Annotated in this window: 82 protein-coding genes, 1 tRNA gene and 1 pseudogene (2 of these 84 running past the window's edge); 34 read left to right on the top strand and 50 right to left on the bottom strand. The window is 70.8% G+C overall.

What is annotated here, in order from left to right:
• Window positions 1-1,563 carry the 5' portion of a DUF4157 domain-containing protein gene (locus ACFYZ4_RS03080; protein ID WP_390782914.1) on the bottom strand. It extends 252 nt beyond the left edge of the window, so only the first 1,563 of its 1,815 coding nucleotides appear in the window; its start codon is at window positions 1,561-1,563; its stop codon lies beyond the left edge, outside the window.
• Window positions 1,564-1,814: 251 nt separating this feature from the next.
• Between ACFYZ4_RS03080 and ACFYZ4_RS03075 the strand changes: the two genes are divergently transcribed.
• Both ACFYZ4_RS03075 and ACFYZ4_RS03070 read left to right on the top strand, forming a co-directional pair.
• Entirely contained in the window at window positions 1,815-5,426 is a 3,612-nt protein-coding gene (locus tag ACFYZ4_RS03075) for a hypothetical protein (RefSeq protein ID WP_390782821.1), read from the top strand.
• Window positions 5,427-5,428: 2 nt separating this feature from the next.
• A complete protein-coding gene (locus ACFYZ4_RS03070) occupies window positions 5,429-5,698 on the top strand; it encodes a hypothetical protein (protein WP_390782820.1) in 270 nt (89 codons plus the stop codon).
• Window positions 5,699-5,711: 13 nt separating this feature from the next.
• Here the strand turns inward: ACFYZ4_RS03070 and ACFYZ4_RS03065 are convergent, their stop codons facing one another.
• On the bottom strand, window positions 5,712-6,158 hold the full coding sequence (locus ACFYZ4_RS03065; protein ID WP_384345168.1) for a hypothetical protein: 447 nt from the start codon (window positions 6,156-6,158) through the stop codon (window positions 5,712-5,714).
• Between the two features lie 206 nt (window positions 6,159-6,364).
• On the opposite strand from ACFYZ4_RS03065, the gene ACFYZ4_RS03060 reads away from it, so the two are divergent.
• From ACFYZ4_RS03060 to ACFYZ4_RS03035, 6 genes are all read left to right on the top strand, one after another.
• Window positions 6,365-7,897, top strand: coding sequence for a phage tail sheath subtilisin-like domain-containing protein (locus tag ACFYZ4_RS03060; RefSeq protein ID WP_351289775.1), 1,533 nt, complete (start codon window positions 6,365-6,367; stop codon window positions 7,895-7,897).
• 22 nt (window positions 7,898-7,919) lie between these two features.
• Window positions 7,920-8,441: a phage tail protein gene (locus ACFYZ4_RS03055; protein WP_030320007.1), complete on the top strand. Its 522-nt coding sequence runs from the start codon at window positions 7,920-7,922 to the stop codon at window positions 8,439-8,441.
• 37 nt (window positions 8,442-8,478) lie between these two features.
• Window positions 8,479-9,201, top strand: a complete 723-nt coding sequence (locus ACFYZ4_RS03050; RefSeq protein WP_390782819.1) for a hypothetical protein — start codon at window positions 8,479-8,481, stop codon at window positions 9,199-9,201.
• Between the two features lie 1,592 nt (window positions 9,202-10,793).
• Window positions 10,794-11,123 (top strand): hypothetical protein, encoded by a 330-nt coding sequence (locus tag ACFYZ4_RS03045; protein WP_351289771.1) that lies wholly within the window; start codon window positions 10,794-10,796, stop codon window positions 11,121-11,123.
• Entirely contained in the window at window positions 11,120-12,361 is a 1,242-nt protein-coding gene (locus ACFYZ4_RS03040; RefSeq protein ID WP_390782818.1) for a DUF4255 domain-containing protein, read from the top strand. Before ACFYZ4_RS03045 ends, ACFYZ4_RS03040 begins: the two co-directional genes overlap by 4 nt.
• Window positions 12,358-14,253: an ATP-binding protein gene (locus tag ACFYZ4_RS03035; protein WP_390782817.1), complete on the top strand. Its 1,896-nt coding sequence runs from the start codon at window positions 12,358-12,360 to the stop codon at window positions 14,251-14,253. The genes ACFYZ4_RS03040 and ACFYZ4_RS03035 overlap by 4 nt, the downstream gene beginning before the upstream one ends.
• Before the next feature lie 23 nt (window positions 14,254-14,276).
• Here ACFYZ4_RS03035 and ACFYZ4_RS03030 read toward each other — a convergent pair whose 3' ends face one another.
• The 10 genes from ACFYZ4_RS03030 to ACFYZ4_RS02985 all read right to left on the bottom strand — a co-directional run bounded on the left by ACFYZ4_RS03030 (window position 14,277) and on the right by ACFYZ4_RS02985 (window position 27,980).
• Complete coding sequence (locus ACFYZ4_RS03030; RefSeq protein WP_351289765.1) at window positions 14,277-17,393, bottom strand: DUF6519 domain-containing protein; 3,117 nt, start codon at window positions 17,391-17,393, stop codon at window positions 14,277-14,279.
• A 5-nt stretch (window positions 17,394-17,398) separates the two neighbouring features.
• Window positions 17,399-19,489: a phage tail protein gene (locus ACFYZ4_RS03025; RefSeq protein WP_351289763.1), complete on the bottom strand. Its 2,091-nt coding sequence runs from the start codon at window positions 19,487-19,489 to the stop codon at window positions 17,399-17,401.
• Between the two features lie 104 nt (window positions 19,490-19,593).
• Window positions 19,594-22,050, bottom strand: coding sequence for a putative baseplate assembly protein (locus ACFYZ4_RS03020; protein ID WP_390782816.1), 2,457 nt, complete (start codon window positions 22,048-22,050; stop codon window positions 19,594-19,596).
• Window positions 22,047-24,644 (bottom strand): hypothetical protein, encoded by a 2,598-nt coding sequence (locus ACFYZ4_RS03015; RefSeq protein ID WP_390782815.1) that lies wholly within the window; start codon window positions 24,642-24,644, stop codon window positions 22,047-22,049. Before ACFYZ4_RS03015 ends, ACFYZ4_RS03020 begins: the two co-directional genes overlap by 4 nt.
• Window positions 24,641-25,009 (bottom strand): GPW/gp25 family protein, encoded by a 369-nt coding sequence (locus tag ACFYZ4_RS03010; protein WP_351289757.1) that lies wholly within the window; start codon window positions 25,007-25,009, stop codon window positions 24,641-24,643. Before ACFYZ4_RS03010 ends, ACFYZ4_RS03015 begins: the two co-directional genes overlap by 4 nt.
• The gene (locus ACFYZ4_RS03005) at window positions 25,009-25,326 is read right to left on the bottom strand and encodes a hypothetical protein (RefSeq protein ID WP_390782814.1); all 318 of its coding nucleotides are present in this window, start codon (window positions 25,324-25,326) and stop codon (window positions 25,009-25,011) included. Before ACFYZ4_RS03005 ends, ACFYZ4_RS03010 begins: the two co-directional genes overlap by 1 nt.
• Entirely contained in the window at window positions 25,326-25,823 is a 498-nt protein-coding gene (locus ACFYZ4_RS03000) for a phage baseplate assembly protein V (protein WP_351289753.1), read from the bottom strand. Before ACFYZ4_RS03000 ends, ACFYZ4_RS03005 begins: the two co-directional genes overlap by 1 nt.
• Window positions 25,824-25,863: 40 nt before the next feature.
• Complete coding sequence (locus tag ACFYZ4_RS02995) at window positions 25,864-26,880, bottom strand: hypothetical protein (protein ID WP_351289751.1); 1,017 nt, start codon at window positions 26,878-26,880, stop codon at window positions 25,864-25,866.
• A gap of 127 nt (window positions 26,881-27,007) precedes the next feature.
• Window positions 27,008-27,316 (bottom strand): LysM domain-containing protein, encoded by a 309-nt coding sequence (locus ACFYZ4_RS02990; RefSeq protein ID WP_351289749.1) that lies wholly within the window; start codon window positions 27,314-27,316, stop codon window positions 27,008-27,010.
• Window position 27,317: 1 nt separating this feature from the next.
• A complete protein-coding gene (locus tag ACFYZ4_RS02985) occupies window positions 27,318-27,980 on the bottom strand; it encodes a hypothetical protein (protein ID WP_351289747.1) in 663 nt (220 codons plus the stop codon).
• A gap of 160 nt (window positions 27,981-28,140) precedes the next feature.
• Here ACFYZ4_RS02985 and ACFYZ4_RS02980 point away from each other — a divergent pair, with 160 nt between their 5' ends.
• On the top strand, window positions 28,141-28,932 hold the full coding sequence (locus ACFYZ4_RS02980; protein WP_390782813.1) for a BTAD domain-containing putative transcriptional regulator: 792 nt from the start codon (window positions 28,141-28,143) through the stop codon (window positions 28,930-28,932).
• A 388-nt stretch (window positions 28,933-29,320) separates the two neighbouring features.
• The gene (locus ACFYZ4_RS02975; protein ID WP_390782812.1) at window positions 29,321-36,979 is read left to right on the top strand and encodes a SpvB/TcaC N-terminal domain-containing protein; all 7,659 of its coding nucleotides are present in this window, start codon (window positions 29,321-29,323) and stop codon (window positions 36,977-36,979) included.
• A 42-nt stretch (window positions 36,980-37,021) separates the two neighbouring features.
• On the opposite strand, the gene ACFYZ4_RS02970 is transcribed toward ACFYZ4_RS02975, so the two are convergent.
• The 4 genes from ACFYZ4_RS02970 to ACFYZ4_RS02955 are packed head-to-tail and all read right to left on the bottom strand — an operon-like array spanning window position 37,022 to window position 49,890.
• Entirely contained in the window at window positions 37,022-46,291 is a 9,270-nt protein-coding gene (locus ACFYZ4_RS02970; RefSeq protein WP_390782811.1) for a neuraminidase-like domain-containing protein, read from the bottom strand.
• A 36-nt stretch (window positions 46,292-46,327) separates the two neighbouring features.
• Window positions 46,328-47,473 carry a kelch repeat-containing protein gene (locus tag ACFYZ4_RS02965; RefSeq protein ID WP_351289739.1) on the bottom strand — a complete coding sequence of 382 codons (1,146 nt, stop codon included), beginning with the start codon at window positions 47,471-47,473 and terminating at the stop codon, window positions 46,328-46,330.
• Entirely contained in the window at window positions 47,470-48,681 is a 1,212-nt protein-coding gene (locus tag ACFYZ4_RS02960) for a Kelch repeat-containing protein (RefSeq protein WP_390782810.1), read from the bottom strand. Before ACFYZ4_RS02960 ends, ACFYZ4_RS02965 begins: the two co-directional genes overlap by 4 nt.
• Before the next feature lie 39 nt (window positions 48,682-48,720).
• The gene (locus ACFYZ4_RS02955; RefSeq protein WP_351289735.1) at window positions 48,721-49,890 is read right to left on the bottom strand and encodes a kelch repeat-containing protein; all 1,170 of its coding nucleotides are present in this window, start codon (window positions 49,888-49,890) and stop codon (window positions 48,721-48,723) included.
• A gap of 334 nt (window positions 49,891-50,224) precedes the next feature.
• Between ACFYZ4_RS02955 and ACFYZ4_RS02950 the strand changes: the two genes are divergently transcribed.
• Window positions 50,225-50,641 carry a DUF3592 domain-containing protein gene (locus ACFYZ4_RS02950; RefSeq protein WP_351289733.1) on the top strand — a complete coding sequence of 139 codons (417 nt, stop codon included), beginning with the start codon at window positions 50,225-50,227 and terminating at the stop codon, window positions 50,639-50,641.
• A 382-nt stretch (window positions 50,642-51,023) separates the two neighbouring features.
• On the top strand, window positions 51,024-52,277 hold the full coding sequence (locus tag ACFYZ4_RS02945) for an NAD(P)/FAD-dependent oxidoreductase (RefSeq protein WP_351289731.1): 1,254 nt from the start codon (window positions 51,024-51,026) through the stop codon (window positions 52,275-52,277).
• A 51-nt stretch (window positions 52,278-52,328) separates the two neighbouring features.
• Here ACFYZ4_RS02945 and ACFYZ4_RS02940 read toward each other — a convergent pair whose 3' ends face one another.
• The 3 genes from ACFYZ4_RS02940 to ACFYZ4_RS02930 form a co-directional block, all read right to left on the bottom strand.
• Window positions 52,329-52,826 (bottom strand): DUF427 domain-containing protein, encoded by a 498-nt coding sequence (locus ACFYZ4_RS02940; protein ID WP_390782809.1) that lies wholly within the window; start codon window positions 52,824-52,826, stop codon window positions 52,329-52,331.
• Between the two features lie 102 nt (window positions 52,827-52,928).
• Complete coding sequence (locus tag ACFYZ4_RS02935; protein WP_384349753.1) at window positions 52,929-53,201, bottom strand: UBP-type zinc finger domain-containing protein; 273 nt, start codon at window positions 53,199-53,201, stop codon at window positions 52,929-52,931.
• A gap of 214 nt (window positions 53,202-53,415) precedes the next feature.
• Window positions 53,416-55,563 carry an MMPL family transporter gene (locus tag ACFYZ4_RS02930; RefSeq protein WP_390782808.1) on the bottom strand — a complete coding sequence of 716 codons (2,148 nt, stop codon included), beginning with the start codon at window positions 55,561-55,563 and terminating at the stop codon, window positions 53,416-53,418.
• A gap of 74 nt (window positions 55,564-55,637) precedes the next feature.
• Here ACFYZ4_RS02930 and ACFYZ4_RS02925 point away from each other — a divergent pair, with 74 nt between their 5' ends.
• Entirely contained in the window at window positions 55,638-56,141 is a 504-nt protein-coding gene (locus ACFYZ4_RS02925) for a MarR family winged helix-turn-helix transcriptional regulator (protein ID WP_390782807.1), read from the top strand.
• 121 nt (window positions 56,142-56,262) lie between these two features.
• Here the strand turns inward: ACFYZ4_RS02925 and ACFYZ4_RS02920 are convergent, their stop codons facing one another.
• From ACFYZ4_RS02920 to rpmB, 6 genes are all read right to left on the bottom strand, one after another.
• Window positions 56,263-57,711: a PepSY domain-containing protein gene (locus tag ACFYZ4_RS02920; RefSeq protein ID WP_351301260.1), complete on the bottom strand. Its 1,449-nt coding sequence runs from the start codon at window positions 57,709-57,711 to the stop codon at window positions 56,263-56,265.
• A gap of 107 nt (window positions 57,712-57,818) precedes the next feature.
• Window positions 57,819-58,481, bottom strand: a complete 663-nt coding sequence (locus ACFYZ4_RS02915; protein WP_390782806.1) for a hypothetical protein — start codon at window positions 58,479-58,481, stop codon at window positions 57,819-57,821.
• A gap of 195 nt (window positions 58,482-58,676) precedes the next feature.
• Window positions 58,677-59,861, bottom strand: a complete 1,185-nt coding sequence (locus tag ACFYZ4_RS02910) for a GTP-binding protein (RefSeq protein ID WP_390782805.1) — start codon at window positions 59,859-59,861, stop codon at window positions 58,677-58,679.
• A 4-nt stretch (window positions 59,862-59,865) separates the two neighbouring features.
• Window positions 59,866-60,036 carry a 50S ribosomal protein L32 gene (gene rpmF / locus ACFYZ4_RS02905; protein ID WP_007267665.1) on the bottom strand — a complete coding sequence of 57 codons (171 nt, stop codon included), beginning with the start codon at window positions 60,034-60,036 and terminating at the stop codon, window positions 59,866-59,868.
• Between the two features lie 211 nt (window positions 60,037-60,247).
• On the bottom strand, window positions 60,248-60,553 hold the full coding sequence (gene rpsN / locus ACFYZ4_RS02900; RefSeq protein ID WP_351301269.1) for a 30S ribosomal protein S14: 306 nt from the start codon (window positions 60,551-60,553) through the stop codon (window positions 60,248-60,250).
• Window positions 60,553-60,789 (bottom strand): 50S ribosomal protein L28, encoded by a 237-nt coding sequence (gene rpmB / locus ACFYZ4_RS02895; protein ID WP_351301272.1) that lies wholly within the window; start codon window positions 60,787-60,789, stop codon window positions 60,553-60,555. Before rpmB ends, rpsN begins: the two co-directional genes overlap by 1 nt.
• A gap of 173 nt (window positions 60,790-60,962) precedes the next feature.
• Between rpmB and ACFYZ4_RS02890 the strand changes: the two genes are divergently transcribed.
• The 3 genes from ACFYZ4_RS02890 (at window position 60,963) to ACFYZ4_RS02880 (ending at window position 64,195) form a co-directional block, all read left to right on the top strand.
• Complete coding sequence (locus ACFYZ4_RS02890) at window positions 60,963-61,169, top strand: cold-shock protein (protein WP_314253960.1); 207 nt, start codon at window positions 60,963-60,965, stop codon at window positions 61,167-61,169.
• 669 nt (window positions 61,170-61,838) lie between these two features.
• Window positions 61,839-61,957, top strand: a tRNA-Arg gene (locus ACFYZ4_RS02885).
• Window positions 61,958-62,317: 360 nt separating this feature from the next.
• Window positions 62,318-64,195: a PAS domain S-box protein gene (locus ACFYZ4_RS02880; protein ID WP_390782804.1), complete on the top strand. Its 1,878-nt coding sequence runs from the start codon at window positions 62,318-62,320 to the stop codon at window positions 64,193-64,195.
• 200 nt (window positions 64,196-64,395) lie between these two features.
• Here ACFYZ4_RS02880 and ACFYZ4_RS02875 read toward each other — a convergent pair whose 3' ends face one another.
• Both ACFYZ4_RS02875 and ACFYZ4_RS02870 read right to left on the bottom strand, forming a co-directional pair.
• Window positions 64,396-65,514 (bottom strand): fatty acid desaturase family protein, encoded by a 1,119-nt coding sequence (locus ACFYZ4_RS02875; protein ID WP_390782803.1) that lies wholly within the window; start codon window positions 65,512-65,514, stop codon window positions 64,396-64,398.
• A gap of 7 nt (window positions 65,515-65,521) precedes the next feature.
• The gene (locus tag ACFYZ4_RS02870; protein WP_390782802.1) at window positions 65,522-66,577 is read right to left on the bottom strand and encodes a ferredoxin reductase; all 1,056 of its coding nucleotides are present in this window, start codon (window positions 66,575-66,577) and stop codon (window positions 65,522-65,524) included.
• Between the two features lie 86 nt (window positions 66,578-66,663).
• Between ACFYZ4_RS02870 and ACFYZ4_RS02865 the strand changes: the two genes are divergently transcribed.
• From ACFYZ4_RS02865 to ACFYZ4_RS02835, 7 genes are all read left to right on the top strand, one after another.
• Window positions 66,664-67,803 carry a helix-turn-helix domain-containing protein gene (locus ACFYZ4_RS02865; protein WP_351301284.1) on the top strand — a complete coding sequence of 380 codons (1,140 nt, stop codon included), beginning with the start codon at window positions 66,664-66,666 and terminating at the stop codon, window positions 67,801-67,803.
• Window positions 67,804-68,239: 436 nt separating this feature from the next.
• Entirely contained in the window at window positions 68,240-69,553 is a 1,314-nt protein-coding gene (locus tag ACFYZ4_RS02860) for an MFS transporter (protein ID WP_390782801.1), read from the top strand.
• Window positions 69,554-69,647: 94 nt separating this feature from the next.
• Window positions 69,648-70,937: a condensation domain-containing protein gene (locus tag ACFYZ4_RS02855; RefSeq protein WP_351301290.1), complete on the top strand. Its 1,290-nt coding sequence runs from the start codon at window positions 69,648-69,650 to the stop codon at window positions 70,935-70,937.
• Between the two features lie 154 nt (window positions 70,938-71,091).
• Window positions 71,092-74,289: an amino acid adenylation domain-containing protein gene (locus ACFYZ4_RS02850; protein WP_390782800.1), complete on the top strand. Its 3,198-nt coding sequence runs from the start codon at window positions 71,092-71,094 to the stop codon at window positions 74,287-74,289.
• Complete coding sequence (locus ACFYZ4_RS02845) at window positions 74,289-76,184, top strand: non-ribosomal peptide synthetase (protein ID WP_390782799.1); 1,896 nt, start codon at window positions 74,289-74,291, stop codon at window positions 76,182-76,184. Before ACFYZ4_RS02850 ends, ACFYZ4_RS02845 begins: the two co-directional genes overlap by 1 nt.
• A 46-nt stretch (window positions 76,185-76,230) precedes the next feature.
• Window positions 76,231-78,024 (top strand): amino acid adenylation domain-containing protein, encoded by a 1,794-nt coding sequence (locus ACFYZ4_RS02840; RefSeq protein ID WP_390782798.1) that lies wholly within the window; start codon window positions 76,231-76,233, stop codon window positions 78,022-78,024.
• A complete protein-coding gene (locus ACFYZ4_RS02835) occupies window positions 78,014-80,884 on the top strand; it encodes a condensation domain-containing protein (protein ID WP_390782797.1) in 2,871 nt (956 codons plus the stop codon). Before ACFYZ4_RS02840 ends, ACFYZ4_RS02835 begins: the two co-directional genes overlap by 11 nt.
• A 115-nt stretch (window positions 80,885-80,999) precedes the next feature.
• Here ACFYZ4_RS02835 and ACFYZ4_RS02830 read toward each other — a convergent pair whose 3' ends face one another.
• Entirely contained in the window at window positions 81,000-81,950 is a 951-nt protein-coding gene (locus ACFYZ4_RS02830; protein ID WP_351294250.1) for a helix-turn-helix domain-containing protein, read from the bottom strand.
• Between the two features lie 96 nt (window positions 81,951-82,046).
• On the opposite strand from ACFYZ4_RS02830, the gene ACFYZ4_RS02825 reads away from it, so the two are divergent.
• Window positions 82,047-82,559 (top strand): PaaI family thioesterase, encoded by a 513-nt coding sequence (locus ACFYZ4_RS02825; RefSeq protein WP_384347649.1) that lies wholly within the window; start codon window positions 82,047-82,049, stop codon window positions 82,557-82,559.
• Between the two features lie 689 nt (window positions 82,560-83,248).
• On the opposite strand, the gene ACFYZ4_RS02820 is transcribed toward ACFYZ4_RS02825, so the two are convergent.
• The 3 genes from ACFYZ4_RS02820 to ACFYZ4_RS02810 all read right to left on the bottom strand — a co-directional run bounded on the left by ACFYZ4_RS02820 (window position 83,249) and on the right by ACFYZ4_RS02810 (window position 85,642).
• Entirely contained in the window at window positions 83,249-83,518 is a 270-nt protein-coding gene (locus tag ACFYZ4_RS02820; RefSeq protein ID WP_390782796.1) for a hypothetical protein, read from the bottom strand.
• Between the two features lie 523 nt (window positions 83,519-84,041).
• Entirely contained in the window at window positions 84,042-85,409 is a 1,368-nt protein-coding gene (locus tag ACFYZ4_RS02815; protein ID WP_390782795.1) for a hypothetical protein, read from the bottom strand.
• A complete protein-coding gene (locus ACFYZ4_RS02810) occupies window positions 85,397-85,642 on the bottom strand; it encodes a helix-turn-helix domain-containing protein (RefSeq protein WP_390782794.1) in 246 nt (81 codons plus the stop codon). Before ACFYZ4_RS02810 ends, ACFYZ4_RS02815 begins: the two co-directional genes overlap by 13 nt.
• Before the next feature lie 224 nt (window positions 85,643-85,866).
• On the opposite strand from ACFYZ4_RS02810, the gene ACFYZ4_RS02805 reads away from it, so the two are divergent.
• Window positions 85,867-86,043, top strand: coding sequence for a hypothetical protein (locus tag ACFYZ4_RS02805; protein WP_351294263.1), 177 nt, complete (start codon window positions 85,867-85,869; stop codon window positions 86,041-86,043).
• 385 nt (window positions 86,044-86,428) lie between these two features.
• Here ACFYZ4_RS02805 and ACFYZ4_RS02800 read toward each other — a convergent pair whose 3' ends face one another.
• The 4 genes from ACFYZ4_RS02800 to ACFYZ4_RS02785 form a co-directional block, all read right to left on the bottom strand.
• Window positions 86,429-87,055, bottom strand: a complete 627-nt coding sequence (locus tag ACFYZ4_RS02800; protein WP_390782793.1) for a hypothetical protein — start codon at window positions 87,053-87,055, stop codon at window positions 86,429-86,431.
• The gene (locus ACFYZ4_RS02795; RefSeq protein ID WP_390782792.1) at window positions 87,049-88,560 is read right to left on the bottom strand and encodes a hypothetical protein; all 1,512 of its coding nucleotides are present in this window, start codon (window positions 88,558-88,560) and stop codon (window positions 87,049-87,051) included. The genes ACFYZ4_RS02800 and ACFYZ4_RS02795 overlap by 7 nt, the downstream gene beginning before the upstream one ends.
• A 182-nt stretch (window positions 88,561-88,742) precedes the next feature.
• On the bottom strand, window positions 88,743-88,907 hold the full coding sequence (locus ACFYZ4_RS02790) for a hypothetical protein (RefSeq protein ID WP_390782791.1): 165 nt from the start codon (window positions 88,905-88,907) through the stop codon (window positions 88,743-88,745).
• Between the two features lie 549 nt (window positions 88,908-89,456).
• The gene (locus ACFYZ4_RS02785; RefSeq protein WP_390782790.1) at window positions 89,457-90,107 is read right to left on the bottom strand and encodes a YidB family protein; all 651 of its coding nucleotides are present in this window, start codon (window positions 90,105-90,107) and stop codon (window positions 89,457-89,459) included.
• A gap of 206 nt (window positions 90,108-90,313) precedes the next feature.
• On the opposite strand from ACFYZ4_RS02785, the gene fxsT reads away from it, so the two are divergent.
• Complete coding sequence (gene fxsT, locus ACFYZ4_RS02780; RefSeq protein ID WP_390782789.1) at window positions 90,314-92,752, top strand: FxSxx-COOH system tetratricopeptide repeat protein; 2,439 nt, start codon at window positions 90,314-90,316, stop codon at window positions 92,750-92,752.
• Window positions 92,742-93,251 (top strand): recombinase family protein, encoded by a 510-nt coding sequence (locus ACFYZ4_RS02775; RefSeq protein WP_390782788.1) that lies wholly within the window; start codon window positions 92,742-92,744, stop codon window positions 93,249-93,251. Before fxsT ends, ACFYZ4_RS02775 begins: the two co-directional genes overlap by 11 nt.
• On the opposite strand, the gene ACFYZ4_RS02770 is transcribed toward ACFYZ4_RS02775, so the two are convergent.
• Together ACFYZ4_RS02770 and ACFYZ4_RS02765 are read right to left on the bottom strand one after the other, a co-directional pair.
• On the bottom strand, window positions 93,190-94,131 hold the full coding sequence (locus ACFYZ4_RS02770) for a hypothetical protein (RefSeq protein ID WP_390782921.1): 942 nt from the start codon (window positions 94,129-94,131) through the stop codon (window positions 93,190-93,192). The two genes, ACFYZ4_RS02775 and ACFYZ4_RS02770, sit on opposite strands and share 62 nt — an antisense overlap.
• Window positions 94,132-94,463: 332 nt before the next feature.
• A pseudogene (locus tag ACFYZ4_RS02765) lies at window positions 94,464-94,961 on the bottom strand (tyrosine-type recombinase/integrase); the annotation flags it as partial.
• Window positions 94,962-95,365: 404 nt separating this feature from the next.
• On the opposite strand from ACFYZ4_RS02765, the gene ACFYZ4_RS02760 reads away from it, so the two are divergent.
• Both ACFYZ4_RS02760 and ACFYZ4_RS02755 read left to right on the top strand, forming a co-directional pair.
• Window positions 95,366-95,641, top strand: a complete 276-nt coding sequence (locus ACFYZ4_RS02760) for a hypothetical protein (RefSeq protein WP_390782787.1) — start codon at window positions 95,366-95,368, stop codon at window positions 95,639-95,641.
• 569 nt (window positions 95,642-96,210) lie between these two features.
• Window positions 96,211-97,575: an NAD(P)/FAD-dependent oxidoreductase gene (locus ACFYZ4_RS02755; RefSeq protein WP_390782786.1), complete on the top strand. Its 1,365-nt coding sequence runs from the start codon at window positions 96,211-96,213 to the stop codon at window positions 97,573-97,575.
• Window positions 97,576-97,897: 322 nt separating this feature from the next.
• On the opposite strand, the gene ACFYZ4_RS02750 is transcribed toward ACFYZ4_RS02755, so the two are convergent.
• The 3 genes from ACFYZ4_RS02750 to ACFYZ4_RS02740 form a co-directional block, all read right to left on the bottom strand.
• Window positions 97,898-98,317: a hypothetical protein gene (locus ACFYZ4_RS02750; protein WP_390782785.1), complete on the bottom strand. Its 420-nt coding sequence runs from the start codon at window positions 98,315-98,317 to the stop codon at window positions 97,898-97,900.
• Window positions 98,318-98,437: 120 nt separating this feature from the next.
• Window positions 98,438-99,553, bottom strand: coding sequence for an ISL3 family transposase (locus ACFYZ4_RS02745; protein ID WP_390782913.1), 1,116 nt, complete (start codon window positions 99,551-99,553; stop codon window positions 98,438-98,440).
• Window positions 99,554-99,911: 358 nt separating this feature from the next.
• The gene (locus tag ACFYZ4_RS02740) at window positions 99,912-100,427 is read right to left on the bottom strand and encodes a winged helix-turn-helix transcriptional regulator (protein ID WP_390782784.1); all 516 of its coding nucleotides are present in this window, start codon (window positions 100,425-100,427) and stop codon (window positions 99,912-99,914) included.
• Between the two features lie 99 nt (window positions 100,428-100,526).
• Here ACFYZ4_RS02740 and ACFYZ4_RS02735 point away from each other — a divergent pair, with 99 nt between their 5' ends.
• From ACFYZ4_RS02735 to ACFYZ4_RS02725, 3 genes are all read left to right on the top strand, one after another.
• On the top strand, window positions 100,527-101,312 hold the full coding sequence (locus tag ACFYZ4_RS02735) for an SDR family oxidoreductase (RefSeq protein ID WP_390782783.1): 786 nt from the start codon (window positions 100,527-100,529) through the stop codon (window positions 101,310-101,312).
• A 22-nt stretch (window positions 101,313-101,334) separates the two neighbouring features.
• Entirely contained in the window at window positions 101,335-101,694 is a 360-nt protein-coding gene (locus ACFYZ4_RS02730) for a nuclear transport factor 2 family protein (protein WP_390782782.1), read from the top strand.
• Window positions 101,695-101,913: 219 nt separating this feature from the next.
• Window positions 101,914-102,156, top strand: coding sequence for a hypothetical protein (locus ACFYZ4_RS02725; protein ID WP_390782781.1), 243 nt, complete (start codon window positions 101,914-101,916; stop codon window positions 102,154-102,156).
• Window positions 102,157-102,523: 367 nt separating this feature from the next.
• On the opposite strand, the gene ACFYZ4_RS02720 is transcribed toward ACFYZ4_RS02725, so the two are convergent.
• The 3 genes from ACFYZ4_RS02720 to ACFYZ4_RS02710 are packed head-to-tail and all read right to left on the bottom strand — an operon-like array spanning window position 102,524 to window position 104,951.
• On the bottom strand, window positions 102,524-102,883 hold the full coding sequence (locus ACFYZ4_RS02720; protein ID WP_351295657.1) for an STAS domain-containing protein: 360 nt from the start codon (window positions 102,881-102,883) through the stop codon (window positions 102,524-102,526).
• Window positions 102,880-104,142: a PP2C family protein-serine/threonine phosphatase gene (locus ACFYZ4_RS02715; RefSeq protein ID WP_390782912.1), complete on the bottom strand. Its 1,263-nt coding sequence runs from the start codon at window positions 104,140-104,142 to the stop codon at window positions 102,880-102,882. Before ACFYZ4_RS02715 ends, ACFYZ4_RS02720 begins: the two co-directional genes overlap by 4 nt.
• Window positions 104,142-104,951, bottom strand: a complete 810-nt coding sequence (locus tag ACFYZ4_RS02710) for an alpha/beta fold hydrolase (RefSeq protein ID WP_390782780.1) — start codon at window positions 104,949-104,951, stop codon at window positions 104,142-104,144. Before ACFYZ4_RS02710 ends, ACFYZ4_RS02715 begins: the two co-directional genes overlap by 1 nt.
• A 264-nt stretch (window positions 104,952-105,215) precedes the next feature.
• Between ACFYZ4_RS02710 and ACFYZ4_RS02705 the strand changes: the two genes are divergently transcribed.
• Window positions 105,216-105,884: a recombinase family protein gene (locus tag ACFYZ4_RS02705; RefSeq protein ID WP_390782779.1), complete on the top strand. Its 669-nt coding sequence runs from the start codon at window positions 105,216-105,218 to the stop codon at window positions 105,882-105,884.
• Here the strand turns inward: ACFYZ4_RS02705 and ACFYZ4_RS02700 are convergent.
• Together ACFYZ4_RS02700 and ACFYZ4_RS02695 are read right to left on the bottom strand one after the other, a co-directional pair.
• Window positions 105,862-106,302, bottom strand: coding sequence for a hypothetical protein (locus ACFYZ4_RS02700; RefSeq protein ID WP_390782911.1), 441 nt, complete (start codon window positions 106,300-106,302; stop codon window positions 105,862-105,864). The two genes, ACFYZ4_RS02705 and ACFYZ4_RS02700, sit on opposite strands and share 23 nt — an antisense overlap.
• Before the next feature lie 201 nt (window positions 106,303-106,503).
• Window positions 106,504-106,734: a DUF6479 family protein gene (locus tag ACFYZ4_RS02695; RefSeq protein WP_351295647.1), complete on the bottom strand. Its 231-nt coding sequence runs from the start codon at window positions 106,732-106,734 to the stop codon at window positions 106,504-106,506.
• Window positions 106,735-107,103: 369 nt separating this feature from the next.
• Here ACFYZ4_RS02695 and ACFYZ4_RS02690 point away from each other — a divergent pair, with 369 nt between their 5' ends.
• Entirely contained in the window at window positions 107,104-109,371 is a 2,268-nt protein-coding gene (locus tag ACFYZ4_RS02690) for a catalase (RefSeq protein WP_390782778.1), read from the top strand.
• 161 nt (window positions 109,372-109,532) lie between these two features.
• Here ACFYZ4_RS02690 and ACFYZ4_RS02685 read toward each other — a convergent pair whose 3' ends face one another.
• The 5 genes from ACFYZ4_RS02685 to ACFYZ4_RS02665 all read right to left on the bottom strand — a co-directional run.
• A complete protein-coding gene (locus tag ACFYZ4_RS02685; RefSeq protein WP_390782777.1) occupies window positions 109,533-110,816 on the bottom strand; it encodes an AI-2E family transporter in 1,284 nt (427 codons plus the stop codon).
• A gap of 198 nt (window positions 110,817-111,014) precedes the next feature.
• On the bottom strand, window positions 111,015-111,848 hold the full coding sequence (locus ACFYZ4_RS02680; RefSeq protein WP_351295638.1) for a phosphatase PAP2 family protein: 834 nt from the start codon (window positions 111,846-111,848) through the stop codon (window positions 111,015-111,017).
• Between the two features lie 58 nt (window positions 111,849-111,906).
• Window positions 111,907-112,860: a YihY/virulence factor BrkB family protein gene (locus ACFYZ4_RS02675; RefSeq protein WP_351295635.1), complete on the bottom strand. Its 954-nt coding sequence runs from the start codon at window positions 112,858-112,860 to the stop codon at window positions 111,907-111,909.
• Window positions 112,861-112,909: 49 nt separating this feature from the next.
• Window positions 112,910-114,694 carry a diacylglycerol kinase family protein gene (locus tag ACFYZ4_RS02670; protein ID WP_351295632.1) on the bottom strand — a complete coding sequence of 595 codons (1,785 nt, stop codon included), beginning with the start codon at window positions 114,692-114,694 and terminating at the stop codon, window positions 112,910-112,912.
• Window positions 114,695-115,297: 603 nt separating this feature from the next.
• Window positions 115,298-115,343, bottom strand: partial view of a CsbD family protein gene (locus ACFYZ4_RS02665; protein ID WP_351295629.1) — the 3' portion only. It continues 128 nt past the right edge of the window; 46 of the gene's 174 nt are visible here — the last part of the coding sequence; its start codon lies off the right edge, out of view; it ends in the stop codon at window positions 115,298-115,300.

The following is a 115,343-nucleotide window of genomic DNA, read 5'->3' as shown; positions in this document are numbered from 1 at the left end:
GACTGCTTTGCGGGCCACCCGCATACTGTCCGAGTTGAGCGACGTGTCCCCGGACAGATTCCACTTGTCGCCCACATTGTTCTCCACCGGAACGCCGTCCTGAAGTGTGTTCAGCCTGTCGTGGACGCCCTTGACCACCGCATTTGATAGGAGGTCCGGCTCCCTCTCGTGGATCCCTTGCAGCAGGGTCGAAAATCGACCCGCCGAGTCAATGTCGGGCCGGAATACATACCCTTTCCATTCGACCGTCTCGTACGCGGAGAAAGCAGTCTTGACGGCGCCGACGAACGACTTGGAAGCCACGGCGTCGAAGAAGGCCACCGACTGGGCAGTGAATTTCTTGTCTGCTTTCACCGTGATGTTGCGTTTGAATGCTTCCATGACGTCCCGCTTGTTGATGAGGTGTCCGGCAGCGAAGGCATCGGTGAGGAAGTGGTCGGCAAACGCGTTGATCGCCAGTGCCTTCTCCTTGTTTCCCTTCCGGGACTCGGTGATGGCTTCGGCGTGGTGCCTCTCCCAAGAGGACTTGTGGTCCCCCGGTGAGCCGGCGGCTGGGGCGAAGGCGGGGTTCGAGGGGGAGAAATGAGATTCATTCCTGAGTGCCAGACTCGTGTATCTTCCGCTGGTCACCGCATCCCACTCTGCAGTCTTCACGGAACCCGCGGGGCTCGCCTTGTCCTTTTTGATGAGACGGGACAGCTCCTGGAGCGTGGCGTCCGGTGCAGTGAGCATCTGTGCGGGGTCTGCGAAGAAGTCACCCATCGCGATGCCCTCACCGTAGTCAAGATGGACACCTCCCACGACGATGGTCAACTCATTACGGCTCAAGGCGTCTTTGATCGCCTCGTTGACTACCGGAGGGATCAAGATCGTCTCTCCGGCGTTGAAGCCCTGAACCGTCTTTCCGTCTCTCTTGGCCGACTTCCAGGTCCTGATCTGTGCCGCGTTGGCCGACCGGAGTTCCGCCTCGGAGATCCCGTACCGCGCCGCGATGGAGGCGGGCGTTTCACCGCGTTTGACCTTGTGGGCGAGGGCGCGTTTGCTGACGAGTCTCTTCAGTTCCTCGCGCGCCTCACCGAACTTGGCGTGCTCTCCCGCCTCGTATCTCTGGAGTACGGGCGCGGATCCCGTTCGAACCCGCGGTGGCCCTGTGGCAGATCCATCACGCAGAGCCTCGGACATCGCCGCCGCCTCGACCTCGGCATCCCGCCCCGCTGCACCTGCCGCGCTGGCGAGTCCGTCGCCATGTGAAGGGACGGAGGCAGCCTGCTGAATCACATGAGTCAACTCGTGACCGAGCAGAAGTCGACCTTGATCGGTTCCCGGCGCGTACTCTCCTGCTGCAAACGCGATATCGCGGCCCACCGTGAATGCGGGAGCACCGATCGCCCGTGCCGAAATCGCTGCAGACTCGTCCGTGTGAATGCGGACATGGCTCAAGTCGTGACCGAGGTGCGCCTCCATGTCCCCTCGGACATCCGGACCGATAGGACGGCCTGGGCCGGACACTCCTCGACTGGCGTGCGAAAGTCCAACATCGTTCCGGTGTGGGCTCCGGTCCATGAGAGGCGTCCTTGTCGACGTACTCGACGCCGCGTGAAGAACTGCTCGCTCGGCCATCGCTGTCACTCCCCGGGCTCAAACGCCTCCCAGTGCTGATCCCTACGATACGAGCAGAGCGTTGGGGACCGCGACGCGGGGCGGTCAACCGTAAGGGGATCCGTGTTCTGGCGGAGGTTTCATCGGGAGGTTTCATTCACTGTAGGTACCACCACTGTTTACGGAGGCGACCGCCAGACCGCCGGCGTATCCTTGTGAACAGCAGGCGAAACGCCACGCTGCCCCTTGGGCTGGAACAACAGGAGCGGGCGGTTTGGCAACGGCGCGCACTCGGCGCTGACCGTGCGCGCCTCCTCCTGACGAACCCGCTTGAAGGACGCGAGAATGACGTCCTCAAACCCCGGTTCGACGCGACGAGCGACGTAGCGGTGAATGACATGGCACTAGAGCGTATCCGGTATCAAGCTGCCGGAAATTTCTCCTATCAAGCCCAGAACTACGCGGATGTTGAAGGCTATCTGCTCCCTCTCGGGCGAGTGCGGGATTCCGCTTTGCATAGCTGGGGGGTGGCCAGCGGTTTGCGGGTGACTGCGACTGCAGGGAGCGCCGGGGTGAAGGTCTCCACCGGTTCAGCGTTGGATGCAGCGGGTCGCGTGATCGTGCTGGCCGACGGGGGGCGGGCGGTGGTGGATCAGGACGTGGCAGACCGAACTGTCAAGGTGTCAGCAGACGGCCTCACGCTGGACACTGGGGGGCTGACGCTGCCTGGTGATCAGGTGCTGACGTTGACCTGGCAGGAGGTCATGGGCATTTTCGATGCGATGGGAGGTTCGCAGCAGCAGGGTTGGCTCCTGGCGCCGTGGCTCCGCCTGTTGCCGTTGAGCGGATTCGAGGACACAGGGCAGCAAGTGGTACTGGCGCAGCTGACGTTCGGCTCCGGGGGCAAGGTGAAGACCCTGTCTCCAGGACTCCGCCGGGCGGTGGGGGTTCCTGTGGAACGGCTCGAGTTCCGCCACCCTTCGGGGTCGAACAGTGCGACGTTGAAAGTCGAAGACGCCCCGGCTGCTGATCTCCGTGCGCGGGCCGACGGGGGTCTGGACGTGAATGTCCCTTCGGCCGACGGGACCGGGGCTCCTGCTCTCTCGGTGGAGGGCGGCACCGGGACGCTCAAGGTGCAGAGTGGGCTGCAGATCGAGGGGGGATCGTGGGACAAGCACGGTTTGCGCCTCACCTCGTCAAGCTCCGGAAACGGGTCAGGGCTGCGACTGGAGAGCTCGGCGTCGGATGCCCGGAGCTACGTCACATACGCAGGTTCTGACGGTCGTTGGCACTTCGCGGACAGGAACGCCGACCGCGACCGATTGTTGATCGACGCCACGGGCAACGTGGCCATCGGCTCGGCCTCGCCTCGGTGTGCTTTGCATGTGGAGGGCACTGAGGTGCACAGTGGTGGAGCTTCTGGGGGTTTCTCCTTCGCTGACCGGACGGCTTCTTCGGGGGCTTTCGTTGAGAGTCCGACTGCGGGTGAGCGGTGGAGGTGGTATGCGCAGGGTGGGCAGGCGCGGTTGTGGTCCGGCACTGACCAGATCTCTGTTGGGAAGGGCGGTGATGGGGACGCTCTCGACGTTCCGCGTCGCATGCGCGTGCGGCAGGGCAACGACAGCTCTGCGGGTATTTGGTTCCGCCAGGCGTCCGCGAATACCGACCGCGCCTTCGTCGGCATGGAGACCGACTCCACCGTGGGCCTTTACGGCAACGGGGGCGCCGGCTGGGGAATGGTGATGGACACCGCCAGCGGCAACGTCAGACTTGGCAAGGCTGCCGCGTTCACGGCTCAGCGGGCCCTGCATGTGGAGGGCACCGAGGTGCACAGTGGTGGAGCTTCTGGGGGTTTCTCCTTCGCCGACAGGTCGGCTTCTTCGGGGGCTTTCGTTGAGAACCCGACCGGGGGTGAGCGGTGGAGGTGGTATGCGCAGGGTGGGCAGGCGCGGTTGTGGTCCGGCACTGACCAGATCTCTGTTGGGAAGGGCGGTGATGGGGACGCTCTCGACGTTCCACGTCGCATGCGCGTGCGCCAGGGCGGCGACCCTTCCGCGGGTATTTGGTTCCGCCAGGCGTCCGTAAATACCGACCGCGCCTTCGTCGGCATGGAGACCGACTCCACCGTGGGCCTTTACGGCAACGGGGGCGCCGGCTGGGGAATGGTGATGGACACCGCCAGCGGCAACGTCAGACTTGGCAAGGCTGCCGCGTTCACGGCTCAGCGGGCCCTGCATGTGGAGGGCACCGAGGTGCACAGTGGTGGAGCTTCTGGGGGTTTCTCCTTCGCCGACAGGTCGGCTTCTTCGGGGGCTTTCGTTGAGAACCCGACCGGGGGTGAGCGGTGGAGGTGGTATGCGCAGGGTGGGCAGGCGCGGTTGTGGTCCGGCACTGACCAGATCTCCGTCGGCAAGGGCGGCAACGGGGACGCTCTCGACGTTCCACGTCGCATGCGCGTGCGCCAGGGCGGCGACCCTTCCGCGGGTATTTGGTTCCGCCAGGCGTCCGTAAATACCGACCGCGCCTTCGTCGGCATGGAAAGCGACTCCACCGTGGGGCTCTACGGTACCGGGGGCGCCGGCTGGGGACTGGTGATGGACACGGTCACCGGCAACGTCAGGCTTGGCAAAGCCCTTTCCCTCTCGCCCCGGTGTGCTTTGCATGTGGAGGGCACTGAGGTGCACAGTGGTGGAGCTTCTGGGGGTTTCTCCTTCGCTGACCGGACGGCTTCTTCGGGGGCTTTCGTTGAGAGTCCGACTGCGGGTGAGCGGTGGAGGTGGTATGCGCAGGGTGGGCAGGCGCGGTTGTGGTCCGGCACTGACCAGATCTCTGTTGGGAAGGGCGGTGATGGGGACGCTCTCGACGTTCCGCGTCGCATGCGCGTGCGGCAGGGCAACGACAGCTCTGCGGGTATTTGGTTCCGCCAGGCGTCCGCGAATACCGACCGCGCCTTCGTCGGCATGGAGACCGACTCCACCGTGGGGCTCTACGGTACCGGGGGCGCCGGCTGGGGAATGGTGATGAACACCGTCAACGGCAAAGTCGGGATGGGGACGACCAATCCGCAGAATGGGCGACTTGACGTCCGAGTGGGTCAGGGCGGCACGGCGGTGGCGGCGGTGGGGAAAGTGGACGTCGAGGGGTACCCAGGGTACCCGTCTATCGACGTGCGCGGACAGATAGAGATCGAGGCGAGGTCGGGCTACGCGGGCCTGACTATCGAGCAGAAGCAGGCCTACAACGCCGCAGACATCCACGGCACACTGCAAGTAACGGGTTACGAGGGCTATAGTGCGATATACGTCGATGGTAACGTCCGCGTGATCGGAACGATCACCGGCAGAGCTCAGATGGTTACGATCGACCACCCTGAGGACCCGGCCAACAGATACCTGTCGCATACGGCCGTGACGTCCCCCGAGATGACGACGTTCTACAACGGTACGATCGTCACGGACGACCAAGGTGAGGCGACGGTAGAGCTTCCCGGCTATTTCGAGAAGCTCAACGGCGATCGTCGCCAGGACGGCGAATTCCGCTATCAGCTCACACCGGTCGGTTGCTTGGCGGTCGCAATAGTGGTCGATGAGATCGAGGACAATCGGTTCACCATCCGGACCGACAAACCCAACGTCAAAGTCTCGTGGCAGGTGACTGGCATCCGCCAGGACGCGTGGGCCAATGCCAACCGCATGGCGGCCGAATTGGACAAGCCGGAGGGGGAGCGAGGGCTCCGCCGTAGTGCCGAGGCGCCGGCGCAACCGAAGGGCGACGCTACTCCGCAGGAACCTGAATCGAACATCTCCTCACCCGGAACGGAGCGGTAATCATGCGGGATCAACTCGAGTCACGCCTCGCCGAGCTCCAGAAGGAGTACCAGCTTGGTGAAGGACAGCTGAGAAAGCTGGTCGAGCAGGAGGCGGGGCTGCGCGAGACTCTGCTGCGCATAAGCGGAGCGATTCAGATGCTGCAGGAGCTGCTGTCGAGCGACCAGGAGAACAAGGACGGCAGCGGCTCGCACACCGCCGACAGGCCGAACGGCGCGACGAAGGGGCCGCAGACCGAGACCGTGCCTGAGGTCGTGACGGTCCCGTCGTAGTTCGCCCGCTCCGTCAGTACCGCTCGCTCGACCGCTCGCTCGACCGTTCCGTCTCAGCCTTGTCGGGAAGGTCGAGGCAGGCCAGGATGTCGACGGTCACGGGTTCGCTGCCGTGATTCGTGACGCCGAGGGATCTGGGCGTACCAATGCTCTGCAAGACCTCGGCTCCGCTGATCAGCAGCACCGTTCGCACCTTGAGTTGAAGGGGCTGAGGAGTGACGCCCTGGGCGGCCGGAGCGGGAGTGTCCGGAGCGGGAGCGTCCGGATTGGGCTGGAGCGACACATCGGCAGCGTTGCCCGACTCTGTGGTGGCCCTGACAGCCAGCAGAATCGGAGCCCCACTCTCCGGGGACAGACCCACAGTGCGTTCGCCCCCGGCATCGAGCGTCACGCTGGCGACCGTGTACGACTCAGGGTCGAGGTCCATCGCCAGGGAGAGCACGGGCCCGTCTTCAATCATGACGGACGAGGTCACTGACACATTTACCATTTCAAAGCCTCCAGCTCGGGCCTCGGCTGCGCAGCACCGGGATGGTGAGGCTCGCACCGCGGCATCAACCAGGTGTCACGCCCTCGTCACGGGGCCCGGGCTTGATGCTGCTGTGACGGCTCGGTGATGTGCTGCTGGCACGATCCGCTCGGAGGTCATCGCCGAAGGAGCCATCCATGCCAGAACCCCTTGCCGCCCCAGGTGTCTACATCACAGAGATTCCCAGTGGCATCAGGGCAGTCACCGGAGTCTCCACCTCCGTCACCGCGTTCGTCGGCCGCGCCGCCCGCGGGCCCGTCGGCGAACCAGTGACGATCACCTCCATGGCGCAGTTCGACCGCGTGTTCGGCGGACTGTGGCGGGAGAGCGGTCTGTCTTATGCGGTCCGCGACTTCTATCTCAACGGCGGTGGCACCGCACGGGTGCTGCGCCTCGCCGGGGGAGCCGAATCCGCGCTCCTTGACGTGGACGGCCTCCTTCTCGAGGCATCGGGGCCCGGCATTTGGGGGAACCGGCTGCAGGTCGAGGTCGTCCACCCGCAGTCCGGTAACGCGGAGGAGGTCGCCAGCGGCAGCGCCGACTTCGGCGCGACAGACCTCTTCGAACTGAAGATCCTCGAGGTCCGCGATGACGACAGGGATGCCGCTACCGTCCTCGAAACCTTTCTCAACCTCACCACGGTCGACGGTCCCCGCCGTGTGGACGCGATGCTTCGCAGTTCGCAGTTCGTCCGGGTGAAGCGCATGCCGTCCGCCTCCAAGCGTCCCGCGAAGGGCGTCTACAAGGTGACCGATGCAGGGCTGGGCACAGACGGCGATCAGCTTGACCTGGCGGACTACGCCGGCGAACAGGGCTTGGACGCACTGGTCACGACGGACTTCAACCTCCTTTGCCTGCCACCTTCACGGCCTGATGGCAATCTGCCCGAGGACGTGTGGGCGAAAGCGCTGAGGCTGTGCCAGCAGCGCAGAGCGTTCCTTCTCGTGGACACTCCGGCCGGAACTGCGCCCGCAGACTCCCCTGCTTGGCTGGCGAAGCTCGGCATGTCCGGCCCGATGAACCGCAATGGTGCCGTGTACGTGCCGCGTCTCCGCTCTGCCGACCCTCTGCGCGACGGGGCAATGGGTGATTTCGTGCCGAGCGGAGCGGTCGCCGGCGTCATGGCGCGCACCGACGCGACTCGGGGAGTGTGGAAGGCCCCGGCCGGCGTGGATGCCGGCGTCGTGGGCGCAAGCGGCCTCACGTACCCGATGTCAGAGGGGGAGAGCGAGCAGCTCAATCCGTTGGGGATCAACTGCTTGCGCACGTTCCCGCAGGTCGGGTCGGTGGTGTGGGGTGCTCGCACACTTCGTGGTGCCAACGCACTCGCCGACGAGTACAAGTACGTGCCCGTGCGCAGGCTAGCCCTCTTCGTCGAGGAGAGTCTCGTCCGCGGCACCCAGTGGGTCGTCTTCGAGCCCAACGACGAACGGTTGTGGAGTCAGATCCGCACCTCGTTGGGAGCGTTCATGCAGGACCTGTTCCGACAGGGCGCTTTCCAAGGGCGCACCCCGCGTGAGGCCTATTTCGTCGCGTGCGACTCCGAGACAACCACGCAGTACGACATCGACCGCGGGATTGTCAACATCGTTGTCGGCTTCGCTCCGCTCAAGCCGACCGAGTTCGTTGTCATCGGGATCCAGCAGAAGACCGCCGAAGCAGCGGGATGACTCGTTCACCGGAAGGTGCAGCATGGCCGACTTCACCGTCAATGCGACTCGCTTCGACCCGTACAAGAACTTCAAGTTCCGGGTGAAGTGGGACGGCCGATACGTCGCCGGGATCAGTAAGGTGAGCGCGCTGAAGCGGACCACGGAAGTCGTGAAGCATCGCCACGGTGGTGATCCGAGCAGTAGTCGGAAATCCCCTGGGCGTACCGAGTACGACGCGGTCACGCTGGAGCGGGGCGTCACCCACGATCCGGACTTCGAGCAGTGGGCGAGCAAAGTATGGAGCTGGGGCTCCGGTATGGGTGCCGAGACGTCGCTCAAGGACTTTCGCAAGGACGTCATCATCGAGGTCTACAACGAGGCGGGCCAGTTGGTGCTCGCCTACAAGGTGTACCGCTGCTGGGTGTCGGAGTTCCTTGCGCTGCCCGACCTTGATGCCAACGCCAACGCCGTGGCCATTCAGTCGATCAAGCTGGAGAACGAGGGATGGGAACGCGACACCACGGTGACCGAGCCGACGGAGCCCACTTCCGCCGCACTGTGAGAGAAGGTGCCGACCACAGGCACGATGCAGGGAGGTCATGGTGCGCAGCCTCGCCGATCCGGAACTCCTTCTGAGAGCCTGGGAGCAGGCATCGTCGGCTCCCGCAGCGGCCCGAAGTGCGGTCTTTGTCCATCTCGCCGGCCTCTCACCGGACCTGGACTCCGCCCTCGACCTCGACGTCGGCGCGTGCGCCGCGCTCGCCGCCCATGCTCACGCGGTCGCCTTCGGGCGCGAGGTGGCGGGGGTGGTCGCCTGCCAGTCCTGCGGAGAGCTGATGGACGCGCAGGTCTCCCTGCCTCCCGCAGAGGATCTCACGGTTGTTCCGGCTCCTCGGGAGCAGGATGTCGTGGTGGGCGACTTCACTGTCCGTCCACTGACGACGCGCCACTTGATCGCCGCAACCGCCGAGCCCGACAAGGCGCGTACCGTGCTGCTGTCGTGCTGTGTGCGGCGGTCCGACGGAACTCCCTTCGACCCTTCTTGTCTCACGGCGGAGGAGGAGATGCTTCTGGACGTCACGGCGGAACGGCTCACAGGCCAGGCACTGCTGATGCTGCATATGCAGTGTCCGCAGTGTGATCGACCGGTGCCGGCTGCGCTCGACCCCGGAGCGGTGCTCTGGGACCAGATCGACATGGCAGCCCTCCGTCTGATGGAGGACGTGGCGGTCCTCGCCCGTGCCTTCGGCTGGAGCGAGCCCGACGTACTGGCCATGCCGACGTCGCGCAGGAACGCTTATCTGGAGAGGGCGGAGTCGTGACGGGGTTCTTCGAGCGGATGGCGCAGCGGGCCCTTGGCACGGAGCCACGGCTGGCCCTGCGCCGACGCACGCGGTTCGAGCCATGGGTTCCTACAGTGGAGCACGTGTGGGAGCGTGCCTCCTCCATGTCGGACTCGGGGTCAGCGGACTCTCATGCTGTCGACACGGCGGACGGTGGGCCGTCGGAGGTCGCCATAGACAGGGGCAGCGCACCTGCCCGTGCCCTGCAACTGCCACCCGAGCCGGACATCCAGGCCCACCCCGGCGATCGCGACGTCAGCGTCAGTTCGCCCACCGCCGATCAAGGCACCGAACCGCACACCGCGTCCTCACAGCACCACCGGGGAGCGACCCCGGCGACAGGTGAAAACCCGTTCACCGGGTCTGAGCGTCGCCCGCAGGTGCCAGCCACCACACCAACCTCAGACGCCCCGTCCCACCACCTGCGCCGCGCCAGCGCTGCAGTTCACGACCACGGGGTTGCCTCCCACGACGCCACGCCCCCTCCCGCCGTCGGCGCGCCAGAGGCCGAGCTCGCGTGGAGACCGGAGCCGCCCGCCCAGCTCAGCGCCCTGCCCGCGGACCGCACACGCGTGAGCGGTGGCGTGCCCCCCGGCTCACCGCCTACGGATCCGCAGCACCAGCGATCGCTGTCCGGCGAAGGGCACGACCTCGCGTCCAGTCCCACGCAGCCGAGCGGATCGCACGAACACGGTGCCTTCCCTGCCCTCGAGCAGGCGAATCACACATCCCCATCAGTGGTGCGGGAGGGCATCGACACCGACCCCTCGTCAGCCGTCGACACCGCACCACCAATCGGCCGAACGAACAACGACCACGAAGAGCGAGCGAGAACGGATCCGCCGCCTTCCCTCCAGGCCCCGCCCCGTGATCCCTACACCCTCAGCGCCCATTCCGCCCCACACGGCCCCTCGTACGAGCCGGACGCACCTGAGCCTCAACATCGGCCGCCGACCGACGCCGTACGTGCCTCCGTGGCTGACGAGGCTTTCTCTCGCACGACCGATCGGCTTTCCTTGTCGGCCGGTCCGGGGCAGGGTGTTGAGTTCGGGAGGTCGGTGACCGCAGCGCCGTCCACGGCGCAGCCCACACCGACCGAAGCTCCGCCGAGTCACGTCGGCACCGCGCAGGCACCTGCCGACAGGCCCGGTCCGCCATCCGGCCGCGGCACTGCACCGAGCCGTCCCGGGAGCCCCGTCGGCCCAAGGGCGACAACCGGCAACGAAGCGTCGGCCTCGCCGTCGGTCGCGCCCACCGCACCCGCGCCGCTGTCCGGGGAGGCGAGTACCTTGGTGAAGGGCGGAGCCGTCACCAACCGGGCCATGGAGTCGGCCCAGCTGCCGGCACACTCCGGCGAGGATCCCGTTCGCGCACCGGGAGAGCGGAGGCGTCCACCGCAGACGCCCGATTTCCCCTCTGCGGCTTCGAAGGCAGTGCCCCCCACGGCAGGCACTGCCGGCGTTTCTGCCGGTCAGCCGCCCGACTCCGCCCCACCTGCCCCGTCCCTCGGCCGGAAGCCGGAGAGACCAACGGCGCGCACCGCGGGGGCGGTGAGAACGGTTCCCAGCGCCATGGACCTCGTGCGCGACCATGTGGTGCCGATGCTCGCCGACAGAGGGGTGGTCCCGTCAAGTGATCACATCCAGGTGAGAGCGTCCGACGATCGCGGGCCCACTTCGGCGTCATCCCGGAATCGGGCGACCGTGACGGTGGGGGAGGCCCATACGACGCTCTCCGCCATCGGTGACGGGCCGGAGGACTCCGCACCGGCCGTGCACGTGCACATCGAGCGGATCGAAGTTGTGCGGCATGAGGCTGCACCGCCGAATACGCCCACCCGTCGTCCCCTGCCGCGCGTAGACCTCGACGCCTATCTGACGAGGCGCAGGGAGGACCGGTGAGCAACCACCTGGCCATCGCTGCCGCGACCTCGGCACTGCGCTATGTCCTCGACCGCGCCCTGCAGCCCGTGCGGCTCGGGCCCGTCGGGTACGCCCAGGTGACGACCCTGAGGCCCGATCAGCTCGGCACTCCCGATCTCGTGCAGTCGACGGGTATCAACGTCTTTCTCTACCTCGTGACGCCCAATCCGGCGTGGAACCTCGCGGCCCTGCCGACGCGCGACGACGACGCCGCCTTCCTCAAACGCCCACTGTGCGCCCTTGATCTGCACTACCTCATCACCTGCTACGGCAGAGAAGCAGCGTTGGAGGGGCAACGGCTGCTGGGAAGGGCCCTCACCGCGCTCTCCGTCACCCCCGTACTGAGCTCGGAGGTCGTCGCCGCCGCCGTGGAGGAATACTCCGACTCGGAGGACACCGCCTTCCTCACCGAGTCAGATCTCGCCCATCAGATCGAGCCGGTCAGGCTCTCTCCCACCATTCTGTCCCTGGACGACCTGTCCAAGCTCTGGTCGGTCTTCCCGCAGACCCCGTACCAACTGTCCGTGACCTACTCGGCCGCGGTGGTGCTGCTCGAGTTGCCGGCCGTCCCGAGGGCCGCGCTGCCGGTGCGAGAGCGGGCTTTCAGCCTCGCCACCACGCCCGCTCCTCGGCTGGTTTCCGCCGAAATGGGCGAGCCGGCGGGGGAGGACACCCGTCTGCACCTGCGCGGGGAACACCTCCTGAGCCGGAAGACCCGGGTTCGGCTGGGACCGGTCGGGCTCGAGCCGCTCCCGGGAGCTACTGCCTCGCTGCTCACCGTGGCGGTCGACGGAAGAGTGCCGGCAGGGTTGCACGCAGTCCAGGTCCTCCATATGCCACCGGACGGACCGCCGCCGATCAGAGTCGCCGCAACGTCGAATGCCCTGCCCGTCACGGTGCGACCGACTGTTGCGCGGGTGAACGTAGGTGACTCCGATGTCGTGCTGGACCTGAGCCCCCCTCTGTTCGCCGGACAGCGCGCCACCGTCTCGTTCTCCCGGGACGTGGCGAATGCCGATGCACTACCCGACAAGGTGGACTTCGTGCTGCCGCCGCTCACGGCCGAGACGCCGCCGCAGCCGTCGGTTCGGGTACCTCGCCGGGATGTCCCCGACGGCAAGTGGCTGGTCCGTATCCAGGTGGATGGCGTCGTCAGCCTTCCGGAACTGGTGTGCGGCATCTACGGGTCACCCACGGTCGCACTTCCACCGTCGTGATCGGGACAGGCACCGACACCGGGTGGGAGGAGGCCAACCGTGACCACCTGGTCGCCGAACTCAGGCTCCTCCGGCTGTTCCTGCGACCTGACTCCACCGAGTCCGACCGCCGTGAGGCGGACGAAGCCCTGTCCGCGTCGCGACTCCGCCTCTCCGGCGACAGTGCCCTCGATCAGGTCGCGCGCGGCTTCGGACTGACCCGCTTCGAACGGTCACTCCTGCTGCTCGCCGCCGGGCCCGAGTTCATCCGAGAGGTCGCCGGTGAACTCCTGACGGCCTGTGGTTCGCCACACCTGTCCTTCAGCGCCGCCCTCTGCGTTCTGCCGGAGCCCCACTGGAGCGCGCTGACCCCCTCTGCACCACTGCGGCACTGGGACTTGGTGCGGCTGCTCGACCCGTCGTCGCTGACCCGTAGTCCCTTGGCAGTGGATGAACGCGTACTCCACCACCTTGCGGGCGCCGGCCGACTGGATGCCGAACTGGCCGCGGTGTCGCGGCCTGTGTCGGCCCACCCGCAGTTGCCCGCACCGATGCGGCACGCCGCTGAAGCGATCGCCCAGGCCTTGAGCCGCCGGCAGGCCGTCGTGGTCTCCGGCCCGCAGCGGGCAAACCTCCGCACAGTCACCGCGACGGCAGCCTGCTCCCAAGGCCTGCAGCTGATGTTGGTCGCTGTCGCCGACCTGGCGAGCAGTGCAGGCGAGCGTCAGCGGGCCATGCGATTGATGGAGCGTGAAACAGTCCTGGGCAACTGTGCCTGGGCCGTCGATCTCGAGTACGCCGGGACCGCGGAGTGCGACGCCATCGCCCGTCTGGCATCGGCCTTCGACGCGCCCATCGCCTTGCTCGCCGACGAAGGAACACCTGCTCTCGGGCACGGCCTGACCAGCGTCAGGCTCGAGCGGCTGGCACCGGCCGACCGCCGCGAGTTGTTGCGGTCCGCGCTGGACCGGGCCGGTGCACCCGTGGCGGACGCGGATGGCACAGCGGGGATCTTCGACCTCTCCCTGGACGCTGCGGAGGCCGCAGCGGGAGACGTCGCTTCGGGGGTCTCTCTGTGGCACGCATGCCGAGAGAGGGCACGTCCGTCCTTCTCCGGTCTGGCCAAAGTCCAACGTGCCAGAGCCACTTGGGGAGACTTGGTGCTGCCTCCTGGCCAGGCGGCGCAGTTGCGGGCTCTGGCTGCCTCGATCCGCCACCGCACCACCGTCCTGGACGATTGGGGCTTCGCCGGCCGTTCGGCACGGGGTCTGGGAACGACCGCACTGTTCACCGGTCCGAGCGGGACCGGGAAGACCCTCGCGGCCGAGGTCTTGGCGGGCGATCTGGAACTCGACCTGGTGCACATCGACCTGAGCCAGGTCGTGAACAAGTACATCGGCGAGACCGAGAAGAACCTGAGCAGGGTGTTCGACGCGGCCGAGGACAGCGCTGCCGTGCTCCTCTTCGACGAGGCCGACACCCTGTTCGGCAAGCGCACCGAGGCCCGCGACAGCCACGACCGCTACGCCAACCTTGAGATCGGCTACCTGCTGCAGCGCCTGGAGACGTTCCGCGGGCTGGCGATTCTCACCACGAACGCCCGATCGGCCATGGACCAGGCGTTCACGCGACGGCTCCACACCGTGGTGAACTTCCCGCATCCCGATCCGGCGATGCGAGAAGCGTTGTGGCGCAAGGCATTTCCACCGCACACCCCGGTCGACGGCCTCGACCTGCCCAGCCTGGCGGCCATGGATCTGACAGGCGGCGCCATCGCGGCTGTGGCACTCTCGGCCGCTTACCTCGCTGCCGCAGACAACAGCCCGGTCACGATCGAGCATGTGCGGGCAGCCACACGATGGGAACTGGCCAAATCCGGCAGGTCCCCGGTCGCCGGCGGGGCGTCGGCATGACCTGTGATGTGCGGGGCGCCACCCTACTGGGCGCGGAGCTCAAACCACTTGACGAACTGTCCGCCGGCGATTGCGTCGTCGGTGGGCAGGTGAATCCGGGGCTTGCCGTCGGCGCCCACTTCATAAGGAGCGTGGCAGTGGAGGCAGGCATCGTCGGCAGTCACGATCGCAGAGCCTTCGATGACGAAGCGTCCGATGATCTGCCTCTTCAGCGCTGATCCCAGTGCAGTCAACTTGTTCTTCACCGACTTGTCGAGCCACCCTTGGGTTCTGGCGTCCGGCTTCCAGGGAACAGCGCGCTTGTTCAAGAGTGCGGTGGCACCCAAGGGGGCAGCCGGGAGCGCGATTGTCGTGTAACCCGCCTGAGCGAACTCGATGTCTTCCGACCCCCACGGCGATTCGTTGCCGAGCGACCATGGCAGGTCCAACAGGACACGACACACGTTGCCGTTGATGCTGCGCGTGTCGATGTCTCCATCCAGTACGGCAGTGATTCCGCCGATCAACTTCTCGAGCGAGACGATGTCGTCGCTGGGGAAGTCAGCATTCTTCAGCTTCAGTTCTGTGATGTGAACGCCTGTCCGGGGCGCCAAGGTAACGGTCAACGGTGTCCCCGAGTCGTCGCCCAGCCGCAGCTTCAACGTGTCACCGGCAGCCCCCGCAGCAGGCTGCCACCAGAACGCCACCACTCCGTCCTCGTCCGTCGTGTCATTCTTCTCGCTGCCTTCGGGCAACGGACTCGGTGGTGTGGAACCGGTCTTCCTGGCCACGCGTGCCTTGCTGCTCGCGGTCGCGATCACCTTGACATTCGGGACAGGTCCACAGAGGTTTTCCACGACGGCTCGTACCGGCTGGGGCAGTGGCTTGGGCAGTAGCCCGGGGCGTTGGCCGTCTCCCTCGATCACACGGAGCTGACTCCGTTTCGCCAGCAAGTCGAGAACAGCCTTGACCGTCGAAGTCTGGAGATCGCACTGAGCCGGCGGGGTCCAGACAACCTGGGAGGCGTCCGCACGTTCCGAGAGCTTCTGAGCAGTGACGGTCAACGGTGTCCCAGAGCCATCACCCAGCTGGATCTGCAGAGTGTCACTGTCTGGACCTGGGGCCGGCTGCCACCAGAAGGCGACCGTGCCTTTCTCCCCGGTCGTGTCGTTCCCGGTCTCCGTGCTGTCCGCGGGAAGCGTCGTGGGGGCCGTTTCGCCGTCGGCTCTGGCCACGAGAGCACCGCTGGTCCCCTTCGCGACGACGACCACGCCTTCGACGGGCCCGCAGCCACTGTCCACCACGGCGCGCACGGCCCGGGGCAGAATCTTGTCCTGCGGACCGAGATGCTGGCCGTCTCCCCCGAGCAACCGCAGTTCACGCCGGGTCGCGAGCCTGTTGAGGGCGCTTTGGACCGTGGGCGGTTGCGGGAAGCCCCCGCAACCGGACGGCGGTACCCACGAGACCTGCGAGGCGGTGCTGAGGCCGGCGGTCACCACGAGAGGCGCACCGGTCGGTGCGCCTTGATGGTTGAGGAGTGTCGCCCACAGCATCTGGGTCGGTGGGCCGTGGGCATCCAGGGTCCAGGTGACCTCCGCGACCCCGCCGGAACCCGTCGGTTCGTCGATGCCCTCTCCCTCGGCGCCTTCGCTGCCGGTGAGTCTTCCGCCCTGAGTCGAAAACCGAACCAGCGTCGAGAGAGGAAGCCCACCGTTGCGGGCGATCACGCGTACGGCCTGGGGCAGCGGCGTTCCCGGGAGCGCCTGTTGACCGTCGCCGCCCGCCAGGTCCAGCGTGGTCATCCCGGTCAGGGCCGGAAACAGACGCCGACAGTCGGATTCCAGGCTCCACCCCGTGTCCGCCCTGGTGAGGACGGCCAGAGGCGTACTGCGGGGCAGCGGGCCGTTGGGAATCCTGGGCTCACCCTGCCCGTCTCCCTTCGGCCAGTCGATGCTTCCGGCGCGCGTGCTCTGCCCGTACACCTGTCGGGTGGTGCGAGCCGGGATCAGCCAGTGATCGCCGCTGCTGAGCGTCCCGCTGCCGGGGAAGCGCACCTGGATGCCGTCCTCGAGGTCCTGGAGCTGTTCGCTCACCGGCAGAGTCCCCTCCCAGCGGCGCACCAGGGGTGTTCGGCCGAGTGCGGCCAGGGACGCCGGGGCCGGACCGGTCCAGCGTACGGGGAGCAGGAGCCCATGGGGCGCGCCCGCGGTGGCCAGGAATCCGGGTTGGCGGCGCATCTGCAGGTCGACGCTGGTGACTTCGACGATGTCGTCTCTCGTGATGGACAGTTCCTCGTCGCGGCCTTCCCTGTCCAGGGTCAGAAACGTCATGCCGTCTGCGTCAGCGTCCGCGCCGTCGGCAAGGGCGGTGAGTACGGCGACGACACTGCCGTTCTCCCGCGACCAGAGGAACGTGGGGGTTGCGCCCGATTCGTGGATCTGCACCCGGTAGAGCTGGTTCTCCAGTCCGAGATAGCCGCCGGAGGCAGGGTGGACCTGGCACGGATCGAGGTCCCTGGGCGCCTTCCGCAGTGAGGCCGCCATCGTCCGGGGAGTTGCCCTGAAGTAGTCGTGATCGTGCAGGGCTCCATGGGCGGTTCCTTCAGGCAGCTCCTGGAGGCGCACCTGCCACACTGTCTGCGCACGACTGGTGGTGTCGGGACCGCCCAGGGCGGGTTCCAGCAGGGCGGGCTGCTCGTCAGCGGTGACCAGATGGGTCCACACGTCAAGCAGGGCCACATAGCGGCCGTTCTTCCCCGGGTCCGGGAAGGGCGAGTCGTCGGCGATCGCCCGTACGTGAGGCTGGTGGTCCAGGGGCCACCCGACGAAGGGTGCCGTCTCGTCGCTTCCGCCCGGCTTCGGAGGGGAGGGGGCCTCGACGACCATTCCTTCGACGTAGTAGCGGCCTTGCGCGATCCGCAGGTTCTCCCAGAGCGTCGCCTCCGGTCGTTCCCCGTCGGCGTCGACGATGGCGAAGCCCGCCCCCGCGAGGGGACCGCCGCTCGGTCCGACAAGGTCCGTGGTGCGGATCTCGTCGTGATGGGCAGTGATGGCGGCGTGCTCGTTCCAGTCGGCATCCAGCAGGACTCGCCCCTGTTGGAGGAGGACCGACCGGTACGCCTCCTGAGGGGCGAAGGTCCAGCGGCTGAAGTCGCCTTGCATGCTTTTCAGCTCCCGATGATTCTGAATTCCAGTTCAGCCGGTACGTAGGGCGCGAGGTGCCGACGTAGGGCGTCCCGGCGCTGAGGCCTGTGAAGGTGGTGGTGCGCACCCATCTCCGTATCGCCCTCTCCGCCCTCACTGATCGCGGCGGGGCAGGTGTGCGCCAGAGAGAGGTAGAGCGGCGAGCCCGGCTTCTCCGAGGCGTACACCGGGGCGAGGCCCGAGTCGGCAGCGCTCGCCGGTACGCAACGGAAGCGCCGGGGCGCTCGGGAGCCGGGACGGAGGTAGCTGTAGCGCAGACAGCCTGCCTGCCGGTTCTCCGCCAGGAGCAGGCCGTCGAGCAGGGCGCTGTCGGCGTCGATGCTGCGGACCTGGATGTCGCCGCGCACCGTGCTTCCGCTGATCGACAGGTGCGCGCCCGGTGCCGTGACGGCCGGCCCGGCGGAGCGTGCGTCGACGATGGAGTCGCTGATCACGAGAGCGGGGACGCTGCGGGGGAGTTCGACGGCCTTCACCACACTGCGGAACAGGCTGACTCGGAGGGTGCTCTCGATCCCGGTCGGCGCGCGCGGTGCATCCCGTGCCACCGTGACCCTGCCGGCCACCGTGCAGTGGGAGACGGTCAACCGGGCGAGCTTCCCTGCCGACACTGTCAGGTCGCCCTCGATCGTGATTCCGTCCAGCACGAGGCTGCTGCCAGGGCCGCCTGTGACGGTGAGCGAGCCATGGAGATGGGGGAGCAAAGCTTCGGTGACGCAGGCTGTGCCGATGTTGAGTCCTGCGGATTCCGAGGCGGGCACGCGGTGCGGAGCGGAGGCTGCGACCAGCACGAGGCGCGTTCCCTTCGGGATGGCCACCGCCAGGTCACCTACGTGGGATGTGCTGTCGCCGATCGCGACGACCAGGGTGTGTTCTGGCGGTGAACCGTCGGGCGGCTGGAATCCCTCGACTCCGGCGAGGGCCTCCGCAAGCGAGGAGGAGTCAGCAGGGGTCTGGGGACCGGGGTTCGAGCGGACATCGATGCGTCGGACAATGCCTTCGTTGCCGTATCCGTCGGCTGCCAGGGCACGGTGCAGTCCCTCGGAGCGGTCGTAGGAGCCGGCCCCCACCTCGGCCAGCCGGCCGTAGTGGTAGCGGACGAAGACCTCGGCCGACTTGAGCGGTTCTTCGTCACGGTAGACCGTCAGTCGGCCCGCCGCCGCGTCCACGCACACCTGGTCACCCTTCCCGGGCTCAAGGCCTTCCAGGCCGGACACGCGCAGCCGTTCGGGTGGCAGCGGATCGCCGTCACGGCCGATCCGAACGCCGAGGGGCAGATGTCGTGGGTCCAGCACTCCGTTGCGAGCCTCCTCCAACAGTGCCCTCAGTCTGCGCGGGCGAAGGGGAACGGGCAGTTCGTCCTCGGAAGCGAGGCATTCCTGGGCACCCCTCTCGCGCGGCATGGCGGGGAACAGAGGGGTTGGCCTGCCGAGCGGGTCGAAGGTCCAGCCCGTGCCGGTGTCTCGGGCCTGCGGCCAGCGGTCGACGGCATCGGCGGTTCCCACCTGACAGCTGTGCAGGGGGAAGAGGAAGATCCCCACCTGGGTGATGCCGTACCGGCCGCGGCCCGTACCGATACGCCGCACCTCCGCGCTGCGTGCCAGCGGCTCGAAGGCGCCATGGGTCAGGTCATGCACCTCAGGCGGCGGGTTGGCGCGGTCGCTCCGCAGGTCGTATCCGCCGCCAGTCTGGTCGAGACGGTCCGATTGTCGGAGTGAGGCCACGGCGGGCCTGTCGCAGCGGGGATGGTTGACGTGAGCCGCAGTGGCCACCAGCCGGAAGTACTCGACGGCTCGCGCCTGCCAGCCGGTGACGTCTCTCGCCACTTGTTCCAGCACTGCGACCGTCCCCTTGCGGCGGCGGTAGGAGATCGTGTTGGCGACGACGGGTCGCCAACTGGTCCCCTCGCCGAGGTCGGGGAGAGCTTCCGCCATGCCGATCAGGTCGGCGACATAGGGGAGGAGTCCTTTGTCGCAGGTCTCCACGAACCAGCCGTCGTACAGGTCGACCAGGTCCTGCTCAAGCAGGTCCAACTCGCCGGCGACGACGGAGAGCATCGCCCGGAGCGCTCCTCCAGATTGGTCGTCACGCGTGCGCAGGTGGGTGGGTAGCAGTGACAACAAGCGGTCCGGATCGCCACCGTGCGGTGTCTTCGCCATGCTCACGGAGCCATCACCGCGATTTCCACCCTACCGGCGGCAAGAGCCGGGAAATGTGCGGGCCGTACCTCGCCCGTCTCCCAGCGCGCGGGCGTGGACGCGAGAACCTGCTCGGCCTGCGTGTCAGGAGGAAGGTACGGGCTCGACACGGAGGAGACGGGCGGAGCCGGCAGCCGCAGGAGCCGTGGCATGCTGCAGGCGGCGACGCCGACAACGGCCTTCACGACCATCAGCACGGCGGAAGTCGTCACGGGTGCGCCGAAGGCTTGGCGAGCCGGTGCGAAACGGAGATCGAGGGCCGTGGCGACAGCCTCTCTCACTGTTGTCCACTCGTAGGAGGGATCGTGCAGTACCTCGATACGGACACCGAACCAAAGGGTGGCGGCCCGCATTACACGCAAGGACCCGCCAGGTGGGCGGGCGCTCGCGATCGCAGCGCCGAGGTCGGTCAGCAACCCGTCTCCAACTGGTCGGCCGCCGGTGCCGACCAGGGAGAGAACGACGGTCCGCCGATTGCCGTCCCACACCATGTCCGCCTGTGCGGCGCCGACGCCGGCGAACCCTCGTGCGAAGTCCTCGTAGTCGTTGACCGACACGACACGATCGAGGGTGCGGGTGCGGCGGGGAGCACCGGCACGTGCGTCACCCAGGTTCTCTGCGGATGCCCAGTCGTGCGAGGCCAACGGGTTGACCACTGCCGAGATGCCCAGCGGGCGGCGTGGAAGCAGGGTGAGTTGACCTGCTGAGACCGCCCCGGCGGGTCCGTTCCCCACTCGGTAGGTCGCCGTGATGTTCTCGCTACCGGTCGGCAGCCGTGCACCGTGCACGCCGTCTCCGAAGATGGCGGTCGCCGTGCCGCCCTCTGCGTTGCGGACCACGAAGACCCGGTCGTTCGGTCCGGCCTCGTGCAGGGAGGAGACCTCGCGCCACAGCTCACCGTCCACCCGAATCGCAAGCGTGCTCGTGGCGGCCCCCGATACGACACCTCTGACGTACGTCAGAGGCAGGCGCCAGATGGACAACGCGGTGAACTGCTGTGCCCCGTCGCCGCTGCCGAGGACGTGGCTCACGGTCTCTCCGTGGGTGGCCGTCACGACATTGCCCAGGACGGCGACGGTGTCGGGGTGGTAGGTGTGCTCGAGTTCCCGGTCCAGGGTGACTGTCATGACGGTGCCTGCGACATCGACGGTGCGGGCTGCGACCTGTGCTCGCTCGGCCTGGACAGCGCCGCTGCGAACATCCGTGCCTTGGACGACTACGACGCGCCCTACCGGCAACAACGGCTCGGTCACCGCGAGTTCCAGCATCCGGCCGGCCACTGGAGCCGAGCGCGGCTGCCGCTCCGCGGGCAACTTCACAGACTGGCAGTGCACCAGAGTGCTGCGTGGGACGAAATCCCCTGAGAGTGTGCCGTCCGTGCTCACTTTGGTGGTCCGAGCGCTGAAGCCGCTGTGCGTGTTGCCGGACGGGGTGACCGCCAGGGCACGGTACAGCCAGCGCTTGTCGTTCGACTCCACGACCAGCCAGGTGTCGGGGAGGAGGCGCGGGTGGTCGCCGTCGAGCTCCAAGAAATGCTGTGGGGGGGCCTCCTGGGTTCTCTCCCTGGTCTCCTGCGGAGTGGTCGTCGAGGAGGATGCGGACGGCTGTGTGGCCTGAGCGTTCCAGCCGAACAGGTTGGCTCGCTCGGCGAACACGTACACATGCGTGCCCTTGCTGAAGATCGGCCCGTGTTCGGGGCGGTCGGTGCCCCCCGGGCGTCGTACCGTCAGGAGCGTCCACCCCGTACGCCCGTCGGGCTCCACTACGACGCCGGTCACGACGAGGAACGCCCAGCCCACGTCCGCACCGAGCTCTCCGTCGACGACGATGAGCGAATCGCCTGGGCGGATTCCGGAGTCCCCGCCGGTGAGCCAGATCCCGGTCACGTCCGCATCCAGCTGTTGTGGACTCGTGGCGATGGCCGGGATCGCGTTCCACGCGGCCCTGGCCTCCAGGTTCGTCTCGGTTTCGAAGACTTGAGGGGTCTGGTCCTGGCCCGGGATGCTCTGCACCGGCGTGCCACGTGGAACGGTGACCGTCTCCGGCGATGCCACCGTGTCCTCGACGGAGAAGGCCAGGTCGGCCTGGGCCGCGATGCCGGGTCGCAGCTCGTATCCCAGGGTCCGCACCAGTTCCCGCACCGACTCCAGCTCGGTCGCCGTGCCGAGGAACCCCTCCTGCGTCAAGCGTTCTGTGTAGAAGGACACGATGTCCGTGACGATGGCCCAGCTGTCGAGGAGAGCGATCGCCGGCTCGTCCACCGGTCGGCGGGCAAGCGCGCGGACGCCAAGCGGGTGCGCCGGATCCGCCAACGCCGCACGCATCCTGGCCAAGGACCGGCCGTAGGCCATGGAGCGGGTACGCGGCGAACGCTGCTGCTCCGAGTCGGCTCGGTTCTCCGGATCGGTTGAAGCAGTCATGCCCCGCCTCTCATCGTGAGCTCCACGCGGCCGGCCTCCGGCTGCCTCGGGTCGCTCGCGCAGCGGAAACTCTCCCGAGGAGATGCATCGAGGCGTCCGCGGGCCAGGCCCGCGTGGTTCTCCTGGGCTCCTGCTCCGGCACGGCAGAACCGCTCGACTTCGACATGGAATACGCCCGGGACGGACATCGCGTGGGCGATCAGGTCGCTCAGGAAGACTGACGACCCCAGCGTGAGACGGTCCGGGTGGAAGAATCCTCGGCGTCCGTCCGAAAGCACCGACGCGGACAGCACGTCGCGCACCTGCTGCTCGGCCTCCGAGCGCAGCGTTCCCTCGTACAGGCAACAGACGAGGGCGATGTCCAGCGGGACGGCGGCCGTCTGCCTGAATTCGACGTCGACACCCGCGGTCCGGCGGAGCTCCATCAGGGCTGCCAGCCGGTCGGGGAGCTCGAAGTCTGCCGTCACGACGGGATCCACGGCCACCTGCAGCGCGTACCAGGAGCCGGTCCATCGGGGACGGGCCACAGCTTGGCGCACCGCGCTGTCTGCGACGGCGATCCGAGCGTAGTCCTCGGGGGTGACCGCCTGCATTCGACCGTGGAAGGCGCGCGGGGCCAGCTCGCGCACCTCTGCCGACGGCTGGGGGTCGAGTCCGCCGGCGGCAGGCAGAGGGTTGGTGACGGCTACGCCCTCCAGGGAACTGCCAGACGGAAGGCGCAGGATCGCATTCAGGGTATCGACGCCGACATTGCCGTGCGAGCCTCCGCCGATTCGATAGCGCACCGTCATGATCGACCCGGGTGTGGGCCGCCGCCCGCTGATGCCGTCACCGAAGCGCAGCCTGCTCGATCCGTTCTCCTCCGTCTCGACGACCATGTGGGGTGCGGTCCCCGTGCTGCCCAGGAGATCGTTGCGTGGCAGCCAGCGGCGAGCACCGTCGTCGAGCTCCAGCTGGGCGACCGCAAGGCGGGCGTCGGGGTGCAGGGCGTCGTTGGCGCTCTGCCAGCCCGGAGAGTCGGGCGACAGCCCTTCGACGGGAGCGGGGTCGGCAGGCACCGTCCAGGCAAGGTTGGTCCGCCGCAGATACGGCCGGTACCTGCCGCCCTCGGGTACCTGCGCGGGGTCGGGGGCGTCGCCGTGGATCGAGATTCCGTGGTCCGCAAGGGCGATGTTGGCAAGCGCCACCGCACCAGTCCTTGCCCGGTCGGTGCCGGGCTGCGAAATGGTCAGCGGCGTGCGCAAGGCGTCATCGCGGTGCCAGTGGAGCTCCAGCACCCGCCGAGTGGGCGTCAGGGCATCCGTGCGCTCGATCGGGACCCGGTCGAGGCGTACCGCGCAGCGGCGGGCCGGATCGCCTTCCCCAAGCCTCCCCGTGGGTCCGAGTTCGGCCAGTACCAGCACATCGCCGGCCTTCAGGGCAGGATCCAGAGCACGTGGGACCGAGATGAAGGCCGAAGTGGTGCCCACGGGAAGCACCCGGTCGGCGTCTCCCCATGCATGCAGGGCCAGGCGGTTACGAGCTCGCGTGAGGTGGACCGGATGACAGGTCTCGAACACGACCGCACCGGACTGCGCCACGTCATCCACGGAGGGCTTGTCCTGGCCGCGTACGGTCCCGCCTCCGCTCACTGCCGTGCCGGCAGGCAGCGGCACGTCCGCCGTGGTGGTGAACGCGAGCCAGGTGCGCGCCGAGCACCCTTCGTGGACCCGGTGGTCGAGCAGTCGGGCGTGCCGACGCGCCGAGGTCCTGAGACGCGCCGTGCCGAGATGGGCCTCCTGCGCGATCGAGTCCTGCCGGTAGGCGAGTCTGTCGCCGATGTAGGCGAAGAGCTCGATCAGGGTGACCCCGACGTCGGCGGCTGAACGGTCCGTCCACTCCGGGAGCAGGACGGCCATGCGGTCGAGCAGCCGGGTGCGCAGCGCTTCGTAGTCCCGGGCGAGGTAGTCCTGGACCGGGGAGGCGACGTCCGGTGGGGGTGGCGTCGCGCGTTGCCGGCAGTCCAGGGCCGAAGGGCAGTCCACGTCGAATCTGAATGGGACCTGTGCCAGCGGACCGTCGAACCCGGCGGGGGCGGTCCGGCCGGTTGTGCCGTGCAGACGCAGCACGTACGTCGATCGATCGCCCGGCGCGGCCGTCCTGACAACGAGCACTCTGGACCGGATGGCTGCGGGTACGCCAGCGGCGACCAGATCGCGGTCGGCGTGTGTCACCTGGGCGTCGAGGACGGCCGGCGGGTGCTCCGCGTCACCGGCCAGGGCGATGGCGGGGTAGGCCCAGAGGATGTGGACCGGATTGACGCGTGGGTCGTCACGGACGCCGCCGAGGATGACGACTCGTTGATCACCAGGTCCCGCGCCCAGACCGTCTGCCACTGGACCGTGCAGCAGATGGACGGCAAGGGTGCACTCCTGTGGGGCGCCGGGTACGTGTCCGGGCGTACCCGCGCGGTTGGAGAGCACCTCGATGAAATCGATTCCGTCGAGAGCCGGTTCGACGGTGGTGACCAACGCGCGTCTACGATCAAGGTCGATTCCGCGGATGGTGCTGTCACCAGGCGGGTCCGTTGCTGCGCTGGGGTCTTGACCGGTCATTGTGCGCCCCGGCCGGTCAGCCGCAGCACGCGGGGCCCTGTGGCCGGCCCGTCCGGCCGTGTGTAGCGGACCGTGACGGTGAGGACCGTGTCCACCGCCTCGACGCGGACCTCCTCCACTCTCAGCAGGTCGCCGAGCCACTGCTGCAGCGCCGCGTGGACCAGAGCCTGTGTCGCCCCGGCAAGTTCGTCACTCCCCGGAGAGAAGACCAGTCGGTCCAGGCCGCTGCCGAACTCGGGGCGGTTGACCCGCTCACCGGGCCGGGTGAACAGCAGCATCTCGACCAGACCGCGGAGGTATTCGTCGTCGTCGACGGCTGCCAGCCGTCCGCGCGCGTCCAAGCGCAGGGGAAAGCCGAAGTGCATCAGATCCCCCGCACCCGAACCTGCACGACTGCGACCGTCAGCGGTCCGCCGGTCGGGACGCACACCGCCGTGCCGCCCTGGAGGACCAGCGGCATGCCGACGGACCTGACCCTGGTGGTGCCGGTCGTCCACTGGGCCGTGGCGCATGGCGGATTGCCGGGCGGCTGGGGCAGGCATCCGGCAATCAGCCACGACATGCCAAGGACGACGGTTGCCTGCCCGCTGACGGTGACTCGCGGGTTGGGAGCGACGGGCTGTGCCTGACCGAGATGAATGCACAGGGTTGTTGCGCCCTGGTGCGCGAGGAAGCCGGGCACTACGTCACCTCCAGGGCGCCCTTGTTCACTGACACGCTGGCGGCGCTCAGCTTCACGCTGGAGGCGCCGATGGAGAGCTCGATGCCGCCGGTGGTGCAGGAGATCTTCATGGGCAGTGCGGAGACCGGTGGGCCGACCTCGATGGTCAGGCCGCCACTCCCGGGGATGTCGCTGAGAGTGATGGTTACGGCGTCTGTCTTCCACATCTTGACATGAGGAACCGCAGGGGAGGCCGGCGCCTCGCCGGTTCCCCAGAAACACCCCCCGAGGATGGGGTGATCAGGGTTCCCCGCCTCGAACTCGACCCATACGTTGGCCCCCTCCGGCGGGACGGCGAAGAGGCCGACCCCGCGGCCGGCGTACGGGACGCAGGGCTCCGCCCAGGACAGCCGGCCCTTGCCCAGCACGGCGGGTACGCTGACCTGTACCCGGCCCCGCATCAGGGGATCGGTGTTGCAGGTGACCTTCCCGCGGTACTTTCCGTAGAACTTGGTCAAGCGCGTGATCTCCAGTCGTCGTACGGGCACAGTCGCCCCTTCACGGCGGCACCACCGGCACCGTCGACCCGTGGCCGTCGCGCGCCAGAGTGAAGCGCTGGGCATAGGAACCCGGCGCCAGTTCGTGTTCCACCTGTCGTACGTACCAGAGCCCGTCGTGGGACCAGCCGGCGCCTCGGACACCGACCAGCTCCCGGGGGCGCAGGACGGTGCCATAGCGCGTGCCGTCGGCCTCGCCCTCGGCGACCACGGCATCGGCACTCTGGTCCACCTGCGCCTGGCCGCGTGCGAACGCGCCGATCGTCCCGGTACCGCTGTCCCGCGCCCTGCGCCGTCGGCGGATGTCGCCCTGATGGCGCGCCCACAGGGGCATCGACGTGAGTGGCTGACGCGAGCTGCCGACGGTGTTCAGCGGGAGGTGCATACCGGTGCGAGGGTCCTGGAGATCTCCTTCGACAAGGAGCGGCGCGAGGGCGTCGGTGCGAAAGCGCATCGAGCGGACGTTGGTCTCGGCTCCGAGATCCACCGAGAGAGCGGGCTGAGGTGCACCGGCACGTACCGGAGGGCCCCAGTACAAGGTGCTGACACCGATTGCCGGGCCGGGGATCGCGTAGCAGACGTAGCCGTGCCTGCCGGCCAGATCGCGGAGGTGGGCGAGATCAGTGCCGTTCTGGGTGGGAATCCGTTCGATCGGGAGTGGCGGATCCATGTCCTTCGGCGGGGTGACCATCGGAAGGATCCTGCGGGCCGCATAGGGGCCGAGAATTTTGATCACCTGTGCGAAGTCATCGAGTGCGGGGTGCTCCGCATCCACCTCCACACGATCGAGCAGGTAGGAGACGTCCTCTCCCGTGACCGTCAGAGCAGCGGTTCCTGAAGCGGCGCCGGGGACGAGTTCGAGACCGGTGATGACTCCGTCGATCAGGACGCGGGGCAGCGCTCCGAAGGTGAGAACGACGGTCACCCGGGCGAAGGGTTCGAGGGGGGCTCTCAGCACGGGTGTGTCCCGGACGGCGCGCGGGCCCGAGCGCCCGGCGTCGAACGTGAGGGTGAACACGGACCTGTCCTGGTCGTTCTCCCTGACGCGCACCGAGAGGAGGCGGGAAGTGAGGTCCGGGGGAAGCGGTGCCGGAATGGTCGCCCCGACGAGCACGGTGAGCCGCAGGCTTGGCTTGGGCACTTGGTCACCCTCCCGGTGCCGGGATCGCCAAGAGAGTCCCGACGGCCTGCGGGGCCACCAGTTCGTCGGGGTCCAGCGCCGCGTTGGCGTCGGCGATGAGCCAGAAGGCGAGGGGGTCCCCGAGGTAGCGGTGGGTGACCAGGTCAAGGCGATCGCCCTCGGCCACCCGGTGGACCGCGAGCGGACGCCCGTCACTGGGGCTGGGAGCGGCCCGTCTCCGCAGGTAGCGCACTTGGCGTTCACCGCCGTCCGCCTCGCGGACGGTGGTGGTCGCGATCCCGGTACCGTCGTAGCGGCTGATTCCGGCGGTCACCTCAGAACCCGGCCGAAATCGCGGCGGCCGCACCCGACACGCCGGCCACCACAGCCATCGTTTCCTTCAGCACATGGTGCACCAGGAAGAGGGCGTAGCCCGGGTCACTGGCCGGCAGGTCGTTGTAGGAGAGCACCTGCGCAGACAACTCGACCGAGGCCCTGGTGGGGAACAGCGCGGGTGAGAAAGCCTGTTCGGTGATGGTGAGACTCTCGATGCGGACGGGTACCGCCCGCCCGGGCCCCCAGACCAGCAGGGTCAGAGGGCTTTCCATGGGAAGGATCTCGATGGTGCCGGCGCTCAACAGGGCTGCGTTCTCGATGACTGTCGCGATCCCCGGGTACAGCAGCATTTCCAGCGCGGCCAGTTGGGGCGCGATACCCGTGAGCGAGGCCACTGGATCGCCGTGCTCCAGCTGGTCGGTGGCATCGACGTCGATCGTGAGCGAGAAGGTCTCCACGGGCGCGCCCCACAGCCCATGGGGATCCGCGGCGGTGATGGAATGTGACGAAGAGGTGCCGCGAGGGCGCAGTGTGCGCACCACCTGGTCGGGGTTGTACTGGAAGACGGCGAGCCGGGACAGCGGACTACTGGCGTCGACTGCGACGACAGCCCCGCGCAGGGTGCGCGGACTGCCCGGAAAACTACTCATGGACAGCAGCATGTCCGTAACCCGTCACCCCGCCGTCACGCACACGTCACGGAGGGTGCGACAGCGTGCGCAATGTGCACCCGCCTAGGCCATGTCGGTTTTTGACAGACTCTTTCCTGAACAGCACTATTTGCATTGATCTTGCGGGCGCGTCCAGCACGAGGGGAAAGCCATGCCAGACACGGCATCCGCCCATGGCAGCTCCGTCGACAGCCGCCGAAACGGGACCGATCACCACGACCCCATGGGCCCGTCCGCCACCGATGCGACATTCCTGACTCTCCTCGGCCCCTTCCGGCTGCAGGTGGGCAGCCGAGAGGTCCGGCTTCCGGCCGGCGCCCAGCGAATGACCGCGCTTCTGGCGCTCCAAGGGCGGATGAGCCGCAGCCGCCTGGCGGGAACCCTCTGGCCGGACTCCACAGAGGACCGAGCTCTGGCGAGTCTCCGCACCGCAATCTGGCGGGTGAACCAGGCGGTACCCGGACTCGTCTCCACCACGACCGCGGAAGCCGGGCTGGCCGCCTCCGTCGTGGTGGACGTACAGAATCTGGTACGGCGGGCCGGAGCCGCACTCCAAGAGACGCCGTCGTCCATCGCCCCGCTGCAGCACATGCTCGGGGACGCCCGCGAGCTGCTCCCCGACTGGGAAGAGGAGTGGCTCAGTGGCGAACGGGAGCGGCTGCGCCAGCTGCAACTGCATCTGCAGGAGGCCCTCGCGGAACGGCTGACTTCCGAGGGCCGTTTCGGACTCGCCCTGGAAGTCGCCCTCGCCACGCTACGACTGGATGTTCTTCGCGAGAGCGCGCACCGCTCGGTGATCCGCATCCACCTCGCCGAAGGAAACATCGGCGAAGCCCGGCGCGCGTACGCAACATGCCGACAGGTACTCAGGCAGGAGTTGGGCGTCTCACCGACCCCGGCGACGGCGAGCATGCTCACGCTTCCCTCGGACACCCACCCCTGAACGTTGGGGTGAACGGGAACTCGTCGCGACTGCCCGGCGCCCATCGGCGTCATGCAGGCTGTCCTCTTCCGCTTCTACGCCAAGTTCCTGGACGGGAGTTCCGGCGCGCTGTCGCCCCCAGCCCGGCCACCGGCAACCGCCTCTTCGGCCTCCGGAAGGGGCGGGGCGCGTGCGGCGCACTTCGGCGCGCGAGGCCGGGGGTGTGCTTCGAATGGGGTGTATGTCAGGCATGCAGCAGAAAGGATCGGTGTACTAGCTTCCGTACACCGGGGCCGATGATCACGTGGGGGTTGTGGTGGCCGTCAGCAGCGAATCCGCGACGAGCGAAGCCGGCGGCGGGCCCGGCGCGAGGAGCACACCCGCATCCGCGCCGCAGCGTCCCCCCGCCGTGAGCTTGCCGAAGGGCGGCGGGGCGATCAAGGGCATCGGTGAGAAGTTCGCGGCCGATCCGGTGACCGGCGCCGGTGCCCTGACCGTGCCGGTCGCGGCCACCCCCGGGCGGTCGGGCTTCGGACCGGACCCGGTGCTCCGTTACGACTCGGGCGCGGGCAACGGGCCCTTCGGGCTCGGCTGGAGCCTCGGGCTGCCCGCGATCACCCGCAGGACCGACAAGGGCGTGCCCCGCTACGACGACGCGGCCGACTCCGACGTGTTCATCCTGTCCGGCGCCGAGGACCTCGTACCCGTACTGGTCCCCGAGGGCGACCGCTGGGTGCCGGAAGTGCTGCCGCCGCGCACGATCGGCGCCACCCACTACACCGTCCGGCGCTACCGGCCCCGTGTCGAGGGCCTCTTCGCCCGCGTCGAGCGCTGGACGAACACCCTGGACCCGGCCGACGTCTTCTGGCGCTCGATCTCCCGCGACGACGTCACCACCTGGTACGGCCGCACCCCCGAGTCCCGGATCACCGACCCGGCCGACCCCTCGCGCGTGTTCGGCTGGCTGATCTGCGAGAGCCACGACGACCGGGGCAACCTCATCGCGTACGGCTACAAGCCCGAGGACGACGAGGGCGTGGACACGACCGCCGGCCACGAGCGGAACCGGCAGCGCGCCGCCAACCGCCACCTCAAGCGGATCCGCTACGGCAACCGCGCACCCTGGCCGTCCCCCCTCGACGCCGCCACCGGCCGGCGGCCGCTGCCCGCCGACGACCAGTGGCACTTCGAACTCGTCCTCGACTACGGAGAGCACGACCCGGCCGCTCCCACCCCGCACGCCGCCGGCGCCTGGAGCGCCCGCCCCGACCCCTTCTCGTCGTACCGCTCCGGATTCGAGGTGCGGACCCACCGGCTCTGCCACCGCGTCCTGATGTTCCACCACTTCCCCGACGAGCCGGAGGTCGGCGCCGGCTGTCTCGTCCGCTCGACGGACCTCCGGTACGCCTACGGGGTGCACGCGACCCTCGCAGCGGCCACCCACCGCGGCTACCAGCGCGACGGCGGCGGCTATCGCTCCCGCTCCCTGCCCCCGGCCGAGTTCGGCTACTCCGAGGCGGTCGTCGACCACACCCTCCGCGAGCTCGACGAGGAGAGCCTGGACGGACTGCCCACCGGCCTGGACGGCACCCGGTACCAGTGGGTCGACCTCGACGGCGAGGGATTGCCGGGCATCCTCACCGAACAGGGCGGCGGATGGTTCTACAAACGCAACCTCAGCCCGCTCACCTCCACCCGGGCCCGGTTCGGGCCGGCCGAGACCGTCCCGTCCCGCCCCTCACTCGCCCTGGCCACCGGGGCCCGGTTCCTCGACCTCGCGGGAGACGGGCGCCCCGACCTCGTGCGCTTCGACGGTCCCGACCCCGGGTTCCAGGAACACGCCGCCGATGGGACATGGGAGTCGTACACCCCCTTCGTCTCGCTGCCCGACCGCGACTGGGCGGATCCGAACCTGCGGTTCGTCGATCTCGACGGCGACGGACTCGCCGACGTCCTCGTCACCGAGGACGACGCCCTGGTCTGGCATCCCTCGCTCGGCGAGGACGGCTTCGGACCCGAGCGGCGCGAGACCCGCGCCCGGGACGAGGAGCGCGGACCGGTGCTCGTCTTCGCCGACGCCGGGCAGTCGGTCCATCTGGCGGACATGAGCGGGGACGGTCTCACCGATCTCGTCCGCATCCGCAACGGTGAGCTCTGCTACTGGCCGAACCTGGGCCACGGCCGCTTCGGCCCGAAGATCGTGATGGCCGGGGCCCCGTCCGACCACCCTGACCGCTTCGACCAGCGGCGCATCATCCTCGCCGATGTCGACGGCTCCGGCACCACCGACATCCTCCACCTGCACGCCGACGGCGCACGGATCCACTTCAACCGGTCCGGCAACGACTTCGCGCCGCCCGTACCGCTGCCGACACTGCCCCCGGCGGACGACCTCACCGGAGTCCTCGCCGTCGACCTGCTCGGCAACGGCACGGCCTGTCTGGTGTGGTCCTCGCCCCTGCCGGCGGACGCCCGCCGCCCCCTGCGCTACCTCGACCTGATGGGCGGGGTGAAGCCCCATCTGCTCACCCGGGTGCGCAACAACCTCGGTGCGGAGACCGAGATCGTGTACGCGCCCTCCACCGCCTTCTCCCTGCGCGACCGGCGGGCCGGCACCCCCTGGGCGACGAAGCTGCCCTTCCCCGTCCACGTGGTCGAGCGGACGACCGCCCGTGACAAGTGGCGCGGCACGGCCTTCACCAGCAGCTACAGCTACCACCACGGCTGCTTCGACGGGACCGAGCGAGAGTTCCGCGGGTTCGGGCGCGTGGAGCGGACCGACGTCGAGGACTACGGGACGTTCGCGACGGCCAACGCGGACAGCCCGTACGTCACCGCCGACCACCGGCTCTACCAGCCGCCCGTGCGAACGGTCACCTGGCACCACACCGGAGTGCCCGTCGAGGGCCGGGACCCGCTGCACCCGTTGCGGCACGAATACTTCCGCGCGTCCGACGAGTACGCGCCGCCGGGCCCGGACCTCGGCACCCTGCCGCTCGGTTCCGGCGAACGGCAGGAAGCCGTACGGGCGTTCAAAGGCGCCCTGCTGCGCGAGGAGACGTACGAACTCGACCTCACCGCCGCGACGGGCGGCGAACGGCCCCCGGTCCCGGTCCGCATCCTCGCGGCCACCTCGTACGCCCACCGCATCCGCCTCGTTCAGCCGCGCGGCGGCCAACACCACGCGGTCTTCCACACCTTCGAGAGCGAGACCGTCGCCCACCACTACGAACTCGACCTGCGCGCACCGGCACCCGCACCCGCACCGGCACCCGCACCGGCACCCGCACCCGCCCCCGCCCCCGCCCCCGCATCCGAAACCGCACCGCCACCCGCGCCCGATCCGAGGATCGTCCACACCCTCAACGTCACCGTCGACACCTACGGAAACGTCCTCCAGTCCGTCGCCGTCGCCTACCCGCGCACCCGGCCCGCCCCCCTCGCCGACCCCCTCCTGCCACCCGGCACCGAGACCCTCGTCGCCTCCGTCCAGGGCGAACTCCACGCCGTCTACACCGAGAGCCGCACCACCGACCCGCCCCCGCCCGACCCCGACCGGCACCGCCTTCCGCTGCCCTGCGAGGCGCGCACGTACGAGCTGACCGGTGTCGGACCCGCCCACGCGGGCGATGGACGGTGGGTCACCCTGGACGGGCTGCGCCGGTACCGGCTCGGCGAGCGGTACCAGAGCGGCGGGACACCGGTGGCGGAACTCGACCACCACCAACTGCCCGACCGGACGACACCCCAGAAGCGGCTCCTCGAACTGGTCCGCACGCTCTACTACGACGAGACGATCAATGCGCCCCTGCCCTTGGGCGGCCTGACCGCCCGCGCCCTGCCGTACGGGGCGTACACCCTCGCCTGGACCGACGCGATGCTGACGACGGTGCTGGGCGACGAGGCGACCCCCGAGGTCAGGGCCGCGGCGGCGGACCGGGCCGCCAGCGGACACCTCGCAGGCCCGGCCGCCGTCCGGCTCCTCGGCGAGGACGCCGCCGGCCGGTACTGGCGCTGCTCGGGAGGCGCGGAGTACGACCCCGACGCACCGCTCCGGTTCTTCCTGCCCGCCCGGTGGACCGACGCGTTCGGCAGCACCACCCGCCTCGAACACGACCCGTACGGCCTTTCCCTGAAGGCGAGCACCGACCCCCTCGGCAACCGCACCGATGTGCTCGCCCACGACTACCGGGTCATGGCGCCCCGCCGGATCCGCGACATCAACGGCAACAGCGCCGAGGTCCGCTTCGACGCCCTGGGCCTCCCGGCCGCCACCGCGCGCAGCGGCAAGGACGGCACCGGCGACCGCCTCACCGGGCTCGACACGGCCGCGCTCAACCCCGAACTCTCCACCCTCACCGCCTTCTTCGCCACCGACGCCTACGATCCGGCGCGCGCCCGGACCCTGCTCCTCGGCGCGGGCAGCCGGTGGCTGTTCCACTTCGGCGAGGAACTGCGCGACGGCGAGGTCGTCTGGGCCCGGCACCCGCCCTGCACGGCCGCGCTCACCCGCGAACGGCACGCCGACGAGCAGGCCGAGAGCCCCTTGCAGGCCGCCTTCCTCTACGCGGACGGCCTTGGCAACCCCCTGGTGAGCAAGGTCCAGGCCGAACCCGACGAGCCGGGCGGCCCGCTGCGCTGGGTCGTCAACGGCAAGACCGTCGTCAACAACAAGGGGAACCCGGTCAAGCGGTACGAGCCGTACTTCAGTCCGCCCGGGAGCGGACACCGCTTCGAGGAGCCGGGCGAGCACGGCGTCACCCCGCTGCACTTCTACGACGCGATCGGGCGGCTGATCCGCACCGACTTCCCCGACGGCAGCCACCACCGCGTCGACTTCTCGCCCTGGCACGTCACCGACCACGACCAGAACGACACCGTCCTCGAACCGGGCAACGGCTGGTACGCGCGGACGAGCACCTCCGCCCTGCCCGCCGAACGCCGTGCGGCCCGCCAGGCCGCCGCCCACGCGGGCACCCCCGGGCGCGTCCTGCTCGACAGCCTCGGGCACACCGTGGTGACGATCGCCCACAACAGGGTCGACGGCGTCGACGAGAAGCACGTCACCTTCACCCGGCGGGACGTGGAAGGCGCTCCGCTGTGGATCCAGGACCCACGCGGCAACCGGGTGCTCCAGCACGCCGTCCCGCCCCTCCCGCCCGGTGTCCATCCCCTCGACGACCCGCAGAACCTGTTCCCGCGCGGCTTCAGCCCCGGCTACGACCTGACCGGGCGCGCGCTGTTCGAGTACGGCCCGGACTCCGGCGCCCGCTGGACCCTCCGGGACGCGGCGGACGGACTTCTCTTCACCTGGAACGGCCGGGGATTCCGTACCCGCACGACGTACGACGCCCTGCGCCGCCCCGTCGGCACGTACGTCACGGCGACCGGCGACACGACCGTCTCCGGAGCCCCGCGCGACCCCGCGACACCACCGGAGCCCGAGGTGCTGGTCGAGCACCGCGTCTACGGCGAGACGCACCCCGACCCGGACCGGAACCTGCGCGGCCGGGCCTTCCGCGTCTACGACGCAGCCGGGGTGACCACCAGCGAGCGCTACGACTTCAAGGGCAACCTGCTCGCCACCGCCCGCCGCTTCGCCCGCGACCACACCGGCACACCCGACTGGTCCGCCCTCGGCCCCCTCACCGACCCGGACCGGATCGCCGGGGCCGCCGAACCCCTGCTCGAACCGGGCCCGGCGCTGACCACGAGCACCGCGTACGACGCCCTCGACCGCCCCGTCGAAACCACCGCCCCCGACGGCAGCGTCACCCGGTGGGCGTACAACGAGGCGGGCCTGCACGAGCGCGTCGAGGTGCGCCTGCGGGGCGCGGCGGCGGCCACCGCGTTCGTCACCGACGTCGACTACGACGCCCACGGCCGGCGCACCCGCGTCGCCCACGGCAACGGCGCCCGCAGCGGGTACACGTACGACCCGTTCACCTTCCGCCTCACCGGCGTGCGCACGACCCGGCCGGCCGACCCCGACACCACCGCCTCGCTGCTCTTCGCGAACGCGTCCGTGGTGCAGGACCTCCACTACACCTACGACCCGGTCGGCAACATCACCCGCATCGAGGACGCCTCGCTCGCCACGATCGCGGGTGTCGCCGCCGCCCGCGACCACACCCACGACGCGCTCTACCGGCTCGTCGCCGCGAGCGGCCGCGAGCACACCGGCCAGACCGGGTTCCTCCTGGACCCGCCCGACGCCGGCCGCCGGGACTACCCCTTCGCCGGCGCCCGCGTCCACCCGAACGACATCCAGGGCCTGCGCGGCTACGTCGAGCGCTACCGCTACGACGCCGTCGGCAACCTCATGCACCTGGCCCACCACGAGGGCGCCGACGTCGAGGCGCCCGGCCCCACCCTGTGGCGGCGCCACCACCAGTACGCCCTCGACAGCAACCGGCTGCTCGCCACCAGCCTGCCCGGCGAGACCGGCGGCCTGCCCGACTACGCGACGGAGGGCGGCTACGGCGCCCGGTACGGCCACGACGCGCACGGCAACATGACCCGCATGCCGCACCTGCCGCTGATGCGCTGGGACCACGGCGACCGACTGGCCGCCACCGCACGGCAGGTGGTCAACGACGGCACGCCCGAGACGACGTACTACGTCTACGACTCCGCCGGCGAGCGGGTCCGCAAGGTGACCGTCACTGCCGGCGGGGCCCTCAAGAACGAGCGCCGCTACCTGGGCGGTTTCGAGCTCTACCGCGAGTACGGCGGCGCCGGCGGGACGGTCCTCGAACGCGAGACCCTGCACATCGGTGACGACGGCGAGCGCATCGCCCTCGTCGAGACGGCCTCGCTCCCCGCCGGCCGGCCCGCGATCCGGTACCGGTACGCCGACCACCAGGAGTCCGTCTGCGTCGAACTCGACCAGAACGGCGCCTTGGTGGGCCACGAGGAGTACCACCCCTACGGCACGACCGCCTTCCAGGCCGGCCGCACCGCCGCCGAGACCGGCCTCAAGCGCTATCGCCACACCGGCAAGGAACGCGACGACGAGACCGGACTCTCCTACTTCGGCGCCCGCTACTACGCCCCCTGGCTGGGACGTTGGGCCGGCTGCGACCCGGCGGGGCTGGCGGACGGGCCGTGCCGCTACGCGTACGCGCGATGCGGGCCGGTGCGGTTCCACGACCCGGACGGGCGGCTGGTGGACGAGAGCGGAAAGTTCGCGGCGGCCGCCGCGGCGGCCGCGGCCGCACTCAGGGCGGGCGCGCCCGCGGTCAAGGCGGCCCCGACGGTCCCGTTGAAGTTGGTGGCCGGCGTGGTCGTCGCCGTCGCCGCGTTGGGCATCGGCCTCTCCGCGCTCGGCGACAGGAAGCCGAGCGCGCCCAACACCCCGGCGCCCGCGCCACCCGTGACGCCGCCCGGGCCGCCGCCTCCCAGTACTCCGCCGCCCGCGAAGCCGGTCGTCGTTCCGCCGCCGCAGACGCAGCCCGACCCCGGCGTCGAGCGGATCCACGGCAACGTGGTGAACGGGAAGTTCGTGCCCGCCGTCCCGCAGGACACACAGGGCGGGAAGCCCGCCACCTCGACAGGTGGCGCGGGCAAACGGACCGGCCCCGGCACCGGAGAGCAGTCCGGCACAGGGCGCAAGACCGCCCCCCAGCCCTCGAACCGCTGGCTGGACCAGTGCCGCCGGGACAAGGAGAAGCGGCAGGAGGCGAACGACGCCGCGGTCAGGACGTACCTGGACGCCGGCGGCGCGATCGAATACATCACGGAAGATACGCAGTTGCACCACGTCGCCACGAACAAGGACTCGACGTACAAGCCGCAGTTCGAGGAGATCTTCGACAGGGCGAGCGTTCCCGGACTGCCCGACCTGACGCTGAACAGTGACGAGAACCTCGTCAGGATCGAAGGCCACCAGGGGCCGCACGGCGCGGACTACCACAAGGCCGTCCTCAACCGGCTCCAGGACGCCCTCGCCGGCAAGGCCTCGTGCACCTCCGAATACCGGGACGCCCTCAAGGACGCGTTGCACCTGCTGAAGCAGGACCTGCAGAGGAAGGGCAGCCGCCTGAACGACCTCGTGACCCGGAAGTGAGCCGGGCGGGGCGGCGTCCCGAGGCGCCGCCCCGCCCGCACGTCACGACACCCGCGTCACCTCGTACTGCCACACCAGCAGCAGGTCCACCACCGCGTCCGGGTTCAGCCCGCCCTCCTTCCGCAGCCGCGGGTCGAGGTCTTGCACCGGTACGGTCACCAGCCAGTCCTCGTCGTGCTCGGCGACCTGCCCCTCGGTGTCGAAGCGCGCCCGCGGCTGGCCCTTCAGCTGCGGGTCGGCGGTGAGCGAGGCCGGGACGGGGTCGCCCCCGGGGGGAGTCAGCGTCACGGTCAGGCCGGCGGCCCCGTCCGCATAGCAGTCCACGTACCGTTGGCTCCCGTCGGGGACGAGGTCGGTGGAGAGCACGAGGACGATCTGCGGGTCGGCGAGGCCGATGCCCTCGCCGCCGAACAGGCGCGGGAACCAGCGCTTGGACACCGCGAACCGCAGCGCCGGGGTGGTCCCGCTCACGAACCGGTACCACTGGTCGCCGAGCTCGCGACGGGCGCTGAACGCCCGCAGCAGGCCCTTGCCGCCGTGCGCGTGGAGCCAGCCGTTGAGGCCCTCGCGGAGCTCGAGCACGGCCCGGTCGGCGAGGCCGGGCCCACCGTCCCGCGCCGTGTACTGCAGGTGCATGACGACGTCGGCGATCGACTCGTAGTCGAACTGCCGGAATTCCTGCGGCAGAGCGAGCTTCCACTCGCTGATGACGCCCGCCCCCTCGAAGGGCAGGAAGCGCTCGTCGCGCAGACTCGGCTCGAACAGCCCGCTGTCGTCCTGGCCGGTGCTGGTCACGACCGACCGGACCGGCCCCGAGTAGTCCCGGAAGCGGGCGTCCGGCGTCTGCCGCGCATAGCGGTTGCCCGGCAGCCGGGGGTCGGTCCGCACACTGCTCCGCATCAGCGTGGCCGTCAGGCTCACGCTGGTGTAGGGGCCGCTGACGCACGGCACGGTGAAGCTCACCGTCTTGATCCGCCGCAGATAGTGGCCGGGCGTGTCCAGGTCGAACAGGGCCTCCGGCAGTGACACGTAGCAGCTGCCCGTCTCCTTGAGCGCCAGCAGGGCGTTCGGGTCGGTCTGGGCGAGGGACACCGCCTTCGACAGCTCGAACTCCCGGGCGTTCGCGGCGAGATAGGCGGCGTCGAGCCGGTTCAGGTCGCTCGCGAGCCGCTCGCCCGCCAGGAGACCCTTGTGCAGGGTGTCCCAGTGCCCGAAGCGCACGAGGGGCGGGCCGTCGGCGCCCAGCTCGTACCGCATCGCCTGCTCGGCCCGCTTGGCCGTCTCGTAGGCGAGCTGGTACGCCTGGAAGTACGAGGTGGACAGCTGGCCCGCCATCCAGTCGTACAGCTCCTGCCCGGTGTACTTGCCGTGCAGGAAGCGGTCCGCCTCCCGGGTGTGGGCGGCCTGGAGGTCGTGGTTGGCGAGCTCCCGCCGGGCGATCTCGTGGCGGACGACCGCCGCCTCGATCTGGGCGTCGTGGTTCGCGATCTCCGAGTCGGCCTGCCCCTTCTGGAACTCCCACTCCTCCGAACGCCGCTCGTAGCCGGCGAGCGTGGCCGCCAGCGAGGCCCCGGAGTGGAACGTGCCGGCGATCTGCGACAGCGAGCCCGACAGGCCCTTGAGCGCCTCACCGAGGTTGGTGCCGCCCCAGGTCGCGCCGATCGTGGTCGGCGAGCCGAGCTTCAGCTCCGGAAGCAGCCGCATGACGCTCACCGTCATGTCGATGGCCGCGGCGATGAACTGGGTGCCGATGCCCAGGCCGCTGAGCACCTCGTGGGCCTTCTCCCCGGCGTTCATCTTCCGGCGCGTCGCGTAGTAGTCCTGCCTCTTCTTCGCCCCGGCGCGTGCCTGCCGCAGCCCCGCCACGGTGTGGGCCGCCTCCGTGACCTGGACGTTCCGCACCTCCCGTACCGCGTCGAGCAGGGAGGTCTCGTGGCCGGAGCGCAGCCGGGCGAGCGCCTCCGCGTCCCGCTTCTCCAGCGCGGCCAGCAGCAGCGCGCCGAAGGACTTGACCTCGGCGGTGTACTCCCGGGCCTTCGCGACCATCGTGGTGAAGCGGTAGTGGGGGAGGGGCCCGCCCAGGTCCTCGGCCACGGACTCCGGGCCGGCGCCCGCCGCCACGGCGCCGACGAGCAGGCCGGGGTCGACCGGGGCGCCGAACAGCTCGAACGCGCGCTGGACGCCCTCGATGTCCTGGCAGTGCCGGATCTTGTACAGCCGGTCCTCGACCGTGTCCCAGTAACCGAGCAGCTTGTCGTTGGGCGGGATGCGGAAGTAGGCCAGCCAGCCGAGGCCGAGACCGGGTGAGATCGTCGCCGGCGGCGGCTCCGTCCCGCCCGGCGGGATCAGGTGCTCGGCCGCCGTCACCGGGTCCGGCGCCGCCGCGTCGCGGGCGCGCAGCTCGGCGTAGCTGAGCGGCCCGGGCTCGTTCGGCGGCGGTACGGGCACGGGGCGCGGCCCGAGGAGTTCGGCGGCGAGCACGTACATCTGTGCCGCGATGTTCGCGGATTCCAGGGTTCCCTCGCGGAAGAGGTGGTCGCCCCACGAGATCAGGTTGTCCAGGTACGCCATCACCACCGCCTTCTGGTAGGCGGTGGTGCGGAACTTGGCGATCACGTCCGGCTGGAACGGATGCGCCAGCCACTCCTCGACCAGGCGCAGCTCGTCCACTTCACCCCGCGCGAGGCGCTCCAGGATGTCCTCGATCCGCTCCCGCTGATAGTCCTTGCGCAGATGGAACGGCTTGGTGATCCAGTAGCGCGCGGGCGACTCGCCGCCGGACCGCGAGGTCGGGTCGAAGATCTTGTGGAACCACTGCTGCGCCTCGGCGAAGCGCTGGTTGGCGCTCAGCCGCCGCGCCATGAGCAGCGGGATGTGGAAGAACAGTTCCCAGTTGTAGTCGGCGTACGTGCCCTCCGGCGTGAAGTCCACGTCGCTCTCGGACGGGCGCTCCGGTGACACGTTGTCCTGCGGGTCGTACGAGGCAAAGTCGAACAGCGGCCACCGCGCTCCCGGATCGAGCTGGACCGACCGCTCGAACAGCGCTTTCGTGCCGCCGTGGTTGAGGAGGCTCAGGAACAGGTCGACCTGCGGGTGGTACATCGGCGTGAACCGGAACCGGGGCCGAGTGGTCCGGGTGTCCGCCGTGACGTGGTAGCTGCGGGCACCGTCGGTGACGGTGGCGGAGTCCTTGAACCAGCCCGTCGGCGAGGCGAAGGTGACCGGAAGCTGGATCCGGAAGAGATGGCCGCCCAGCGGATTGGCCAGGACCGGGTCACTGCCCCAGAACTGGGTCAGCTCGGGCAGGTGCACCCGGTCGCGGTAGCCGGCCGGGGTGTTGGAGGGGTGGTGCTGGACGAACTCGTTGTTGATGTTCTGCGTGTCCGTCGGCGCGATGAACCTCTGCCCCCTCGCGTTGTGCTGCGGGTCGTCCTCGTGGACGAAGAGCGTCGGGACGGTGCTCACCGCGCCCGTGCGCGGGCCGAACCGGAAGGCCCCGGAGACCGTGCCCCGCGCGGGATCGGGGTTGACGAAGCTCGCGAAGTTGTGGACGCTCCACACCGTCAGCTCCCCGCTGACGGGATCGACCTGCGGATAGAAGCGGTAGGGGCCCGTGGTCTGGAAGGGGTCGGCCTCGTCCTCCACGATCCTCAGCGGCCACTTGAGCGTGCTGATCGTGTCCTGCGTGATCCGCTTCGGCTGCCACGCACCGCCCGCGTACTGGGTCCAGTTGAGCTGGATCCTCCAGTACGGGGACGGCGCGTCGATCGCCGTTTCGTCCCGGCCCTCGACGGGCAGCGTCGTGATCGCCTTGGGATCCCCCACCTTGACGAAGGTCGGCCACATCAGCAGGAGTCGCCGGTTCCACACCACGGGCACCAGCGCCGGGGTGTCGATGTCGAGGTCGATCTTCTCCCAGGGCGTCCAGGCGGTCCGGTTCTTGATCCAGCGGCGGTGGTGGAAGGTGCGCGGCGCCGACCCCGTGCACGCGAACAGGTGTGTCACCTCCGTGCCCGTGGACCAGTCGTGGTGGATGGCGCACGGGTGGAGCCGGGCCACCGAGTCGAGCCGGTCGACGTAGTTGCGGTAGACCTCCTCCATGTTGTCGCCGACCACCTCCTTCTGCATCAGCTCGTTGCACAGGCTGGTGAAGAACGGGGACGCGTCGGCCCGCAGATCGGGCTGGAAGTAGTTCTCCGGGTACAGGAAGACCTTCTGGTTCGCCTCCCACAGCCGGTAGCGCTTCATCCACTCCCACTGCTCCCAGGTGGCGTCGTCACCGGGCCGCACCCGGACCTCCAGGCCGAGCAGCACCCGCTGGACGAACAGCTGGACCGTGTAGAGCGCCTGCGCCATCCGGGTCGTGAGCCGGCAGCTGCCCATCTCGACGTCGAGCAGGAAGTGGTCGAACAGGCCGTTGACGTCCTGCCAGTACGGGAATCCGACGCTGGTGGTCATCGGGTACGCGACGAGGTAGGACACCAGCGCGGCCCGCTGCCGCTCGCGCAGCGCGTCCGCCACCGGAACGGCGGCGGTCAGCCAGTCCTCGGGCGAGAACCGCGCCCGCGCGGCCATCATGGTCGACTGCACGATGTCCATCGCCAGCACCGACGGGATCCAGGCGCCCGCACGCGCCGCCGACACTCCCAGCCGGCGCAGCAGCGAGACGGCCGCCCGGAGTTTGCCGAGGCCCCGCTCGTCCGCGAGCTCGCCCGGCACGGTGATCTCCAGCATGCCGCCCGCGCACAGCACCTCGATGTCGTCCCGGTTCCATCCGGTCCGCTCGCTCAGGGTGTCGAACACCCGGTCCCCGGACGCTCCCGGTCCGCGGCCCGCGGCGAGCGCGGCCGCGAGCGTGCCGGAGCCGCCCGGCACGGTGTCGCGCAGGGCGAGCAGATCGAGCAGCCGGACGAACGGCCGGTACAGCGGGGAGGCACCCTCGACCCGGGACGGCGGCAGCGCCGCCAGATCGAGCCAGCCGGCGCCCGGGGCGTGTCCCATCACCCATGCCAGCTCCTCACCCGTGACCCGCAGCCGCGACAGGGCCAGCGCGACCCGGTGCAGCAGCGCCAGGGCCGTGAACTGGACGGGGAAGCCCGTGCGGGTGACGGACACCGCCTCGTCGCTGCCGACGAACGAGGGTGTGAGGAAGTCCAGGACGAGCGGCCCGGTCCCGGACAGGGACCGCAGCCACGTCCCGAGCAGGGTGTCCGCCGCGATGGCGTCGAGACCGGCCGCCTGGCCGAGCTGGAGCTTCACCGTCGTCTCGCTGAGCCGCCGACGCAGCTCCGGCAGAAGCACCGACAGGACGAGGCCGAAGCGGTCGGAGGGCGCCAGCGGCTGGTCGAACAGGGCGTCGGCGTGCGACGCCTCCAGGAACCGGTTCTCCCGCTCGACCGGTTCGCCCTGCGCACCCTGCAGCAGGTACACCGCCTGTTGGAAGTCGCCGTCGCTCGACGCGGCGGCCAGCGCGTCGATCTCGTCCTGACCGCGGTAGCCGTGGGAGCACAGCGTCCGGGCCGACGGATCGTGGAACACCTTGCCGACGAGCCCGGGCGGCAGGACGAGATCGGCGGGCATGGCCGCCAGAGGCGTGCGGTACACGGGGACGCGGAAGGCGTTCATCTGAGTGGCCACGAACTGCCGGGGGGCCGAGAACAGGCTCCGTACGGTGATGCCCCACAACTCGCCGGAGCCCAGGCCGTACATCCGCTCCTTCTGGCCGAGCGTCATCGGCCCGGTGAACCGGAGCATGCCCTGCCCGCCCGGACCGGGCTCGAAGCGCACCGGGAGGTCCGGCGGATACGGGCGGGCCCCGACGTCGTTGGCGACCGGGGCGCCGTACACGGCGGTGCCGAGCAGGGTGGCGACCGCCTGCTCCACCCGGGCCGGCTCCCAGCCCAGCAGGGAGAGCCGGCGCCCCGTCAGGACGCCCTTGTCGTCGCCGGTCTGCGCGGTCTGCTCGGACACGGCGCGCAGGGCCGCGCGCAGTGCGGTGAGCGTCGAGCCGAGGGTGGCGTCGGACGGCACGGCCGAGCCCTCGGGGCCGGTCGTCGCGGTCAGTACGGCGTCGGCTTCGGCGACGGTCAGGCCGCCGGCCAGGACCGACTCCACCTCGTCGGCGAACCGGGCCGTGTCCGCGAGCGAGGCGCGCACCGACGCGGCGGAGTCCCCGGCCGCCGGCGGCGCGCCCACCGCGCCCCCGGCGCCGGCCTGGGACCCCCTGCGTCCTGGGTCCCAGGCCGGCGAGGGGCTCAGCCGTACGGGCCGGCCGGCGGGCAGCTCCGTCTCGCCGCCGTGCGCCGTCCCGTCGCCGTCCGCCGGCCGTCCGCCGGGGCGCAGCGGGCTGCCCCCACGCAGCTCGAACAGCCGCAGCAGGTCGGCGACCGGCAGCCGCAGAGCGCGGGCCAGCGTCACCGTCCGCACCAGCGCGGACAGGTTGGCGAGCGTCAGGTGCGTGTCTGCGACGACGGCCCTCGGCCCCGCGACGAGGAGGTTCAGCTCGGTGTCCGTGACCTCCAGGCTCCCGAGCAGGGCGGCCGACACGGGATAGGACCGCAGATCACCCGCGGCCTCGACCTCGGTGCGGGACGCGTTCAGCGTGAACGGGTTGCGGCCGCCCGGCACGGCGCTGATCACCGTGTCGTCGAGGAACAGGCGGTCGTACAGCGGAAGGTCGTCGCCCGTGCGGTACCGGTGGGTGTCCAGCGGGCCGTACAGGCACAGCAGCCGCTCGACCGGCAGGCCGAGCCGGTCGGACAGGCGCCGTACGGCGACCACACAGGACAGGGTCGCGGCGGTCAGCTCGCCCGGTGTGCAGGTGGCGATGACCCGGTCGAGCCGGTGCGCCGGCCAGTCGAGCACCCTCCGCAAGCGCTCGAACCGGTGCAGCCGGTCGAGGGTGTCCTCGGTCAGGCCGTTGATCCGCAGCAGCCGCGTGTCGCAGGGGTGGTCGGGGTCGGTCGGCTCGACCACCAGGGTGCGGCCCGGGTCGACGAAGCGGGTGTCGAGCACCGACTCAAGCTCTGGATAGTCGAGTTGAGCGGTGTCCATCATGGCCCGCACCGTCGCCACCGAGTTCAGGAGCTGGGCCGGCGGCATGCCGGAGGGCTTGCCGTAGAAGGCGGCCAGGGTATAGCCGGGCTCGGTGGTCTCGCGCGTCATCATCCGCAGGCCGGCCAGGGTGATGCCCAGGCTCTCCGCGACCACCTCGACGGAATCGGCGCCGGCCGGGTGCAGCGTCGCCATGAGCTCGGCGCGCGCCACCCCGAGCAGCCCGAGGTAGGTCCGGGCGCGGTCGGCCCAGAGGTCGTACGGCAGCGTCCACGGGTACGAGGAGTTGGCCAGCCGGCTGTAGGCGCCGTGGTTGGTCCACTGCGGCTGGATCCGCAGGTGCGCGGAGTCGCCACTGCTCTGGCGCAACCCGTCCCCGGTGGCGGGGTCCTGGACGATGGCGTTCTCCAGCACCTCGTTGACGAGGTCGACGTACGGGAGCATGAGGTTGGTGTTGTCGCAGCTGAGCTTCACGTGCCACAGGTCCGGCCGCCGGGAGTACAGCGTGTCCGCCATCGGGCTCTCGCCCAGCTCGCCCATCGTGCCCGAGCTGGGGGCCCGCTTGAGGAAGTACAGCAGGTCCACCAGGTAGGCGGGCTGGCTGTAGAGCGTGCGGCACTCCTTGCAGGCGCACTGGTCGGCGGAGCCGAACAGCTCCGCCCAGTCCGGGACCAGGTCGGTGTGCGCCTCCACCCGGGGCAGCCACGGCACCTCGAACTGCCCCGCGGTTCGCAGGTCCGCCACCAGGTTGACGGCGGCGGCGTGCACCCGCAGCGCCCGCGCGTGCACCGCGTGCGCCTCCCCCTCGTCGAGGTGCTCGGCCATCCGCGCGGCGAAGGTGTCCCGGGCCAGCCCCGCGATGGCGGCGGCGGAGGAAAACCCCCGGTCCCGCAGCGCCCGCATCGCGTCGAAGCGCGGGGCCACCCGGTACACCCGCTGGATGGCCGCCAGTTCGGGCCGCGCCTCCTCGTCGGGCACGCTGCGCACGTCGACCGGGGTGCCCAGCAGGTCGAAGTCCGGGTTCGCGGCAAGGAAGCGGGCGGCGGGGGCGCTGTCCGGCTCCGGGGCGACGGCGAGCCGGTGGGCCACGTACGCGGTCGGATGGGTCCGCTCGACCCGGGAGCGCAGCTCGTCGGCGTACTCCGCGGGGGAGAAGGCCGCCGGCCCGGCGTGTGGCGGGCCGCCGGCCTCCGTCACGAGGCCCTCCCAATGCCCGTCGAGCCGTACGAGCTCGCGCGGATGGGCGAGCTCTCCGCTGTCGAAGCGGCCCAGGAGCGCGCCCACCAGCTCGGGGTGCCCGTCGACGACCCGGCTCAACTCGAGTGCCAGGCTGAGTCGTTGCGTCGCGGCGGGCGGAGCGTCGGCGGCGAGGAGGGCCTCGTGGGCGGTGTCCTCGGGGCCGTCGTGGTCGAGGTGGGCGGAAAACAGGCGCCGGCGCGCCTCCGGGTCCGCGATCGTGATCGTGAAGAGGCGGGCCAGGGCGGGCGGCGGTGTCCCGCCGCCGAAACCGTCGACACCCGGCGAGCGGCCGACACCCTGCGGACCGCCGATGCCCGAGATGCCCTCGGAGCCGTCGACGCCGTCGACGCCGAGATGGCGGGCGCGGAGGGCCGAGACCAGCTCCTCGGCCCCGTCCGCCGAGTCGATGAGGCGGGCCTCGACGGCCGTCGCGAGCGCGTCCCGCACGGCACGGGTACGCCGCAGCGCGAGCTCCCCGAGATCCTCCGGCAGGCCCCGGCGCAGCAGACCGTAGAACAGCTGGGGCGACCGGCCCGTGGCGGCGGCGAGCCCGGCGGCCGTGGCGAGGTGGCGGACGTGCCCCGGATCGCTGCCGGCGGCGTGCCCTAGGAACCCCGCCTCCTCGGCGCTCAGTCCGGCGGGATCGGCGCCGTCGAGCAGCGGTGCCACCGCCGCGAGGAGCCGGGCGTACTCGCTGCGCGGGTCGGCGGGCAGGGCGACGTCCAGGACCTCCTCGCGTCGGGGCGCCGGGCAGGAGACCTCGGCGGACCTGCCGTCGGGGGACGAGACCCGCACCACCAGACCGGCGGGCCCGGCCGGCGGCTCGTACTCCAGCCGGTAGCGGCCGTCGCTGCCCGTCCGGGTCTCCCCGAGCCGGTTCGTGGAGCGCAGCCGCCGGGAGACGAGCTCGACCCGGGTCCCGGCGGCTGCCCGCCGGCCGTCGTCGGAAACGGTGCCGGTGACGAGGCGCCGCACCGGTGGCGGGGCGGAGCCGGGCGGTCCGGCGGTCGCTTCGGTCATGGCGGAACTCCTCCGTGCGGTGGGGATGGTGACGGACTATGCGGTGAACAACTCGCTGGTACGCGTGAGTTGGAAGTAGCCGCCCGAAGGCGTGGCGGGCCCGGTCCGCACCGCACCGCCCGCGACCAGGACCCGGCCGTCGGCGAGGACGGCCGCGGCGAAACTGAGCCGGCCGACGGCCATCCCCGGCACCTCGGACCAGGTCCCGAAGCGCGGGTCGTAGCGCGCGGCGCTGAGGTAACCGGCCTCCCCGAGGATGTCGTTGGCGCCGCCCATGACCAGCACCTCTCCGGTGGGCAGGCACACGGCCTGGTGCAGCGCCCGGCCGCAGGGCATGTCCGCCTCCCGGCTCCACGCTCCCGTCGCGGGGTCGTAGCGCTCGGTGGTCGCGCGGCTGTACGGGTCCAGGAGGCCCTGAGAGCCGGCGTCCGGGTCGCCTCCGCCGGTGGCGAGCACCGTTCCGTCGGCCAGGGCCGTCAGCCGGTGCCCCGCGCGCGCCGCGACGAAGCTGCCCGTCGCCGACCAGCGGCCGCTCGCGGGGTCGTACCGCTCGCAGTACGCGAGTCCGGCGCCGCCCCGCCAGTCGTGGCGCGTCGTCGCCCAGCCGCCCGCGACGAGCACCCCGCCGTCGGGCAGGGCCACCGCCGGGTGGAGCGAGCGGGCGTCGAGCATCGTGCCGGTCGGGGTCCAGCGCCCCGACGCCGGGTCGAAGAGCTCGGCCGAGGCGAGGGAGCGCTCGCTGTCGCGGGAGCGGGCCGCGGTGCCGCCGGCCACGAGCACCCGGCCGTCCGGCAACCGGGTCGCGGAATGCCCGCACCGTGCCTGCCCCATCCGCCCCGCGTCCGACCAGCTCCGCTCGACCGGGTCGTACACCTCGGCGCAGTCCAGCGCCCGGGCCGGATAGCTCACCGGACCGCCGCAGCCGCCGGCGACCAGCACGCGCCCATCGGCGAGCACCGTGGTCGTGTGCGTCTGACGGGTCTCCCGCAGCGGCGCGGCCCCGGCCCACACCCCGGAGCGCGGGTCGAAGAGCGCGGTCCCGTCCTGGGCGGTGAGCCGGCCGTCGGCGCCGCCCGCGATCAGGACGCGGCCGTCCGCGAGCCGCACGGCGGAGCTCACCGCACCGAACAGGTTCCGCTCCCACGGCAGTTCGCCGGCCGGCGCCCACTGTCCTCGGCTCACGGCGTGAACACCTCCGCCGGGCCGGCCGGGACGTCCTTGTCGGCCCGGGGAGCGGCCGTGCCCGCGCGGGAGACGCCGCCCGCCGCGAGTACCCGCCCGTCGCCGAGCACGGTCGCCCCGAACGCCCAGCGGCCGGTGAGCAGGGGAGCCGCGGGCGACCAGTGCCGGGCACCGTCCGCCCAGCACAGCGTGCTCGCGAACCCCACGTCCAGACAGGCGCTTTCGGTACCCCCGAAGACCAGCACCCCGTCCGCTGCCGCCACCGCGCGGTGATAGGAGCGCCCCCACGGCAGGGGAGGACCCGGGCGCCACGCGCCGGTCGTGACGTCGTAGATCTCCGTGCTCGCCAGGCTGTACGGGCGCAAGCGGGCGTCGTCCGCGGCGCGGCCGGGTTCGCCGCCGATCGCGAGGACGGAACCGTCGGGGAGGGGTACGGCCTGGTGCACGCCGCGGGCCGCGCGCAGCGAGCCGGTCGGCTCCCAGGTCCCGCTCCCCGGGTCGTACACCTCGCACAGGCCGAGGGCAGGGCCGCCGCCGTGCCGCGTGGTGCTGACCAGCCCGCCCACGGCGAGGACGCGGCCGCCGGGCAGCGGGACCGCCAGGTGGTCCCAGCGGGCCACGGTCATGGGGCCCGTCGCCGACCAGGTCTCGTGGACCGGGTCGAAGACCTCGGCGGTGGCGAGGGTGAGCATGTCCTGGCGCGAACGGGGGCGCTGACCTCCGGCCACGAGCACCCGCCCGTCGCCGAGCACCGTCGCCGAGTGCCCGTTGCGTGCCTCCGTCATCTGCGTCGTGGCCTGCCAGGTCCCGCTGACGGGGTCGAACAGCTCGGCGTGGCCGGTCGTCGGCTGGGGAAAGGCCTGCCGCCCGGGAACGCCCCCGGCGGCCAGCGCGCGGCCGTCGGGAAGGGCGGTCAGCGAGTGCAGGCGCCGGGCCTGGACCAGGGGGCCGGTCACCGTCCATGCGCCGGGGCCGGGGCCGTACACGCCGGAGTCGTCCAGCGAGACCAGCAGGGGCCCCGCGCCACCCGCGACCAGGGCCCGGCCGTCCTTGAGGGTGACCGGCCCCTCGTACTGGCCGTGCCAGTAGACCAGGCGCATCGGCGGCTCCCCGGCGGCCGCCCAACGGCCCCCGGCGGACCGTACGGTCACGGCGTGCCGGGCCGGATCCGCCGCCGCGCCCGCTCCGCCAGCCAGTAGGTCGCGCAATTCGACTCCTTCGCACCGTGCGTCGGCCGGGACGGCCGGTCAGGGCGTGTACGTCTCGGTGGTGGCGGTGACCCGGTCCTCGCCCGGCACCGGCGCCGCCGCGCCGGAGTGGGTGAGACCGCCGACGACCAGGACCCGCCCGTCGGGCAGGGCGACCGCGGCCGGAGCCCAGCGGCCCTCGGCCATCGGGAACTCGGCCGACCAGGCGCGGGCGCCCGGGTCGTACAGCACGGCGTTCTGGAAGCCGACGGCGAGCGAGGCATCGTCCGTGCCGCCGAGCACGAGCACGGCACCGGACGTGAGCCGCACCGCCCGGTGGTGGCTGCGGCCCCACGGCATGTGGGCGTCGGCGCTCCAGGTGCCCGCCGCCGGGTCGTAGCGCTCGGTGGTCCACTGGCTGTACGGGTCGAAGGCCCAGTCGTCGTCCCGGAAGCCCCGCATGTCCCCGCCCGTGACGAGCACGCCGCCGTCAAGGAGCAAGGTGGCCTGGTGGCCCTTGCGGGCCGTGGCCAGCGTGCCGGTGGGCGTCCAGGTCGAATCCGAGGGGTGGAACAGCTCGCAGTGGCCGAGCGCCGCGTAGCTGCCCCGTCCCACCGCGAGCGCCCCGCCGACCAGGAGCACCCGGCCGTCCTCGCCGAGCCGCACCGCCGGATGTCCGAACCGGGCGTCCGTCATCGGCGCGCGCACCGGCGTCCACCGCCGGCTGTCGGGGTCGTACAACTCGGCAGACCGCAGCGTGCGCAGGGAGAGGTCGTCGCGGGCCGTGCAGCCGCCCGCGACGAGGACGCGGCCGTCCTTCAGAGCCGTCGCCGAATGCGAGAACCTGCCCTCGCCGAGTCCGCCGACAGGGATCCAGCCACCACTTCCGGGGTCGTACAGCTCGGCCGAGGCAAGCCCTGCCGGGGGCGCTCCGGGGCCCGCGCCGAGGCCGCCGACCACCAGCACCTGCCCGTTCCCCAGCCGCGTCACGGTGTGCAGCCGACGCGCCTGGTTGAGCGGTGGTGTGGAGGTCCACACGCCGGTCGAGGGGGTGAGGACCGAGCTGCTGTCGGTCGGCAGCCGCCGCCCGTCCTCGCCGCCCGCGATCAGCACGTCGTCGTTGCCGAGCACGGCCGCCGCGTCGGCCGGCTGCGCCCAGAACCCCGCGTACGGCACGTCCGATGCCGACTGCCACACGCCGGGGGTGACCCCCGCGGCCGCGGCGCGCACCGCCCCCTCCCGGAAGCCTCGAACCCGCGGCGGGCACATCCGTTCCCACACGATGCCGCACCTCATCTCGTCGGGGCGTTACTCCCCGGGCAGTCGGGCGTGGACACATGGCGTCATCCGTGCGGAGTAGGAAGAAACGATCACCCCGGCCGGCAGGCCTCGCCTGCGGCACGCCACGGGCCGCGGCGGTGCACGCGGTGCGCGGCAGATCCTCCGCAACTTCGGCCAGTTGGGCCGGCGCCGCGTCGCGCCGTGCGCGGTCCGGGCAAGTGGGCGGGAGCAGGTGGGCGGCGCACCGCGGATGCGGCGAGGAGAGCCCGCGCAGGGAGGTGGCATGGACACGGGGGCTGTGGTCGTGCTTGCGGGAATCGCGGTGTTCGGTGGCCTGCTCGCCGCCCTCGCAGGCGTCTACGGCCTGCGCGAGGCGCGCCGTGTGAGTGGCACAGGCGTCCGTGTTGAGGCCCTGGTCAAGCGACACCCGGGGCAGCCCGGCGATGAGCCGCCCACGCTGCTCCAGTTCGTGACCGAGGACGACAGGGTCATGGAAGTCACCTCCCCCGTCCGCTCGAACCGGCGCCGACCGCTCCACGACGGCGACAACATCCTGGTCACCTACGATCCGGCCGACCCACGCCACGTGGTCGTCCAGGGACGCGAACGCTTCGGCCTCGAACGGGCCTTCGCCGTCGGGGGCGTGATGGTCGTGGTGGTCTCGATGACTCTCCTCATAGTCGTGATCGCGGGTCGCTGACAGTCCGCGAACCGGTTCCCCGTTCGACGTCGGCGCGCTCGGCCGGTTCGGCAACCGAACGCGCCGCGGAAATGGCCCGGACCTCGGTCCGGGCGAGATTCCGGTAGGACTCGGTGTGCGCGGATGGGCCGCCTCGGCGGTCGCCGTCATGCCCTGACGTCCGGAACGGCCGCTGCCACGACGCGAGGGCGAGTGGCTGCGTGGGTCGAGGTGCGGAGAAAGGGGTGTGCTCTGCGACGAGAACTCCTGCCACCGCTTCGGCCGACGAAGCGAGCATCCCGAGCAGGCAAGGGCGGCGTGCCCACCCTCCTCCCGCAGACGCCGCGCATACCCTGGTGACAGGGGCAGCCACACAAGTCGGGCAAGGAGCGTGAGGGCGGCCATGGCCGAAACGCAGGACGACCGCCCCGACGTATTGGTCATCGGTGCGGGAGCCGCCGGACTGGCATGCGCGGCAGACCTCGCCACGGCCGGCCTGCGCGTGCGCGTGCTGGAAGCCGAGGACACGGTGGGCGGCCGCATCCGTACCGACCGGGTCGCGGGCTTCACCACTGACCGCGGCTTCCAAGTGTTCAACACCTCCTACCCGCAGGTCAGACGCCGCCTCGACCTGCCCGCCCTCTTCCTGCGGCCGTTCACCGCCGGTGTGTTGGTCCACACCGACGGCGGACGGCTGCGGCTCGCCGATCCCACACGGCGCCCCCGCGACGGCATCGGTCTCGTCACCGGCGGGCGGGTCAAGCCGCGCGACCTGCTTGCCTTCGGCGCCCTGTCGGCCCACGCCATGCTCGCACCCGCCTCCCGTGTGCGGGCCCGCCCCGACGTCACCACCCGTACGGCCCTGGCCGACGCTGGCTTCTCCGAGGACTTCGTCGAAACCTTCTTCCGGCCCTTCCTGTCAGGGGTCTTCCTCGAGGACTCCCTGGATACCTCCGCCCGCTTCTTCCACCTGGTCTGGCGCAGCATGCTGCGCGGCACGCTCTGCCTGCCCCGCGACGGCATCGGCGCCGTGCCGGCTCAACTCGCAGCCGGGCTGCCCCAGAGGGCCGTGCGCACCTCGTCGCCGGTCTCCGCGCTGACCCCAGGGGGAGTGGTGTTCGGCGAAGGGGAGCTGCGGGCGCCCGTGGTCGTCGTGGCCACCGGAGCCGGCGCGGCGGCACGCCTGCTGCCCGGCATCGAGCCGCCGGTGGGCCGGACCGTTACGACCCTCTACCACGCGGTCGAGCGTTCCCCCTTGCGGGAACCCACCCTGCTCGTCGATGCACGCCGCAGATTCCTGAACACATGCGTGCTGACCGAGGTCCAGCCCGGTTACTCCGACGACGGAAGGAGCCTGGTGTCGACCTCCGTGCTCGGCGCCCCGGCTCCCGCGGAAGAGGCTGCCGTGCTCACCGCGCTCGCCGAGGCGTACGGCGCGGACACCGGAACCTGGGAGCCGGTGCACCGCGTGACGGTACGCAACGCCCTGCCCGGCATGTCCCCGCCGTTGCCCCTCACTCGGACCACCCGGTTCGCCCCGGGCCGCTATGTCTGCGGGGACCACCGCGCGACGGGCTCGCTCCAGGGAGCACTGGCCTCGGGAGCGAGGGCAGCCCGCGAGGTCCTCGCCGACCTCCGGGCTCCGGGAACGTCCTGACGCACGCCGCATGCCACACGCCGCATGCCCACGTCCCGCCCCGGTCTGGTCTCACCAGCGGGTCGTTCCCGGACCGCCCTTGAACGGGCCCAGAATCTCGGCGGTGATCCAGCCGCCGTAGAAGTCACCAGGCTGGGCCACCACCCGCTCCCCGTCCACCGAGCAAAGGTCAACTTTCCCCGGGTAGAAGGCCAGGTGGCGGGCGATGCTCCGGTAATCCGGCGAAGGAGCCTCATAGCTCCAGGCCACGTCCCTGATGGTGTGCCCGGCCACGGTCAACGACCAGTACGTGGCCGAGCCCTTCCACTCGCAGACCGTTGTCGCCTCCGACCGCGACAACAGGTCGGTGCGCACATCGTCGACAGGTACGTAGAAGACCGGAGGATGACTCGTTTCCAGCACGCGTCGGCAATCCCGGGAGTCGGCGAGCGTCACGCCCCGGTGCCTGATCACCACGTGCCGCGCATCCCGCTCCACGCGCGGCGGCCGCGGATACTCCCACACCGATTCAGCCGGCAGTGGGCCATCCGTTCCCTGAGCCTCGCTCATCGCGTATGCACCTCCACCCGTTCTTCCCCGGCTTCGGCAGCAGCGGATGCAGTGAGTGTGCCAATCCTGTCTGCCGCCATGGCGGAGCGAATGCCTTCGGCCTCAGCGATGGGCGCCTGTCCCGTGTCCCTCAGACACCCGAACGAGAAAGACTTCGTCGACGAAACACCAGGCCCAGGGCTCGTCGGGGGCCAGGGACAGCACCACGGGGTGTCCCGTCCGCGCATGGTGAGCGTAGGCGTGCCGGCCTCGGGAGCTGTCGCAGCATCCGATGTTCCCGCACGTGGGGCACCACCTCAGCCGGGTCCAGGTCCAGCCGCGGGCACGGCATGGCGCGCACACCTCGTACAGCGTCCCCGGAGATGCGGGCAGCATTCCCAAGTGGGAGCACGTGCGCCCTTGCGGACGTCCTCCGTCGGGTGACACGGCCCATGAGGAGCGCGGCTGTCGCAGGCCGTCGGAGTTCTTCTCGGCGCCGGCCATCAGAGATCCCCTTCCGGCCTGGGATACGGGATACGGAGGCCCACCTCGCCGTCCAGTCCATTGCGCAGGCCCCCCCCGCAGAGGCAGAGGTAGACCTGTGTGTGGGTCATGGCCGGCCTCCCGGCTGCGCCGGGGCTGCGTCCGTGGTGGCCTGCTTGGTGGCCTCCTCGGTGGGCCGGGACAGTCTGCTGGGCCACCAGGCGCGCGGGCCGATGTCGATGACGAGGGCCGGTACCAGCAGGGAACGCACGACGAGAGTGTCGAGCAGGACGCCGAAGGCGACGATGAAGGCGATCTGGACCATGAAGGCCAGGGGGATGACCATCAGCGCGGCGAAGGTCGCGGCGAGGACGACGCCGGCCGAGGTGATCACGCCTCCGGTAGTGGTGAGACCACGCAGGACCCCCCGGCGGGTCCCCAGGGTGAGGGATTCTTCGCGGACGCGGGACATCAGAAAGATGTTGTAGTCGACGCCGAGGGCGACGAGGAACACGAAGCCGTAGAGCGGTACGGAGGCGTCCGTCCCGCTGAAGCCCAGCAGACGCTCGAAGACGAGGGCGGACACGCCCAGTGTCGCGAGGAAGTTGAGGGCGACCGTCGCCACCAGCAGGACCGGCACGAGCACGGAGCGCAACAGTGCGATCAGAATCAGCAGGATGATGCCGAGGACGACCGGGACGATCACGGTGCGGTCGCGGGCGGAGGTCTGCTGGGTGTCGTACTGCTGGGCCGTGTAGCCGCCGACCAGTGCGTCGGCTCCCTGCACCGCGTGCACGCCGTGTCGCAGCCGCTGGACCGTCTCCCGTGCGGCGTCGCTGTCGGCCGCCGCCTTGAGTGTGGCGTCCAGGCGGACGCGGCCGTCCACGACGAGCGGATCCCCCGTGCCCGGCCGGCCGCTCGCGGTGATCGGTGAGACGGTGGCGACGCCGTCCGTTGCCTCGGCCACTGCTTGTACGTCGGCCACTCGGCCGGCGTCGGTGATGATCACGGCGGGGTTGCCCGAGCCGCCGGGGAAGTGCCGGGCGAGGGTCTGTTGGGCGGCGACCGAAGGGGCGTCGTTGACGAAGATCTCGTCCAGCGGCACGCCCTTGGACGACAGGGCGGGGGAGAACCCGGCCAGCACCACGAGCAGCAGGGCCGTGGACACCCACACCCGCCGTGGTGCCCGGTCGATCACCGCGGCGACGCGGCGCCACACGCCATGGCCTTCGTCGGTGCCGTCGGTCCCGTTGGTGGGTTTGGGCGTGGCGGGCCAGTAGGCGGCTCGGCCCAGCAGGACCAGCACTGCGGGCAGGAACGTGAGGGTGGTGACGACCGAGCAGACGATGCCGATGGCGCCGACCGGTCCGAGGGCGCGGTTGTTCGTGAGATCGCTCGCCAGCAGGGCCAAGAGGCCCAGGGCCACGGTCGCCGCGCTCGCGGTGATCGCTCCGGCCGAGCGGCGCACGGCTGCTGCTGCCGCCTTCACACGGTCGCCCTGTCGGGTGAGTTCCTCGCGGAAGCGCGCTGCCAGGAGGAGGGCGTAGTCGGTCGCCGCCCCGATCACCAGGATCGACAGGATCCCCTGGACCTGGCCGTCCACGCGGACGACACCCCGGTCGGCCAGTGCGTAGACCAACGCGCAGGCCAGGCCGAGGGCGAACACCGCGCTGACGATGATCACGAGGGGCAGCAGCACGCTGCGGTAGACCAGCAGCAGGATCAGCAACACTGCCCCGAGCGCCACGCCGACCAGCAGCCCGTCGATGCCGGCGAACGCGTCGGACAGATCCGCCTGGCTGGCCGCGGGGCCGGCGATCCGGACCGAGGTGCCGGGAACCCGCTCCGCCGTCTGCCGCACCTCTTCCAGGACGGCCGGGATCTCCTCGCCCAGGTGGGTGGCGAGCGGCACGACGGCCTGGATCGCCTGGCCGTCACCGGAAACGATGGCCGGGGAAGGCGGAGCGGCGATCCCAGGACGGTCGGCAAGGCCGCTGACCGCCAGAGTGGCAGCCTCCTGCTGTCGGGCCGTCACCCGGCCGCCGTCCGCTGTCCAGACGACGATGGCGGGGATGGACGGCGACGTCTCGAACGCCTTCCGGGCTTCGAGGACCTGCGTCGACTCGGCATTGCGCGGCAGGAACGCCGCCTGGTCGTTCGTGGCGACCTCGCCCAGCTTCCCCGCGTACGGTCCGAGCGTCCCGCCGATGCCGAGCCAAACGATCACAAGCACGAGTGGCACGATCCAGCGGGCCCAGCGTGGTGTGTTCTTCAATGCGAGCCCCTTGATCACGACATTTAAGTCAGCCGTAAAGAATGTCAATCATCGAGAGATCATATGCTGAGGTCATGCGTGACACGGACAACCCCTCACTCCCACTTCCGGCCGATGACCCGATCGGGTTGCAGTCCTTCGCCGTTCTGCTGCGCCGGATGAACGCCGAGTTCAATCGCATCGCGCAGGAGTTCGCTCATGCGCAGGGCCTCCACCTCACCGACGTGCAGGCGCTCATCGCCGTGCTGGACGCGGACGCGGGCGCGGATTCCGAAGACGCCAGCCCCATGACACCCGGCCGGCTGCGCAAGCAGATGAACCTCACCTCCGGCGCCATGACCGCCTGCCTGGACCGACTGGAGAAGGCCGGCCACATCCACCGCGTCAGGGCGGCCGACGACCGCCGCGTGGTCCATCTCCACTACGCCCAGGCGGCCAAGCAGGTCGCCCGTGACTACTTCCGCCCGCTGGCGCACGGCACGGACGCCGCCCGAGCCGGCTTCACCCAGGACGAGCTCCACGTGGTGGTGCGCTTCCTCGCGGAGATGAACCGGCAACTCACCCTCGTACGAAGGTGAGACCCCAACCGGCTTGCGCGAGAGACGCGGAGGCGGTCCCGCCGGCCGGATGCAGGTGGGCCCGGGCAGCCTGCTGCTGCCCGGGCCCACACGGGGGTGGGGAGGCGCGCTCCCCGGCCTGCTAAGCCGCCTGGCCCCGGCGTACGAGACCGACGACGACGTCCACCACCAGGAACGCGAGCAGGGTCACGCCCAGCACCGGCAGGGCCCAGCCCAGGGCGGCCACCGCCGGCACCCCCACCACGAGGACGGGCAGCGGGAGGCCGCGCCAGGTGCCGCGTGCCGGGGCCTTGCCCATCGCGGCCCTTCTGTCCTCACGGGTGGGCCGGCGCAGCCACCACATGCGGTAGCCCCACAGCGTCACCAGGATCAGGCCGAGCGCGATGACGGCAAGAACGATCTGGTTGACGATGCCGAAGAGCACGCCCATGTGGCCCTGCACGCCGAGCTTGCTGAGCTTGGCCAGCAGCGGGTGGTCCGCCCACCGGGTGTGGGAGGTGACCTCGCCCTTTCCTGCGTCGACGGCGACTCGGTCGTAGTGCACCGGCCAGACGTTGTCGGTCTGCGCCACCACCCAGGTGCTGGAGGCGTCTGCGGGAGGGGTCACGTCGACGCCGCCGCCCAGACCGGCCTCGCGGGCGGTGGCCAGTGCCGCGTCGAAGGCGGCCGGATCGGGGTCGGCAGGCTTCTCGCCGCCGCCGTGCGCCTCGTGGTCCGCGTGCTCGCCGCCCTCGCTTTCGGCCGGCGGCTGGGCGCCGGGTAGCAGGGTGTCGAGTTCCGGGGCGTGGCCCTTGGCGGCGTCCAGCAGCTGCCCGAAGCGCTCGCCGGAGTAGTGGGACCAGGTCAGGCCGGTGGCGCTCAGGAAGAACAGGCCGAGGGCGAGCCAGACACCGGTCGCCGCGTGGAAGCTGCGGGTCCGCCGGACGCCACGGGCGGCGCCGCGGTCGGGCAGCAGGACTCCCCGCGCCGACTTGGCGCGCTGCCCGCGGGCGCGGCCGATCCACAGGACGAGGCCGCCCGCGACGATCACCCAGAGCCAGCTGGCCGCGACCTCGGAGTACAGGCGGCCGGTCTCGCCCAGGTGCAGGTTGCGGTGGAGATCGTCGAGCCAGGTGGTCAGCGGAGTCGATCCGTACCAGGTGGTGAGCTCGCCGTGCACCTTCGCGGTGTACGGGTCGACGAAAACGGTGCGCTGCTTCTCGCCGAGCTCGGGAAGGCTCAGCACCACGCGGGTGGTGTCCTCGGGACCGGCCGGGGTGCTGACGGAGGCGAGGGTGCCCTCCGGGTGCGCGGCGCGGGCCGCGGAGATCTGCTCGGACAGCGGGCGCGGCTGCTCGCCGACCTGCTCGACGCGCAGCTGGTCGCCGTAGACGAGCTGGTCCAGCTGTGGGGTGAAGGTGTAGATCAGGCCGGTGAGCGCGGCGACGAGGAGGAACGGGGCGATGAACACCCCGGCGTAGAAGTGCAGCCGGACCAGCAGGGCACGTACTCCCTGCCAGGAGCGTCCGGACGGCTCTTCCGGTGAGGGCGTGGTCGGTCCATGCGGGTCTTGCTCGGTGGTCGAAGTCATGTGGGTTCCCCAATGGGTACGCGCTGCCCCGCAGGGTGCGCGTACGACGAAGCCGACAGGTGAGGGGAGCCGCCGCGAAGGCGGGTGTCGCGATCGCGTGCGAGCGATCAGGCGGACATCACCGGGGGAGGGCCACGCCGGGGCCGGCAGCGGGTGAGGAGCACGTCGGGACGGACGTGGAGGGGGGCGTCAGGGAGCGGCAGTCGGCGCTCGGCCGGTACGGGCAGGGGCGCTGCTCGGCGAAGGCGAAGGCGGAGGCGGGGGCGGAGCAGAGAGCCCAGCCGCCGCAGGACTCGCTCCCCGTAGACGACGCACAGGACCGTACCGAACGTCGCCAGGGCGTGGGCGAGCGTCATCGTGGTGGTCATCGCATGCCCGGAGCCCGGGTGCGTCATCGCCGCCGCACTCATGGCTTCATGGGCGCCCGGTGGCGCGTGACCGGCCATGGCCTGCCGGCCGCCCATGCCGTCGGACATCGAGGCCATGGCCGGCAGTGGGCTGCCGCCCGGCATCGACAGGCGGTGGAAGGCCAGGTGAAGGACGAACTGGGTGGCGCCCAGCACCAGGGTGGTCACGTCGAAGCGTCGTCGGCGCCCACCGAAGAGGAGCGTGCCCAGAACGGTCAGGCCGGCGAACACGAGAGCCAGGTCGCCGGCTCCGGGCAGCCGCCCCCCGGCCGCGATATGGCCGGCCGCGCCCAGGGACAGGCAGGCGGAAGCGCAGAGCAGACCCCTCGAGGTCCGCCTCAGCCATCTGTCCGGTCCGCGCACCGGCACAACTTATCCAGCGCTTACAGGCTGCGGGACGACCCGTGTACGGGGCACGCTGCCGACCCGGTGGCCGGAATCACAGGGCGAATGAATCAGGCACAAAGGGCATCACGGGGCAGGGCGGCGCACGCAGCGTGGTGGGTGAAGCCGGGCCGGACGGTGCCGTGGCTGCGACCACCGTCCGGCCCGGAGCCTTCAGGCGACCGCGCTCACGGCCTGCCCGTGTTCGTGCTCGCAGGCGTCGTCGATCCCGTACGTCTCCCAGTCCGGGAACTCGTCCACCGCGGGCACGGCTTCGCCGGGGCTGAGGAGGCAGGCGTTGAGGGCCGCCCGCAGTGCGTCGCCGCGCAGGCCCGTGCCGATGAAGACGAGCTCCTGGCCCTGCGGGGTGTCCGGTCCGCGGGCGCCCGAGGGCTCGAAGCGGGCGACGGCGCCGGCCTGGGACCAGAGGCCGGTCACGCGGGGGCGGCTGGCGAGCCGGAAGAAGCCCTTGGAGCGCAGGATCTGTCCGAAGGTGCCGCTGTCGAGGCCCTTGGTCACGAAGGTCCACAGCCGGCCGGGGTGGAAGGGGAGGTCGGCGCGGAACACGAGTGAGGAGATTCCGTACTCCTCGGTTTCCGGGACGTGGTCGCCGTTGAGCTCCTTGACCCAGCCCGGGGCCTGCTGAGCACGCTCGACGTCGAACAGCCCGGTGCCCAGTACCTGTTCGAGCATCACCTGGCCGCGGACGGCGGGAACGATCCTGGCCTCGGGGTTCAGCCGCGAGAGCGTCGCGCGCAGCCTGGAGGCGTCGGTCGGCCCGACCAGGTCGAGTTTGTTGAGGACGATGACGTCCGCGAACTCGATCTGGTCCATGAGGAGGTCGCTGACGGTGCGTTCGTCGTCCTCGTACTGGTCGAGGCCGCGGGCGGTGAGTTCGTCGCCGCCGGCGAGTTCCGGCAGGAAGTTCGCGGCGTCCACGACGGTGACCATGGTGTCGAGGCGGGCGAGATCGCCCAGGGTGGCGCCGTCGTCGCGCGGGAACGAGAACGTCGCCGCCACGGGCATCGGCTCGGAGATTCCGCTGGACTCGATGAGGAGGTAGTCGAAGCGCCCTTCGCGGGCCAGCCGGTCGACCTCCTCCAGTAGGTCGTCGCGCAGGGTGCAGCAGATGCACCCGTTGGTCATCTCGACCAGTCGCTCCTCGGTGCGCGACAGCGCCGCCTCTCCGCCGCGGACGAGCGCGGCGTCGATGTTGACCTCGCTCATGTCGTTGACGATGACCGCGACGCGCAGGCCCTCGCGGTTGCCGAGCACGTGGTTGAGCAGGGTGGTCTTGCCGGCTCCGAGGAACCCGGACAGGACGGTGACCGGGAGCGCAGTGTCGGTCGGGCGTGCCACCGGTTCAGCCTTCGGGGCGCAGCAGGCCGCGTTCGTACGCCTTCACCAGCCGCTGGGGAACCTGGTACACGGAGCCGTCGACCGTGATCGGGACGAGCTGCGGCGTCGTGGCCTTCCACTGGGCCCGGCGGTGGCGGGTGTTGCTGCGGGACATCTTCCGCTTGGGGACGGCCATGGGGATCTCCTGTGAGGTATCGAAGTGCTCGGCGCGAGCCTACATGAAAATGACGACCATTTTCAATTACCGAAGAGGTGGTGGCCGGAGGTGCGTGGATCTTCGCCGGCCCTCAGTCCGCGCCGGCGTCCGGTGTCTGCTGCCGCCTGGGCACCCCACCGGGCGCGTGTGGTGGGGTGCGCGTCGCGGCTGCGACGTCATTGGGCTCGGATCACCAGGAGGACTTGGTCACTCCCGGAAGGAATCCGGCGTGCGCCTGCCGGCGGGCGCGAACCCGGGAGAGTCCGAACTTGCGGAGGTAGCCGCGGGGGCGGCCGTCCACGCTGTCGCGGTTGCGTATGCGCGTGGCACTGGCGTCGCGGGGCTGTCGTCGCAGCTCCGCAACGGCGGCCTGCCGTTCGGCATCGGCGGACGACGGGCTGCCGATGATCGCCTTCAGCTCGGCTCGCCGGGCTGCGTACCGTTCGACGATCGCCTTTCGCTTCTCGTTCTGCGCGATCTTGCTCTTCTTCGCCATCAGACCTTCCCTCCGCGCGCCCGCACTCGGGCCACGGCCGCTTCGATGCCGATCGAGTCCACCGTCTTGATCGCCTTGGCACTCAGGGTCAGGCGGACGGTGCGGCCCTCGCCGGGCAGCCAGTAACGCTTCCTCTGGATGTTCGGGTCGAAGCGGCGTGACGTGCGCCGGTGGGAGTGGGAGATGTTGTTGCCGAACCCGGGCTTGGCGCCGGTCAGTTGGCAGTGGGCGGACATGGTGGGGACCTGCCTTTCTCTGGCTACCGCTTATTGGTAATGGAAACCATATCCACATACTAGCCTCATGGTCCGTCCGGCCCCGCCGCGTGTGTGGAGTGGGGGATGGGTGGGGACTATGGAGACGGCTGCATACCGCGGCCCGTGTGGCACGTCGAGAAGGATGCGCACTGATGGCAACGGGCACTGTGAAGTGGTTCAACTCGGAGAAGGGTTTCGGCTTCATCCAGCAGGACGACGGCGGTCCGGACGTGTTCGTCCACTTCTCCGCCATCCAGACGACAGGCTTCAAGGAGCTGGCCGAGGGCGCGTCGGTCGAGTACGACGTCACCCAGGGCCCGAAGGGCCCCCAAGCCGAGAACGTGGTGCCGCTCCGCTGACAGAGCTCAACGGGAACACCCGCGCCCGCCGGCTGGGCCTGGTGAGGGCGGCGGAGTTGGACGCGACGCCGCGGAGGCGTTGTTGCAGGTAAGGCTTGAAACGAATCAGCCCCGGGATCCGACGGCTCCTGGACGGGCTCGGACAGGCGGTCTCGGCGTCTTTGTGCCCGCAGCGCGGCCCGGCTCGCACGTACCGGCAGGTAGCTGGCGAGCCGGGCGCCGGCCCTGTCGGCGACGGCCGGTCCGATCGCCTGGGTGCGGCTTCGGTACGGCGTCGTCAGGTGTTCCACCTGCTCCGCGACGGTCCGGCGTGATCGGTGCAGACGCTGAGAAGTTTCGGTGACCTGGCCCCGCGATAGTGATGTTGACGCTCGCAACATTGCGCCTGGTCACGAGTGTCCAGTGTGGGTTCCTTGCCCGCCGGTACTTCCACTCTCCCGCTGACGCAGAGTCATGGCAGCTGCCTGAGGATGGAATCAGGGCCGGACTGACCGAGGGCACCGCCGAGGAATTGGTGCGAGCCGGACAACGGCGAGACATGGCCGAATGGCTCCGACTGCTCCTGTGGTCCTGGTGCAGTGGTTGCCGGTGCTCGATAAACGCTCGCTGCGTAGAGGGCGATCCTCTACGTTGAGCCGGAGCGGGACGGCGCGCATTCCCGCAGGCTGCGGTGCCGTGGCAGAGCGGTCCATTGCGATCGCCGTGGGCGAGGTCCCGTTCACGGCGACTGACGGAGACGGGGCGGGCCTGCCCCCATCTGTCCGCGGGTTCAAATCCCGTCGGTACCGCAGCCGCCCTGGAAGTGTGTCCGGAGCACGCGCTGCGACGTCGATCCAGATCCACAGCTGTCCGGGCCTTCCGGCGTGGTCAGAACCGATGCCCAGTCACTGCGCGACGACGCATACCAACGGATGTGAGGCAGGACCGTTCCTCGACGGAACCGCGTCCTTGAGCCCGTCCCCGGGCGTGGAAGAGGCCCGTGCCCTTCGGGAGGTTGACCTCCTGTGGGGCATCCCTCAGTCCCGTTCGGCCGTGCGGGCGCGCTCACAGCCGGTCAATTGTGGATGGATCCCGGTCAATCAGGGGTGCGGTTTTCGGCCGCGTGGTCGGATGTTCCCTTCTGTGGGATCCGGCGAGTGCGAGGCAGCATGGCAGCGACGACCGAAGAGCCCTTCAGGGCTCTGCTGGAAGCGGCACCGGACGCGATGGTCATCGTGGACGACGCCGGGGTGATCCGTCTGGTGAACGCTCAGACCGAAGCCCTGTTCGGCTACCCGCGCGAGGAACTCCTGGGGCACTCCATCGACGTCCTGGTGCCCGAGCGCTTCCGCGGCCAGCACCCCGGCCATCGGATCGGCTACGCGGCCAGCCGCCAGGTGCGCCCGATGGGAGCGGGTCTGGAACTGTACGGGCTGCGCCGGGACGGGCGCGAGTTCCCCGTGGAGATCAGCCTGAGCCCGCTGGAGACTCCTGTAGGCCTGCTGATTTCGGCGGCCGTACGGGACGTCAGCGAGCGCAGGGCCGCCGACGCGCGCTTCCGGGCCTTGCTGGAGTCGGCGCCCGACGCGATGGTGATCGTCGACGAGAGGGGCACCATCCAGCTGGTCAATGCCCAGACCGAGGCGCTCTTCGGATATGCCCGCGAGGACCTGCTGGGGCGGGCCGTCGAGGTCCTCGTACCCCACCGGTTCCGCGGCGGTCACGCCGACTTCCGGGAGGGCTACTTCGTCAACCGGCAGGTCAGGCCCATGGGCGCGGGCCTGGAGCTGCACGGGCTGCGCCGGGACGGGGGCGAGTTCCCGGTCGAGATCAGTCTCAGCCCCCTGGAGACCCCTGACGGTACCCTTGTCTCCGCGGCCATTCGTGACGTCACCGAACGCAAGGCCGCCGAGGAGACGCTCGCCCGGCTCTACGAGCAGCAGCGTCATGTCGCCCTCACCCTCCAGCGCAGTCTCATGGGCTCGCCGCCCGACGTGCCGGGGATGCCGACGGCCAGCCGCTACTTCCCGGCCCGGCAGGGCGCCGGGGTGGGTGGCGACTGGTTCGACCTGATCCCTCTGGGGGGTGGCCGTGTCGGAGTCATGATCGGCGATGTGATGGGGCGCGGCCTGGATGCCGCCGCTGTCATGGGGCAGCTGCGATCCGCCTCCCACGCCCTGGCCAAGACCGGGATGCCGCCCTGGCAGCTGATGCGCGCCCTCGACGCCGTGGTGAGCGAACTCCCGGACCAGTTCGTCACCTGTTGCTACCTCGTCGTCGACGCCGACGCGGCCGAGGTCACCGTCTGTTCGGCCGGACACCTGCCCGTCCTGCTGGCCGGTCCCGGGGGAGAGGTGACCCGGCTCCCGGCGGACGTGAGCGTCCCGCTCGGGGTCGGCGAGGTACCCCACCACGAGAGCCGGCACAGAGTCGCACCCGGATCGGTGCTGGCGCTGTACACGGACGGGCTCGTGGAGACCCCGGGCAGCGACATCGAAGGGCAGGTCGACGGGCTCGCCGCTGTGCTGGAGAAGGGCCTCGCGACGACAGGATGCCTGGAAGCGGCAGCCGACCTGCTGCTGAGTGAGCTTCTTCCGGACGTAGACGACAATTCGGACGACGTTACCCTCCTGATCGTGCGTATCCCGGAGATCCCGGCCACTTCGCGGACCGTGGTCCTGGACGCCGATCCGAAGAGCGTGGGTGAAGGCCGCCGGTTCCTGAGATCCACCCTGGCCGCGTGGGGCAAGGACGACGAACAGCTGCGAGAGACGGCCTGTCTGCTGGTCTCCGAGCTCCTTTCCAACGCGGTGCGCCACGGCCGTGGCCCGCTCCGGCTCCGGCTGCGGCAGGCCGGACGGGAGCTGGGGGTAGAGGTCTGCGACGGGAGCCCGGTGCTTCCCCAAGCCCGCTTTGCCGCCCCGGAAGCGGAATCGGGCCGAGGCCTGCTCCTCGTCGACTCCCTCGCCAGCTCCTGGGGCACCCTCCCGACGGCGGAGGGCAAGGCCGTTTGGTTCGCCCTGCCGTTGCCCACCCCGCGTCGCTGACGGGGGTGTCGGCCGCCGGACGTGCGCTGAGCATGGCCGGTACTGGTTCGCGTGCGTGTCGGTGCCGTGGGTACGAGCTCCAGACGTCGTTCGGCCCGGCCGACGATCGGGCCGAGGAGCCCCGAAACCCGCAGCGTGAACTTGCCCTCGATCCGTCCGCAGCAGCAGGCGCCACCGCCCACGGCTACCCCTACCGGGAATCAGGCAGCGACGAGCTCCTGCTCGCGGTCCGGCGTTTTGACCTTGGGCTTCTTGTTCGGCAGCGAGAGCCGGAAGACCTTGTGCCACGCGGAGAACACCTGCTTGGGGAGCGGCCCGGTGACGTACTCCAGCTCGTACTTCTCGAACAGCGCGCGCACCTTCACCGCGACCTCGGCGTACCGGTTGCTCGGCAGGTCCGGGAACAGGTGGTGCTCGATCTGGTGCGACAGGTTGCCGGTCATGAAGTGCATGGCCCTGCTGCCGCTGATGTTCGCCGAGCCCATCATCTGGCGCAGGTACCACTGGCCGCGCGTCTCGCCCTTGATCGACCGGCGCTCGAAGACCTGCACGCCCTCGGGGAAGTGCCCGCACATGATCACCGAATGGGTCCAGATGTTGCGGACCAGGTTCGCGGTGAAGGTGGCGGCGAGCGTGGGGAGGAACGAGGGGCCCGACAGCAGCGGGTGGATCACGTAGTCCTTGAGCACCTGCTTGCGGATCTTGCGGCCCACGGCCTTGGCCCGCGCACGGAACTCCGGGTTCTTGCGGCGGCGCTTGTGCAGGTTCTTGCCGAGCTCCAGGTCGTACGCCGCGATGCCGTACTCGAAGAAGCAGGCGTTGAGGAAGTTCCACAGCGGCTGGCCTAGGTGGAACGGGTGCCACCTCTGGTCCTCGTCGACGCGCATGATGCCGTAGCCGAGGTCGTTGTCCTTGCCGATCACGTTGGTGTAGGTGTGGTGCAGCTCGTTGTGCGAGTGCTTCCACTGGTCGGACGGCGAGACGTGGTCCCACTCCCAGGTGGTGGAGTGAATCTTCGGGTCTCGCATCCAGTCCCACTGGCCGTGCAGGATGTTGTGGCCGATCTCCATGTTGTCCATGATCTTCGCCACGGACAGACCGGCGGTGCCGATCAGCCACGCGGGCGGGAAGATCGAGAACAGCAGCACACCCCGGCTGACCAGCTCGAGCTTGCGCTGCGCCGAGATGACCTTGCGGATGTAGCCGGCGTCCTTCTCACCTCGGCTGGCGATCACCTCATCGCGGATCGCGTCCAGCTCGCGGCCGAGCTCCTCGATCTGCTCCGCGGTCAGGTGGGCGGTGGGGTCGATGGCGGTCAAGGTGCTCCTACCGTTCGATGTCGCAAGGGCCCGCCGCGGCGGACACGCAGGTCTGGATGAGGACGCCCGGCTCGGCCTCGGTGATCTCCCCGGTGCGCAGGTCGCGGACGGCGCCCGCCTTGAGCGGCGTGACGCAGCCGAAGCAGATGCCCATACGGCACCCGGACGGCATGAGCACGCCGGCCTCCTCGCCGACGTCCAGCAACGGCGTGGCGCCGTCCGCGTCGACGGTCTTGCCGGTGGCGCTGAACGTGACCTCCCCGCCATCACCGGCGACGACGATGCCGGCGCGGAAGCGTTCGGTGTGCAGGCGCTCTTGTACGCCGTGCTCGGTCCAGTGCTCTTCGGCGGCGTCGAGCAGGCCCGCGGGCCCGCAGGCCCAGGTCTCGCGCTCGGCCCAGTCGGGCACGAGTTCGTCGAGACGGGCGATGTCGAGCATGCCGTCCGTGTCGGTGTGCACCTCGATGAGCCGCAGCTTCTTGTCCGCGACCAGGTCGTGCAGCTCGCTGCGGAAGATCACGTCTTGCGGCCGTGGCGCGCTGTGGACCATGACGACGTCGTCGAACTCGATGTCGCGCAGCATGCCCATCACAGGCGTGATGCCGCTGCCGGCCGTCAGGTAGAGCACCTTGGCGGGCTTGGGCTGCGGCAGCACGAAGTCACCGGTCGGCTGGTCGAGCTGGATCAGCGTGCCCGGTTTCGCACTGCGGACCAGGTGGTTGCTGGCCTTGCCGTCCGGGATCGCCTTCACGGTGATCGTGACGAGGCCGTCCCGGCGGTTCGTCGGTGAGGTGATGGAGTAGGCGCGCCACAGGCGCACCCCGTCCACGTCGACCCCGATCCGCACGTACTGACCGGCCGTGTGGCCGCGCCAGCCCCGTCCCGGCCTGATCACGATGGTCGCGGCGTCCCCCGTCTCGGGGTGCACGGCCTCGATGCGCCCACGCAGGTCAGCGCCCGCACGCAGCGGGCTGACCAGGTCGAGGTAGTCCGACGGCAACAGCGGCGTCGTGATCATCTCCAGCAGTTTCCACGCACTACTGCGGAGGGTTGTACTCGTCATGACCCCAGCTTGATGCGCCTCAAGGCGTAAAGTCCTGACCGCAAGACGTAAATTTGGCCGGCCGAATTGTTCGCAGGGAATAAAACATGAGCCATCCAATACGGAGAGTCACCGAACTGGCCCTGGATCAGACAACGGTCACCGCACTTAGGGCCGCGCTGAAGACCACCGCCGACGAGGTCGTCCAGGCGATCATCGACGAGGTCCCTCCCTACGCCAACGCCCTTTCCGGCCGCATGGGCGTCACCATCCGCCGAGCGGTCCGCACCGCCCTGGGGCACTACCTGGACCTCGCGAGCGGGAACGCCACAGGCGGCGACGCCGGTGACGCAGCCTACGAGCTGGGCCGCGGCGAGGTGCGCGACGGGCGTTCGATGGATGCCCTGCTCAGCGCCTACCGCGTCGGCGCCCGCGTGGCTTGGCGATGCCTGGCAGCGGGTGCCGTACCCGCAGGTCTGCCTGCCGCCGAGGTCGCCAAGTTCGCCGAGCTGACCTTCGCCTACATCGACGAGCTCTCCGCCGCGAGCGCCGCGGGCCACGCCGACGAACTGGCCGCCCGGGGCCGGGACCACGAGCGCCACCTGGAACACCTGGCCCGCGACCTCCTCGCCGGCGCGAGCCCGGACGTGCTGCTGGCCTCTGTTCAACGGGCCAGGTGGCAGCCTCCGGTTTCGCTGACCGCCGTCTTGCTGCCCGCCGCCCAGGCCCGGCCTGCCTACCGCGCGCTCGACCCGAGCACCCTCGTCCTCGACGATCTGCCGGACGCCTTCGGTGTGCTGCTCGTCCCCGATGCCGACCGGTCACATCTCTTGCGGCAGCTAACCGAGCGCACCGCCGTGGTCGGCCCGGCCCGGCCATGGACTCGTGCATCCGCCTCGTACGCACGAGCCGCACGCGCGCGCTCCCTCTCCTCCGATATCCGCGACACCGAGGAGCACCTGCCCGAGCTGGTGCTGAGCGCCGACGTGGACGCGTTCGCAGACCTGCGGGCCCGAGCCCTCGCACCGTTGCGGACCTTGCCCGTCACGACCGCACGGCGGCTGGAGGAGACGTTGCGGGCGTGGCTGCTGCACCAGGGCAGGCGGGACGAGGTGGCGGCGGCGTTGTTCGTCCATCCCCAGACCGTCCGGTACCGGATGTCGCAGCTGCGGGAGCTGTTTCCGGACCTCGCATCGCCACACCGGGTCCTCGAGCTGACGCTGGCGGTCGGTCTACGGGTCAGCTGACGCGTACCTCGACCGTCCGCGACCGAGTCCGCGAGACCGCATCAGCCAGGGCGTGCAACCCGCCCGGTGAGCCGGGCCTGGTCCGCGACTGGTCCGGTCCTTCGGCGGCTCGCGCGTCGTCCACTCGCTGGTGCCGGGTGCGGTGCCGGGTCCCCTGACTGCATTGGCGTGCCCGAGGTTGCTTGTGAATGTGTAGGGATGGTGAGTTTCGGACATACCTGTAGTCATCGGTCCCCGGAGGCGTCGTCCCTTGGGATGGGCTGGCTCCACCGCGATGTAAGTTCTTCGCCTGTAGGCGCCAAAGAGAGCTATTCATGCGGCCGTTGCCGTGATATGACCTTCAATTCTCTTGATCCACTGCCGCGATGGCGCAACAACGACCGAAAGTGACCTGTTTGCTTTGACTCCTGATCGGTCTGCGGTGAAGGTCTGGCGCATGTCCCCTTCGTCCCAGGCCGCTTCCGGCGGTCTGTTCCGTGTGCGTGATTTCCGCTTCCTGCTCGCCGGAGCCGCGGCCGGGCAGGTGGGTGCCCAGGTCACGCTCGTCGCACTGCCTCTGGTGGCCGTGCTCGAACTCAAGGCTCCCGCCTTCCAAGTGGGACTGCTCACCGCGGCCGAGACCGCCGCGTTCCTGCTGATCGGGCTGCCCGCGGGAGCCTGGGTCGACCGGATGCGCAAGCTGTCGCTGATGGTCCGCGCCAACGTCGTGCGCTCCCTGGCCATGGCCAGCGTCCCGCTTGCCGGAGTGGCGGGCATCCTGACCATGGCGCAGCTGTACGTCGTCGCCCTGGTGGTGGGCGTCGCCACCGTCTTCTTCGACGTGGCCCACCAGAGCTATCTGCCCCGGCTCCTGCCCAGGGAGCACCTGGTGCAGGGCAACGGGGCCCTGGAGACGGTGCGTTCCTCGGCGCAGGTGACCGGCCCCGGCCTCGGAGGCGGACTCGTTCAGCTCGTCGGGGCGCATCTGGCGATCCTGGTCGACGCCATCGGCTACGCCGTCTCCGCCCTGTTCCTCCTGGCCATCCGCCGCCCTGAGAGCACGCCCGAACCCGTTCCCGGCGCATCGTTGCGCAAGGAGGTGGGCGAAGGGCTGCGCTTCGTCCTCGGTCACCCGCTGCTGCGCGTCATCGCGGTCACCACCGGTCTCGGCAACTTCTTCACCGCCATGCTGATGGCCACACAGACCGTGTTCCTGGTGAGGGTCCTCGGTCTGGTGCCCACCGCGGTCGGCGTGATGCTCTCGGCCTCCGCCGTCGGCGGACTCGCCGGCGCGCTCTGCGCGGGCCGGCTGGCCCGCCGGTTCGGGCAGGCACGCATCATCTGGCTGTCCGCCCTGGCCACCGGGCCGTTCGCGCTGCTCTGGCCGCTCTCCGGCAAGGGCGCCGCCGCCGCGCTCTTCGCCCTCGCCTCCGCCGCCGTCTTCTTCGGTGCCGTCGTGTACAACGTCGCCCAGGTGAGCTTCCGCCAGAGTCTGTGCCCGCCCCGCCTGCTGGGGCGAATGAACGCCACGCTGCGTTTCCTGATGTGGGGCACCCTGCCGATCGGCGCGCTCGTCGGCGGCGCCGTCGCCGAGGCGTCCGGGGCCCGTGCCGCGCTGTGGATCTGCGCCATCGGCTTCCTCGCCGTGCCCCTGCCGCTGCTGCTCTCCCCGCTGCGCCGGATGCGCGAACTCCCCGAGGGCGTCCACTCCGAGGGTGACGACCAGCAGGACGCCGCGTCCGATCGCGACGAGTCCGTCCCCGTCTCCTGACCCCTGGCGCCCGCCGTAGCTCCCGACAACTCCGGCGTGCTGTAGGCGCGTTCACGCCCATCGCGCCGAGACTGTCTTCCCGAGAGAGGACCACGTGCTCCCCAGCATCACCGGCCAGTATCTGGCCCGCTACCAGCGCCTCGGCGCGGGTGACCCGGACTTCGCGCTGCTGCCCGCCACCGGGGCCCAGCGGCGCTTCCTGCTCGTACGCTCCCTCGATCCCGCCGGCAAGGCGGACATCGTCCCGATGTTCTTCGCGTTCCCGCGCGGCACCGTCGAACCGGCACGGCTGCGTGCAGCCGCCAACCACCTGGCCGCCCGCCACCCCGTCCTGCGCTCCCGGCCGTGCGTCGTACGTGGAACGCCCGTGCTGCGACCGGAACCGGCCGACGTACCGCTGGACCACGTGGACGGCGCGCCCGGCGAGAGCGCCGAGGACGCACTGCGCCGTACGCTCGAGGACTGGGCCGCACAGGGCCCGCCGCTGCGGCTGTTCCTCGCCCACGACGCCTCGTACCCCGAGGAGGAAATCCTCGCGGTCGTCCTGGACCACACCGCCTGCGACGGCCAGTCCCTCGCCCGCATCGTCGGGGAACTCGGCGCCGCCTACCGCGACCGCCTCGGCCCCGACGACCTGTCGCCCGCCGAGGCCGCCGCCGAACTCGCCGCCTACCGGGACGTCGTCCTGCGCCAGCTCGACTCCGAGGACCGCGCCGCCTCCCCCCGGGCACTCGCGTACTGGGGAGAACGGCTGCGCACGGTTCACGAGCAGGCCCCGCTGCCCGGTACGCGCCCCATACCCGCCGGACTCCCCAGCGGCGCGGCCGAGTGGAAGGCCCCGGCACCCGCCGGCGGCGTGCCCTTCCCGGCGCTGCTCGACGCCTGCCGGGCGGCGGCCACCGTGCTGTACGGCACGGGGCCGGTGCCTCCCATCGGCTACCCGTGGGGCGGCCGCCCGGCCGGCGCGGCCCCGGTGCTCGGCTGCTTCCTCAACACCGTCGTCCACCCTGCCGACACCGGCAGCGCCACGTCACCGGAAGCCACGGCCGCCGGCTGGTGGGACGACCTGGACCGTGCCGACACCCCGTTCGACGAGGTGGTACGGGCGGCCCGCGCGGGCGGCTCCGCCTGGTCCGGCAGGCTGGACGGCCTGCTCACCGTGGACGACGCCCGCAGCCGCGATCCCCTCCGGCTCGGCGCGACCACCGGCCGCGAGGTTCACGTCGGCGGCCGACAGGTCCGTGCCCCGTTCGCGGTGTCCGCCACTCAGGGACCCGAACTCCACCTCCGCATGGTGTGGGACCGCACGGTCCTCACCGACGACGCGGCCGAGGACGCCTTCGCGGCCCTGTGCCGCGCGCTGCCCGCCGAGCCGACGCGGTAGTGCCCCGCAGACGCGGCCGTACGGCTGCGTCCCCTGCGAACCGAACCCCCAGAATCCGGCCGTGCCGCGCGATCCGCGGACCGGCCGGCGCCCCGCCGTGCGGGCGCACGACCGTGTGCCGCACCAACCGACCCGCCAACCCAAGGGATCGCCCATGCTCCCCCTCTCCTCCTCGCAGGAGATCGTCTGGCTGCACGAAGAAGTGCAGCCGGGCAGTCGTGCCTACAACTTCACCGCCTCCCTCGACCTCTGGGGCACCCTCGACGTCGACGCGCTGCGCAGCGGCCTCACCGCCACGCTCGCCCGCCACACCGGCCTGCGGCTCGAACTCGTGCCCGTGGCCGGTGCGATGCCGGGTCAGCGGGTGGCCGACGTCTGCCCGCCACGGCTGCGCACCGTGGACATCTCCCACGAAGCCGACCCCGAGGCCGCCTTCGAGGAGCTGCTGCGTACCGAGGCGGAGACCCCCCTGGACACCTTCGAGGCGCCGCTGCTGCGCTGGACCCTCGTCAGGCTCGCCGAGGACCAGCACCGGCTCATCCACGTGGAACACCACCTGATCCACGACGGGCACTCGTTCGCGATCCTGCTGGGCGACGTGTTCAGCGTCTACCGTTCCCACGTGCTTGGCGAGGAGCTCGAGTTGGGCACTCCCAGCTCGTACGCCGACCACGTGCGTGCCCGAGCCGAGGGCGTACCGGGGGAGGAGCTCGCCGCCGGCCTGGCGTACTGGTCCGAGACGCTGCGGGACGCCTCGTACGACATGCCGCTGCCCGGCCTCACCCGACCCGGCGCGCGCCGCCGCCACCACGGCGGCCAATTGCGCCAGTCGATCGGCGCGGACCTCGCCGAGCGACTGCGCGCCCACACCCGGGAGCGCGGGCTGACCCCGTTCGCCACCCTGCTCGGCCTCTTCGCGGAACTGCTGCGACGCCACAGCGGTCGCAGCCAGATGGTGGTGGGCACCGCCGTCGGCAACCGGCCGCGCGGCTTCGAGGACGCCGTCGGCATGTTCGTCAACACCATCCCGCTGCGACTCACCCTGGACGCGGCCGCCCCGGCCGAGGACACCATGGACGAGGTGACCGACACCCTCATCCGTGCCTTGTCGCACCAGGAGGTGCCGGTCCAGGAGCTGACCAGGGCACTCGGCCTGCACACCTCCGGGGCCGACAACCCGCTGTTCAGCGTCATGTTCAGTGCGCACGATGCGCCGCTTCCCGAACTGGACGTGCCGGGCCTGGAGATCACCCTGTTCGAGGGGTTCAACACCGGCACCACCCGCTTCGACCTCGACGTGGTGCTGCTCCCCGACGACCGGCGCGGGGTGAGCCTGCGGCACGGCGCGCCGGGCATGACCCTCGTCTGGGACTACGACGCCGACCTGTTCGGAGAGGACGTGGCGAAGCTCCTCTCCGAACGCTTCCTCGACCTGCTGCGCGCCTACCTGGACGCGCCGGAGACCGACCTCGGTTCACTCGCCCTCCCCGCGGCGCCGCAGGCGGCGCCTGCCGCCATCGCCGTGGCGCCGGACCGTGACCCGCTCGACCCGCTCGACCCGGTCGCCGGCCAGGACCCGTCGCTGCCCGCCCTCCTGAGCGGGGCCCGCCGTCTCACCTACGGCGACCTCGACGCCCGGGTCTCCTCGCTCGCCGAGCGGATGCTGGCCGCCGGAGTCACCGCCGGCCAGCCCGTCGCCGTCGTGCTGCCGCGCGGCATCGACTCGGTGGTCACGCTCCTCGCCTGTCTTCGGACCGGAGCGGTGTACTGTCCGCTGTCCCCGTCCGACCCGGCCGCCCGCCTCGAACTGCTGCTCGGCCGACTGGCTCCCGCGCTCGTCCTGACCGCCGAAGACAGCCCGGTCCACATCCCCGACGGCATGCCGAGCGCCCACGTCGGCGCCGCGAACCTGCCCACGGCCAGGCCGGCGGACGTCGTGCCGAACACGGCCTACATCATCCACACCTCCGGCTCGACCGGCATACCCAAGGCGGTGGCCGTCGGGCGCGAGGCCCTGGTCAACCACCTCACCGGCGCCGCGGAGCGGTTCGGCCTCGGGACAGGTGACCAGGTGCTCCTGTTCGCCCAGCCGTCGTTCGACGTCGCCCTCGAAGAGGTGCTGCCCTCGCTGTACGCGGGCGCCTGCCTCGTCGTCCCCGAGCAGGACGTGCCGACCGGCGGCGAGCTGGCGCAGTTCCTCGCCTCCGCGCGCATCACCGTGGCCAACCTGCCCACCAGCTACTTCCTCGCCACCCGCGAAGAGCTACTCCCCGTCATCAGCCAGGGCCGCTGGGCGCCGCGCCTGATCGTCCTCGGCGGCGAGCGCATCCCCTCCGACGTGCTGCGCGCCTTCTTCGACGCCACCGACGGGGCCACGCCGTTCTCCGTGCTCAACGTGTACGGCGTAACCGAGGCGGCCATCAGTTCCACGGTGCACGAGATCACCCGCGACAGCCTGGTCGACGGCGCCGAGATCCCGCTCGGCGGCGAGCTGCCCGGCCAGCGGATCCACGTCCTGGACGAGGGACTGCGCCCGCTGCCCACCGGCGCGGTCGGCGAACTCGCCATCGCCGGGGCCGGCCTGGCCGAGGGCTACGTCGGCAACGCCGAGGTCACCGCCGCCCGCTTCGTCAGCGCCCCGGCCCTCGGCGGCGAACGCGTCTACCTCACCGGCGACCTCGGCTACCGCGGCGAGGACGGACTGCTGCGCTTCCTGGGCCGCCGCGACAACCAGATCAAGCTGCGCGGCTACCGCATCGAACTCGAAGAGGTCGAGGCCGCCGCCTCCGCCGTGCTCGGTGGCCGGTCCTGCGCCGTCGTCCTCGACAAGGAGGCCAGTGGCGGCCCCCGCCTGGTCGCGTTCCGCGAGCGTGCCGACGAGGCCGGGGAGTGGGACGAGCGGGTGCTGCACGCCGAGCTGAGCACCCGCCTCCCCGGCGCGCTGGTGCCCGGCAGCTGGGTCCTCCTCGACACCATGCCGACACTGCCCGGGGGCAAGCCGAACCGGGCCGCCCTCGCCCGCATGGCCGCCGAGCAGGCCCCGGCGGCCGCGGCGTCCCCGGCCGGGGACGCCGCGGCGCTGACCGACCCCGCGCGGTCGGACGACCCGGCCGTCGTGCTGCTCGCGGAGGGCTGGCGCGAGGCGCTCGGACACGACCGCTTCGAAGAGGGCTCGCACTTCTTCCACGTCGGCGGCCACTCGCTGCTCGCCGCGCAGCTGGCGGCCTGGCTGGAGCCACGCCTGGGCGAGCGGCCCTCGATGCGCCTGCTCTTCCAGCACCCGGTCCTCACCGACCAGGCCCGCGCCCTCGCGCAGGCTGCCCCCGCCCTCAGCGCGCCGAAGGAGTCGTGATGACCGTACAAATGATCAATCGACAGGACGTGGCCCCCACGGAGGCGGCGCCGAGCATCCTGCACGGTGCCCCTCTCGCCGGGCCCGCCGCGCCCGGAGTGCTGGCGCGCTACGAGGAGTGGGTGCGCAGCGCACCCGAGGCCCCCGCGGTGATCGACGGGGAGCACCGCTGGACCTACGCCCAGCTCGACGAGGCGGCGGACGCGGTCGCCGAGGCGCTGGCCGGCCGGGTCCGCCCCGGCGACCTCGTCGGGGTCTGCCTGGACCGGTCGGCCGCCCTGGTGGCCACCGCGGTCGCGCTGAACCGGATCGGCGCGGTCTACCTGCCGCTCGGCCCGCGGCCGGGTGAGCGCCGCATCAACGCCGTCACCGAGGACCTCGGCGTCGTCTGTCTCATCGGCGATCCGACGGTTCTGCCGGTGTCGCACAACGCCGTGCAGCAGTTCGAGCTGCCGCTCCCCGGTGAAGGGGCGAACGCCACCGCCTCGGTCGTGGCCGCCTTCGGTCCGCTCGCGCCCGGCGCACGCACCGCGCTGCCCGGCTCCCTGTACGCCGTGCTCACCTCCGGCTCCACCGGCCGCCCCAAGGCCGTCGCCGTCGCCGAACCGGCCCTGGCCTCGCTCCTCGACTGGTACCGCACGGAGACCGGGCTCGCCCCCGGCGACCGCCAGTCCCTGCTCATCGGCGTCGCCTTCGACCCGCACCTGATGGAGCTGTGGGGCGGCCTGACCTCCGGCGCCGCGCTCATACCCGCCCCCGACGAGGTCCGCTGGGGCCCGGCCGCTCTCACCGACTGGTGGCGCGACGCCGGGGTCACGGTCAGCGTCGCGGCCACCCCCGTGATCGAACCGCTGCTGGACCGGCCCTGGCCTCATGAGCTGGAAATCCGTCACCTCGTGGTCGGCGGAGACCGGATGCGCCGCCGACCCGGCCCGGACGTGACCGCCACGGTCCACAACGCATACGGCCCGGCCGAGGCGACCGTGATCACCACCACCCACGCGATGCGGGCGAGCGACCCGGATGTTCACGGCGACGCCGCACCGCCCATCGGCACCCCGATCGCGGGCGCTACCGTCGCCGTCACCGACGCGGCCGGCACCGTCCTGGCCCGTGGCGAGGACGGCGAACTGCGCATCGGCGGAACCTGTCTGGCTCTCGGCTACCTCGATCCGGAGCTGACCGCCGACCGCTTCACCGCCCCGCCCGCCGAACTGCCGGACCTGGACCGCATGTACCGCACAGGCGACCGCGTGCGCATGCTGGCGGACGGCCGCATTGAGTTCCTCGGCCGCCTGGACGACCAGGTCAAGATCAGCGGCGTGCGGATCGAACCCGCCGAGGTCGAGGCCGCGTTCGAGCACGACACGGCCGTCCGCAGCGCCGTGGTGACGGCCCCGCGCGACGCCGAGGGCCGCGCCCGCCTCGTGGCGTACGTCCTCCCCTCCGCAGGGGCCACGCCAGCCGCCGACGAGCTCCTCGCCGCCGTACGGGCCTGGCTGCCCGAGCAGGCCGTGCCCTCGACGGTGCACCTCGTGGACGCCTTCCCCCTGGACGCCAACGGCAAGGTGGACCGCGCCGCCCTGCGCAACCAGGCCGAAGAGGCACTGGAACGCACCGCCGCCGAAGCCGCCGTTCCCGACGACGCGACCGCCGACGAACGGCTCGTCCTCGTCACGGTCCGCGACCTGCTCGGCCGCCCCGAGACCACCCTGGACGACAACTTCACGGACGCCGGAGGCACCTCCATCCTCGTGGCCCGGCTCCTGGAGAAGCTGGAGGGAGCGACCCAGGTCCGCCTGCGCGCACCCGAGTTGCTGCGCCAGCCCGACCTGCGCGCGATCGCCGCAGTGATCGGCAAGCGCCGCACCGCCGCCCGTAACCCGGGGGCCTGACATGACGACCTCGCCTGCCTTCTCCGACGACAGGAAGGAAACCGCCGTGACCGTGACGCAGACCGGCCTGCCCGCCCTGGTGGCACGGCACGCCGAGAACACCCCGAACGCCCTCGCGGTGGCCGACGGCGACACCACCCTGACGTACGCGCAGCTCGCCTCCGCCGCCCGCCGGCTCGCCACCCACCTCCACGACCACGGCGTACGCCCCGGCGACTCCGTGGCGCTCCTCATGCCGCGCTCGGCCCGGACCGTCGTCGCCCAGCTCGCCCTGTGGTGGGCCGGCGCCGTCTGCGTCCCGCTCGATCCGGCACACCCCCGGCCCCGAACCGCGGCCATGCTCGAAGACTCCGGCGCCACCCTGACCGTCGGCGACGGCAAACTGCTGGAGGCGGCCCGACCGGCCGGCGCCGTCCTCGCCCTGCCCGGTGACGAACAGGTCGCCGGCGCGGAGACGGACGGAGAGGGCCCCGGAGGGGACGACACCGCGTTCGTCATGTTCACCTCCGGCTCCACCGGCCGCCCCAAGGGCGTCGCGATCCGGCACGGCGCCATCGCCGAACTCGTCACCGACCCGGACTACGTGACCGTCACCGCGCGCGACCGGGTGCTGCTGCACTCCCCGGCGACGTTCGACGGGTCGACGTTCGAGGTGTGGTCGGCGCTCGCCAACGGCGCGGCCGTCGTGGTGTGCACGACCGAACGGCCCTCGTTCGAGGACCTGGCCAAGGAGGTGGAGCGGCACGGCGTCACCGTCGCGTTCTTCACCACGGCTCTGTTCCACCAGCTCGCCGTACGCCGCTCCCGCGTCTTCTCGCTGCTGCGCACCGTGATCGTCGGAGGCGAGGCGATGGCCGCCCAGCACGCGCGCGCCGTGCTGCGCGCCTTCCCGTGGGTCGAACTCGTCAACGGCTACGGCCCGACCGAGACCACCACCTTCGCCACCGCCCATCGCGTCAGTGACGCCGACTGCGACGGGCCGGTGCCCATCGGCCGCCCCCTGGCCGGCGCCACGGCCCACATCCTCGACGAGACGGACATGCCCGTCGACGACGGGGTGCGCGGCGAACTGTGGATCGGCGGGAGCCGCTTGGCACACGGGTACACCCGGCGGCCCGAGCTGACCGCCGAACGCTTCCTGGACCACCCGGCGCTCGGCCGTCTCTACCGCACTGGCGACCTCGCCTCCGCCCGCCCGGACGGCGTCCTCGAATTCCACGGGCGCACCGACGACCAGGTCAAGGTGCGCGGCTTCCGGATCGAACCGGGAGAGATCGAACACGTGCTGCGCGAGCAGCCGGAGGTGGACGACGCGGCCGTCACCGTGCGCCGTGCAGCCGCCGACGACGCCCGCCTGGCCGCCTTCGTGGTGGCGGCCACCGGGCGGGTGCCCCGCGCCGAGGCCCTGCTGGCCCGGCTCGCCACGCTCCTGCCCGCGCACCTGGTCCCGGACGAGCTGACCGTCGTCGACCGGCTGCCGCTCACCACCTCCGGCAAGGTCGACCGCCGCGCCCTGACGGACCTCGCCACGGCCGCCGAGACCATCGGCGAGGCCGAGCCGCTGACCCCGCTCCAGCAGGCCGTCGCCGAGGTGTGGAGCCGCTCCCTCGGCTCCGAAGTCATGCGACCCGACGCCGACTTCATCGGCCTGGGCGGCCATTCGATGCTCGCCCTCGTCGTCGCCGAAGACCTGCGCGAGGAACTGGGTGTCGAGCTGACGCTCGCCGAATTCTTCGCCGCGCCCACGGTGGCCGGACACGCCGCTCTGGTCGAACGCGCCCTGCTCGCCGCCCACACCGATCTGCACCCCGACGCGCACGAGGACACCGATGGCCACTGACACCTCCGCCGCCCTGCAGGAAGAGCTGCTGCGCAGGGCTCGTTCCCGTGCCGTCGGCCGCTCCACGGCCCCGGCGCCCGAGGCGCACCGCCCGGCCGGGCACGCCCTGCTCACCCGCGCCCCGCTCACCCACGCCCAGCGCCGCATGTGGCTGATGGACCGGCTCGGGCAGAGCGGTGCCCAGTACAGCGTGCCCTTCGCGACCCGACTGGACGGTTCGCTCGATCTGGACGCCCTGGGCGCCGCACTCACCGAGCTGGTGAGCCGTCACGAGATCCTGCGCACCCGATACGGCCGCGAGGGCGAGGAGCCGTACCAGGAGGTACTGCCCGCCCCCTCCGCGGTCGCGGTGAACCTGGTCGAGGCCCCGGACGACGGCGGTGAACTCCTGGCCGAGGAGGCCCGCCGCCCGTTCGACCTGGCCCACGGCACGGTCCCGCGCGTGCTCGTCCTGCGCCACGGTCCCGAGGACCACACCGTGCTGGTGACGTTCCATCACATCGCGATCGACGGTGCCTCGTTGGAGATCGTGGCCGAAGAACTCTCCGCGTTGTACGGGGCCGTGGTGGGCGGCCACGCCCCCACGCTGCCCGAGGCGCCGCAGTACGCGGACTTCGCGCGGCGCGAGCACACCGAAGCGGCCCGGCTGACCGATGGCCTCGCACACTGGACGCGCCGCCTCTCCGGAGCCACCCCACCGCGGCTTCCCCGGCCGACCGTGCCCTCGGACGGCGTGGCCGCGCGCCCGGCGGCGATCCGTGCCACCGCCCTCGGCGAGAAGGTCCTTCCCGCACTGCGCGAGCTGGGCCGGGAGCGCCGGGCCACGGTGTTCACCGTGACCCTCGCCGCCGCGTTCGCCGCACTGCACCGCCTCACCGGCGAGCCGGACCTCGTCATCGGCTGCGCCGCCACCCATCGCGAGGGCCGGGCGATGCGCCACCTGGTGGGCCTGTGCGTCAACACCCTTCCGATACGCGTCGACCTGTCCGGCGACCCCGAGTTCAGCACCCTCGTCGAGCGCGTGCGCGACGCGCTCCTGGAAGCCCGGCAACACCGCGAGGTGCCGTTCGACCTGATCCTGGAGGGACTCGGGGCCGCGGCCCGCGGAGATGACGGGACGGCCCTCGTCCGCGTCACCTCGGACGTCATCGGCGAGCAGACGGCGTTGCGGCTGCCGGGACTCCGGGCACGAGCCGTCGACGTCGGCGTCTCGGAGGGCAAGTTCGACCTCACCTTCGGCCTGCTCGACTCGGAGGCCCCGGAGAGCCTGGTCCAGTACGGGCGGGCCGCCCTCGACGAGCAGACGGGCCGGGAACTCGGCGCGTCCTTCGCCGAACTGCTGACGGCCGTCGCCGCCGACCCCGCACTGCGGCTCTCCGCACTTCCCGGCCGCCTCGCCCGGCCGCGGGCCGACGCCGGACACCCGGCCCGGGTAGCCCTCTTGGCCCACCCGGAGGTGGCCGACGCATACGTGGCGGACCCGGCGGGCGGCCCCCTGCTCGCCTATGCGGTACTGAGCCGTACCGGTGGGCCCTCGCCCGTCCAGCTCCGTACCCACCTGCGCGGTGTGCTCGCACGCGAACTCGTCCCGGCCGGCGTCACCCTGCTCGACGAGATGCCGCGAACGGCCGACGGGGCCGTGGACACGGCCAAGCTGCCCGTGGCCCCGGCTCCCGCGGTACGGAAGAGCCCCCACCTCGACGCGGTGACGGAGGCGTTCGTGGGTCTGCTCGAGCGGCGGCCCGCTCCGGACGACGACTTCTTCGCACTCGGCGGACACTCGCTGGCCGCCGTCCAACTCGCCGAGCGCCTGCGGTCCGCGCTCACCCTGCCGCTGGTCGGCCTCGACATCATGCAGACCCGCACGCCACGGGCCATCGCGGCCCTCCTGGACACGCGTGCGGCCGAGCGGGCCAAGGCCGTTGCCACGGCGACCACCGCCGCACGACCGCACCGGGTGCGCGAGGGCGCAGTCCTGGTGACCGGCGGCACGGGCGGCGTCGGGGCGTTCGTGCTGCGTGAACTGGCGGCGCGGGGCAGGCCGGTGCTCGCGCTGGCCCGGCCCGAGTCCGCGCACCTGGTCGGCGGCGACGGCGTCGAGGTGATCGAGGGCGATCTCGGTGACCTGGACAGCCTGCGCGCCGCCGTCGAGAGCGCGGACGCCGTGATCCACGCCGCGTCCACCTTCACACGACCCGACGTGGACGTGGCGGCGATGGAGGCCATGGTCGGCGCCTGGCGCAGAGGGCCGTTCGTCTTCGTCAGCAGCGTGGACGCCTACGGTCAGCCGGCGAGCGGCCGGGTCGCGGAGGCATCGGCGTCGCTGGAGCCGCTGAGCGCGTACGGTCGGGCCAAAATCGACTGCGAGCGCCTCCTGCTGGCCGCGGCGGGCACCGAGGGGCGGGGCGGTGCCAGCGCCGTCCGCTCGCCCATCGTCTGGGGAGCGCACGACCGGCTCCGTGACCAACTGCGCTGGGGTGCGACCGGGGTGCTGTACCAAGCGGTCCTGGCGGGCGGACCCGTCAGCCTGCCCGCACCCGGTGCCGGTGGCCACGACTGGTACGGGGCGCCCTGGGTGCACGCGGCGGCCCTGGCGCGCGCCGTGACCTCGTGTCTGGACGCGCCCGTCCATGGCGTGGCCAATGCGGTGAGCGGCCACGTGGCCTGGGCCGACCTGACCGCGGAGCTGGCGGCGCTGCTCGGCAGTGACAGCGTCGCCACCTTCGACGACGAGGTCCACCGTGACCTCGACCACCGCTGGCACTACGACGCGGCCCGCCTCGCACCGGCACTGCGCCCGGTGCCGGGCGAGGACCTGCACTCGGTACTCGCGTCGATGATCGGAAACCAGAAGTCGTAGGCGGTTTGTCCGGAACGGCGGTCGGGGATCCCACCGGCACTCACACACCTGACCCCCATCGGGTGGGTGAGTGCCGGTGGGCACGGCCCGGATACCGCCCCACCCCCCGGCCGGGTCAGGGCCGGACGGCCGGGGGGAGGCGCCGGCGCAGCAGGGCGCGCAGCGGGCCGGGGCTCTCGTACCCGACCCGCCGGGCCACCGCCGCCAGGGGCAGGGCGGTCGTGCGCAGCAGGTGTTCGGCCTGCTCCACCCGGAGGTCCTGGATGAGGCGGATGGGCGTGCAGCCCAGCGTGCGGGCCACGGTGCGCTGGAGGGTGCGTTCGCTGACGCCGAGCGCGCGGGCCGCCTCTGCGACGGACAGCGGCTCCGTGATCCGGGCGCGCACCCACTGCTCGAAGGAGGCGACCAGCGGTTCCTGACGGGCCAGGGCGCTGGGAATCGTGTACGCGGCCTGGGAAGCGCGGTCGTCGACGACGAGGTAGTGCCGGACGAGGCCGGCCAGTGCCTGGCTGCGCATTCCGACGATGGCCAGCGCGAGGTCGATGTGGCTGAACGCCGCACCCGCCGTGGTGACCCCGTCCGAAGTCGTCACCATCCGGGTCTCGTCCACCGCCACGCGGCGGTAGCGGTTCCGGAACACCGGTGCCAGCCACCAGCTCGTCGTCGCCCGCAGCCCGTCGAGCACCCCTGACTCGGCGAGCAGGAACGTTCCCGTACAGGAGGTGGCGAGGGGGGTGCCGCGCTCCCGGGCCTCGGCCAGCACCGTGCGGGCCGTGCGGTGTCCGGAGGAGGCCACCGTCTCCACGAGCGCCTCGGGGCGTCGTTCCGCGAGCGCGGGCAGGACCAGGAGGGCCGCGTCCTCCGCCGTGGCGACGGGCTCGGTGCGGATGCGGTGGCCCAGCCCGCTGCGTACGCTCCGGCGGACGCCGACGGTGTGGACGCCGAAGGGCGGGGGCGCGGCTCCGGGGAGCTGGCCGCGCAGGGCGTTGGCGGTGTGGAGGACGTCCAGGACGGCCGAGATCCCGGAGTCGAAGACGCCGTCGAGAGCCAGGACAGCTATTTTCACGGGCTCACCCTAGCCTTCCCGTGCTGTCGGATTCGGACCGCAAAGCGTCGGATCCGACACTCCCGAAGGCGCCGGTGCCGGTCTTAGGGTCGGGCCATGACCACGTACGAGACAAAGGGCGCCGAGCGCTCCCGCACCCACACCTGGCTCCCCAGGCCCGAACTGACTCCTCAGATCCTCGGCATGAGCGGGCTGGAAATCCTCCGGGCGAGCCTGAAGGGCGAACTGCCCGGTGCCTCGATCATGAGCACCATGGGCTTCAGGCTGACGGACGCCGGCGAGGGCTTCACCGTCTTCGAAGGGGATCCGGGCGACCACCTGCTCAATCCGATGGGAACGGTGCACGGTGGTTTCCTGGCGACGCTGCTGGACTCGGCGCTCGGCTCGGCGGTGATGACCCGCCTGCCCGCGGGCACGATGTACACGACGGTGCAGCTGGGGGTCCACATGATCCGCCCGGTCCTGGCGGACACCCCGACCCTGCGCTGCGAGGGCACGACCCTGCACGTGGGTCGCACCACGGCCACCGCGGAGGCCCGGATCACGGGCGCCGACGGCAAGCTCTACGCCCACGGGACGACGACCTGCGCCATCCTGCGGATGGCCTAGGGATTCCGGGGACCGCCGGGTGCAGCGGCAAGACGCCCCGATCCTCCCCGTGAGCCGCTGTCGCTGCTGCGCCGACCGCTCTGGCCGTCGGTACCAGCCAGGGCGGCAGCAGCGGCTCGATCAGTGCCTACTACCACCCGGTGAGCACCGACGGCCTGCCGCTCGCCGGAACACCGACGGCCGAGGCCCATGCGGGCGCCGCCCACGCGACCAACGGACAGGCGGGCGGCCGGCTGCTCGGCGAGACGGACCGGGTCCGGGTCCGTGTCCGGGTCCGGGAGATACGCCTGGCGCCTGGCGAGCGCCTGCCGGCCCACCGGCACGTCCCGGACTACTTCTGGACGGCCGCGACCGCCGGGGCGCGGCCGCCGGCATACGGGCGTTGGGGCTCCAGCGCCCGATGGCGGACAAGTACGAGACGAGGAGGTTCTTGGAGTGCTGGTGGTACCTGCGCCGGGCCGCTTCTGACCAGGCGAAATGGCGGCATCGGCCTTCCGCGGAGGGGTGCTGGCCCGTGACTGGCCCGGATCCTGGTTGGCGGGGAACGAGGTCGCCTTGTTGTCCGTGACCGGGCCCGAACCGATGGTTGTTGGCGGAGGCCTGGGGCGATCAAGAGGCGAGCCCCCTCGTCGCGGCTTCGGGGCGTTCGACGTGGTGGAACCCCCTCAGACCTCAACTTCCGCCGCGCGTTACGAGGCCGGGTCGGTGAACCGGCGGACGAAGATGAGGGCGGTGTCGGCGACCTCGCGCCAGCCGTGGTCGACGGTCAGGGAGTGGCCGCGGCCGGAGATCTCGGTGATCTCCGTGAGCGCGTGCGCGTTGTGGGCCTGCTTCTTGTACGAGGTGTTGGCGATGGCCCAGGGGACGGTGTGGTCCTTCTCCCCGGAGACGATGAGCAGCGGTCTGCGGTCGGCGGAGGTGGTGTCGACCTTGGCGTCGGCCCACGGGTTGACGTTCACCGTGGCCGGCTGGAGGAGAGGGCTTTCCCGGGGTGGGGACGGCGAAGGTGTCGTACAGTTCGCGGGCTTCTTCCTCGCCGACCGCGTTGGCGAAGCGGAATCTCCCCCGGCCTCTTCGGCTGCATCGACATCAACACCCACCCCAAACAACAACGTCGGCCTTCAAGACCACAACCAGGTCTTGAAGGCCGACGTCACGCGAAGCCCCGAATTTGAGGCGGCCGGGGCTCCTTCGCTTGTCCGGGGCCTTCACCTGCGGGCGCGCTTGTACCGGATGCGGCCGCACTTGTTGACGGCGGCGAGCAGCAACGCGAGCGCGAACCAGGCGCCGATCCAGGCCTGGACGCTCATGGGCGACTCCTGTCGGACACGAGGTGTACTTCGAGGATGTCGGGGATGAAGTACCCGGCAGGCCCGGCCTAATGCCGTTTCGGGGGGAATCACGCCCGTGAGTACGTCAGATCTTCCGTGATCCGGAATCACACGCCCCGGCGACACCCGGGGTCCGCTCCTGAGCCCTCAGTCACAGAGCCCCGAGGCCCTGGCCGAGCGGTCCGGAAAGGAACCGCGCGTCGGCGGCGAGACGCCGGAGCTCTTCCGAGCGCCCCACCGCCCGGACCCGACCGATCAGCGCATCCGCCAGCAGAGCGGCCTGGCCGGAGACATGGAGCCTGTTCAGGAAGGTCAGCAGGACCGGGGCGGATACCGTCGCCATCCGGTCCAGCAGGCGGGCCCGCTCGTCCACGGGCAGGGCCAGGAGAGCCTCGGTGAACTGGCGCTCGGGCCCCTGCGCCATAAGATCGGCCAGCCGCTCGCCGACCTGGTCGACGTCATCGGCGCGGTCGAGGAGCACGGGACGGGCCAGTTCGGCAAGGATGGGCACGGTCCGCTCCGGCGGGCAGAGCCGGACGGCCACCGACAGGCTCAAGCCGATGGGCTCGCAACGTTCCTGGAGCAGGCCGATGAGCTCCAGCGCGTCGCTCCACGGCCGGTCGGCGGCGATCACCTTCACCAGCACGGTTTCCTCGAGGCGGCTTCTGTGGGGCCGACTGCGGCTCGAGGGTGTGGCGACCAGTTGGGGCACCAAGTCGTCCCGGGTTACTGTCTCGATGAGGAAGGCACCCGACCAGCGCTGGTGCGCGTCGGCCAGCTCAGGTACGGACCGGAAACGCGCGACGGCCTCGAAGAAGGCGGACCGCAGCGGGCTCGACGAGCGGGCCCGATGCGGTGCGCACTCCACGTCACCCACCTCCAGGACCACCTCCCAGGTACGTAGCTGAACGACATCCCTGAGCAGCAGCGCGGCCCGGCTGCCCTCCCCAGCTCTCGCCAGCCAGAAGAGCACCCTGTGGATCTCCTTCACCGGCCGCGACCTGGCCACCTCGACCAGCTCCCGCCCCGCCGCATGCATATCGCCCGCCGCCACGAACTCCTGAAGGCGCTCGACCAGAGCGGCGATCGGTATGTTCTCGCCCATGGAGGCCGGCGCGCGCAGCCCCGCCAACTCCTCCTCCATCGTCAGCACCCGGTCTTCCAGGTCGCGGCAGCGCTTCTCCGCCTCGGCCTTGCTGGCGGCCGTGGCGGCGAGCTCGGCGCGCAGCCGCGCGATCTCGGCCAGGAGGGTCTCCCGGGCCGACGCGTGCTCCTCCGCCGTCGCACGAAGCTCCAGCTCGCGGCGGTCGGCGGCAAGCGTGTCCTCGGTCCAATCCAGGCGCAGCCGATCGAGCTCGCCCCGGACCGAGGAGACCTCGGCCTCCCGCTTGGCCAGCAGGTCGTGCAGCGCCTCCTCCCTGCGGGCCAGCCGCTCGACGGCGCGCTGCGAGCGCTCCATGTCAAGGCGCAGGCGGGCCAGCTCGAACAGGCCCACATCCGTTGCCTTCAGGGCTTCCAAGCGTTGTTCTTCGACTCGGGCCCGCGCTTCCTCCGTGAGCGGGGCTCCGCGCTTTGCCCCACCTCCCGGATCAGCCGGTCCACGAAGTCCTCGGTCGCTACTCGCTGGCCGCGCAGGAACCGGGAGACGGCAGACGGGTCGAGGTGGACCCGCACCGCGTAGGCGCGCTGCGAGACGCCGAGGGCGTTGAAGAGGTCGGTCAACATGTTGCCGAGCTCCGCAACCTCCGGCACCTCCCCCCGCTCCACCTCGGAGGAACTCGCAGCTGGGCGGGCCACTTCAGGCATCACGCATTCCCCCATCGCCGTGCCACCGGAATGGCAACTGTTGCGGCTTTCGCACCGTACCGGGCTGCCCCCAACCTGGGGATGTCAATCAGCCATCTCCCAGAAGGAACTGACGCTCCGTCACTGCCACCTGGACCTCCCTGGTCTCCGGCGCACGGTGGGCCGCCCGCGTGCTCATCGTCGCCCTCGCCCTCGCGCTCGTACCCGTGGTGATCGTGACCCTGGCCTCCGTGCCCGCCCTGCTGGTGCTGCCGTTCTCGCGGCGGCGCGCGACGCAGGCCTCCGACATCGTCCGGCGGCTGGTGGGCTGGACGCGCTCGCTGCTGCTGGGTAGCCGCGAGCGGTAGGCCCGGGTACGCGCGAAGGCCCCCGCGCCGGCCGGAACCCGGACGCTGTTGGCAAATTCAGGGCCTGCGTGACGACGGCCTGTACGACCCCGTTGGGGTTGGGCAGGCCGTCGTCGTGATGAGATCCAGCGGGGCGGAATTGACCAACAGCATCAGAGTGCGGAATCTGGGGCCGCGGACTGCATCGGCCCGGCGCGGGGTCCAAACCGATGCACGCGTCGACCCGACCAGCGGGGACGGCGGCGGGAAGGACACGGCCCGTCTCTCCGACCACCACAGCCAGCGTGATCAATCTCAGCGCCGACCACGGTTCCGGCAACCCCCGAGGCCGGATGAGGACGGCGCTGCGCTGGGGAAGGTTGTCGTCACGGAGCACGCGGCGCTTCTACGCGCTGCGGAACAGCGGTTTGCCCGCCCTCAGCCGGCGGCAGACCCGCTGGTAGCTCGGGCGGCGGAGCTTCGGCGGCCGTCCCTGCCCGGCCCGCTTCGCGCCGCCGTCGTACACCTGCGGGACGAAGATGTCGCGGGCTGCCCGAAGCTGCTCCTTGGGCGGGAAGTAGGACTCCACCTCCACCTCCAGCTCGCCCGAGCGGTAGGAGGCGGACTTGTCGTACAGCACCAGCGCCCGGGCATGCACCGCGCCCTCCACCTCGAAGGTGAAGTCGTTGTAGTAGCCGTAGACGATGCCCTCCGCCCGCAGGTCGCCTCCGACATACACCGAACCCCAGGAGACCAGGTCGCGCACCACCAGGTCGCCGAGCACCACCAGCATGCCGATGTCGGAGACGTAGTCGTCCAGGAAGCCGTGCACGATCAGGTCGCCGTCGACGACCAGCGCGATGTCGAGGTCGAGGTCCTCCGGAACCACCAGATCACCCTGGTGGTGGTACCACGCGATGCTCGTGTCCTGGAGGTAGTCGGCCATGTTGGCCTGGGGGCCCAGCCGCTCGGCCACCGCGGAGGTGTCTGCGAGCCGGTCGAACCGGGCCCGCCAGGAGGACATGGTCAGCACGGGGTCTCCGTTCCGGCCCGGAGTGCCCGGACCTCCAGCATGGCGCGGGCCTGCGCGGCGTCCGAGGCGTCCGCGCCCGCCGCGATGGCGGCGAGCACGGGCTCGGGCAGGGCGGGATTCTTCAGCATGCCGTATTGGCGCACGCCCGCCTCGGCCCAGGCCAGCAGGATCTCGACCGGGGTCGCCGGGTTCTTGGCGATGTCGTTGAGGAGGCCGGTGTCCTCGGCGCGGGCGGGATCGCGGACGAATTCGGCGAGCGCCTCCGGTGGGGTGTGACGGTTGGCGACGGCGCGGCGCAAGTAGTAGATCGGGCTGCGGGCCATGGCGGCGAGCACCTCCCCCAGCGGCTCGGTGTGCCGGGCGTCGTCGATCGCCGCGAAGCTCTCGATTTCCGCCTGGCCCGACACCGTGCCCGCACAGTACGTCAGCCCGAACTCGACCAGTAGGTCCGCCGGCCAGTTCGGCTGGTCCATCGCGTTCCCGGGGTGGAAGTACGGCCACAGGCCCAGTGCGTGCAGTGCGCGCAGTGACTCGGGCGGGGTGGCGGGGTGTTCCAGTGCCGCATACGCGAGGCGCTGGACGTCCTGCTCCTGCCCGTGCGCGATGCTTTCGCCGTCACCGAACGAGCGCGTGATCGTGTCGACGAGCCGGGCGAGTGTTTCGGGCGGGGCTGTCTCGTTCTGGCTGATCGCGACGAGCACGGGCAGGTTCGGGTCGCCGGCCAGTTCGGTGAGCTGCTGGACAGGGGTGAACGCGTTGGCCGCCGCGGCGGCCCGGACGCACGGTTCGGGGTCGGCCGCGAGTCGGGCCAGCACGGCCGGGGTGCGGTTGTGGTACTGCTGGCCCATCAGCTCCCGGACGCGGGTGTCGGGGTCCTGCGCCAGGGCGTCGAGCAGCGGCGCGAGTTCTCCTGCTGAGCGCTTGTTGACGGCGTTGCGGCGCACGCCCGGGTCCGGATCGGTGAGGTCCGCGTCGCCGGCGTGGCCGAGTGCGGCCACCACCCGACGGACCCGCGCGTCCGGGTCGGTGGCGAGGGCCCGCAGGTGCTCCGGCCGGGCGTCGATCCGCCGGACCAGGGTCAGCCGGACTTCGGCGGAGGTGTCGGTGACCAGCAGCGCGGCCACCTTGCGCGGGAGTTTTTCACGTCCGGCCAGGGCCCGGCGCACCGCTGCCGATCCGTCCCGGGCCAGCGCTTTGAGCGCCGTCTTGGGGGTCGCGCGGTGCACTGCCACCACCCGGCGCACCGACTCCTCCTGGTGGGCGGCGAGCTCGGCCAGCCGCTCGGCCGAGGTGGCCGGGTGGGCCGCGAGCGCGCGCAGCACCCCGAACCAGGCCGGGCCGCGGGCGACGGCCCGAGCGGCCACCTCTTCGGCCAGCTCGGCCGGCAGCCCTATTCGGGACGCCACGATCCGGGCCGGCCCGGGAGCCTGCGCTGCCAGCTCCCGCAGCCGTGACAGCGGTGTGGCCGGGCGCCACGCTTCCGCGACGTCGCCGTCGATGTCCATCCGCACCCCTTCTTGACGCGCCGCCCCGGGTGGGTGGCCCGGGCCGGGCGCCAGGCTGCCCCGGGTGCGCCCGACGGGTCGCATCCGGGGACGGCATCGACGTCACCGACCTGGGGAGGATCCTGACACGGGGCTCTGACAGCGCCTCACACGGTCCGCTCGGATGGTCAGACCGGGCGTTCTCACAGCCGTCGGTGCGAGCGGCCCTCCCCGACGAGACCCGTACCCCGTACCCAGGCCGGATTGCGCTGCCGCGCGCCCGCCAGATCCGGGCTGAGAGAGCTCGGGAAGGGGAGGTGGAACTCGATGTCCTGCGGCACGTGTCCTCCGTGAAGCGAGCTGGTCACGGCCGGGTGGAGTCCCTACCAGCTTCCGATATGGAGCTCACGATCTCCCGGTTCCGCAGCGTGACGAAGCTGGCTGTCAGCCAGATAGTGGCCGGTATCCATTGGTGTTGACTGCGAGCCTGCAAGTAACAGGCTTGTCTGTGTCACGGGTGACGCACGTCCAACGGCTGTTGCACGTGCGTACCGCCGATACCGGGACTGAGCCGAGGCGGAACTGGCGGTCGAGGCGGCCCGCCGGCGCCCTCAACGGCGGATCGCCCTGCTCGGACCAGACCTCGTTGACAAGCGGGGCGAGCTCGACGAGCGGACTGAGGTACTAGAAGCGGCGCGAGCAGCGGACCGAGAACTGACCCGGGCCCTGAACCAGGGATCTTGAAGTCCCAGACTGTGTCGACCTCAACCGGCAGTTCGTTCCCGGCGGCTGGCAGGCTGCCGGGAACGAACTGCCGGGCCAGCCTGCCGCCAAGCACCCAGATAGAGCTCAGAACCTGTTCTGGCCTGCGGCGCCGACCGCTGACTTTCGGACTGCCCACCTCTCCGCTGGCCCGGCTAAGCGACCTTGACGATGACGATCTGTCCGCTGCCCAGGTCAGCGGCGGGAGGCCGCTCCGAAGCGACGGCCAGCTTCCCGTCCGGCGAGGCGCCATCGACGACGGCCGGGATCTTCTCGGCCAGGCCGGCCGATACTTCGGAGGCGGGGATCCCCAGGGCCTTAGCCAGCGTGGTCAGATCCTCCTGCCCGAGCACCTCGGCCACCTGCTCTTGCGCGAGCGGCTCGTTGGCCCCAGTCGAGACCCACGATTCCGCCTGGGACAGCCCCTCAAACGGGATCACTAGGACCTTCGTACCGGACCTCACGTCGGGAGTGTTGAGCCAGTAGCTGCCGTTTCCCCCGGCAAGTTCCCGGTCGGAGATGATGCCGGTGATCTCACAGAGGGAGAGGTCGGGCTGCGAAATGACGAGGGTGCAGTGGTTCTGGATGGTGGAGCCATACCCGTCGGACGTGCAGTCTCCAAGGGAGTGCGAACTGGTCCTCGCCGAACCGGCCTGGGCGAAGAAGCTGTCCGACGAGGACTGACTGCGCTGTTCTGGTCGAACATCAACCCGTACGGCACCTTCCGCCTCGACATGGACAAGCGGCTCGACCTGCTGCCTGCCCTGGTGCCCGCGCCGCGCCGCGCGGCGGATGACGGCGTTCAAGCAGCAGGCTCGGCATCCGGCCGCTGAACCGGAGCAACACCGCTGCCCGCGTCGTGACCACCCGCACCCTTCCATGGACGTGATCCAAGCGGGAACATCCTGGTGACGGTGGACGGGGGTGGCAGACCGTGGGGCGTAGACGGGGTGCGTGGGCCGGGTCGGCGGTAACGGGAGGGGCCGCATTGGTGGCGGCTGTGCTGGGGCCGGTGACCAACTACGCCAGTAACGCGGTGCCTGGCTGGGCGGCGCAGGCGTGGGTGATCTGGCCGGTGTTCGCCGTGCTGGTGGTGGTCAGCATCGGGCTGTTGCTGTGGAGCCGCCAACTGGATGCCGCACCAAGGCCCCCGGCGCGGCTGGCACCGGTGAGCCGACTGACCCGAGGCCAGCAGGCTTCGTTACGCCCCCCGCATGTTCAGCGCGTGCGGGGGCGTGAGGGAGAACTCGCCGTGCTGGCAGGCATGCTTCGGCGGCCACAAGGCCGGTTCGCGGTGCTGTGCGCGGTCGGCGGGATGGGCAAGACAACGGTGGCCGCGCAACTGGCCACCCAGGCCGAGGCGGCGGGCTGGCGAGTGTTTTGGGTGCGCTGGCGCGACGGTGCCGAGCTGGCGCAGCAGATGGTGCAGGCGGCGCTGGCCTGCGGCCTGCGAGAGGCAGAGCTGGAGGCCGCGCGAGCGGGGCAGGCGAGCCTGCCGGATGTGGTCTGGCGACAGTTGGGCCGGGTACGGCGGTGGCTGCTCGTGGTGGACAACGCCGACGAGCCGCACGAGATCGGCCCGGCAGGGGAGCCGGTGGCCGACTATCGCGGCTGGATCCGTCCTCACGGCCGGGGCCTGCTGGTGGTGACCAGCCGGGATGGCACCGAGCAGACCTGGGGTCCGTGCGCACAACTGCTGCCACTGGAGCCGCTGCCGGTGCGACCTGCGGGGCAGGTCCTGCTGGACGCTGCTCCCGTGGCCGGCACCGCCGAGCAGGCCCGGGAGCTGGCGGCGCGACTGGGCGGGCTGCCACTGGCGTTGCACGCGGCCGGCACCTATCTGGCCGGACCCACCAGCCGCTACCGCACCTTTGCCGCCTACCGCCAGGCCCTGGAACAGGAACTGCGGTTCTTGTTGGGAGCGGCGCACCCGAATGCCTCCCATCCGCAGGTCGCCCGTGCCGTGGTGCGGCACACCTGGGAGGTGTCCTTGGACCAACTCGCCGGGGAGGGCAACGCTTTGGCCCGCCCCTTGTTGCGACTGCTGGCCCTGCTGGCTCAAGCCCCCGTCCCACTGTCCCTGATCACCCCGGACCTGCTATCCCTCGTCACCGGACACGACGTCACCGCGGCGGCCCTGGAGGCCGCGTTCGCCGGCCTGCACCGCTACGGTCTCCTCGGCCTGCCCCACTCTCCCGGCAGCACCGGCCCGGCGTCGGGCAGCAGTGAGGGGGCGCAGGTGGTGCTGCATCCCCTGATCCGAGAGATCAACGCTGTCGCCCTCACGGCCGAGACCTCCGATCTCGCCGTGTGGCACCGGGCTCTTGCCGAGCGGCTGACCACGGCTGTGCACGAGGCCAACCAGCGCGGGCGCGCTGGTTGGCCTGCAGCCGTGCTCCTCGCCCCCCACCTGCCGCTGCTGCTCGACCACGCGGACCCGCGCACCGCCACGCACCACCGCACCACTCTCAACACCCTGGCGCAGGTGCTGCAGAAGGCTGGCGCTTTCGATGCGGCGCGCCTGCTGCATGAACGGGTCCTCGAGGTCGAGACCCGCATACTGGGCCCCGAGCACCCCGATACCTTGACCAGCCGCAACAACCTGGGCAATGCCTTGTTCGGCATGGGCGAGCCGGCCGAGGCAAGGCGTCTGCTCCGGCAGACCCTGGAGGACCGCGCCCGCATCCTGGGCCCCGTGCACCCCGATACCTTGATCAGCCGCAATGACCTCGCCTGCGCTTTGGACGGGACGGGTGAGCATGCCGAGGCGGTGGGTCTGCTGCGGCAGACCCTCAACGACCGTACCCGTGTCCTGGGCCCCGAGCATCCGCATACCCTGGCCAGCCGGGACAGCCTCGGTCTCGCGCTGGATGGGATGGGCGAGCACGCACAAGCAGTGCGCATCCACCGAAGCACCCTGGAGGACCGCATCCGTGTCCTGGGCCCCGAACACCACCTCACCCTGCTCAGCCGCCACAACCTCGCCAGCGCCCTGACCAGGGCGGGGCAGCAGACGGAAGCGATACAGCTGCTGCGGCAGGCGCTCAACGACCACGCCCGCATTCTGGGCGACGAGCATCCGCACACGCTGGCCAGCCGGGGCAGCCTCGGTCTCGCGTTGGACGGGATGGGCGAGCACGCACAAGCAGTGCGCATGCACCGGCAGACCCTGGAGGACCGCACCCGTATCCTGAGCCCCGAGCATCCGGATACCCTTGCCAGTCGCCACAACCTCGCTCTCGCTTTGACCAGTGCAGGTGAGCAGGCCGAGGCGATAGAACTGCTGCGCCGAACCCTCGATGACCGCGTCCGCATCCTGGGCGACGAGCACACGCATACTTTGAGCACCCGCAATGCGCTGGAGACAGCGCTGGCCATGTCCACCCAACGGCCACAGAGCCGGTGGTGGCACTGGCTGCGGCGCAGGAACGTCGCAGCCGGTGGCGGTTGAGGAGGCCCTGATCCCCGAGCCGCCGCCAAGCGTGACCCGGCTCGACAGGCTCTCCCGTTCCGTCCTGCACCTGGTGACCCTCGGCGCCGAGCTGCGCGAGCGCGGGATCGGGCTGCACGTCATCGAGCAGGGCATCGACAGCGCCACCATGGAGGGCCGGGCCATGTTCGGGATGCTTAGCGTGCTTGCGGAGCTCCAGAGAGAGATGATCGTGGCGAACACGAACGATGGGCTTGCCTCCGCGCGGGCCCTCGGCCGGGTCGGCGGGCGCCGGCCGAAGCTCACAGCCGACCAGGCTGAGCTCGCCCAGCAGCTCTACGACGCCCGGGAGAAGACTGTCCAGCAGATTGCCGACATGTTCAGCGTGCCCCGTTCCACGAAGCGGATGGTGCAGGCGTCGGATACCCGCAGGCCGCAGTGGAACAGGACGAGGGTGATCAGCCGGGCGGCGGAGTCGGTCCACCGATCGAGGTTCGTGGGCTGCTCGCCTGGGTCATGATGTGCTCCGCGAGGTGGCGGGCCAGTCGCGTGCGGCGCCTTGGGCAGTCGCCGGTGAAGAACGCGGCGCTGGTCGGCAGGGAGTTGTCCCAGCCCTGCTGGCGGATGGCCTGGAAGAACAGATGCAGGCCGTTGACGCGGTTCTCGTTCGAGCTGAGCCCGCCGGGGAGGTCGGTCAGCCAGGCCAGGTAGCGCTCCAGCAGGGCCCGGTCGACGTCGCCCAGGCCGCGGAGGACGGTTGGGCCGACGGCGGTGATGAATTCGCTGAAGCGGGTCAGGGCCTGCATGTAGCCGGTGACCGTGCCGACGTTCAGGCCGGACGACAGCCGCAGCCGGATCCACCGCTTCGCCAGCACCCGCAACCAGGGCTGGGTGATCCGGTCGAACCGCAGCTCGCTGCGTGGACGGGGCCGGCTGGCGCTGCGGTTGAGCTCGGTCAGCTTGCCCAGCCGCCAGACGTCGCGGGCGTACTCGACTTCCCAGCCGGTGCCGTCGCGCAGGGTCTCGACCGCGTCTCTGGCGTAGAGGAGGAACACCGCGACGCGCTTGTCGTAGCCGCCGGACCCGCGGCGCTGGGAGGGGTTGGCGACCCGCTGCCATCGCTCGGCGGAGTAGTCCAGCAGGGAAGTCACATGCTCCTCGCGGGCCCAGGGGATGGCGGCCGCGATCATGCGGGCCGGGGCGGTGACGGTCTGTTCGTCGCGGCGGGTCTGGACGGCGTACTGGAACTCCAGCCTGAGCTGCGGCGCCAGGTCGCGGAAGTCCATTCGGGGCAGGCCGAAGGACTGGCACTCGACGATGAAGTCCCCGACCGGCGGGGCGCCGTCCTGCCGCCACCGGACGCGATGGCTCTTGCAGAACGTGTTCGCCGCGTTCTCCACCCACAGGGTGCAGTTGGGCAGAGTGCACTCAGTGCGGTCGGTGCCTGGCAGCGGCGGCGCGGAGGCCGCCCAGGTGGCGGGATCAATGTTTCCGGAGCGGGACCACTTGTCGCGGTGCCGCGAGCACAGTCCCTTGCCGGCGGCGCCGAAGCGGCAGCCCACAACGGTGCAGTGCGTGAGCTCGCCCAGGGGAGAGGAGGGCCGGGGTCGGCGACGAACACCGCGAGGTCAGGGCGCCCGTCCCGCCGCCGGCGCTGGGCATGTCCGGTGCCCATGCCCTGCTCGTGCGCGGCGCGGTTGCAGCCCGGGACCGGGCAGCGCTTCCCGTTGCTGCGGCGCAGCCGTTCCACCAAGTCATAGACGGCGGAGTAGGTGAGCGGACGGCCGTGCGGACGGCCCCAGAGGTTGACGAACACGTAGTCCGAGTCGAGGTCGCCGTAACCGCGGTTGAGGTAGTCGGCATACAGCCGCATCGGCTCCGCACTGGCCGGAACCTCCCGTGAGCGGCCCGCCTTCGCCCGTGCCCGGTTTGCGTTCGGGCGCGGGATGACGCTCACCTGCCGCTCGGCGGGCGCGATGTCCTCGTGCCGCAGGCCCAGGGCTTCGCCGATCCGCAGCCCGGTGTCCAGCAGCAGTGCGAACAGCAGCCGGTTCCGCAGATGCCCGCACCCGTCCAGCACCGACTGGGCGTCCCCGGCGGACAACACGACAGGCCGCCGCCGCGGCTGCCGCAACCGGATCGTGCGGGCCTTCTGCGGACGGCTCTTGGCGATGTGCTCCAGGAACGGCTTGTAGGAACTGCCCCGCCCACGGCGGCTGGCGGGCCGCATCGTCACCATGAGCTCGCCGAGCGGCACCCCGTGGTGATCGTGGGCGTACGCCTTGACCGTGTTCGGTGACTTGTCACCCCAGGCCAGGTAGGCCAGGCAGCGCTCGATCGGTGCGACAGGCACGTGGTCGTCCCCGAGCTCTGTCCACGACTCGGCCTCCGAGTCCGGCATCAGCACGCGCTGCACCCTCATGGAACCTCCCGCTCATCCGTTGTGGATGACGGAAGGTAATCCCATCCAGGACGGGACGAAGGGGCCTTCAGCCGTACGTGTTGCACGTCCTGGACGGTGGAGGTAGCTCCCGAGGTGGCTGCGGGCCGCGGTCTCACTCGTGTCGAGCGCCGTCGCCACCTGGCGATCGGTACCTCCTCGGCGGCGAGCTCGTAGGAGGCGTCCTCGCCGACTTGGGCGATGGCGTGCCGCAGGTCGGCCAGGGCCTTCAACGCGACCAGGGGCTCCTTGGCGGCCAGGCCGCCGAGCCGGCCGAGCAGGAACTGGACGAACTCCCCGATGCCAGCCACGAGGTCGGTGTCATCGAGTGGATCGACTACCGCAACACCGCCGAGCTGTCCATCCTCCCGCCCATCGGCCCCGCCCTTGCCGCCCTCGCCGATCCGTACGCCGCTGTCACCGACACGGCGCTGGATGCCGTCACCGACGCGAACTACACCTGGGTGTAGCACTCACGCTCGTCAAGGCCGGATACGGCGCCACGGCTTGCCGTAGGTGCCGCCGCAGTTCAGGCATGACGCGGTGTAGACCGCGGAGGCCGGGGTCATCTCCTCGCAGGCCTCGGCCAGGCGTGTACTGCCGCTGCGCGGCCTTGGGCGGTTTCGCGGCGGGCGGGCTAACCGCCGCGACTTCGGCGTGCTCCTCTGCACGGCGGTCTTCAGAGGACGGCGCGAGGCGCATTCTGGGCGAGATCGGCGACGACGGGGAGCAGGTTCGCCACGGCTGTGGGGCCGAAGGCATACGCCGACTCCGCCCCGATCACGCGGGCTTCCGGCCAACGCTGCTACGTCGGGAGCCAGTTCGTGAAGGACAACCGGCTCAACCACGTCGGCCGGCTTGCCCAGCATTTGAATGCGAGCCCTGATGAGCGCTCCTGCGCCTCGGGTCGGGTGCATCTGGTTCCGTTCGGTGGCCGTCCAGGCCCTCCGGAGGCGCTCGTCCTGCTTTCCGGGTGCATGGAACGGCCTGCCGGGGAAGGCGTGCTGGGGACCCGTAGACCTGAGAAGGGACGGACACCATGGCGCGACCGAGGATAGTGGTCGTCGGCGCGGGCTTCGCCGGCGTCGCCTGCGTACGCCGCCTGGAGCGGACGCTGTCACCCGGGGAGGCGGAGATCTTGCTGGTCACTCCGTTCTCCTACCAGCTCTACCTGCCCCTGCTGCCGCAGGTGGCCTCCGGGGTACTCACCCCGCAGTCCGTGGCGGTGTCGCTGCGCCGCAGCCGCCGCCACCGGACCCAGATCGTGCCCGGCGGGGCCGTCGGCGTCGACACCCGGGCCAAGGTCTGCGTCATCCGGAAGATCACCGGGGAGCTGGTGGACCAGCCGTACGACTACCTGGTGCTCGCGCCGGGGAGCGTGACCCGCACCTTCGACATCCCAGGCCTGGTGGAGCACGGCCGCGGCATGAAGACCCTCGCCGAAGCCGCCCACCTGCGCGACCATGTGATCGCCCAGCTCGACCTGGCCGACGCCGCCGCACCGGGCTCGTCGGAACGGGCCTCACGGCTGGGCTTCGTTGTGGTGGGCGGTGGCTACGCGGGCACCGAGACGGCCGCCTCCCTGGAGCGGCTCACCACGAACGCCGTCAGCCGCTACCCCCGGCTGGACCGGCGCGAGATCAGCTGGCACCTCGTGGACGTGGCCCCGAAACTGATGCCCGAACTCGGCGACAGGCTCGGCCGGGCCGCCCTCGACGTGCTGCGCCGCCGAGGCATCGAGGTCTCGCTCGGCGCCTCCGTCTCCAAGGCGGGCCCCGAGGACGTCACCCTCACCGACGGGCGCGTGCTGCCCAGCCGCACCCTCATCTGGACCGCCGGCGTCGCCGCGAGCCCACTCATCGCCACGCTGGGCGCCGAGACCGCGAAGAGCGGCCGGCTCGTCGTCGCTCCGGACCTGCGGGTGCCGGGGGCGGACGGCGCGTTCGCGCTCGGCGACGCGGCCGCCGTCCCCGACCTCGCCGGCGGCGGGGACGGCGCGGTGTGCCCGCCCACGGCGCAGCACGCCGAGCGCCAGGGCAGGGTCGCCGCCGACAACGTCGTCGCCACACTGCGGGGCACCCCGCTGCGCCGTTACGTCCACAAGGACCTCGGACTGGTCGTGGACCTCGGCGGCCGCGACGGCGTCTCCCGGCCGCTCGGCATCGGCCTGCGGGGGATGCCCGCCCAGGCCGTGGCCCGCGGCTACCACTGGGCGGCGCTGCGCACCGGGGCCGCGAAGACCCGGGTGATGACGAACTGGCTCCTGAACGCCGTGGCCGGCGACGACTTCGTCCGGACCGGCTTCCAGACGTACAAGCCGGGGACGCTGCGCGACTTCGAGTTCACGGACCACTACCTCACGCCGGAGGAGGTACGGGCCCGCACGGCGGCCGACGGAGGCTGACAGTCCCGGCGGCGAGATGTGCGCACCAAGCGCGACGGCGTTGACCGCAGTCCACTTCGCCCAGCCCGAGCTCGCGACCCTGGCGCCCGGCCCGCCGGAACGGGGGAGCGGGCCTCGGGCAGGACAACCCGAGCCCTCCCGAGCGGAGCAGGACGCCGTACGAGCACGCGGAGGAGATCCAGGAGCGGTTCAAGTACCGCGACCTCACCGACAGGCGATGGGGGCGGGTCCCACGGGTTCCTGTACGGGCGGGCGTGGACGCACGCCGCCGTGATGGCGATCCTTGGAAACGGCTCTGCCCGGAGTTCCGTGAAATCCCAGATCAGGACGACTGCGGGGTCGGCCATGGCTGGCCGTCAGGCGTGATGGCTGGGCGGCCGGCCAGCACGTAGTCGGAGTACTCGTCGCCTGCCATGGCTTGGTTGACCCAGCGTTCGCGTACTGCTCCGGTTCGGGTCTCGGCAACGTCCAAGGCGTCGAGGGCGGTGTTCGTGGTTGCCACGAGGAGGCCGAACTCTTCTTCCTCGCCCTCAAACAGCGGTGGCAGCGAATCCAGGTCGCTGGTCAGTGGCTCGCAGTCGAGAGCGGCGTGCAGGTAGACCTCGTAGGTCCCTCGCACCGGCCGGATCTCGACCCAGTGGATTCCCAGTCGCTCGGGGCTTCCAGATGGTCCGAGGAACTGCTCGACGGAACGGCCCCTGTCGAGGGCGCCAAGAATGAATGGTTCTGCCAAGTAGCGCACGGCGGAAGACTACGGCGTGATGAGGATGCGGGTTCGAAGGAGGTCGAAGGAGGCCCGTCCGTACGTCGCCTTCTTGAGTGTTTTGACTCTGTTGACGTGGCCTTCGACGATGCCTGAGCTTCAGTGGAGGGTGAGTCCGGCGGTGACGGCGTCAAGGTCGCCGCGGAGGAAGCCGGCGAAGCCGCTGATGGGCTTGGGCGCGTCCTGTTCGGCCTGGCGGATCCACTCGGGGAGGAGGAAGCCGCGCCGGTGGCGGAGGAGTTCGGCGAAGGCCCGGGCGAGGTCGCAGGCTCGGGCGATGTCCGGGAGGGCGGCGAGGTGTTTGCGGACGACCTGGCGGCTGCCGCGGTAGGCGCGTTCGCGGATCTCCAGGAAGAGGCGGTTGCCGCTGGCCTGGCCGAGGCTTTCGGTGAAGCGGGTGTTCAAGTACGGCTTGAACGGTTCCAGCACTCCGGCCGGTCGGCGTTCGTTGGCGGAGGCCAGGAGCTGGTCGAGGTCGGTGTCGCGGAATCGGCGGACGGTCTTGCGGTCGAGGTGGAGGCGTCGGGCGATGGCGCTGATGGTCCAGCCTGCCGCGATGAGTTTGTGGATGTCGGCGTGGCGGTGGCGGGTCCGTTCGGTGATCTGCGTCCGCGGCAGTTCGTGCAGCGGGAGCTGCATCAGCGGGGGCGCCTCGGGCATCCGGGCGATCTCTTCGTCGGCGCGTTTGCGCAGGCAGGCGCGGTGTTGGTGGCAGGTCTTCTGCACCGCGGCGGCAAGGTTCTGCAGCAGGTGCCAACGGTCGGCGACTTCCACCACGGCGGGGGCGGCTTCCTTGATCGCACGGGTGTAGGCCGTGGCCCGGTCCCGGCAGATGATCTCAGCACCAGGGTGCTCGCGCAGCCAGGCGGCGAAGGTCTCGGAGGTGCGGTCGGGCAGGACGTCCACAACGCGGCCGGCCTCTACATCGACGAGGATGGTTCCGTAGGTGCGGCCCTTGCGGAAGGCGAACTCGTCGACGCCCAGGACCCGCGGGGACCGATCCGGCACGGTCGGAAGGTCCAGGAGTTCCAGGAGGCGTGTGCGTCCTGCGGCGAGGTGCATCCGGCGGCACAGTCGTTCACCGGCCCGGCCGCCGAGCTCGACCGCGACCTGCCGCAGCCAAGTCTTCAGTCCGAGGCTGGATCGGCGATACCGCTCGCTCAGCCCGCTGACCTGCTCGACGAACGTCCGGCGCCGACACCCGGCCCGTCGCAGAAGAATCTCCGGACCTGCAGCCTGACCAGCAGTTTCCTCCCGAACAAAGGCCTCTCGGCGAGGCTTCGCTCATCGGAAGAATGGACCCTGCGGGCACGGGACCCCGGGCATCTGGGCGGCGGACCGCACGCGGCCGCCACCACGACCAGAACCTCGTCCGTGAACTCCACGGCCTCCAAGCGAACATCGACGTCCGGGAACAGCACATCGTCCAGCGAGCAGACCCCCACCAGCCAGGCATGCCCTGCTGGAACGTTCCAGCATGCGGTCCCTGACCTGGGATTTCACGGAACTCCGGCCAGAGCCTTGAAACGATCTGTGCGTCTCGGTCCTGCCTAGGTGCTTGGCCGCGACGTCCTCACGCTTCCGCGGGGGTGGCCGGCCGTTTCGCGTACCGGTGGCGCATGGCGTCGCTGGCTGCGGGACCCGCGGTGAAGACGTAGGTGTCGCTGTCCTCGAGCCGGCGGCCGGTCTTGGCGTCGACGACGACGGGCTCGACTTCCTCGCCACTGTGCGCGTTGATGAGGATCATGCTGCGTTCGGCCGGTGCGAGGCGGGAGTTGCCCCATGCGGCCAGGGCGACGATCACCGGCCGCAGGGAGTACCCGAGTTCGGTGAGAACGTACTCGTGACGTACCGGGTTGGTCTGGTAGGGCCGACGCTCCAGCAGTCCGTCCGCGACTAGGGTCTTCAGCCGGGTGGTGAGCATGCTGGAGGAGATGCCCAGGCTCTCCTGGAACTGGTCGAAGCGGGTGTAGCCGTCGAAGGCGTCATGGAGGATCAGCAGCGTCCACCACTCACCCACGTGTTCTACCGTCGTGGACAACGGGCACTCCTGGTCCTCCAGCCTGATCCGACTTGCCACGGCGACCATCCTCCCAGTTGCTGCTAAAGTCGAAGTTACTAGCTTCTATTTTAGCAGTAATGACGGGAGCGGCGCCTTCTGCGCCCGCATCCGGGAGCGGAGCACATCGTGAACACGTCCATCAGTGAGTCCCTCGAAGGCCGACGTGCTCTGGTGACCGGAGGCACCAAGGGCACCGGGGCTGCCATCGCCCGACGTCTCGCCGAGGCCGGCGCGACCGTGCTGGTCACCGCACGCAGCCGCCCCGAAGCCATGGAGGAGAAGACGTTCATCACCGCCGACCTGTCCACCGCCCAGGGCGCGGCCCGCGTCGCTGCCGATGTGGACGCCCGTCTGGGAGGCGTCGACATCCTGGTCAACACCCTCGGCGGGTCCGAGGCACCCGCTGGAGGGTTCGCGGCGCTCGGAGAGGACGACTGGGCCAGGGAGCTGAACACGAACCTGCTGGCCGCCGTCCGTCTGGACCGCGCACTCCTGCCGCACATGATCGCCACGGGCAAGGGCGCGGTCGTACACGTCACCTCGATCCAGCGCCGCATGCCGCTGTGGAACGGAACTCTCGCCTACGCAGCCGCCAAGGCCGCCCTGACCACCTACAGCAAGGGCCTGGCCAACGAGGTCGCCCCGCACGGCATCCGCGTCAACACCGTCTCGCCCGGCTTCGTGCAGACCTCGGCCGCCGACAACCTCGTCGCCCGGATCGCAGAGGAGGCAGACATCACCCAGGAAGCGGCGCTGGGCCGGCTCATGGACTCCCTGGGCGGCATCCCCCTCGGCCGTCCCAACCGGCCCGAGGAGGTCGCCGAGCTCGTCGCCTTCCTCGTCTCCGACCGCGCCTCGGCCATCGTCGGCGCCGAACACGTCATCGACGGCGGCACCACCCCCACCGTCTGAACCCACCACCCCGAGGAGCGTCATGCACGACAACCAGCCCCGAACCATCACCCCGGACACCCTGCCCGAGGTCATCACCCGATACCTCACAGCGCACCGCACCCACGACACCGCAACCGCAGCCACGGCGTTCACCCGCGAAGCCACAGTGATCGACGACGGCAACACCTACGAGGGCACCAAGGCGATCGAGGGTTGGCTCGGCCGATCCGCCACCGAATTCACCTACACCACCCACCTGACGAACGCTCAGCAGACCGACGCGACGCACTACATCGCCACCCACCACCTCGAAGGCAACTTCCCTGGCGGCACCATCGATCTGAGCTACCAGTTCACACTCCGCGAAGACCTCATCGAACGCCTCGTGATCGAGCCCTGAGCCCGGACACCTGTCGCCGCCTGCGCGAAATGCCCCGCTCACCCCGGGCCGCCCATCCCAGCCGTCCTACCCAGTCAGCCCGGTCACCGGGCCAGCCCTCACCTTCGGCATACACCCGCAGATCAGCATGCGCGTGCCTGAGGAATCAAGGCGAGCAACTCCGAGGCCATCCTCAGCACCGGGTGAGGAGAGTCGAAGATCCCCATCAGCCGAGGGCCGGTGGCGCTGTTCAACCACGCGGTGACGTGGCTGCGTAAGACCCGGGTGCTGCTGCCGGGGGTGTCGGTGCTGGCCCGGCGGGTGTCGGAGGCCGCACGGTGGCCGCGTCGGCGGCTGTATGAGGCGGTGGCCCGTGCCGGGCACCGGGCCGATCCCGCGCTCGCGCCGGCGCCGGCCGGGCTGCTGGTGGTGTCAGGGCAAAGCGGGTCTTGGAGCTGGAGCGGCTGCGCACGCCGCCGGTGAAGACGACGGGCACACAGCGACGATCCGTGCCAAGGAGCGAGTGGAGGAGATCTCCACATTTCCACTGGGCCGGGTGAACCAGTCTCGGGTTCCCATGAACCGGTTGTCCACGCTGCTCGGTACGGGCAGCTGAGCAAGGCGCGGACGATCGAGCGGGCGCCGGATCCGCGGCGCGCCGCACTGCTTGGGCCGCTACCTGCTAAACATTCAGGCCAGCGGTCCCGCCCAGGGCCTGCGGCCTCTAGTGACCCGGACGCAGTCGGCGCGGAGGACGCCGAAGACTGACCGCTTCGCGGCACGGCCGTTGCGGGGCTCGGGACAGCATGCTTCGCAGGAGTCCTGGCCCGCCGGGATTTGGTGCCGCAGGTCAGTCCGGGGTGCGCTGCCAGGCGTCCTCGGCGGCCTGGGCGGTGGGGTGGGTGGGAAAGACCTGCTCCAGGCCGACGATGCGGAAGATCCGGGCGACGCGTTCGGGGACGGCGGCCAGCGCGATGGCCGCGTCGGCGGCCAGGGCGTGGTTGCGGGCGGCGATCAGGACGGTGATGCCGCTGGAGTCGCAGAAGGTGATCGCCGCGAGGTCGATGACGAGCTGCTGACCCGGGCGCAGGTCGAGCTGTGGGAGGGCGTCGCGGACGTCGGGCGCTGTGTGGTGGTCGAGTTCTCCGGCGAGTTCGATGACCGGGCCAGCGGTGGTGGTGCGGGTGTGGAGGGTCAGGTGTTTGGTCACGGCCGCTCTTCACTGAGGGTTCGGGGCACGTGGATGGCGAGGACGGCGGTGTCGTCGTCCACGCCGGTGCCGAAGGTGTCGAGCAGGTCGCGGACGGCGCCGATGGCGCCCGACGCGGTGGTGGGGGCCAGAGCGCGGGCGAAGGCGAGCAGGGCGTCGTCGCCGTACCGGCCGTCGGGGCCGGTTGCGGTGTGGGCTTCGGTCAGGCCGTCGGTGTGCAGGAGCAGAGTGTCGCCGGCACCGAGGTGGACGTTGGTGGTGGAGATGTGGGCGTTGGGGAGGACGCCGATGAGCTGGCCGCCGGGGGTGGGCAGGTAGTCGGCGCTACCGTCGGCGCGCATCAGCAGGGCCGGGGGGTGTCCGCCGCTGGCCAGGATGATGGTGAAGCCGCCTCGTTCGGGGTCGGGCGCGAGCAGGCCGAAGACGACGGTGCAGAAGCGGGGGTCGGTGCCGTTGTACTCGTGGCCCAGGACCGTGTTGAGGTTGCCGAGGACGGCCGCCGGGTCCGGGTTGTAGACGGCGGCGGCCCGGAGCGTGTAGCGGGCCAGGGAGGTGACGGCCGCCGCTTTGGCGCCCTTGCCGCACACATCGCCGAGGAACATGCCCCAGGTTCCCGCGGCCAGGGGGAAGAGGTCGTAGAAATCGCCGCCGACCTCGTCCAGGGAGGCGATGTGGTAGTGCGCGGCCACGTCCAGGCCCGGCACGTCCGCCAGCACCGGGGGCAGCAGGGTCTTCTGCAAGGTGGTGTTCAAGACCTTGAGGCGGTCGCGTTCGAGGTCGGCTTGCTGCCGGGCCCGTAGCAGCTCCGTCTCGTAGGCGCGGCGGTCGCGGGCGTCGAAGATCGTGGTGCGGATCAGCAGCGGTTCGCCGTCACTGCCGGTCTTGACCGCCGAGGTGACCATGACGGGCAGGCGGGAGCCATTCGCGGCCTTCAGCTCCAGGGCGATACCGCTGATCTCGCCCTGCATGCGCAGCAGCGGCGCGAAGTGCGTCTCGTGGTAGAGCCGGCCGCCGACGGTCAGCAGCTCGGAGAAGTGCTTGCGGCCCACCAGATCGTCGCGTTCGTAGCCGAGCCAGTCCAGCAGGGTGGCGTTGATCTTCGCGATCCGCCCGTCCAACAGCGTGGACAGATAGCCACAGGGGGCATGCTCGTAGAGGTCCTCGGCGCTGTCCTCCAGCAGCTCGGAGAACCGGGCATCCTGGTCCGCTGGCCCCTGGAACGGGTCCTTGCTGTCTTCGGTTTCGTCGGCCGTGGACATCATCGGGCCGTATCCGCGAAGGCGGCGATCGCCGCGGCGGTCTCCTCCGGTGCGGCGAGCTGGGGGCAGTGCCCAGTCGCGGTCAGCGTGACCAGCCGGCTGTCCGGGATCTGCGCGTGGACGAACGCGCCCACCTCCGGCGGGGCGATCGCGTCATGGGAGCACTGGACAACCAGCGTGGGAACCCGCACTCCGGCAAGGTCGGCGCGGTTGTCGGACAGGAAGGTCACCCGCGCGAAGACCCGCGCGATCTCCGGATCGGTACGACAGAAGCTGTTCGTCAGCTCCTCACCCAGCTGAGGCCGCTCCGGATTGCCCATGATCACCGGCGCCATGGCGCCCGACCAGCCCAGATAGTTCGCATCCAGCGACTCCAGCAGCTCCTCGATGTCCTCGGCACTGAACCCGCCCCGGTAACCGGTGGCCGGGTCATCGATGAAACAGGGCGAGGGAGCGAGCAGGACCAGGCCTGCGAACGCCTCGGGCTCACGCACGGCGGCCAGCACACCCATCATCGCGCTCACCGAATGCCCCACGAATGTGACCGGGCCCAGACCCAGCTCCCGGCACACCTCCAGCACGTCGCCCACATACCCGTCGAGGGACGAGTAGCGTTCCCGGCTCCAGGCCGACAGCTGCGAGTGGCCCGCGCCCACGTGGTCGAAGAGGACGACGGTGAAGTCCCGCTCCAGAATCGGCACCACCAGACGCCACATGTTCTGATCGCACCCGAACCCGTGCGCCAGCACGACCACCGGCCCGCCGGCCCGCCCGGTCACCGTCACATGGTTCCTGCTCCGCACATCCATGCGCGTCATCCTCCCAGACCGCCCTCCCGCCCCATCCGCGCAAGCCTCACTCAAGGGTCGGTTCGGGGTACTTCTGAGAATTGTTTGTCACAGCATCCCGTGTCATGACGGTCCCTCAAGAGGCTTTCCCCGAGCGATGCAGGCGACATCGAGCGTCACCCCTGCCGTGGGCCCGGCCAGCCGTGGCGCCCAGGCACCCCCGTCCCGCTCGCCCTCGCGCCGGACACCCCGACCGCCGACATCCGCATCAGGTACGCCCGGTGCTTGACGCTCACCCAGGAACTCCAGTCGCAGCTCGACGCGCTGGCCGAACACGGCATCCCGCGCGACAAGGTGTTCTCCGAGAAGATCAGCGCCCGTATCCGGGTACGGCCGCAGCTCGAGGCCGCGCTCGCGCCGGCCCGCCAGATCAAGGCCCACGGCCTGGTCCTGGAGATGCTCGCCGGGCCCCTGCCCGGGACGTACGACCCCAGCGGGCCCGGCCGTCTGCTGTTCGCGTTCTTCGTCGCCATGGCGGAGACCGAGCGGGAGAACATCCGCGAGTCGACCCTCGAAGGACTCGACGCGGCGGCTCGCAAGGGCAGGCACGGCGGCCGGCCACCCGTCATCACCGACGACATGCTGCACACCGTGCTCCGGCGCCGCGCGAACGGCGAGTCGGTCGAGCAGATCCAGCCCGACCTGATCATCCCGACAGGCAAGCGTCAGTGTCTGGCCCCAAGCGTCGCGAGCATCTACCGGGTGCTCGCCGAGCACGAGGAGCAGGAGACGTACCCCGAAGCCTTCGTCCAGGCGCACGCCGATTTCGCCAACCTCCAGGACGCCAACGACACCCCCCCCCGACCAGGGCCGGGCTCTGCGTGCCCACGGCCACCCGGCGTGGTCGGCGCCCCCGCGGGCGTGGGAGTTGTCAGAGGTTCTGGGCACGAATGACGACCAGTTCTTCCAGCTCCTCGGCATCGGTGGCCAGGCCTTGCCGCTCCAGCCAGGCTCGGCGAGACCGCAGGACGGGCCCCCAGGGCACGAGGGCCCTGGAGGTCACCTCCGCGCCCAGCCCCGCCGCACCGAACCGGTCGACGGTTTCCTGGGATCCGCACATACCTGAATGCACCATGAGCAGGACGCCGCCGGGGCGCAGCAGGGCCGGGACGTTCGCGCGCCAGCAGACGTCGATCGCCGTGACCCTGGCCCCGCGGCACGCGGCGTGGAGAGCCAGCGCGCCGGTCCCGGTCCCGATCTCCAGCACCTCCGTGCCACGGGTCACCGTTTCCTGCGCGAGAGCCTGGGCGAGGAGTCGCGTGTCGACTTGCGGCTGATAGACGCCCGGGAGAGCGATCAACCCGGCGGGCAGCGTGCCCAAGGTCAGAGCCGTACTTGCCACGGCGTGCCCCCGCGATAGGTGTGACCCGCTCGCACGGGCCGGCAGCCGCCGGCCACTCCGCACGAGTGCCAATTCCGGCGCAGCTCATCCGCATCACAGACGATCACCACACCCTGCCCCCACGCGAGAGGGCCCGACGTCTGATCGGCCCTCTCGCGTGGAGCGGTCGCGCTACGGGCGGGTTTCTTCGCCGCCCTGATCATTTTCGGGGGTTGCCCACGATTGCGCGCGCTGCTGCGCCTCAGACGGCTGCTGACCCGGCTGGGCGGGGGCTCTGCGCCGGGCACTGCGTCGGCTGCCGTACCAGAAGGCGCCGATCAGGAGGGCAGCCACCATCACGCCGGCGAGGATGAGGAACAGCGAAGCCTGGCCTTCGGCCGCAAGGTTTCCGATAGCAGTCATGGCGGGCGTCTGCCCGCACTGGGGCCGCTTATCGGGCGACTACTGCGGATGGCGACGCCCGGGGGTTCGTTCCGGATGGGACGCATGATGTTGCGTCGCGGGGCCGGATTCCCAAGCGGCGGCGTCGCGTGACGGGGTCACGCTCCGCCCTCGAAGGTGCCGTCCGTGCCCGGTCACGGTCGGTCTGCCCTGCCTTTCACCGCGCGCAGGCGACGAAGGCCCGGAGCCCGTTAGCCGATCTGGGCGTACTCAGCGTGCCCGAGGCGAATGGAATCGAAAGGCTTACGTCCGGGGCATAACTGCCGCCTGCCGGATATGCGGCAGAACATCTCGTAGGTCACGCAGTCCGGCCAAGAGGAGACGACACGCATGGCGCAGAAAAAGGCAGCCAAGGCCAAGAAGGCCACGCCCGCCAAACCGAAGAAGCAAGCCGATTCCCCCGGGATCCCCGGCCGGCCCGCACCGGAGTCGCCCGCCGCCGGTGAACCGACCGTCCCGCGCGAGCCGCTGCCGCCGAAACCGGACCAGGCCGGCCCCGACACCCTCAGCCCCACGGGGCAGCCCACCGGCGTGCCCCAGGCCGTGGTGGCGCAGGGCGACGCCTACCTGACGACCGCCCAGGGCGCCCGGTTGTACGACAGCGACCACTCCTTGAAGGCGGGTGCGCGGGGTCCGGTCCTGCTGCAGGACCACCACCTGCGGGAGAAGATCACCCACTTCGACCACGAACGCATCCCCGAGCGCGTCGTGCACGCCCGCGGCGCCGCCGCGCACGGCGTCTTCCAGGGCTACGGCACTGCGGGCAAGGTCACCGAGGCGGCGTTCCTGGCGAAGGGTGTCGAGACACCGGTGTTCGTCCGGTTTTCCACCGTCCTCGGCTCGCGCGGCTCGGCGGACACGGTGCGCGACACGCGGGGCTTCGCGACGAAGTTCTACACCGACGAGGGCACCTTCGACCTGGTGGGCAACAACATCCCGGTCTTCTTCATCCAGGACGCCATCAAGTTTCCCGACATCATCCACGCCGGGAAGCCGCATCCGGACAGGGAGATTCCGCAGGCGCAGAGCGCGCACGACACGTTCTGGGACTTCGTGTCCCTGCACACCGAGGCCACCCACCACACCATCTGGAACATGTCCGACCGCGGCATCCCGCGGTCCTTCCGGATGATGGAGGGCTTCGGCGTCCACACCTTCCGGCTTGTCAACGCCAAGGGCGCCACGACCCTGGTGAAGTTCCACTGGAAGCCGAAGCTCGGCGTGCACTCCCTCGTCTGGGAGGAAGCACAGATCACCAGCGGCATGGACCCCGACTTCCACCGACGCGACCTCGCCGACGCCATCGAGTCCGGCGCGTTCCCGCAGTGGGAGCTGGGCATTCAGACCTTCCCCGACACCCCGGAGCAGACCTTCGAGGGAATCGACCTCCTCGATCCCACGAAGCTCGTCCCCGAGGAGCTCGCCCCCGTACAGCCCATCGGGCTGATGACGCTGAACGCCAACCCGAGCAACTACTTCGCCGAGACGGAGCAGGTTGCCTTCCACCCCGGACACCTGGTCCCCGGGATCGACGTGACCGACGACCCGCTGCTCGCCGGGCGGCTCTTCTCCTACCTCGACACGCAGATCAGCCGCCTCGGCGGCCCCAACTTCGGGCAAATCCCGATCAACCGGCCGCACGCCCCCGTCAATGACATGCTCCGCGACGGCATGCACCAGAGCGCCGTCCACACCGGCGTGGCCCCCTACCGGCCCAACAGCCTCGACGGCGGCTGCCCCTTCCTCGCCGGCACCGACACCGGCGCCTTCATCGAGGTCCCTCACGAGCTGCCAGAGGCGCGCAAGGTCCGTGAGGCGCCCGCCTCATTCGCCGACCACTTCTCCCAGCCCCGCCAGTTCTGGCTCAGCATGACGCCGGTGGAGCGCGAACACATCATCGCCGCCTACACCTTCGAACTGAACAAGTGCTACGAGCAGGTCATCAAGGAGCGCGTCCTGGGCGTTCTCGCCAACATCGACGCCGAGCTGTGCGCGGAGGTCGCCGCCGGCCTCGGCCTTCCCGCCCCCGCTCCCACGGAGCGGGTCACCGACGTCGACCCGAGTCCGGCCCTGTCGCAGGTCGGCGGCGTCTGGCCGGTAGACGGGCGGGTCGTCGGCATCGTGGCCGACCCGGCCTCCGACCTGGGCGCCGTACGGGCCGTGCGTGAGGCCGTACTGGACGCCGGCATGGTCCCCCTCGTGATCGCGCCGACAGGCGGCACCCTGGGCACGAAGAAGACCCAGGTGACCGTCCAGCGTACTTTCGCCACCGCCCGCTCCGTTGAGTTCGACGCACTGCTGTTCGCCGGGACGCCGGAGGCCGGCGCCGACGCCTACGGGGCTCGCGACGCCAAGGCCGGCACGCAGCAGCCCGGCAGCAGGCCCGACCCGCGCGTCCTGATGCTGCTTACCGAGGCCTACCGTCACGGCAAGGCCGTCGGCGGCTGGAACGACGCCGCCCAGCTCTTCGAACTGGCGGGCATTGGCACGAACGAGCCCGGCGTCGCCTACCGGGACACCGCTGCCGCGGCCCTGGAGGGGCTGGTCCGGGGGTTGGCCGAGCACCGGGCCTGGGACAGGTTCCCCACCACGCTCTGAACGGCCCAGTCAAACGAAACCGGCCGAAGGAACCTCGCCCCTGCTCTTACGTCGACAGGCGGCGCGCGGGCGTGGCGGGGTGGTGCACGGTGAGGCCAACGGGATCGTGAGGGCATCAGGTCGCACTCCCAGGAGGGCGTCGTGCGGACCCGGCCCCGGTGTCAGGCGGGTTCCTGGTCCGGCGCCGCGGGCGGATCCGCCTGCTCCTCCTCGACTGCCACTGGGGACCCGTCCGCCGATTCGTCGTCCCCGCCGTTGGCGCGCAGGTGCCCGATCACCGTATTGGCCACCGCGACCAGCGGGACGGCGACGACCGCTCCGCCGATGCCGGCGACCACGCCGCCGGTGGCGACGGCCAGGACCACGGCCAGCGGGTGGACCCGTACGGCCCTCCCGAGGATGAACGGCTGTAGGACGTGCCCCTCGATCTGCTGGACGACGAGCACCACCAGCAGGGTCATCAGTGCGGTGAAGACCCCTTGGGTGACCAATGCGACGACCACCGCGAGGGCCCCGGACGCGACGGCGCCCACGAGGGGCACGAACGAGGCCAGGAAGATCACCACGGCGATGGGGACGGCGAGCGGCACGCCCAGGAAGTAGATGCCGAGGCCGATGAAGAGCGCGTCGATGAAGGCGACGACCAGCGTTCCGCGGACATAGGCGGTCAGGGTTCCCCAGGCGGCCGGGCCCGCGTCGGCGACGTCCGGCCGGGCGGCGGCGGGGACCAGCCCCAGCGTCCACCGCCAGATGCGCCTGCCGTCGTACAGAAGAAAGAGCGTCGAGAACATCGCCAGCAGCATGCCGGTGATGATCTCCACCAGGACGGTCACGCCCCGCAGCCCGGTCGAGGTGATCTCGCTGGTACTGGTGCCGATGGCATCGCTCAGGCTGCCGGCAATGTCGTTGATCTGCTGCTCGGTCACGTGGAAGGGGCTGTCGAGGAGCCATCGTTTCAGCTCTTCGATGCCTTCCTGGAGCCGCCCGGACAGATTGTCCAGGTTGTCGAGCACCTGCCAGACGACGAACCAGCCGATCAGCCCCAGGACGACGAACCCGAAGAGCGCGGTCAGGGCGGTGGACAGCCCTTGGGAGAGCCCTGCACGGTGCAGCCGGGCGACCGTCGGTTCCAGCAGGGCGGTGATCAGCAGCGCGGCCGCGAAGGCGAGGACGACGAGCCGGACCGAACCGATCACCCGCATGATGACCCACAGGGTGGCCGCGAGCACCAGGAACCGCCAGCCGGCCTCGGCCGCGACCCGTACGCCCCAGGGCACCGCTCGGGCGGGGTCCGGGTTGCGCGGACGGGCCCGGCGGGCCTCCGCGACACGCTGCCGCTCGGCCAGCAGCTCTGCCTCGTGCCGCGCCTCCACCTGCGTACGACGATCACCGAGCGCCGCGGCACCTTCCTTCACGCGACCGAGCCACGTACGGATTCCAGGCATGCGCACCCTCCTTCCTCATCCGGCTGCCCCGGATTCCGGGGATCAGGCCGGTGCGGCCCGACGCGTTCGGAGAGGGACGCCCCCGACACGGTCCACTCCGTCCTGCTGACGGCGTCGGAGCTCGTCACCAACGCGCACATCCACGCCCGCAGCAGCACCGGGCCGTTCGCACGCGGTGGTGTGAGTAGCGACGCTCGGTCATCCGGTCGGTCCGTCCGTGGGCCCAGGCCGACCGGATGCCCCGAGGGTCGGCTCGGGTTCGGTCCCCAAGATCTCGGGCTCCAGTCCCTCCGTGAGGCCGGTCCGGCGGCGTCCGATGTCCGCCCGCCAGGCTTCGAAGGCGAGCGTCGTGGCCGTGACCACCACGAGCCCGAGGAGCCAGCCTCCGACGACGTCGCTGACCCAGTGCACGCCCAGCGCGACGCGGGTGTAGCCGACCCCGAGCACGCTCGTCACCGCCAGCGCCCAGGGCAGGGGCCGCCAGGCGGGCGGCACCAGCGGGAGCAGGACGAGGAGGAGCACCGCGCAGGACACCATGGCCGTCATGGCGTGCCCGGAGGGGAAGGAGTACCCGGGCGCGTGGGCGACGGCGTCGGGCAGGTGCGGGCGGGCCCGTTCCACCACGCTCTTCGCCAGGAACCCCAGGAGGGCGCCGGCCGTCTCGGTGACGGCGGCCCACACCGCCAGGCGCCATGCGCGGCGCCTCAGCAGCCACACGACCAGGGCGGCCACCAGGAGCCGCATGGTCACCGGGTCCCACAGTACGTCCGTCAGGAAGCCCAGCACCCGTACCCGCCAGGGGTCTTCGAGGGCGGCACGGTGGAGCCGTTCGGCCGTGTCCCGGTCGAGGCGGTGGAGCGGGGGCCACCGGGATTCGACGAGCACGAGGGCGAGGACGAACGGCACGGTCACGGCGGTCGTCGCCGTCACCGTCAGCAGGAGTCTCGTCCCGAAGGCGGCATCGGGCCCGGAGCGTCCGGCCAGGAACGCGCGGGCTGCGCGGCGTCGGGAGCGGGGCGGGCGCTGTGCCATGGGTACGCGGCTTTCGGTCGGGGTCGCTCGGGCGGCGGGGCGGGGTGGGCGGTGGCTGTCAGACTCCGGGGTCCCGTGCGATCGGTTCGCGCACGCCGGCTCGTACGGCTTCCAGCTGGGCGGCGAAGGAGAGGCCGAGGAACAGGGCCAGGGAGGTCAGGTAGGACCACAGCAGCAGTGAGACGAGGGCGCTGAGGGGCCCGTACACGCTGGTGAAGGTGCTGCTGGCGCCGACGTACAGGCTCAATGCCCAGGTCGCCGCGATCCACAGTCCCAGGTAGACGACGGCGCCGAAGGCGAGCCAGGTGTAACCCGGCTGGTCGCGGCGCGGTGAAAGGCGGAAGATCGCGCTGGTGGCCAGCACGGCCAGCAGGACCCCGGCCGGCCAACGCAGGACATCGCAGGTCCGGATGGTGCTCGGCCCGAGGTGGTAGACCTCGGCGAAGGCGTGGACGAGGTCGGTGCCGAGGACGGTGAGGACGAAGCTGAGCCCCAGCGGAAGACCCGCGAGGGCGGCCATGACGAGCCCGCGGGCGTACTTGCGCAGGAAGGGCCGGTCGCGTTCGTTGCCGTAGATGCGGTTGGCGCCGCGTTCGACCTGGCACAGGCTCGTGGTGACGTTGACGAGGGAGAAGAGCAGGCCCAGCCAGAGGGCGGCCTGGCCGCCGTCGCCGGCGTGGCGGCGGCTCTCGCGCAGGGCTTCATCGACCACCTCCCGGCTGGGTCCACTGGTGATCCGTCCGATCGTCAGCTCGGCCACGCGGCCGATGTCCTCGGTGTGGAGGATGCTCGACAGGCCGATGGCGGCGATGGCGAGGGGCACGATGGACAGGACGGTCTGCAGGGCAAGGGCGCGGGAGTGGCTGAAGCCGTCCGCGTAGCGAAAGCGCAGGAAGGAGTCTCGGACCAGGCTCCATCCTCCGTAGCGGCGCAGGGCGGACCAGGCCTCGTCCGCGGACAGTTCCTCGCCGACCACGTCACGTCTCTGTGGCACTCGGCTCGCGGTTCCCATCGGCTTCCTGACTGTGTGTGGCCCCGGCGCACGGGGCGCCGTGACGGGTTCAGTGGAGCGGGGTCCGGGACACGTGCGCACCTGCGGGGGCGCGTGTGTCCTCCGTGTCATGGGTGTGGGTGCGTTCGTGCTCGTGGGGGTGGCTCGGAGTGGTTCCCGGGGCCCCGGGGAGGAAGACCTGCAGGGTGCCCGGTTCCACCTCGGCGAACAGCCGGGAGCCTTCCGTCATGGTGTCGCCGTCGACCTCCCGGGCCTGTACGACGGCGAAGCGGATCTTGATCCGGCGGGCGCTGATGTACTCCAGGGCCCCTCCGGCCACGGTCCGGCCGCCCGTCGGCCGCTGGGGCGACGCGTCCGGCGCGCGTGCACCCGTGCGGACAAGCCGGGAAGCCAGGTGTCCTGCCGCGGCGAGCCAGCCCGCCGCGCCCCGGGGGGCGAACAGGACGACCTCCAGCCGCCCGCTGTCCGGCCGTGCCCGGGGCAGGAGTTCGAGTCCGCCCTGGAGCGCGCCCACGTTGCCGACGACGACCATCCGCGCCCGGCGTCGACGGACCCGGCCCCCGTCCACCCGGAAAGCCAGGCGCATGCCCGGGTCTCCCAGGTGCCGGACGGCCGACAGTACGTACGCGGCCCAGCCGAGGCGGGCCTTGAGCGCGGGCGAGGTGTCGCGGACCGTGACGGCGTCGAATCCGGCCCCCGTCATGACGGTGAACCGTGTCGACGGGAGGCCATCGCCCCAGACCCGCCCCACGTCCATGGGGAAGACGCCGCCGCCGAGGGCGGTGTCGAGGGCGGCGAGCGGATCCAACGGGAGGTCCAGATTGCGGGCGAGGAGGTTGCCCGTCCCGCAGGGCACGAGCGCCAGCGGTGTGCCGGTGCCGGCCACCACGTCGGCGCAGGCGCGGACCGTGCCGTCGCCGCCGCAGACGACGACGAGGTCGACTCCGGGTTCCGCACACTCCTCGGGCAGGGCCCCGCAGGGTTGTTCGATGGAGGTGGAGGTCCACCGTTGGTCGGTGTACCCGTGGCGGTGGAGGGCGAGGCGCACCCGCTCGGCCAGGTCGTCGCCGCAGCCGTGCGGGTGGCGGACCACGACGGCCCGCTGACCGGAACGCCCCCCGGCAGGCCCGTCGTCAGCCCCGCATCGCCCGACTCCACCACGGGCGCCCGGGACGGGGACAGTTGGCAGCACCGCGTCCTGTCCGCCCGCCGTGTCGCGGGTGCGGCCGGACAGGAACACCTGGCTCATGACGAGCAGAGTGGCCACGCCGTTGACCAGACCGCCCGCCACGTCGGAGGGGTGGTGCATGCCCCGGTACATCCGGGACAGCCCGACCACCGGCGGGAGCAGTACCAGAACCGCCGCCACGACGTATCGCCACGGGCCGCGAACGCGGGTCCACACCAGCGTGGCCAGCCCGCCGTACAGAGCCACCGAGGCGCCGACGTGGCCGGACGGGAAGCTCGAGGTGGGCGGCGCGCCGTCCAAGCGGGGCACATCGGGGCGGGGGCGGTCCACACACATCGTCACCACCAGGAAGACAGCCGACTGCACGGCGACCGACGCGCCAAGGAAGGCCGCCTCAGCCCAACGCGGGGTGCGGGGCAGCACGAGCAGGGCGATGACGCAGAGCAGCGTGACGCCGGCAATGCCTTCTGTGGAGGCCACGACGGACAGCCACTCCGACACGGAGCCCGCCCACGGGGTCCGGCGCGCGGCGAACGCGTCCGTGACCCGGTTCTCCGTCGCCAGCAGATGGTGGCTCGCCGGTACGGCGGTCACGAACAGGCCCAGCGCCACCATCACGGCGGCCTGGGCCGGTAGGAGCCACAAGAGCCGTGAACGTCTCGCGTCCGTGCCGCTTCGCGTAGTCATGGCAGCCTTGTTGCCCGAGGCGGCCCGATGATGCGCCGCCGCCGGCCGCTGCTGTTCGGCCGCTGCCTCGGGAACACTCAAGGGCCGGCAGTCCCTGGCCGGCTCGTCCTGCACGGTGTGGGCGCTGACGTGTCGCAGCGGAGGCCTGCCCTGTCGGCGGTGGGCGCCGTCCAGTCGATCAGCCGGGATCCGCTCACGCTTTCGTCCGGCCTTGCCTCGGCGCCGAGCTGCCACATCCACGTTACAGAGAGCTCTTCCGGCCTGGGTGAAGCCGGTGCTCAAGCCCCTCATCAGCGGTCCGTCGACGCCTCCGGGCCACCCCCCCCGGATCATCAACCGCAACAAGGAGGGAAGTCATGCCGGACCGAAGGCCGGGAGCCCCGTTGCGGAGCCACGAAAACGGTAACGGGGGGCGATCGACTCGCGAACGGTGCCCGTCGGTGGGATCTCTGTGCAAGGGACGGGCCAGTCTCCCAGCAGTGCCGGTTGGTTCGTACGGATGTGCGCTGGTCCCGAACCTCGACGGGTTCGGGACCAGCGCACATCTGCAGCGAGGCCAGGTCACCGCTTGAAGACGTCCTTGATCTTTTCCTTGGCCTGACGGGCA

Origin of the sequence: Streptomyces sp. NPDC001513 (assembly GCF_042894695.1) — a bacterium.
Lineage (GTDB): Bacteria > Actinomycetota > Actinomycetes > Streptomycetales > Streptomycetaceae > Streptomyces.
This window is presented reverse-complemented; position numbering and strand designations above follow the sequence as displayed.

Coding starts and splice junctions, on each gene's coding strand:
- ACFYZ4_RS02845 (WP_390782799.1), top strand. CDS start 74,289: ATGACCGTACAAATGATCAATCGACAGGACGTGGCCCCCACGGAGGCG.
- ACFYZ4_RS02945 (WP_351289731.1), top strand. CDS start 51,024: ATGGCCGAAACGCAGGACGACCGCCCCGACGTATTGGTCATCGGTGCG.
- ACFYZ4_RS02870 (WP_390782802.1), bottom strand. CDS start 66,577: ATGACGAGTACAACCCTCCGCAGTAGTGCGTGGAAACTGCTGGAGATG.
- ACFYZ4_RS02685 (WP_390782777.1), bottom strand. CDS start 110,816: ATGCCTGGAATCCGTACGTGGCTCGGTCGCGTGAAGGAAGGTGCCGCG.
- ACFYZ4_RS03050 (WP_390782819.1), top strand. CDS start 8,479: ATGGTGCGCAGCCTCGCCGATCCGGAACTCCTTCTGAGAGCCTGGGAG.
- ACFYZ4_RS02860 (WP_390782801.1), top strand. CDS start 68,240: ATGTCCCCTTCGTCCCAGGCCGCTTCCGGCGGTCTGTTCCGTGTGCGT.
- ACFYZ4_RS03030 (WP_351289765.1), bottom strand. CDS start 17,393: ATGCAAGGCGACTTCAGCCGCTGGACCTTCGCCCCTCAGGAGGCGTAC.
- ACFYZ4_RS02950 (WP_351289733.1), top strand. CDS start 50,225: ATGGACACGGGGGCTGTGGTCGTGCTTGCGGGAATCGCGGTGTTCGGT.
- ACFYZ4_RS03015 (WP_390782815.1), bottom strand. CDS start 24,644: ATGACCGGTCAAGACCCCAGCGCAGCAACGGACCCGCCTGGTGACAGC.
- ACFYZ4_RS02695 (WP_351295647.1), bottom strand. CDS start 106,734: ATGACTGCTATCGGAAACCTTGCGGCCGAAGGCCAGGCTTCGCTGTTC.
- ACFYZ4_RS02880 (WP_390782804.1), top strand. CDS start 62,318: ATGGCAGCGACGACCGAAGAGCCCTTCAGGGCTCTGCTGGAAGCGGCA.
- rpsN (WP_351301269.1), bottom strand. CDS start 60,553: ATGGCGAAGAAGAGCAAGATCGCGCAGAACGAGAAGCGAAAGGCGATC.
- ACFYZ4_RS02690 (WP_390782778.1), top strand. CDS start 107,104: ATGGCGCAGAAAAAGGCAGCCAAGGCCAAGAAGGCCACGCCCGCCAAA.
- ACFYZ4_RS03065 (WP_384345168.1), bottom strand. CDS start 6,158: ATGATTGAAGACGGGCCCGTGCTCTCCCTGGCGATGGACCTCGACCCT.
- ACFYZ4_RS02715 (WP_390782912.1), bottom strand. CDS start 104,142: ATGTCCACGGCCGACGAAACCGAAGACAGCAAGGACCCGTTCCAGGGG.
- ACFYZ4_RS02925 (WP_390782807.1), top strand. CDS start 55,638: ATGCGTGACACGGACAACCCCTCACTCCCACTTCCGGCCGATGACCCG.
- ACFYZ4_RS03045 (WP_351289771.1), top strand. CDS start 10,794: ATGGACCTCGTGCGCGACCATGTGGTGCCGATGCTCGCCGACAGAGGG.
- ACFYZ4_RS03025 (WP_351289763.1), bottom strand. CDS start 19,489: ATGCTCTCCGTCGTCGCCGGCGAGTTGGACCTGCTTGAGCAGGACCTG.
- ACFYZ4_RS02680 (WP_351295638.1), bottom strand. CDS start 111,848: ATGGCACAGCGCCCGCCCCGCTCCCGACGCCGCGCAGCCCGCGCGTTC.
- ACFYZ4_RS02850 (WP_390782800.1), top strand. CDS start 71,092: ATGCTCCCCCTCTCCTCCTCGCAGGAGATCGTCTGGCTGCACGAAGAA.
- ACFYZ4_RS03070 (WP_390782820.1), top strand. CDS start 5,429: ATGCGGGATCAACTCGAGTCACGCCTCGCCGAGCTCCAGAAGGAGTAC.
- ACFYZ4_RS02940 (WP_390782809.1), bottom strand. CDS start 52,826: ATGAGCGAGGCTCAGGGAACGGATGGCCCACTGCCGGCTGAATCGGTG.
- ACFYZ4_RS02890 (WP_314253960.1), top strand. CDS start 60,963: ATGGCAACGGGCACTGTGAAGTGGTTCAACTCGGAGAAGGGTTTCGGC.
- ACFYZ4_RS02675 (WP_351295635.1), bottom strand. CDS start 112,860: ATGGGAACCGCGAGCCGAGTGCCACAGAGACGTGACGTGGTCGGCGAG.
- ACFYZ4_RS03020 (WP_390782816.1), bottom strand. CDS start 22,050: ATGACTGCTTCAACCGATCCGGAGAACCGAGCCGACTCGGAGCAGCAG.
- rpmB (WP_351301272.1), bottom strand. CDS start 60,789: ATGTCCGCCCACTGCCAACTGACCGGCGCCAAGCCCGGGTTCGGCAAC.
- ACFYZ4_RS03055 (WP_030320007.1), top strand. CDS start 7,920: ATGGCCGACTTCACCGTCAATGCGACTCGCTTCGACCCGTACAAGAAC.
- ACFYZ4_RS02730 (WP_390782782.1), top strand. CDS start 101,335: ATGCACGACAACCAGCCCCGAACCATCACCCCGGACACCCTGCCCGAG.
- ACFYZ4_RS02825 (WP_384347649.1), top strand. CDS start 82,047: ATGACCACGTACGAGACAAAGGGCGCCGAGCGCTCCCGCACCCACACC.
- ACFYZ4_RS02985 (WP_351289747.1), bottom strand. CDS start 27,980: ATGCTGCTGTCCATGAGTAGTTTTCCGGGCAGTCCGCGCACCCTGCGC.
- ACFYZ4_RS02980 (WP_390782813.1), top strand. CDS start 28,141: ATGCCAGACACGGCATCCGCCCATGGCAGCTCCGTCGACAGCCGCCGA.
- ACFYZ4_RS02920 (WP_351301260.1), bottom strand. CDS start 57,711: ATGACTTCGACCACCGAGCAAGACCCGCATGGACCGACCACGCCCTCA.
- ACFYZ4_RS02865 (WP_351301284.1), top strand. CDS start 66,664: ATGAGCCATCCAATACGGAGAGTCACCGAACTGGCCCTGGATCAGACA.
- ACFYZ4_RS02740 (WP_390782784.1), bottom strand. CDS start 100,427: ATGGTCGCCGTGGCAAGTCGGATCAGGCTGGAGGACCAGGAGTGCCCG.
- ACFYZ4_RS02935 (WP_384349753.1), bottom strand. CDS start 53,201: ATGCTGCCCGCATCTCCGGGGACGCTGTACGAGGTGTGCGCGCCATGC.
- ACFYZ4_RS03010 (WP_351289757.1), bottom strand. CDS start 25,009: ATGCACTTCGGCTTTCCCCTGCGCTTGGACGCGCGCGGACGGCTGGCA.
- ACFYZ4_RS02835 (WP_390782797.1), top strand. CDS start 78,014: ATGGCCACTGACACCTCCGCCGCCCTGCAGGAAGAGCTGCTGCGCAGG.
- ACFYZ4_RS02970 (WP_390782811.1), bottom strand. CDS start 46,291: ATGACCGAAGCGACCGCCGGACCGCCCGGCTCCGCCCCGCCACCGGTG.
- ACFYZ4_RS03060 (WP_351289775.1), top strand. CDS start 6,365: ATGCCAGAACCCCTTGCCGCCCCAGGTGTCTACATCACAGAGATTCCC.
- ACFYZ4_RS02795 (WP_390782792.1), bottom strand. CDS start 88,560: ATGGACATCGACGGCGACGTCGCGGAAGCGTGGCGCCCGGCCACACCG.
- ACFYZ4_RS02755 (WP_390782786.1), top strand. CDS start 96,211: ATGGCGCGACCGAGGATAGTGGTCGTCGGCGCGGGCTTCGCCGGCGTC.
- ACFYZ4_RS02710 (WP_390782780.1), bottom strand. CDS start 104,951: ATGGATGTGCGGAGCAGGAACCATGTGACGGTGACCGGGCGGGCCGGC.
- rpmF (WP_007267665.1), bottom strand. CDS start 60,036: ATGGCCGTCCCCAAGCGGAAGATGTCCCGCAGCAACACCCGCCACCGC.